This is a genomic window from Methylohalomonas lacus (genome assembly GCF_024808875.1).
In the GTDB taxonomy this organism is placed as follows: Bacteria; Pseudomonadota; Gammaproteobacteria; order Methylohalomonadales; family Methylohalomonadaceae; genus Methylohalomonas; species Methylohalomonas lacus.
On the sequence record NZ_JANUCT010000003.1, the window covers coordinates 1 to 115,343 of the forward strand.

Genomic DNA, 115,343 nt, shown 5'->3' on the forward strand with positions numbered 1-115,343 from the left:
CGTCTTGACCCCTTTCGCCAGCTCCGCCGCCAGCGCCTTCAGTTTGTCCTGATCCATTGTCTCTGCCATTGATGGGCTCCTCTTGTACACTAGCACCAATGGGCAGTTACACAATTTGATTTACAGGCTCCTTTCACCCCCCCCACCCCGACCCTTCCCCGTCAAGGGGGAGGGGATGAAATATGATTGGTCAACTGGTTAATTGGTTATAGAAATTGAATTTTGTCCTTGACACCAAAACAAGGTCGGTCACGCTTTTTTAATCACTAATCACTAATCACTAATCACTAATCACCAATCAACAACACCGGTTCGGCCGGTTCCATTTGCGCTGCTGTTCGGCCTGAAAGAATTCGCGGCGGCTGAGTGGTTGCGTCTGGTCATCGTTATGGGCCGCGTACCAGTGCTCGAGATAGCGCTGGTAGGCGTCGTCGCCCGTGGCGTTGCGTACGCCGCGCCAGAAGGTAATCAGTTTCTGCCGCAATCGATCAAGCATGCTCGGGCAACTGGGTCCTGACATAGGGCGCCTCCGAGGAGGGTCTTTGTGACCGGCCGCTGATCTCACGATAGCACACGCGCAGGGTTTCCAGTACCAGCACCCAGGTGGTCAGCAGGAAGAACACGGTCATACCGGCATTGATGCGGTTGTTGAAGATCAGTTGCGGTGCGTGCTCGAGCATCTCGCCGCTGAGTTCTCCAGCCTGCAGCTGGGCGCTCAGGTGATTGGCCTGGGCGAGAAAGCCGATGGCGACGTCGGGACTGAAAAGCTTCTGCCAGGCGGCGCTGCTGGTGACGATGACCAGCCAAACCAGGGGTAAACCCGTCACCCAGGCGTAGCGCAGTTTGCCTGATTTAATGAGGATGGTCGTGCCGACGCACAGCGCGATCGCTGCCAGCATCTGGTTGGATATGCCGAACAGGGGCCACAGGCTGTTGATGCCGCCGCGTGGATCGATGGTGCCCATGTAGAGGAAGTAGCCCCAGGCGGCGACCACCAGTGCCGAGGCCATCAGTACGCCCGGATACCAGCTCGTCTCGCCGAACTTCGGCCAGATGTTGCCGATGAGGTCCTGCAGCATGAAGCGGGCAACGCGGGTGCCGGAGTCGAGCGTGGTGAGAATGAACAGCGCCTCGAACATGATGGCGAAGTGATACCACAGCGCCGGCAGCATGCCGCCGAAGGCGCCGGAAAAGATGCTGGCCATGCCGACCGCCAGCGATGGTGCGCCGCCGGTACGCGCAAACAGCGTTTCTTCGCCCATCTGGCCGGCCAGTTCCTGCATCTCGGCGATGGTGACCGTATAGCCCATCGCGGAAATGTTGGCCACCGCCTCGGCGCCGCTGCCGACGACACCGGCCGGACTGTTGATGGCAAAGAATATCCCTGGTTCCAGTACGCAGGCAGCGATCATGGCCATGATGCCGACGAACGATTCCATGACCATGCCGCCGTAGCCGATGAAGCGGGCCTCGCTTTCATTGCTTACCAGCTTCGGTGTGGTGCCGGAGGCGATTAGCGCATGAAAGCCGGAGATCGCGCCGCAGGCAATGGTAATGAACACGAACGGAAACAGGGTGCCGGCGAAGATCGGACCGGTGCCATCGATGAACTGGGTGACAGCCGGCATCTTGATCTCGGGCTGCAGGAGGATGATGGCGATGGCCAGTGCGAAGATGGTACCGATCTTCATGAACGTCGACAGGTAGTCACGCGGCGCCAGCAGCAGCCATACCGGTACGACGGCGGCGGCAAAGCCGTAGGCGATCAACAGCAGGGCCATGGTCGGACCGTCGTAGTTGAACCAGTGACCGATGCCCCAGCTTTCCACCCAGCCACCGGCAACTACCGCACCCAGCAACAGGGCCACGCCAATGGCGGTTGATTCGAGGATGCGTCCCGGCCGCAGGTTGCGCATGTAAAGACCGATGAGGATGGCGATGGGTATCGACAGGCCGACCGTGAACGTGCTCCAGGGGCTGTGCATCATCGCCTTGACGATGACGAGCCCGAGCACCGCGATGAGAATGATCATGATGGTCATGACACCGACCAGCGCAACCGCGCCGCCCAATGGGCCGAGTTCATCACGTGCTATCTGGCCGAGCGAGCGGCCGTTGCGGCGCATGGAGAAAAACAGCGTGACGAAGTCCTGGACGCAGCCGCCAAGCACGGCGCCGACCAGGATCCACAGGGTGCCGGGCAGGTAACCGAACTGTGCTGCCAGGGTCGGACCGATCAGCGGGCCGGGACCGGAGATGGCGGCAAAGTGATGGCCGAAGACGACCCACTTGTTGGTCGGCACGAAGTCGCGGCCGTTGTTGAAACGCTCGGCCGGTGTGGCGCGGCTGGCATCGACGGCCAGCACCTTGGCGGCAATGAAGGCACTGTAGAAGCGATAGCCAATGGCGTAGACGCAGATGGCGGCGACGATGAACCAGACACTGTTGATGGACTCGCCGCGGTGCAGGGCGATGGCGCCGATGGCGCCGGCGCCGGCCAGGGCGACGCTGAGCCAGACAAGAGTCTTGAGTAACGTGGTACGTGTCAAAGGCATGCTGGTAACTGGTTGTTCTGATTATGGCGTTTGCCGGGCGGCTGCGGTCCGCAGGCAGCCGGGGCAGCCGGTTATTTTTCGACGCAGTGTAATCAGAATCGGGCCGTTTGGGTACCGGGGTGTTTTTGATTGCCGCCGGGCGAGGCCGTATCATTCCCGCTTCGCCGCCGCGCTGCCGGCGGGCAATCAACAGCAATCAAGGGAGAAGGGGTTTGAACGCGGTACTGTTGGGGGTTGTGGTCTATGTCGTCATCCAGTTCGCTGTAGGCCTGCTGGTATCACGGCATATCGCCGACGAGAAGGATTATCTGCTCGCCGGACGGCGGCTGGGACTCGGTCTGGCAACATTCACCGTATTTGCGACCTGGTTCGGTGCCGAGACGGTGGTCGGTTCGGCCGGCAATATCTACAGCACCGGCCTGACTGGCGATACCGCCGAACCGTTCGCCTATGCGTTGTGCTTGGTCCTGCTCGGCCTGTTTTTCGCCGCGCGGCTGTGGCGCAACAATTACACCACATTCGGCGACTTCTTCGAGCAGCGCTATTCCAGCGGTGTCGGCCGCCTGTTCGTATTCCTGGTAGTACCTGCCGGTGTGCTGTGGGCGGCCGCCCAGGTGCGCGCGTTTGGCCAGGTGGTCAGCGTCATCTCCGATGTCGACACAAATGTCGCGATCACGATCGCCGCCGCCGTAGTGGTCATCTATACCGCCGCCGGCGGTCTCATGGCCACCGCCGTGACCGACGTGATCCAGGGTCTGGCCCTGCTGATCGGGCTGCTGGTGCTGTATTTCGCGGTGGTGGGTGACATCGGCGGCTTCCAGGCCGGAATCGACATGATCGATCCGCAGCGGCTGCAGTTCTTCTCGGCCCCGGACATGACCACCTGGCAATTGATCGAGTCCTGGGCGATACCAATCTGTGGCGCCACCCTGGCCGCCGAGGCGATCGCCCGCATCCTCGGTGCGCGTTCGGCCTCTACCGCACGCAATGCGGCCGTGCTGGGTGGCCTGCTGTATTTCACGGTGGGGCTGATTCCGGTATTTCTCGGTCTCATTGGGCCGCAGTTGGTGCCGGGCCTGGACGATCCGGAACAGATCGTGCCGACGCTGGCGCGCGACTATCTATCAACCTTCGCCTACATCGTTTTTACCGGTGCGCTGATCTCGGCCATCCTGTCGACTGTCGACAGCGCGTTACTGGCCGCCGGTGGTCTCGTTTCGCACAACGTCATCGTATCGTTGCGACCGCAGATCGATGCCCGTGGCAAACTGCTGGCCGCGCGGACCACCGTCGTCGGGCTGGGTGTCATCGCCTATGTTCTGGCGCTGCAGTCCGGTAGTGTCTATGAACTGATTGCCACGGCGGTGTCGTTCGGCACGGCCGGCGTGTTCATCTGCGGCGTCATCGGTCTGTTCACAGCCGTCGGCGGCCGTTATGCCGCCTATGCGGCACTGCTCACCGGCGCCATCGTCTGGTTTATCGGTCAGTACCTGGCCGGCTGGAGCACGCCCTATATCGTTTCCCTGGCGACCGCATTGCTGGCCTACCTGCTGGCGGCGTTGTTCGAACAGCGCGCTGCGCCCGGCCATCAGCCAACCGGTTCGCGAGCCCGGGCATGAACGATCCGCAGGCGACCCAGCCGATCGTGGTGCACAGCCACAGGGGCTGGCGTTGCCTGCGTTACGGCCTGCTGGTCTTGCTTGCTGTACCACTGCTGCTACTGCTACTGGTCGCCGTCGGCGTCATCAAGCACGTTCATGAACGCGGTTTCTTCGCGCCGGTCTGGGGACCGGATGCGGCTGTCTACTTCGTCGAGCGTGAGACTCGCGGCTGGGTCTTCGATCTCGACGGTTCGCTGCTGGGACTGGGTAGCGACGCGGCCGCCCACTGGAGCTGGGTGGTCGCTGACGCGGTCAGCGTGCGCCGTTTGCAGCCGCTGGGGCAGCAGCTGACGACGCTGCGGCGCTGGGACGACACGCCAGTGGCCGGACGCCTGTTGCGAACCAGCCCGCAGGCCGTGTTCGGTGTCCTGCTGGCCACACTGAAAACCCATGGCGGTTTGAGCTTCAGCGTCAACATCAGCGTGCCCGCAGCAGATGCGGGCTTCGATCTGCAACGCCAGCGAGCCCTTTTCACCGGTCGCGGTGACAACGTCATTCGCCAGCAACGGGAACTGCTGGCCGTGCCCGGCGCCGGTTTCTATCCGGCGGCGATCATCAGCACGCGCGACAATCGCGATTACAGCGTACTGCTCAGCAATGATGTATTTGCCACGCTCTATCCCGATGGTCTCGACAGCAAGCTGCTGCAGCAGCTGTCGCGGCGCGAGCACATTGAAACGCAGCAGAACGTGCTTGCCCGCCGCGAGCGATTGATCGAGACCTATCAAGACGACGGACTGTCCATCGAGGCGGCGCGACAGCGGGCCGACAGGATCCTGGCGGATGATGGTTACCGCATCATGGAACCGCAATTGATCGCCATGCCCGTTTCCGAACCGGCCGCTGACGAGCGTGTCTTTCGCATCGATCGCAGCACGTTCGCAGCCGGTCATTTCGCCGATATCGCCGCGGCAATAGCCCGTCCCGGGCAGCCGGCGACCAAACAGGCGCAGCCCTATGCCGGTCTCGGCGCGGCGGCACTGAACGACTGGCTGGCGGCCGATGAGGTCAGCTGGGTGGTGACGGTAGAGGATCGCTACTACCGTCTGTTACTGCACTACTGACGATGGCCAAATTCGTGTCATATCGCCAGCAAATGGGGATCTGGATCGGGCCGGGGCTGTTTTTGCTGGTGTTGTTCCTGCCGGCCGGCGACATGCCCGATGCGGCGCAGGCGGTTGCAGCCGTGACTGTGCTGATGGCGACCTGGTGGATTGCCGAAGTCCTGCCGCTGGCGGCGACGGCGTTGTTGCCGCTGGTGTTGTTTCCGTTGCTCGAGGTCACGCCGGTCGCCGCGGTCAGTGCCGCCTATGCGCACCACCTGGTTTTTCTGTTCCTCGGCGGTTTCATGATCGCGGTGACGGTGGAACGCTGGCAACTGCACCGGCGGCTGGCATTACTGACACTGCGACGCATCGGTGACAGCCCGACGCGACTGCTGCTCGGTTTCATGCTGGTTACGGCATTTTTATCGATGTGGATCAGCAACACCGCGACGGTGCTGATGATGGTGCCGATCGCCAGCGCCATCGCCAGTCGTTTCATCAACACCGATGGCGTTGATGAAACGCCGGCACTGGCGACGCCGCTGTTGCTGGGTATTGCCTACGCCGCTTCGATCGGCGGCATCGCCACGCTGATTGGTACGCCGCCCAATGCAATCCTGGCGGCTATGGTCGAGTCGCACTATGACATCACCATCAGTTTTGCCGACTGGATGGCCTTCGGCTTGCCATTCGCGGCTGTATTTCTGTTGCTGGCCTGGCTCTATCTGAAGTTCACCTGGCTGCGCGACAGCTGGCAGTCGAATACCGGCGGTGCTGACGTGATCGATACGGAACTGCGCCAGCTTGGGCGGCTCAGCCGGGCCGAGCGGCGCGTGCTGTTCGTTTTCCTGTGCGTGGCGGTGGCCTGGGTGCTGCGCGGCTTTGTACCGTTCGCTTGGGCCACACGCATAGGCGATTCGACCATTGCCGTGGCCGGGGCGCTGGCGCTGTTCATGTTGCCGGCTGGCGATGGTCGGCGGCTGCTTGACTGGGACACTGCGAAGACCATTCCCTGGGGCGTATTGCTGCTGTTCGGCGGCGGTTTCGCGTTGGCTAGCGGTTTCGAGGACAGCGGCCTGTCGGTCTGGATCGGCCAGCACCTGCTGGTCTTCGAACACGCCGGTCCAGTGTTGATGGTGACGTTGACGGCACTGCTGGTAAAGTTCCTGACCGAGGTGACATCAAATACAGCGACGGCAACACTGCTGATCCCGATCATGGCCGGCCTGGGCGAGGCCATTGGTATTGAGCCACTGGTACTGATGACTACCACGGCGGTATCGGCATCGCTGGCCTTCATGCTGCCGGTGGCGACACCCCCGAACGCGATTGTCTTTGCCACGCCTTACGTTAGCGTACCGATCATGGCGCGTGCCGGACTGTGGCTGAACCTGATCGCCATTCCGGTCACGACGCTGTTTATCATTCTATTACTGCCATTGGTCTGGGACATTTCGCTGTTGCGCTAAAGGCTAGTCCAGATCCAGCCGTGGCTGTGTGCCGCGGTCATAGCGGATAATTCCGGCGGACAGTCGCGCCGTTGTATCTACTGCATGTGGTTGCAGGGTGCCCGCTTCGATGATGTGGCGAACCTCATGGCCGTTCAGTGTGAGATAGTCGCTGATCAGCCGGCGATGGCAATGTGCCGGGTGTTTCTCCGCACACAGGATGACGCAACGTTCACTCTTGCATGCCTGTATTAGAGCGTTGATCGTGTCACGGAACTCGCTGCTGTTCATATGTGCCGCGAAACCGCGCAAGGCGTCATCGGCAAGCCCGCTGAAAGACTCATTATCGGTTGTGTTCTGTAGTCGACCACCAAGGACCTGGCCCTGCCAGTCATAACTGATGCCGTCCTGCTGCAGGGCCTGTTGCAGATTGCCGCGGTTGAACTGCGGCAGGCGGCGGGAACCCGGATGGCGCCGGATATCAACCAGCCTCTGGATGGCGTGATGCTGTAGCTGAACAATGAGCTCGCTGGCGCTGCGGTTGCTGTGACCGATCGTGTAAATGACGGTCGGCGTCATGGAAAAATATACTGCTCAGGTAAGCTCGAAGGATTCGATTTGCTGGTCATTATTGATATTGTCGATGGGCTCACCGATAAAGTAGCCCATGGCAAAATCCGCGCCGCCGTTTATCGCCTGGGTCAGCATGGCTGCGTCCTCGATGAACGTCGCCACCAGCAGGCTGCCGTGCTCTTTTAGCTGGCTGATCGATGCCGGCATACTGGCGGGATCGCTCTGCTGTGATTGCAGTTCGTCCAGCAGCTTCTGACTGATCTTCACGATATCGAAATGCGATTTTTCCAGGCAGCTGTTCAGCTGCTCTACCGAAGAGAAGGACGACAGCGCAAAGCGGAAGCCATAGCTTTGGCGCATGAACTTGAACAGTGCTTCCACCTGGCGCCGGTGTGTCAGGTATGTATCTGCGGCAACCTCGATACACAATGACTTGCCGACATCCAGACCGGCGATGGATTTCATCAGCTTGCTCTGTAACCAGTTGAACAGGCTGGAGTCAGCAAAGGATTCCTCGCTTATCTTGATGAGAAAAACCGGGCTCTGTTGTTTGTTGTTGCGATAGCTGACAATGCGACCAACAGCCTGGCGCAGCAGCCAGCGATCCAGCAGTTTCTGGTTACGCTTGTTGCGCAGCTCCGGCATGATCTTGTCGGCCTCGATGATGACGCCGTCGGTATCGACCATGCGAATGCGAATACTGTAATACTCGCGATCGATCTGGGTGGCTTTTTCCGACAGTGGCATGATTGGCTGGTAATACTGCAGCAGTCGGTTGTCGTTCAATGCCTGCAGGATATCAAAGCCGGTGTCTGCGTCGCTGTCCGCCGGATCTGATTGCCCGTGCAGTTTTTCCGCCGGCATTTCCAGCGTCATTTCCAGGAAATCTGCCTCGCTGGGTGGTGCTGAAGCGGCAGCAGTTGCCGTGGAACGAGTGGTCGCCGCTGTTGGTGTTCCTGCTGCTGGATTCGCTGTGGTGGTCGTCGGGCTGATGGTCTCAGGTTCCGATACGGCGGGTACTGCGCGTGTGTCCGTCTGCGTCGCCGGCACGTCGCTGTAGGTCCCTCCGGGCATATGCAGGGCGCAGTCGTTACCACCGTTGTCCTGGATATGTCGACACAGGCGCCGCGCGATGCGCATGATGTCATTGGCGCTCTTGTCCGCTTCGCTCAGGCCGACACCGGCGATACTGACTGTAAAAACAATGCTACTGCCGTCGTTGTCATAGGGGTGCTCGTGTAGATGCCGACCCAGATCGGTGACAGTCTGCTGCAGTGACGTGCCTGTCGGCAGAGTGCAGAGCAGCCCGATACTGGCATCGCTCATGCGGGTCATGCTGACAAGATGATCGGTATCGGAGAAAACTTTGTAAGTTACCCTGGCGATATGTTTGATGACACTGTCCTGCAGAATGACACCATGCGCTTCGCCCAGCTCGGTATATTGATCCAGGTCTATGAGCACGAAAACCTGTCCGCTTTCGCTGTCCGTTGCCGCCTGTTCGAGTTTTTTATAGAACAACGCCTTGTTGAAGGACTGGCTGTTCTGGGTATTGGCCGCTTCCTGCTCGCGCTCCGCGTTGCGGATCTGGATGGCGTCCTCAATAGCTTGCTTGAGTTTTTCCCGGGTGATGTTCTGCTTGCGCAGGTAGTCCTGCACACCGTATTTCATCGCCCGTACGGCGATATCCTCGCTGCCAGCTGCGGTCATCATGATGACCGGCGGGAAATGCTCCTGTTTCTTCCATTCATTCAGCAGGTCGAGGCCGGTCAGCGACGAGTTCAGGAAATAATCGAGAATGACCAGATCGCAACCGGTCCAGTCGAAGTCGGTAGGCGGCGGCCCGCTCAGCGCCGGATCGTATTCCTCGACGATGGCGTCGGGCAGAATGCCGTTGATGTGGCGCGTAATAAGCTGCCGAAAGGATTCGTCATCATCGATGATCAGACAACGTTTCACCGGTTTGGTCACTGCAACCCCTGAATTGTGGCTGGCATGGCGCAAGGCGCGCCGAAGGCTGTTTCTCCATTCCTTATTACATAGCACATTTTGAGAGAATTCAACCGTTAACGCGGTCAGTGCCAGCCCGATCGATGTGACTGATTTACAGGGCCGACGGTTCTGCACCATGACGATGCAGGCCGATATGACCGTGCCGTTGCCGAATTTCAGTAACCGCCTGGCCGGGGTCGGATCAGGAGGAATTGCCGATATAGAGGCAATAGCGCCAGAGTCCGGCGTAGGCGGAACGCATCTGCAGCGCCTGCTGCTGCAGCCGCTGCTGTAGATGAACCAGCAAGTGGCCTTCCATGCGGACGTGATTCATGGCCATCCAGTCGCGAAACAGGCGGCTGCGACTGTCGTGAAAATCGACCACGGCGATGCTGCCCCCCGGCGCCAGGTCTTGGCGCATGGCGTCAATTGCTGCGACCCAGCCGGGGTTGAACATCGACAGGGCGTAGGAGGCGAGAATCAGATCATAGCCCGGTTGTTGATGGCACGCGGTGATTGGCCGGTCATAGCGGTGTTGCCAGAGCCTGACCCGGTCGCCCAGGCGGCGTCGAGCGATGCCGAGCATGTCGGCGGACAGATCGAGTCCGTGCAGTTCGGCGTGCGGGAACAGTTGCTGCAGCAGCTCGAGGTTGTAACCCGTGCCACAGCCGACTTCCAGAACCCGGCTCGGGCGAACGTGTTCGCCGGCCAGGCGCACGATGGCGCGGCGACCGAACAGGAAGGCCCAGCGGCTGCGATCGTAGACGCCGGCATGCAGGCGATAATAGTTCTCTATATTGCTGCCAATGGTCGTGCTGCGTTTCATACGACTTCGGCGAAATGCAGGCTGCCATAGGTGCCAACCCGGTCCTGCAGATGCAGTTGGCTGGTTCGCTTCGGATAAAAGCGCAGTGAATCGAGAATGAAGCCGGGCAGGAAGTCGAGACGTTCACCGGCGGAGCGCATGAGGATGCGGGCCCCCGGTGCGCTGTTGGCCAGTATCAGCCGCCACTCCTCGGCCAGGGCCTCGGGCTGGTGCCAGGCCAGCCAGTCCTGGTGGTCCAGCAGCACATAGTGTGTATAGGCCCCCGGCTGCCGGCGCAGGAATTCGGCGACGCTGGCGTTATGGGGCTGCACGCGGTGAATGTTTCGCCGCAGGTGATCGAAATGCTTGGGCTTGAGGTAATTCGGACAGCACTCGCGGGTATAGGCACCGGTCAGGTAGACGCGCCAGAAATAGTTGTCACGGATGAGCACCTCGGTGGCGACGCGCCGGAGTTTGTCGCTGAGAAAACCATGGATACCGCCGGGGTAGTTGTCGCTGATCAGGCGGGCCTGGGCCCGCGGTACGCCGAGCATTGTCATGGTCAGTGGCTGGCGCATGGTCCAGGCAATGAACCGACCCCACAGATAGGGTTCAATACGACTGTAGATTGCCTTCTGTTCAGCAATCGACTCGGCGTCGATGAGATCCAGCAGGTGCGTCTTGAGCGGGCGTTTCTCACGCAACAGGTAACGCGTCAGCAACCAGGCGACGACACCCGAACCGCCATGATAGTAGAATGAACGCTTGCGGCTGTTACTGTCGAAATATTCGATACGGCGATCCCAGAACATCTGTGCGTAGTCCGGTAGCCGGTTACGGGCACTGGCGTAGACATCGCGGAAACGCGAGTGTGAGCCTTGTCCGAACATGGCGAAGAGATCGTTAAAGTCACCACGCTCGATCAGTGCCAGTTTCAGTGCCAATAACGCATTCTGGCGCGGGTTGACGTCGACGGCATGGATTTCGGCCGGTGCGTCGAGCAGATAGTCGAGTGCATTGCAGCCGGCACTGGTGAGCATGACGACGCGACTGTTGCTATCCAGCTGCAACAGTTCACGATCGATGCGCGGATCTTCCCAGCAGGCGTTATAGATGAGATTGTTGTTGTGGAATGTGCGGAAAAACAGGTCCTGGGTGGCATTCAGGAACCGACGACGATAATGCGTTGCCATGTTTGCGTTAACCTGTGACCTCTTGTGGGCGACAGCCTATGAATTTCATGTGACGCGAACATGCCGAATTAATGACAGGTTGATGACGTATGCAAGACTGGAAAGGCCGTGACCAGCTGATCGCCGTTGCATTGGCTTCGCTGTTGACGCTCCCGGCGGCGGCCCAGAGTCCGGGTGAGCCGGGCGGCGTGGATCCGGAACTCGATCCGCAGGCACTGAAAGCGGAAGCCGAAGACGGCAACGTCAATGCCCAGTACAACCTCGCGCTCATGTACCTCAACGGTATCGGTGTCGACGCGGATCCGGCCCGGGCGGCCGAGTGGTTCCGCGAGGCGGCTGATCAGGATGATGCCGAGGCGCAGATGCAGCTCGGCTATCTATACGACGTCGGCAAGGGCGTGACGCAAAGCAACGCCCAGGCCTACTACTGGTACCGCAAGGCGGCCCGGCAGGGCGACGGCTATGCCATGGTCAATCTCGGCTATATCTATCGGGACGGCCGCGGCGCGGAAGCCGACAGCGAAAAGGCCTGCGACTGGTTTGAAAAGGCGGCCGATGCCGACAATGCCGAAGGCCAGTACGCGCTGGCAGACTGTTACCTGGAGGGGCAGGGTCGCGAGCGGGATTCAGCAACGGCGCTCAAATGGTACCGGCTGGCGGCCGAGCAGGGTGATGCCATCGCGCAGGGTCGACTGGGTTACCTGTACGAGCAGGGTATTGGCGTTGACGAAAACCGGGCACAGGCGGCGGACTGGTACCGGCGGGCGGCGGAGCAGGGTGAACCGCAGTCACAATACAACTACGCGGTTCTGCTGAGCACCGGTGAGGGCGTCGAACAGGACGAAGCGGCGGCGGTTGATTGGTTCAGAAAGGCGGCCGAGCAGGGCGATGCGCATGCCCAGTACGCGCTCGCCGGCAGCTATTTCGAGGGCCGCGGCGTCGCCGCTGACAGCGAACGCGGCATGCACTGGCTGCGGCGCGCCGCCGACCAGGGCTTTGCGCCGGCCGAGCGGCTGCTGCAGCGGGTCAAGGATAGCGACTAGGCCTGCGGGTGCCAGCCGGCGTCGGCCCAGATTTCACCGCTGATGGCCGAGTTGGCAATCATGAAGCAAATGGCGTTGGCGATTTCTTCCGGCCGGATCAGGCGGTTCAGCTGGGTGTGCGGGAGAATGTGTTTCTCGATGAATTCGTCGCCGAGTGCCCGCACCATGGGCGTGTCGGTGAAGCCGGGGTGAATGACGCCGCAGCGAACACCGTGAAAGATTGCTTCCATGGTCAGCGTTGCGGCGGCGCCCTCAAGGCCGGCCTTGGTGGTGGCATAGGCCACCTGGCCCTTGTTGCCCTGTGACGAGATCGAACCGATGAAGATCACGGTACCCTGCACGGTTTCATCCGGATGCCACTTGCGCTTGCCGTGCGCGGCGCGATCCTCGGCAATACCGGCGATCATCTCCAGCGCCCAGTAGATCGGAGCAACCAGGTTGACCTCGGTGACCTGGCGGAATTTTTCCACGTCGTAAATCTTCGATTTGCCGCTTTCCTTGTCGACCTTGACGGCCAGGGAGTCACGGGTGATGCCGGCTGCCGGTACACAGATGCTGACTACGCCATGGTCCTGACGCATTTTCCCGAACACCTCGGCGCGGAATGTCGCGTCGGTGACGTCACCCTTGAAGGGTACCGCCACGTCGCGGTTGCAGACCTGGTTGATGTCATTCGCTGTGTCCTCGACGGCATCGTCCATATCGACTATGGCGATTGCCTTGACACCCTGTTGGGCGAGTTCGCCGGCAACGGCCTGGCCGATGCCACTGGCGGCACCGGTAACGATAGCGACTTTATTCCTGATTTCCACAGCGAGCTCCTCTCGTCTATTGATTCAAATGGACAATGCGCATTGTAACGCGCATATGGTGCGCTGCAATATAAGTATCTGTGCCCGGCATGAGGCGATGACAAGTCTGCAGGGGCGGGAGAATGAGCCCACCACCAGGCTTTATCGCACGCTGCTAGGCTGCAGAGGCGAGATCAGCGGTCTCTGAGCGCTCCGGGGTGAAGACATCAACCCGCGCCGGTGGCAGGTTGCCCCAGACACGGGACGTGCCGAGCCGACGAAAGCCGGGTGGCGCGCTGTCGCCCGGATCGCCGATGTGGTAGGTGAACTGGATGTAGTGTCCGTTGTCCGGCAGCAGCTGCTGGACCTCCTGGCTTATTGCAGCCACCAGCGGCGGTGCCAGGGAGCGCAACGGCAGGCTCGACACGATGTGACTGATGCGCATATCGGCGCCCAGCTGGCTGCGCAGCAGTTCGCCCAGCTGGCCGGCGTCGCCCTCGATGATGCAGCGCTGGGGAAAGTGGCGGCGTAGCCTGGTGACTAGGGTGGCAGAACGCTCCACGCAGACGAGCCTGTCCGGGTTGCTCAGTTGCTGTTCCAGGGCGCGGGTGATGGCGCCGGTACCGGCGCCGAGTTCGATGACATAACCATCATCTGTTTCCGGCACCTGGCGGGCAATATGCCGGGCCAGCCAGCCGGAGCTGGGAATCAGCGAGCCAATCGTACGCGGCGTGGCGATGAATTCACCACAAAAAGCGGCCAGCGAGGCAAATGTTTCCAACCCCATAAGTCACGATTATCCGGTATTCAATCAGGCACACGCGCCTGAGGTGGCTTTCACTATGAGGCCACTATGATACTTTGGATTGCAACAAGTTGCATGTCAGGGTATCAGGACGCTGCCGGTGCTCACCAGCCGGTTTGCGACGACTGCATCAAGCAAGCCGGATAAGGGGCAGGCAGGGCACCTGGCTGGGCGTGCCTGAACGTTGCCTGGGTAAGCAGGTCGTATTGAGTAATTTCGCCGCGAGGAGACGTTTACCATGATTTTTGCTCGTAAAGCGGGCGAATTGCCCGCAGCCGAACAGGCGCTGCCGGGACGTACCCGGCCAATGGCGGTCAATAATCAGCATTACGTCAATGGCCACCCGATCCAGCCGCCGTTTCCCGACGGTCTGCAGCAGGCCGTGTTCGGACTGGGCTGCTTCTGGGGCGCGGAACGCCGCTTCTGGCAACTTGACGGGGTTTATTCGACTGCGGTGGGTTATGCCGGCGGTGATACCCCGAATGCAACCTATGAAGAAGTGTGTTCGGGGCGGACCGGGCATGCCGAAGTCGTGCTGGTCGTGTTCGATCCGGAACGCATCAGCTATCGTGAGCTGCTGCGCGTATTCTGGGAATCACATGACCCGACCCAGGGGCTGCGCCAGGGTAATGACGTTGGCAGCCAGTACCGCTCGGCCATTTATACGAGTTCTGGCGAACAGCAGCGCCTGGCCGAGTATACGCGCGATGAGTACAACCGCGCGCTACAGTCAGCCGGTTTTGGTGTCATTACCACGGAAATCCGATCGGCGCCCGAATTCTACTATGCCGAGGATTATCATCAGCAGTACCTGGCCAAAAATCCCGCCGGTTACTGCGGTCTTGCCGGTACCGGTGTGCAGTGCGTGGCATGAAGCCACCGCGCTTAACCGGTATGATGTCAGTATAAATTCCCACAGCAGTCACGATCATGAATGCAGCTGTCAGCGATGCGCTGAAAATCGAGGAATACCGTATCCAGGACGAGCCCTACTACGAGCCACTGGGTGACGAGGTCGCCGTGTTCGAGGCCGCCTGGCGCAATCAGTTGCCGGTGTTGCTGAAGGGGCCGACCGGCTGCGGCAAGACCCGGTTCATGGAATACATGAGCTGGCGTCTCGATCGGCCGATGATCACCGTATCCTGTCATGACGATTTAACCGCGTCCGACCTGGTCGGCCGTTACCTGGTGAAGGGCGGTGAGACGGTCTGGGTGGACGGTCCGCTGACACGCGCGGTACGTGCGGGCAGTCTGTGTTATCTCGACGAGATCGTCGAGGCGCGCAAGGACACGACGGTTGTTATCCATCCGCTGTGTGACGATCGTCGGTTGCTGCCCATCGACAAGCTGGGCGAGGTCGTACCGGCGCCGCCGGAGTTTTCGTTGACGGTTTCCTACAACCCCGGCTACCAGAGCGTGCTCAAGGACATGAAGCAGAGTACGCGGCAGCGGTTTGTTGCACTGGAATTCGGTTATCCGCCGGCGGAGCTCGAGGCCCGCGTGGTGATGAAGGAATCGGGTGTTGACCAGGCCGTTGCCGATCGGCTGGTGCAGATCGGTCACATGACCCGCAATCTCAAGGACAACGGCCTGGACGAGGGCGCCAGTACCCGCCTGCTGGTCAACGCCGGCAAGCTCATGCGTACCAGCGTACCCGAGGCCAGCGCCTGTCACTCGGCGATCGCCGAAGCGCTCACCGACGATCCGGACATGCTCGCGGCCATCCGCGAGCTGATTGCTTCGGTGTATTAGTTCACTGGTTCACAGGTAATTGGTGGTTAGTAGGAGCGGCGACCTCGCCGCGAAAAAGGTTCGAATAACATGCCGTAACTGACCTCTTGTTAGGCCCGGGGTCGGGCCTCCTACGGGCGTGGTTCACTAGTCGGTCAGACTTTTTAAATCACCAATCACCAATCATGGATCCCGATTCACGCTGGATACTGAAGGAAATGGTCAACCAGACGACTGAGCGACGGCTGTTGTTCGCCGACAGCGGCGGCTGGCAGACGCAGAACCGCGCCCAGTGGCAGCGCGTGCAGGCATTACTGTTGCGCCATGCCGACGGCAGCGCCGTACTTGAGTCGATTCGGTCGCTGGACGAAGCACAGCAGCGGTTCGTGGTGCACTGGATCGATGTCGTCGCGCGCAGTGACAGCGAACTGGCGCGGGTGTTTGCCAGTCGCGCTGCCCGGGCGTTGACGCTCATGGACAGCATTGGTGTCGAGCATTGGCTTATCCAGGCCATGGATGCCTATGACAAGCGCGGTCTGGGGCGCGGCGTGGCAGTGCTCGAGGAGCTCGACAGCTTTGCCGCCGACTATGCCGAACGCCATAGACAGGTGCGCCTGGACCAGCAACTGGCGGTACTGCAACCCATTGTGATCGGTCTCGGCGGGCGTTCCTTGACGGTGACCACTGACGAGTCGGCCAGCAACGGCGCCTATACCGACAGCGAGTCCATCTTTCTCCCAGCGACGCAGCGGCATTTCACCGATCAGGCACTGAATCGGCAACTGCTGCTGGCGCAGGCGGTGTTTCTCTGGGCGCAGAATTACTACGGCACCTGGCAGCAGTCGCCACTGGAGCAACTGGCGGTATTGCCGCGGCCGCAGGAAAGCCAGGCGATCTACGCTATGCTGGAACGCTTCCGGGTCGAGGCGCGGCTGGCCCGCGATCTGCCCGGCCTGCACCGGTATCTGCAGGAACTGCAGCAGCAGGGCGGCGAAACGCCATTAAGCCCGGCCTGGCAACAGGCGCGGGCACGGCTCGATCGGGATGACGCCCTGGCCGACGACAGTATCGCCCTTGTCGAGACTCTGCGCGGCGAGGCCTTGCCTGAAGCCGCGCCCTACCAGGGCACGATCCATCCCGAGCGTGTCCGTCAGGTTCTGGAAAAGCGGCTGGTACGCGAGCGCCAGCAGCTGCAGAAGTCGTTAAGCGAGCTCGAGCAGACCGTGCTCGGTCGTCCGCAAGGCCAGCCGCAGGCCGACGATAAAAAGAATAATCCGGGGCAGGCGCCGGGCGATCGCTTCAGTGTCAGCGAGACGCCGGCGCGCGCCGAGGCCGGCCGGCAGCAGCCGCAGCTGGAATACCGCGGCCGCAAGGTTGGGACGCCCGCACAAGTGCAGGGCCTGCTGACGTCGATCCAGCAGGATCTCGGCGAGGTCCCGGAAGACTACCTTGCCGGTGGTGGCAATGACACGCCCTACGACGCCGACGCGGAAGAAGCCCGCGATCGCGAGTACACCAGCGGCGAGCCGCTGCACTATGCCGAGGGCGCGCTCAGTTACCCGGAGTGGGACTACAATCGCCAGCGCTACCGCCAGGACTACTGCATTCTGCGCGAGCAGCCGCTCAAGCCCGGCGATCCCGCCTTTATCCACGAGACGCTGCAGAAATACCGCGGTCCGCTGAAATCCATCCGCCGCAGTTTCGAGGCGGTGCTCGGCGAGGACCGGTTGTTGCGCCGGCAACCGGACGGTGACGATATCGATATCGACGCACTGATCGAGGCGCAGGCCGATCGGGTACGCGGCGAGGAGATGGATGACCGCGTCTACAGCCGTCACCGGCGGGTCGACCGTGACATCGCCGTGATGCTGATGGTCGACATGAGCGGCTCGACCCGGGGCTGGGTCAACGACGCCGAGCGCGAGTCCCTGGTGCTGCTGTGCGAAGCGCTGGAAACGCTGGGTGACCGCTACGCCATTTACGGTTTTTCCGGCCGCACGCATACCCGCTGCGCCATCTACCCGATCAAGCGTTTCGACGAAAACTACAGCCAGACCGTGCGCGAACGCATCAGCGGCATCAAGCCGCAGACTTACACCCGTATGGGTGTGGCCATCCGGCACCTCGGCGGTCTGCTCGGACAGGTGCCGGCGCGTACGAAACTGCTGGTGACACTGTCCGACGGCAAGCCGGAGGACTACGGCAGCTACCGCGGCCGCTACGGCATCGAGGACACGCGCCGGGCTCTGATCGAGGCGCGCCGCAGCGGTATTCATGCCTTCTGCATCACCATCGACCAGGCCGGCGGCGACTATCTGCCGCACATGTATGGCCCGGCCAACTACGCGGTCATCGACCAGGTCAGCCAGCTGCCGCTCAAGGTTGCCGATATCTACCGGCGCCTGACGACCTGAGCGTTTCAGCACGACAGGCATCGCCCGGTCAGGCGTCGGCGCACGGTCCGGACTCGAGCATAAATATTGATTGCATTAGCATAGGGTTGCTATATATTGCGCGCGCTCGTTGCCGGCGGCCGACGAGTTCCGCCCTGTTGCCGCCCGGTTAGGGCTCTGAGCCCTGAGGAGTAATGTCGAGTCATGAATAAGGAACGGCGCCCCCGTACACGTCGCCTGCGCACCCGTACCTTCGGTCCGGTCGCTGACCTGGAAAACCATCTGCCAACGGAATGGTGGAAGGAACTGTTTGATTCCCTGTATCTGCGCACTGACGGTGACGTGGTCGAAAACGAGGCCAATACCGTCGCCGAGATCGATACGCTGATCGACAATACCGGCGTCAAGCCGGGCGACCGTGTGCTCGATCTCTGTTGCGGTCAGGGGCGCCATTGCATGGAGCTGGCGCGTCGCGGCTTCAAGTCCATTACCGGCATTGATCGTTCACGTTACCTGATTCGGTTGGCCCGGCGTCGCGCCCGCAAGGCCGGTTATGACATCAGCTTCCACGAGGGCGATGCGCGCAAGCTGCGCCTGGCTGACGACAGTCTCGACTGCGTGATGATCATGGGCAACTCGTTCGGTTATTTCGATGTTGAGGAAGCCGACGCGCGTGTATTACTCGAAATCAAGGACGTGTTGCGCAGCGGCGGCACGCTGGCACTGGATCTGACTGACGGTGACTGGATGCGCGAGCACTTCGAGCCGCGCTCGTGGGAATGGATCGACGAGAACTATTTCGTCTGTCGCGAGCGTTCGCTGGCCGCCGACGGCCAGCGCCTGATTTCGCGCGAAGTGGTCGTGCATGCCGAGCGTGGCGTGATTGCCGACCAGTTCTACGCCGAGCGGCTTTATTCGCGTGAGCGCATACAGGCATTGCTGCAACACGTGGGGTTCGAGAATACCCGTATTCACGACAACATCCGCGCCGAGTCGGATCGCAACCAGGATCTCGGCATGATGGGCAATCGCATCTTCATTACCACCCGGGCGCCGCGCAAGGCGGCGGTGCAGCCGGCGAAAGGTCGCAAGCCAACGGACGTCACGGTCCTGCTGGGCGATCCGCGCTTGCCGGATACGGTCAAGAAGGGTGGCCAGTTCAACGAAGAGGACATTGACACGGTCAATCAGCTCAAGAATGCGCTGGGCGAGGTAACCGGTTACAGGTTTCGTTACCTGGACAATCATGCCGTCATGATCGAGGACCTGAACAGAAACCCGCCGGCCTTCGTGTTCAATTTATGTGATGAGGGTTACAACAACGATGCCTTCAAGGAGTTGCACGTACCGGCCCTGCTGGAAATGATCAATATTCCCTACACCGGCGCGGGTCCCGCCTGCCTGGCGCACTGTTACGATAAGGCACTGGTGCGTGCGGTGGCGGAAAACCTGGATATTCCGGTACCGCTGGAAACCTTTGTCAAACCGGAAGACCAGTCGGCAACGCTGCCGTCGATTTTCCCCGCGATTCTTAAGCCCAATTTCGGCGACTCAAGCATCGGTATTACGCAGAACGCAGTCGTGCATAATCCGAATGAACTGATTGCCTATCTCTCAAGTCTGCACGAGACACTACCGAACAGACCGATCCTGGTGCAGGAATTTCTGTCCGGTAATGAATTCAGTGTTGGCCTGATTGGCAATCCGCAGCAGGGGCTGCGTGCCTTGCCCATTCTGGAGGTCGACTATACTGCCCTGGATGAGTCCTTACCGAGGATTCTTGGCTACGAGTCGAAGTGGCTGCCGGATTCACCTTACTGGACTCACATCCATTATCGGGAAACCGATTTGCCACAAGACCAGCAGCGCCTGATGATCGATTACTCGAGCCGCCTGTTCGAGCGCCTCGGTTGCCGCGATTATGCGCGTTTCGATTTTCGCGCCGATGCTGCCGGCAATATCAAGTTGCTGGAAGTGAATCCAAACCCGGGCTGGTGCTGGGACGGCAAACAGAACCTTATGGCCGGCTACGCCGGTATGCGCTATGCTGACATGCTGCAGGCGATTCTCGATGCCGCTGCCGAGCGTATTCGCCAGGCCCAGCGCAGTGAGCATAAGGAAGAGCAGCTTGCACAGCTGGTAAGTGGTTGATTGGTGATTGGTTATAGGCAGAAGCCGGTGACCGCGCCGCGAAGCAAAGGTTCAGATACCGCGGACATCATCGGTTACCTGTTTGACCCGGGCCAGGTCCTTCTATTGAGCAATTGATTGATGGTTTCTGGATCGGCGAACTATAAAGTTTCGCGAGGCATTACAACCGCTCACGTTTCATGGTTTCACACCAAACGCCATTATCGGTATGCCAGGAAAAGCGACCGATGAATCGGCATGACCGAGAACGATGCCATCAGCGGTGGCATTGAGCGTTTCCTGTGGTTTGCCAAAGGCATTATAAATACGGGCAATCGGCTGGTTGGCCCTGACGACATCCCCCGGCCGGGCCAGAAAGCGAATGATGCCGCTGGTTGAGCTCCAGGGTTTGTCCGTGTAATGATAAATATCGCCGTTGATCGTGTCCGGCAATGGGTAGCGGAATTCACCCTGTGGTTCCGGTTGTGTTAAGCCCAGTCGAGTCAGCAGGTTCCAGACACTGCGTACGCCGATATCGATGTTCCTTTCGTTGACCACATAAGACTCGCCCATCTCCAGGGTCAGTGCCGGAATGCCATGCGCGATCAGGCTGTAGCTCAGGGTATTGTGAACGATCTCGTTTTCACGGATCACCAGTAGGCCGCTGGTACTGGCGTGGTCAGTGACGGTCTGATGCAGGGGAGCGGCTGTTTGAGCACCGATCGGATCGATGACCGCATACGGTATGGAGCGAATCCAGTCATTATGCAGGTCGACCACTAGGGTCGGCTCGGTTTCGGTTATACGGTTGAATATCTGCGCGGCGATACGCTCGCCCAGTGAACCGCGTTCATTACCTGGAAATGACCGGTTCAGGTCCTCATCACTGAAGGGAATGCTGCGCGATGCAGTCTCGAAACCGAGCGGATTCATCAGCGGAAACGCGTATACCGAGCCGCAGAGCAGACCGTTGCGCTGCAGACGCTTGAATATCTCCTGGATAATGACGATGCCGCCGACCTCGTCGCCGTGGGCACAGGCCGTTAGCCAGAGCACCGGACCGGACGCATCTGCATGGGCTTGCATCAGGGGCAGGCGCCGGCGCGACAGGTCCGAACCGGTCAGCACTTTCAGGAACGAGTGGCGGATACGCGTGCCCGCCATTGTGGCCGGAGTTTCAGTCGAAGACATTTTTACCCTATGATCAAATAGGCAAATTACACACGGTCTGCATTACTCATCATAGCGAATATTCCCTGCATGGTCTTCGACTATTACAACCGGCTGTCGAAACGCAACCAGGCTGTCTATCGCCAGAGCGATGCCCTGACCGAAGTCAAACTCGCCAATCCGGAGGCCCTGCGGCCCGGCATTCCATTATTACAACAGGCACTGGAAAACGAAGACCGGGCGGCCGTGGAACTGGCCTGCCGGGGCTTTTGTGCCGGCTTTTGCGCGGACATCAAGGTGACGCCGGTTAGGGTACGGGTGTTAGCCGTACGGCCACATAATGACTACGCCGAACTGCATGGCTTGTATGAACCGGCAGAGGGTCGCGGACGCGCCCGTATCAGTCTATGGATGCGTACCGCCCGGCACAGGCGAGTCGTTGCCTTCAGAACCTTTTTGCGAACCCTGCTGCACGAATACTGCCATCACCTGGATTATGAGCACTATGGACTGGCCGAGTCGTTTCATACGGAGGGTTTCTTCAAACGCGAGTCGTCGCTATTCAAGCAGTTGGTTGAATAGTTTATTGGTTATCTGGTTGATTGGGAGATTCGTGACTGGTAATTGGTGATTGGTATGAGCGGCGACTCCGCCGCGAAGAAAGATTCGAATACCACGCCATAATCATACTCCTGTTCGGTCCGTGATCGGGCCTCCTACGGAAATGGTTAACGGGTTATTGAAATTGAATTTTCCTTGACACCGGAGTAGTGGCAATCACGTTCTTTAATCAACCCTCATTTGCCCAAAGTTGTTCCAGCCGTTTGTCCCGTCCGCAGTTGTAACGATAGAACTTGTACCGAATCGGGTTCTTTTCATAGTAGTTCTGATGGTAGTCTTCGGCCGGGTAGAAGCTATCCTCGAGCGGTTCGATGGTCGTCATGATCGGTTCATCGAAGGGCTTGCTTTCTGCCAGGTTAGCCTTGCTGGCCTCGGCGAGCTGTTTTTGCTGGTCATCGTGATAGAAAATTACCGGTCGATAAGATTCCCCGCGGTCACAGAACTGGCCGCCGGCATCGGTGGGATCCGTTTCCGGCCAGTAGACCTCGAGTAATTCCTCGTAGGTGATTTTTTCCGGATTGTAGGTGATCTGGACTACTTCTACATGGCCAGTGCCGCCAGCGGCGACCTGTTCATAGGTTGGGTTGTCGACGTCACCGCCGGCATAACCTGAAACCGTTTGAAGTACACCTTCGAGCTTGTCGTAGGGGGGCTCCATGCACCAGAAACAGCCCCCAGCGAAAGTGGCCCTGGCGGTTTCACTGGCCTGTATTGACGTGGTGATAACCAGGGCAGCAATAAACAATAATGATTTTCGGTACTGCATCAGTCCAATTCCGATATGCGGTGAGTATACAGATTGGATTCGCCAGAATCGTTTTTGTTAGATCGGCGAACGCTTCTTCACTGAAATTTTTCAGCTCGACTTCGGCGAGGATACGGAAATTGAAATCGGAGCGCTTGTCGCTTTGGTATGGTTTGCGAGCACGGGTACTTGGCGGGGAATGCAGGAGCCACCATTGCTGTGTCGTGGGCCGAGCAAATGCTGGCAGTCATGTCTGTCGCTATGAGCTGCTGGGTGTGATAGCGGTGCTAGCGGGATTCGGAGCCTGCGGCTGGCGGCCTCCGCAATGAGAATTGTTCGGGTTTTACAGCGCGGGGAAGGCCGCGGCGAATTTTTCCACCCAGCGGCGTGCGTGGTGTTCGTGTGAGGTACCGGCACCGACCAGGCCACTGTCGCTTTCACAGTCACGACTCTGCCCGTCATCGGCATTGCGGCAGTAACAGCTCATGTAACAGAACTGTTCAACAATGCGTAATCTGCCAGCCTGGTTGTCGTCGAGCAGGCGTATACCGACCTGGTAGCCCGAAGCGGTTTCGCGCAGCATGACGACACGGCCGTTAAAGCTTTCGCTACCGTCACGTAACGGGATGCTGATGGTCAGCCAGCTGCTGGGGCGCAGATAGCGTGTGTGTTCAAATATCAGGCCGGGGCCCTGTGCCTGTGCCTGACGGTAGCGCCACGCCACACTGCCGTGTACATGCAGCGGATAGTCGCGGGGGTGGCGGATAAAACCGGCATTGCGGTCGAGAAACTGCTCGCGCCCGGTGACTTGAGTGGCACCGCCCCCGGCGGCGCTGATCGTTGCCTGCATGGCTTGCCCTCGCTGTAATCAGGTACGGCGGAATAACCTCAATCTACAATGGTAAAAGTAGTCAGCCTCATCTATAAAATCAAGTATATCAATTATTTATATTTAAATTTTTATAAATCACTCCATGTTTCAGGTCATTAAAAAATAATATAAATTATTGAATTATATGGTTTTTAGAACGTATAGGACAGGCTCACTGAGCCGAATTCGTGGTTGTCGTTCTGCTCGTCGAATTCACGGGTACGCAGTATCTGGGCATAGGTGAGTTTCAGGCGGCCGTACATGACACTGGCGCCGATGGCGAGATCGCCCACCAGCCAGCGGCGGTCAACACTGTGACTGTTGCTGAAGCTGTTGCCGTCGAGAAAAATGTTGCGTGCGACCACGTTACCGGTCACGCCGGCAAACAGGTGGGCGCTGAACGTCGACTCCCTGGAAAAGCGCGGGTCGCTGCTGTCTACCGGTGCGTTGCTGTCGCCGCCCGGCCGGATGCGGGCACTGCCGAAATCGACCGGCACGTTCCAGCCGATGCGGCCTTCGATACCGGCACTGGCATAGGTGTGTACGTTGCCCAGGCCGCCGCCGTAGTGGCTGATGACATCGTAACCGAAGCGTGAGTACAGCGGTTCCTGTAACAGCCGGTTCTTGCGCTCGGCAATCAGGATGATGCCGGGTTCATTCTCCAACTGGTTGTCCCAGCCCTGCGCGTCGCGAATACCGCGCAGGTCATGCACGAAGTTCTGCGTTTCCTCGCCCAGCGCCGCCGGGCCGACCATGCCGAACTGGATCTCGAACGTATCCAGCTTGTGCTGGTTCTTGTTGTGGAATGCCGCCGACATGTACAGCCAGCCGGCGTAGGGCTGGTCATCCTCTATCAAATCACGGCGGTCGGTGTTTTCCGGCGTGAATATCTTCTGGCCGATACCGAAGCCAACATTGCGCTGTAGTCCGGGCTCGTTAATGAACGGCAGGTTTTCGACGATGGGCACGGCCCAGGCGGGCAGCTGTTTGCTGTCGCGATAGTCGCTCAGATCGGGCGACATCCAGTTCAGCTGCACGCCGCTGGTGTAATTCTGATCACTGTTACCGAATAAATCGTTCTCGAACAGAAAAGTGAATGTCGAAGAGTCGTGAACGTTGCTGGATGGTTCCTCGCTGTGGCCGGCTGTTGCCAGCAACAAGCCGAACAGCAGGATCGGTACGTGGGAGCGGTTCATGAATCAACTCAAAGTAAAAATCGGATCAAGCGCACAAGGGTACAGGGGCCAGCGCCTTAATGCAGTGTGCCAGTGCACGAATTGGACAAATTACCGACCGGTACGCCGGGCACCGATGCAGGCCCAGCCGTGGCGGGCACAAGGCCGAGGCCTCGATCCGGGTGCATGCAGCCGCTTGCGCAGGCCGATCCAAGTGTTGGGCAGGCGAGAATCGGAACTGTAAATTACTGATTCTTATTGAATAAATAAATAATTGTCCAGGATAAAATGGACAATATATGAACAAAACAGCTGAGTGCCGCTAGATCATTCAACATATGTCCAGTCTCACGCGGTTTGAATCCAAACCTGTCCAGGTTCGCGTATGGACAAGAAGCTTGTACGTAGCGCCAATACTGAACAGAAGAGGTGAACAGAATGACGACAGAAACGGAGCAGGACGCGCTGAATTTCAAGATCGGCGCCGTCGCGCGGATTACCGGTATTCCCGCGGATACCCTGCGCATGTGGGAACGTCGCTACACGGTGGTCTCGCCCCGGCGCGGCCAGGGTAGCAGCCGCCTGTACAGCCGCGAGGACATCACCCGCCTGACCCTGATCAAGCAACTGGTGGATCGCGGCAGCGCGATCAGCACCGTGGCCAATCTCAGTCGCGAGCAACTGCTCGAACAGCTGGATCTCATGCAGGGCGGCAGTGGCTATGAGCAGGCTGGCCGTAACGACGTCAGCTGCCGTGTCATGATTTGCGGCGATGCCCTGCCGCTGAAAATGAGCGGCGAGGCCAATGACTATGCCGGTATCGAGATACTCGGCGCCTACGCCAGTATGGCTGAATTCGAGATGCAGGCCGCTGCCCAGCAGCCCGATGTCATCGTGCTTGAATACCCGGCACTGATGCCTGAAACCGTCAGTGAAATACGGACCCAGCTGCGCCGTTCGGGCGCGAAAAAAGCCATCGTTATTTACGGTTTCGCCACACGCGAGATCGTCCGCAGCCTGCATGGCGGTAATACGATACCGTTACGTGCCCCGGTGGATCCCCTGCAATTGCGCCAGCAGTGCCGTCAGGCCCTGTTCCAGTCACAACAGCAGCATGACAGTCACGACGAAGACGAGTTCAGTGATGATATTCCGGTCCGGCTGTTCAATGCCGATGAACTGGCGCAACTGGCCCAGGCCTCGACCGCGGTCGAGTGCGAGTGTCCGCACCACCTTGTCGATATCATCCAGCGCCTGGGGTCGTTCGAAGCCTACAGTGCCGAATGCGAAAACCGCAGTCCCGAGGATGCGGCCTTGCACGCCTACCTGCATGGCGCCACCGCGCGCGTACGCGCAACCATGGAAAAGGCCTTGGAGCGGGTTGTACGTGCCGAGGGCGTCGACCTTGAGCAACTGCGCGGCAAGGCCGTCACAGTGAAAAACTGAGGTCAGGGCCGGTTTTCGTGCAGGCGACCGGCCGCCAGCTGCATGACCCGGTCGAGGCCCGGCACGCCGCGCGTGTCGTGGCAGAAGACGATGCAGCTGCGTTGCTGCAGCCAGCCATCGAGACGTTCGCCGATAGTATTGATGGTGGCGCGATCCAGGCCGGCGAACGGCTCGTCCAGTATGACCAGCCAGGGATCGCGCAACAGCAGCCGTGCCAGTGCCAGCCGTCGGCCCTGGCCACCGGAGATGCGGTGGCCGGCCTCGCCTATCCAGGTATCCAGGCCATCCGGCAGCCGGGTGGCCCAGTCGGCCAGATCAACGCAGTGCAGGGCCTGCCATAACTCGTCACGGTCTGCGGCGCTTGAGGCGATGCGCAGGTTGTCGGCGATGCTGGCCGCGAACAGATCGCTGCGCTGGGTCAGATAGGCGATGCGCGCGCGACGCGCGTCGGGCGGCAGTTGATCGACGCGGCAGCCACCGAACAGGAGCTCACCGCTGTCGGGCCGGCGCAGGCCGGCGAGCAAATCCGCGAATGTCGATTTGCCACTACCGGAACGGCCGCTGATCGCCAGTCGCTGGCCCGGCTCGAGCGTCAGCGTGACCCGGTCGAGTACCGGCGTTTCCGCTGCCGGGTAACGGAAATACAGCGACTCGGCGTGCAGCTGCGCCGTGCGTGGCAGGCGGGTCGTGGTGGGTACCGCTTGAGGTTCGGAACGGTTGGCTTGCTCGGTCAGGCGCCGCGCCGCAGCGCAGGTGGCGCCGAAATGGATGAAACCCGCCGGCAACGCGGCGAAGGCCTCGCCCAGTCCCAGCACTGCCAGAGCCATGAACACGGCCAGCGCAGCACTGAGTTCACCGATCTGGAACGCTTGTAGCGCCAGCGCCAGAACGGCGACGCTCAGCGTCTGGATAACCAGGGTTACGAGCGCGTTGTAACCGGCCAGCCGTCGGCCAAGGCGGCGCTGGCCAGCGAGTAAATCGGTCTCCTCTTCGACGAGCCAGCGCCGATGACGGTCCAGTGCGCCGTAGGCGATGAGTTCCGCCAGACCCTGGAACTGTTCCAGCAGACGCAGGCGCAGGCTTTCGCCCAGTGCCATCTGCCGGGTGCTGTCGGCGTATCCATGGCGGGCACAGACCAGGCTGGTCAGCAACAGAAGGATCAGCAGCGTTGGCAGGGTCAGCAGCAGGCTGGCCGGCAGGAACCAGCCGAGCAGCAGTGCCACGGCGAGGCTGGCGAGCAGGGCCACCAGCGGTGGCGCCAGCAACCGAAGGTAGAGATTGTCGAGCGCGTCGATATCCGCCGTCAGGCGGTTCAGCAGCAGGCCGTCGCGCAGGCGTGGCTGCGCCAGCACATCAAGCCGGGTGAGGGCGGCGAACACGCCGCTGCGCAGGTCGGCGAGCAGGCGCAGGACGGTATCGTGATTGTAGACGCGCTCGAAATAGCGCGCGACGGTGCGGGTCAGGGCGAACGCGCGGATGGCGCCGCCGGGGACGTAGACGTCGAAGGCCACGCGGTTGCCCGCCGCCCACAGCGCGGCGGTGACGGCGGTCGCCGTGATGAGCCAGCCGGATACGGCCAGCAGGCCGACTGCGGCCAGTACCGTGACCAGCATCAGCCCGATGCCGAGCAGCAGCCGGCCGCGACGCCGCAGCAACAGGCGCAGGTAGGGCCGCAGTTCAAGCATGGCCGCCATGCCCTTCGATCAATTGACCGGCGTCCAGTTGAATGCGCCGATCCGCAAGCTCGTGCACGGCCGCATGATGACTTGCCACCAGCAGTGTGCGGCCCTGCGCCGCCAGGGCCTGTAGCGAGCGCAGGACATGGGCTTCCGAGTGGGCGTCGAGATGCGCGCTGGGTTCATCCAGCAACACCAGCGGTGCGGCGGACAGGAACACACGCGCCAGTGCCAGGCGTTGCGCCTGGCCGCCGGAAATGCCGCTGCCTCGTTCATCGATCGGCGTCGCCAGTCCGCGCGGCTGCCGCTCCAGCCAGTCTGTCAGGCCGACCTCGCGCAGGGCCGCGTAAAGCGCGTCATCAGTGGCCGTCGCGGCGGCCAGCCGCAGATTGTCGGCGACACTGCCGTGTAGGAGAAAAGGGCGTTGATCGAGCCAGGCAAAGCTGTCGGGTCGATGGCAGTGGCCATCGTCGGGGCTGACGAAACCGGCGACAAGCTGCAACAGGGTGGACTTGCCGGCACCCGACGGGCCGTCAATGACGACAAACTGTCCTGCTGCGATATCCAGGCTTAACGGTCCGAGTACGCGGCCGCGACCGGGATGACTGACGCTGACGCCCGTGAGGCGGACTGCCGTGTGCGCATTGCTGGTCGTGATCGGTGTGGCCGCGGCCGGCTGGCGTAACAGGTCGAGCAGGATGTCGCCGGCCGCCAGCGCCGCGGCGCGGTCGTGGTAGTGCTGCGCGAGGTTGCGCAGGGGCTGGAAGAATTCCGGTGCCAGCAGCAGAATGAACAACCCGGAAAACAGCGTCAGCTGCGGCGCCGGGCCGAATTCGATGAACCCGAGCAGGGCGAAGCCGATGTAGATGGCCACGGTGGCGATGGCCACGGCGGCGAAAAATTCCAGCACCGCCGACGACAGAAACGCCACGCGCAGGGTGCGCATGCTGCGCCGGCGGTAGTCATCGGCGGCGCGGGCCACCTCGTCGATACTGCGTTCGGCATGGCCGAACAGCTGCAGCGTGGCCAGACCGCGGACGCGATCCAGGAACGTGCCGGCGAGGCGCGCCAGGGTCTCGAACTGGCGCCGGTTGAGTCGCTCGGCGCCCATGCCGATAAGACTCATGAACAGCGGTATGAGCGGCGCCGAGGCCAGCAGAAACACCGCCGCCAGCCAGTCGAGCCGGGCGACGACCAGCAATATGCTTAACGGGATCGCCGCTGCCAGGACCATTTGCGGCATAAAGCGGGCGAAATAGCCGTGCAGCGCCTCACTGTGTTCGAGCAGTTGGCCGGCCAGCTCGGCGCTGTGGTAAGCGCTCAGGCGCACCGGGCCGAGACGGGCGCTGTGTTCGAGCAGTTCGGCGCGGGTTTGCCGGCGCACGCGCAGGCCGGCCTCGAGCCCGGCGGTTTCCTGCAACCACTGCAGCGCGGCGCGCAAGGCGATAATCCCGCCGAGCCCGGCAAACCATGGCAGTAATTCGTCGAGGTTGACGCCGGCGCTGATCGCGGCGGCGACGATGCTGGCGATCACGCCGGCCTGGGCAATGATCAACCAGCCGCCGGCAAGCCCGGCGAGCGTCGCGATCAACAGCCAGCCGCGCACGGCGCGCGCCTTGTCATGCAGCCACACGCGCGCGCTGTCGGTGACAGCTGCTCCAGAGGTGTCGGTCACGACGGTCTCAGTCAATGCGCAGGAAAATATGGCGGGCCCGCTGTACGCTGGCGTTGCCGAAGCGGACGATGCCGCCGGAACCGGTCAATGATAGCCGGCGTCGGCGCGCACCTTGCCGCGGAATACCCAGTAGGTCCAGGCCGTGTAGGCGAGGACGATCGGGATGATGAACAGCATGCCGATTAACAGGAACAGTTGCGATCCTGGTGCCGACGCCGCATCCCAGATGGTGTAGTTCGGCGGTACCATGTACGGCCATTTGCTCACCAGCAGGCCCAGGTAGGTGAAGATGAACATGGCCATTGTGGCGACGAACGGCATGCCTTCCTGGCGCTTGCGTACGGCCCGCCAGAGAATGTAGGTGCTGAGCAGCGCCAGCGCCGGCAGTACCCAGATGATGCCGAGGTTGCCGAACCAGCGTTCGCGCACGAAGTCATCGACCAGCGGTGTCCAGACGCTGATGAGACCGAAGACGATGAGCACGGCGAACAACAGCCGCGGCGTAATGCGATAGGCCCAGTCCTGGGTGTGACCCTCGCTTTTCATGATCAGCCAGGTCGTGCCGAGCAGCGCATAGCCGGCCAGCAGACCGAGACCGGTCATGACCGTGAACGGTGTCAGCCAGTCGAAGGCGCCGCCGACGTAAACCTTGTCGACGGTATTGAAGCCCTGCACGTAGGCGCCACCGACCGCACCCTGGGCAAAGGCGGCGACGGTCGAGCCGCCGGCGAAGGCCCAGTTCCAGGGCCGCTTGCGGTTGGCCTTGAAGCGAAACTCGAAGGCGACACCGCGAAAAATCAGGCCGGCCAGCATGAGAAAAACGCCGATGTACAGGGCCGGCAGAAAGGTCGAATAGACCAGCGGGAACGCGCCCAGCAGGCCGGCGCCGCCGAGGACCAGCCAGGTTTCGTTACCGTCCCAGACGGGCGCAACCGAATTCATCATGATGTCACGTGACTGTTCGTCAGGTGCAAACGGAAACAGGATGCCGACACCGAGATCGAAGCCGTCCATCAGCACGTACATGATGATGGCGAAGCCGATGATCACTGCCCAGATGAGACTCAAGTCGATAAGTTCCATGATCGTTATCCTGACGTCGGTGGTGTGGCCGGCTTGTCGAACGGAATATGCGCGGCAGACATGGGACGCGATGGCCGTTCGACTTCGTCCGTATCTCCGCTTTCGTCATGCTCCATGCCCGCCTTGACGATACGCGTGATGTAGTAAATGCCGGCTGTGAACACCACCGCGTAAACAGTGATGTAACCAATCAATGTGAACAGTGCCATGGCACCGGTCAGCGACGGCGTCAGGCCTTCACTGTGCGACATCATGCCCTGAACAAGCCAGGGCGCACGGCCGGTTTCGGTAACAAACCAGCCCGCGATCACCGCGACGAAAGGCGCACCGATCATCCAGCTCATGCCCCGCAGGAAGAACCGGTGGTCGTAGAGTTGCCCGCGCCAACGCAGCCAGGCACCGGCGAATGCGAACAGGATCATCAACACGCCGATACCTACCATCAGGCGGAATGACCAGAAGACCAGGGCAACCGGTGGCTGCTCGGCAACAGGGACTTCCTTGAGGCCGGGTACTTCGCCGTTCATGTCATGCGTGAGAATGAAGCTGGCGAGTTTCGGAATACCGATCTCGAAGCTGTTGCTCTGCGTTTCCTTGCTGGGTATGGCGAACAGTAACAGCGGCACGCCGTTTTGCGTTTCCCAGTTGCCTTCCATCGCTGCCACCTTGGTCGGCTGGTGTTCGAGCGTATTCAGACCGTGGTAATCACCGATAACCGCCTGCGCCGGGGCGATGATCAACAGCAGCCACAGGCACATCGACAGCGCCTTGCGGTTGGCCTCGACGTCGCGACCGCGCAGCAGATACCAGGCGCTGACGCCGGCGACGACAAAACCGCCGGTCAAAAACGAGGCCAGTCCCATGTGCATGAACCGGTACGGGAACGATGGATTGAAGATCGCCTCGGTCCACGACGTGATCTGGAAAATGCCATCCTGCAGTTCTACGCCGGCCGGCGTATGCATCCAGCTGTTAGTCGCCAGGATCCAGAATGATGAAATGAAGGTGCCGAGTGCGACCATGCCGGCAGCGAACAGATGCGTGCCCGGCGGTACCTTGTTGCGGCCGAATAGCAACACGCCGAGGAACGCCGCCTCAAGGAAGAAAGCCGTGATCACTTCATAGCTCAGTAACGGCCCGATGAAGTTGGCGGTGGCGTAGGAGAAGTTGCTCCAGTTGGTACCGAACTGGAATGACATGACGATACCGGAGACCACGCCCATGCCGAAGACCACGGCGAAGATCTTGATCCAGAAATGTGATAACCGCGACCAGAGCGGGTTTCCCGTCTTGTAAAAGAGTCCCTCAAGCAGGGCGATGTACGACGCCAGGCCGATCGAGAACACTGGGAAGATCGCGTGGAATGAAACGACAAAGGCAAACTGGATGCGCGATAACAGTAATGGATCAAGTTCCATGTTATTTCCTGGACGTCGCTGAATGTTTTATCGAAATTATTGGTTCCTTAGTTTAGCCGCCACGCTCTGGTACGGCAACGCGTATCCGCGGGTACGGCAGTGAATGCGAGTAATAATCAATAGGATGTTATGACCATGCGGGCAACGGTGCTTGACCGATGACAGTTTGCAAGCTGCACTACGGCCGCTAAGCTGATCGTCCCGAACAACGTCACGAGTGTTTACTTGGACGCTACAGCTTATCCTTCACCGGATCGTCACGAGCGGCAGCTGACCGTACGCGCCATTCTGACCGGTCTGTTGATTGGTGCCCTGTTGGCACCCTGTAATATCTACAGCGGCCTCAAGATCGGCTGGGCGTTCAACATGTCGATCGCCGCGGCGCTGCTCGGGCTGGCTTTCTGGCGTGCAATGCAGCCGCTCGGTGCAAGGCCGTTCGGGTTGCACGAAAATGCCATCAGCCAGACCGGTGCGTCGGCGGCGGCCTCGATCGTTTCCAGTGGTCTGGCCGCACCGATTCCGGCGCTGGCGCTGGTGACCGGCCAGACCCTGGCCTGGCACTGGCTGGCCGTCTGGTTATTCGTCGTCAGCCTGCTCGGTGTGGTGGTCGCTGTCGGTCTGCGCCGGCAGTTATTGATCAATGAACAGTTGGCCTTTCCCGCCGGTGTTGCCACCGCCGAAACGCTGCGCGACATCTATGCCCGCGGTCATGAGGCACTGGCGCGGGTGCGCTGGCTGGCTGCCGCGGCGTTGCTGTCGGCGGCCTGGAAGCTGACGCAGGAATGGCTTATTAATCTGCCGCGGCTGATACCCGCGCTGGCCCTGCCCGGACGCGGCGTCAACACGCACAACCTCGGCCTGTTTCCGGACCCGTCGCTGTTGCTGTTCGGCTTCGGTGCCATCATTGGTCTGCGTGTCGGCCTGTCGCTGTTATTCGGCGCGTTGCTGGCCTGGGGGCTGCTGGCGCCCTGGTTGCTTGCCCGTGGCTGGGTGGAAGCCGGCGCGGCCGGCGAAATCTGGTTTGCCGAACTGGTCGAGTGGTTGCTGTGGCCCGGCGTGACGCTCATGGTCAGTTCGGCCCTGACAACGCTGCTGCTGACGCTGGCGCGGCGGCGGCCACGCCCGGCCGCCGCCGGGGAAGCCGAGACGACCGTTTCGCGGCGCGGCTTTATCAGTCTGGCACTGCTGGCCAGCCTTCTGGCTGTGGCGGGACAGATGAGTCTGTTCGGCATCCAGCCACACGCCGCCGTTATTGCCGTGGTGCTCAGTTTTGCACTGGCGGTGGTTGCCGCACGGGTCGCCGGTGAAACCGGCATTACGCCGATCGGTGCCGTCGGCAAGGTGACCCAGGTGGCCTTCGCCTGGGTCAGTCCCGGGCAGGCCGGCAATAACCTGTTGGCAGCCAATGTTACCGGCGGCGCCACGGATCAGGGCGCCGATCTGTTGCACGATCTGAAAGCCGGCCTGTTGCTCGGCGTGCAGGCACGGCTGCAGGTACTGGCACAGATCTTCGGCATCGCCGCCGGTGCCCTGGCCGGCAGTGCCGCCTACCTGTTGTTGATTCCGGATCCCGAAGCGATGCTGCTGACCCCGGAATGGCCGGCGCCGGCGGTCGCCACCTGGAAAGCGGTGGCCGAGGTGCTGCAACAGGGACTGTCGGCATTACCGCCGGGGGTGCCGCCGGCTATGGCCGTAGCCGCGTTGCTGGGTATGGTCAGCGCCTGGCTGGCGCGTGGTAGGTTCGGTCGCTGGCTGCCCAGCGCGCCGGCGCTGGGGCTGGCATTTGTCATCCCGGCGTCAAACTCGATTACGCTGTGCCTGGGCGCCGTGCTGGCGGCACTGCTGCAGCGTCGGGCGGCTGCCTGGGCGCAGCGTTTTCTGCTGGCGATCGCCGCCGGCCTGGTGGCTGGGGAGAGCCTCGCCGGTGTCGGCACGGCGTTTATCCAGCTCGTCTTCAGCGGCTGAACACGCTCTCCGGTTATACAACTGTAGCGCCCTGATCGTGGCCCGATAGTGTACGGTCCGTGAGTTCGGCAGCCTGTAAAGTTACAATGCCGCTTCCATGTCATTTGCGCCGTTGCCGTTCGTCTCAAGGATTACCGCATGAAAAAAATCATTCTGCTGCTTGCTATTGTTGTCATCGCCGTGCTGCTGGCCTTCATGAGCCTGCCGGAAGACCCGGGCAGACAATCAACCGTTAGCCCCGAACAGGCCGGTAAACAGGCCGAGGAAGATGCCCAGGCCTCTGCAGACAACAATGGCGGAGAACAGACAACGGTCAAGACGATGGAAGACGCCCGCCTTGAGGCGTTGAAGGCAGAATACGCCAAGCTGGAGCGGGCGCGACGCAACCTGCGCCAGCGATTGCAGAATGTGGCCTATTACCTGCGTGAAGCGGAGTTGCCGGAGGCGGAAGGTGGTGACATTCGCGATGATCTTAATAGTGCCAACCGTTTGTTGATCAATCCGCCACTGCTGGGGGCGTTCAACGGCATCGATGGTGTAAGAGATGAACTGAAACGTCTCGAACGTACCAATCAGCAACTCGATGCGCATGAGCAGACGCTGCGTGAACATGGCGCCGGTGATGACTCCGGCAATTGAATCTTACGTACGGTTTCAGAGCGTCAGTCTAAATTCGCTGCAGAGTATGCCGGGCAGGTGCATGCTGGCGAGGGAACGTTCGTCATAACTGTCGGCGCTGTGCATGAACTGGCGCTCGCGGGTGATCGCTTCCAGCTGTTCGCCGAGCAGCCGGTAGAGGCTGTCATCAAAACGCATCACAGCCAGTGGCGCCCGGATTTGGCCGTTTTCAACCCAGTAGCAGGCGTAACGGGTCATGCCGGTCATGCGACAGTTGTTGCTGTCGGAATAATTGGCATACCAGAGGTGGTTGATATAAAGCCCGGTATCCAGGGCCGTCAGTATATCGCTGTCCGCCAGATCGCCGGGCGCCATTTCCAGTGAGCCCGGCACCTCTGTCGCGGCATTGACGGGCGCGCTGTACTCGCGCGCCGAACGGGCGTCCACCAGTGCGTCAGCGAATTCACCGTTGTCGATTAGTGGCACGCTGGCCGGCAACATGAATCCCTCATCGGAAAACAGCGGTTCGTAGGCAGCGCCGCGATTGTCCTGCATCGATACCGCCGGGCTTAAGCGACGATTGCCTTGTTCGAGTTTGAGCAGCGATGACTGGCAGGTGCGCAATTCGCGCAAACTGAAGCCATCGTGACTCAGCAGTTCCAGCAATTCAGCCAGCGCACTTGGCGCCAGGTAGGCCCGGTAACGGCCGGGCGCGAGCTGTTTTGCCGGTCGATCGAGAATGGCCAGTGCCTGGCGCTGGCTGTCGATATGTTGTTGCAGCGTTGCGGTGTGCCAACGGCTGCCGGCATAGTGCGATTTTACCGCCTGGTTGGCCGGCGTATGGCAGCTCCAGTCCAGATTGAAAATGGATCGTGCCAGCCAGTTTTTCTGGCCAAGTGAATTCGCGTAGCCGCGCACCAGGTCGCCGGCCGCGTAGATGCCGACCAGATCGAGGTCCGCGGTCGCCTGACTTATGGTCTCAATGACCTGGCCCAGCGGCGGTAACGGTTCGTTGCGGCTGTCCTCGCTTGAACAGGGCTGTTCGTTATAGTTGAGATACGGATCGTCCGGGCAGTTGTACAGCAGATCCCGCAGTTCGGCGAGCAGGCTACGAGCGGCCATGAGGTCGGCATCCAGGGTGCCACTCAGTTCACAGTCACCGCTGGCATGTTTACGGCCTGTGACCAGCGCGAGTTGCAGGCCATGCTGGCTGACATGGCCGGCCTGGCGCACGCGCGCGTGATTGAAACGCACGAAATCGGATTCTTCGCCGCTGAGTGTGGCATGCAGTTGCAGATCACCGTCCAGTTCTCCTGCCAGGTTGTCGATGAGTTGATAAAAGTGATCGCGCATGCCGTGTCAGATAGCCATCCGGTTTAGTCACCGCCGAATACGGCGACGTCCGTGAATACGCAGGCGGGTGCGGCATGGCCGGAGTAGAGGGCCTGGTTGGGTTCGCCCTTGCCGCAGGTGTGCACGCCATGCGCGGCCCAGGTGTCGACATTACCCACCGCTTTCAGATTGCGCCAGAACTGCGCGGAGATACCACGGTAGTTCGGGTTCTTGATTACTGCACCGAGCGTGCCGTTTTCAATACGACGGGCATATTCACAGCCGAACTGGAACTTGTTGCGGCTGTCGTCGATCGACCACGAGCGATTGGTATCCATGAGGATGCCGTCCTCGATGCCGGCGATCAGCTCGGTCATGGAACTATCACCGGGCTCGATGTTGATATTGGCCATGCGATCGATTGGCGGCCGGTTCCAGCTGCTGGTACGGGCATTGGCGACGCCGGGCAGGCCGGCGCGCTGTTGCGATTCCGTACCACCGAGGGCCCGCAGCAACAGACCGTTGCGAATCAGGTATTGGCGCTCTGCCGGGCTGCCGTTGTCGTCGAAAGCATAGCTCGCCAGTTCGCCGGGTACGTCCGGTTCGAAGACTACGTTCAACAGGGATGAGCCGTATTGGTACTGACCGAACATGTCCGCAGTCACGAAACTGGTACCGGCATAGTTGCGTTCATCACCGAGGATACGGTCCAGTTCCAGCGGGTGGCCGATGCTTTCATGGATCTGCAGCATCATCTGGCCGGGCATTAACAGGACATCGCACTGGCGATCCGGGCATTCTTCGGCCCGCAGCAATTCCAGCGCCTGCTGCGCCGTGCGTTCGGCGGCAGCCTGGAAACCGATCGCCTCGAGGTGCTCGAGGCCCGCCTGCGCCGGCCGATCGTCGCCATAGGAGCGGGTCTGGGTGTCGTCGGCCCGGTTGGCCACGGCGCCGAGTGCCGGCGAAATGAATTCGAACTGCTGCCTGACCTGGTGCTCGGCGCCGGCGATCAATACCTCGGCACGGCGATAGCCGAGGCCGGCGGCCCAGTCGACGATGGCAGCGTCGCTGGCCAGCTGCTCGTTCAGCAGGCGCAGGTAGTCGTATTTTTCCGCCAGCGACCAACTCGACCATGGCCGCTGGACGGGACTGACATAGTCCCCGGAGCCGTCCGGGGCGATGCTGTCGGTGCGGGGATACAGCTGCAGCGGTTTGAGTTGCTCGGCGAGCTGGCGGGCCTGTTCGAATGCGCGTAACAGACCGGCATTGGATAAATCGGCGCTGGCGGCATAGGCACAGCTGCCAGCGACATTGACGCTGATGCAGGCGCCCCGGCTGAGGGCGCGCAGGGGCGGCTCGGCGACATGCCGGCGTACCAACAGATGCTCCTCGGTTTCATCGACCAGCCGCAGGCTCCAGTCGCAGCCGGCCGGTGCCTGGCGGCGAAAACGCCGGACGATGTCGGTCAACGATTCGGTCATGCGCGGCATTACAGATAGCGGCCGATCAGCGTTTCCAATCGATGCCGATCAGCAGTTCGCGGCTGGTCTGGAAACGCTCGTCGGGGTCCTTGGCCAGCAGGCCATCGACCAGCGGTTGGTACTTGCCGAGGTATTCCGGTAACTGCGGGATGGGTTCGACGACGTGGGCGCGCAGCAACTCGCTCACCGAGTGACCGCTGTAGGGCCGCTTGCCGGTGAGCATCTGAAAGAAAATGACGCCCAGGCTGTAAAGATCGCTGCGATTGTCGACTTTCATGCCGCTGCCCTGTTCCGGGCTGATGTAGTAGGGCGTGCCGACGATCATGTTGTTGACCGTGATGTCCTCCATGTCCTCTTCGCCACGCTTGGCAACGCCGAAATCGGTGATGGTCAGGGAACCGTCATCCTTGAACAGAATGTTTCCCGGCTTGATATCGCGGTGGACAATGCCGCGTTCATGGACCGCGCCGAGCCCGGAGGCCATCTGGCGCAGGTATTCGAGCGCTTCCGCCGGGCGGATGCCTTCCTTGATACGCTTGGTCAGGTCCCCGGCGGGGAAGTACTCCATGGCGATGTAGGCAAAGTCGGCGGCAAACGCGCGCTCGTAGATGCGTACCACGTGCGGGTGATCGATATCCGATAACAGGTTGTACTCGAGCATGAAGCGCTTCAGTGCAGTTGGATCCTCCATGCCGCGGGTGAACATGATCTTCAGCACGACATGAATGTTGTCCTCGAGACGTTCCCCCAGCACCACCGTGGACATGCCGCCGTGACCGATTTCCTTGATCAGGCGATAGCCGGGAATCTCCAGTGCCAGTGCCTCGCTGGTGGCGACGGCAGCTTCCGATGCGGGCATATTCTGGTAGGTGGTCTCGTGTGCGGGATCGACATCACGCAGCGTGGTTTCATGCGGATCCTGGGTGCTCTCATCATCCGGCGCCAGGATTTCCAGTTGTTCATGGCCGGCGGCCTCGAGCAGCTTGCCCAGCAGTGCGTCGCCCTCGACGTCCTTTTTCAGAAGGTAGTTGTCAGCACCGAGCTTCATGGCATCAATGGCAACGCGCGTGCTGTCCTCGCCGGTCAGCATGAGAATCGGCGGCATATCACTGTAGGCCTTGAAGGCGCGCAGCCAGTCGAGACCGTTTTCCTCTGTCAGGCCAAGGTCGTAATCGAGCAGCACCAGGTTGAATGCCTGCCAGCCGAATTCGTCATCGGGTAAGCCCTGTGCAGGATCGTATTCCACCACCTCGGCGGTTGGGAACTCGCCTGCCAGCCGATGCACGATCAGCTGACGATACTCGGCGGAATCATCTATAAGCAGAATCTTCAACAATGACCGGCCCTCGGTAACGGGCTTCTAATTATTCAATGGGGCGTTTACGCAGAGGTTAGCATAAACCGGCAGTCAGGCGGTAAAGGGAGTAAAGAAGCGGGTTTCAGGCGCTGGTCGAGTAGCTGTGCTCCAGCAGGTCATGAACATGTTGCAGCAGTTCGTCCTCGGAGAACGGCTTGTTGAGGTAGACATCGATACCCGCGTCGCCGGCCATGTGCCGGTGTTTCTCGGTCGAGCGCGAAGTAATCATGATGACCGGAATGGCGGACGTATCATTGTTGGCCTGCAGGTGTGAAGCCAGTTCGATGCCGTTCATGCGCGGCATTTCCAGATCGGTAAGGATGATGTCCGGGCGTTTCTTCTCGATCAGCGACATCGCCTCGAGCCCGTCCTTGGCCGTACGCACGTCATAACCGGCGTCACGTACCACCTGGGCCAGTGTGCGGCGGGCGCTGATCGAATCGTCCACCACGAGGGCGACCGGCAGACTGCGGCGAATGCCGGTGTCGGTCAGTTCGCCCTGTTCGACGCGCTCGTCCAGTGGGGTACGGATCAGTTCCGGCAGATCCAGCACCGGTACGACGCTGCCATCGCCGAGAATGGTGGCGCCGACAATACCGCGAATCTTGCGCAGGTACGGCCCCAGCGGCTTGACCACCAGATCGCGGCTGTCGATGACCTGCTCGATCTGGACCGCACAGTTGAGCGCTTCCTCGCGCACCAGCAGCGCCGGCCGGCTGTTGCGATCGCCGCGTCGGCGATCCTTCGGCAATTGCAGCAGGTCATCGATCATGTGCAGCTCCAGGTCCTCGTCCTCAAGCTGGTAGCGGGCTGCGTCGTCATCGCCGCTGACGGTGCCGTCATCGGGGTGCAGGATCTGGATGATGCCGCGCGTGGAAATCGCCATCACCTGCTTGCGGACCCGTACCAGCAGGCCGTGGGTGGTCATCAGCGACACTGGCAGGCGCAACTCGAACTCGGTGCCCTGGCCGGGTTCGCTGTGGATCAGGATGCTGCCCTTGATGGCCTGCAGCTGCGTGGCAACGATATCCATGCCGATGCCGCGCCCCGAGGTCTGCGTCGTTTCGCTGCGGGTAGAGAAGCCCGGCCGCAGGATCAGGCGCCGCAGTTCGTCCGCCGAGAAGTTTTCATCAGCGTGAATCAGGCCACGTTTTTCGGCCAGCTGACGAATGGTATCCACATTCAGTCCGACACCATCGTCGCGGCAGCGCAGGACCACCTGGGTGCCCTCGCTGGCGCAGCTCAGCGTGATCGTGCCACTGGGCTGCTTGTCCCGGCGAATGCGTTCCTCGCGTGTCTCGATACCGTGGTCGACGGCATTGCGCAGCATGTGCATGAGCGGATCGACCAGGCTGGTGAGGATATCGCTGTCGAGTTGCGTGTCGGTGCCCTCCAGGATCAGGTCGGCCTGCTTGCCGGTAACGCGGCAGGTCTGGCGCACGGCGCGCTGCAGCCGCGGCACGATACTCTTGATCGGTACCATGCGCGTGCGCATGACCAGTTCCTGGACCTCGCGCTGCAGGCGCGACTGGTTGACCAGCAGTTCGTCCAGGGTGCGCAGGCGCTGGCCGATGTCCTGGTCGAGCTCCTGCGAGTCGGCGGCCGCCTCGACCAGCTGATGGGTGACGGTATGCAACTCGTTGTACTGTTCGAGTTCCAGCGTGTCGAACCCGCTGTCGCCGGACTGGCTGAGCTTGTAGGCAATGCCGCCAACGTCGACCTGTTGTTCAAGTTGGCCGACCAGGTCTTGGAACAGGTTGTGCTGTTGCAGCAGCGACTGGTTCTGATCGCTGCTCTGGCGTACCTGTTCCTGCAGCTGGGCGGTCACGATCAGCGTCTCGCCGACCAGCCGCAACAGATCGTCGATCAGGTGGGACGGTACCCGCAGGCTGGTTGACTGCTCTTCCTCCGCCTCGCCCGACGGCCGGTCGGAGGGCTTGTCCGACGGTTTATCCGACGGTTTGTCGGCAGTGGGCTCCGCAGCGTCCGTGGCGGTTACCGGGGCATCGTCGTCCATGGCAGCGACGCCCTCGGTTTCGATTCGATTCACCCAGTCGAGCACGGCCTGCAGGGTCTGCCTTGAGCCGGCCGGGGCCGAACCGCGTTCCAGCAGGGCCTCGCTCATCTCCTCCAGGCAGTCGGCGGCGTCAACCAGGGTCAGCGCCAGCGGTTGCGACGGCATGCGCTCGTGTTCGACCAGGATGACCAGCAGATCCTCGATCTGGTGGGTGAGGGTGGCGATGCCGCGTACGCCCACGGTGTTAGCGGCGCCCTTGATGGTATGGGCGACCCGTTGGGCGCGTTCCAGATCCTTCTTGCCGCCGTTACCGCCGGCCAGCGTCTGGATCGCGGCGGAAAAGGTTTCCGTCTGGCCGGGCAGCTCCTCGAGCAGGCCATCCAGCAGTTCCTGGTTGATATCGTCCGGTAACTGCAGGCTGACATGCTCGTCGGTGGCGGTTTGCAGTCGCTCGTCGCGCGGTGTGTCGTCACTGATGTAGGCGGCGCCGAGCAGGTCGACCAGCGGCTGGCGCAGTTCGTCCAGTAGCGGTTCCGGCCAGGCGTCAGCGGCCAGGCTGTCGACCAGTGCCTGGCTGTATTCGGCATCGCCGACCGCGCCGAGGTAGGCGCCAACGCGATCCGGCCAGTCGCAGAGCAACCGTACCTGTTGTTCATTCAGGGCTGCTGCGGATTGTTCCAGTGCCCGGATGTTGCCCTGGAGGACTTCACAGGCCTGCTGCAGCCCGGCCAGCTCGGCCGCCTGACAGGCGTTACCGAAGCGCTCGATGCGCATGGCGTATTGCAGCAGGCTGTCACTGCGCAGCGCCGGGGTCAGATCATCGGCGTACAGCTGCGTCTGTAGATGTCCCGCCTCGTCGTGCATCTGTTGCATTTCCGAAGCCAGCATGTCGACCAGTTCGAGGCTGATCGGCTGCGGCGACGGTGTCGTGGGCGTAACGGCCGACGCCGGCGCTTCGGGACCGGCGGTATCGCTGGTCGCCGGGCTGACATCAAAGTCGGTGGCGGCGTCGGTTGTGGCCGGTTCGCTCGCCGTCGTCGTCTCGCCGACCTCGGTCGTGTCCGCGCTTGCGCCCGTACCGAGCATTTCGCGCAGGATGGTGACGTCACCCTCGTCGAGCGGGTTCGGCCAGCAGGAATCGGTGAGGCAACCGAGCAGGGCATCGGCAGCGTTGCGGTTGTCGGGGTTGGCCAGGTAGTCGCGGACGTCGCGGCTCCACTGCCGCACTTTCTGCAGCTGGGTGTCGTTGAGACCAGTCGCGGTGGCGGCCATGTCCTCAAGCTGCTGCTGCAGCAACAGGCAGATGTCCTGCAGACCGAGCTGATCGCGCTCGGCGGCGCTGTCGGCCAGTGCCGCCAGCGGCGTTGTCAGGTAGGTCAGGGTCGTTGGATTGTCGGTTTCGACCTGTGCCAGCGACGCGTCAAGACTGGCGAGTGCCGCCGGTTCAAATTCGCCGGTCGTCTGCTGCGGCGCCGGAAACGGCGTGACGTTGGCAACCGGTGGCGGCTCGTCCTCCAGCGGTGATTCTGGCGCCTCGATGCCGAACAGCTCGTACAGCACCATCGCGTCCTGATGGCTGAGTGCTGTCGGCCAGTGGGGCTGGCAGAGATTCTGAATCAGGGCGGCGCGCGAGGCGCGGTCGTCGCTCTGGCGCAGGCAGTTAGCGGCCAGACCCGACCAGGCGGTGAGCAGCGTTTTCTGTACATCGCTGAGCGGTTCACCGTCAGCGACGATATCGCCGATATTCTGCTGCAACAGCAGGGCGCAGTCCTGCAACGCCGTTTCACCGGTATCGCCAAGACACTGGGCGAACTGCCCGAGTGCCTGTTCCACCTGCTGCAGGCTTGCCGGCACTTCATCATCGATGGCGCGAATGGTTTCGGCCAGCCGTGTCAGTTCAGCGTGCAGGTCATCGTCCCGGTCTGCCAGCATGTCGAGCAGTACGCCGGCGTCCGTGTCACTCATCGGTGCCGGCCAGACTGGGGCGGTCAGGGTATCCAGTAATTGCCGGCTGCTGGCCTTGTCGGCGCCGCTTTCGAAATAGTTTCCCAGCAGCGTCGGCCAGTGCTGTAGCAGGGCAAGCTGATCGGTCGTAAGCGTACCGCTTGCGGTGACATCTTCCAGGTGCTGCTCCAGGAGCAGGATACAATCCTGCAGACCGAGAAGATCCTGCGCCGCGGCCACGTCGGCAAGCTGTTTCAGGGCCGTGACCAGTGCCGGAATATCTGCCAGCGTTTGGCAGTCATTGGCTGCCACCTGTAATCCGGTGATTGCCTCCTGCAACTGGCTGTCAGCTTCGGTCATGTCGAGTATTCGCGCAGCGTTGGCCGGTCAGTGTTATACGGAGATTTCCTGGGTCGACTCATTGCCGTCTTGATCGTCGTCATCATCACTGTCGGTCTGGAATACGCCGACTGAGGCGACCAGCGCCATGGCGTTTTCCACCAATTGATCAGTATAGGCGGACTGTTCCTGCAGATGGCTGCCGGTCTTGCGCACGGTATCGCGAATGACCTGGGTACGATCGCGCAGCCGGATACTGATATTGGCCTGGGCGCTGGCGCCGGATGCAATCTTTTGCACCATGCCCACCAGTTCAGAAGTGGTCGCCTGGGTATTTTTCATTTGCTCGCCGGCCTCCTCGGCGAGTTTACTGCCGCCGACCACCTGCGTGATCAACTCGTTCATGGTGCTGACCGTACTCGAGGTTTCGACCTGGATGTTGTTCACCAGGGTAGCGATCTGTGAGGTCGCCTCGCGCGCGTTCTCCGCCAGCCGCTGCACCTCGTCGGCGACCACCGCGAAACCGCGGCCGGCCTCACCGGCGGAGGCCGCGTGCATGCTGGCATTGAGCGCCAGGATATGGGTACGCTCGGAAATGTTGTTAATCAGGTTGACCGCGGTACTGATTTCCTGGGAACGCTCGCCCAGACGCTTGATGCGTTTTTCTGTCTCGCGAATGGTGTCGCGGATCTTGTTGATGCTGTCGACGGTATTGTTTACCGTTTCCATCGCCGTGCTGGTCATTTCGATGGCTTCGTCAGCCGAGCGGTTCGAGGCCTGGGCAAGCTTGGCAATGCGCTGCATCATCTCAGTGGCCTTGGTCAGCTCGGAGGCGGTGTTTTCGATCTCCTCGCGTTCCTGATTTGCCAGTAACAACACGTTGTCGGATTGCGACTTCACCAGGTTCGAGGCCTCGGCGACATCACTGGAAATGCGCATGACCTCGTTCAGCACCTTGGCGGTTTCCGTGGTCATGAGGTTGAGTGCATCGGCAAGTGGGCCGGTCACGTCCTCGCTGACTTTGGCGCGGATGGTCAGATTCTTTTGTGCCAGCTGAGCCACCGTTTCCAGCAGGGCAACGATCGAGTCGTTCAGCTGCTCGTTTTCGTCCTCGATTGTGGCCAGTGCCGAGACGCGATCATTGAGGATATTATCGATGGCCTCGCCGACCTCCTGAAATTCATCACCGGAACGAATGCCCATGCGGGCATCCAGATCGCCGTCCCCGATTTTGCGCATGATGGTTTTCAGTCGCAGCAGAGGCTGCGTCAGGCGGGTGGCGAAATAGGAACAGCCGAGGGTGACAATAATCGTGATGATTACGGCCGCCGCCGCGCCACCCATGAGGAGTTGACTGTGATCACCCTCGATACGACTGATGGCGATAAGCAGGGCGGCAATAACCAGCAGATAAAGTACACTGCCCGTGACAGCGGCCAGGAAAATCTTGTACTTGACGCTAGCCTTGTTGCCAGTGTTTTTACTCATGACCAACGCTCCCCAATGCGATCGTAGACTCGGCCTGGCCGTTTATCTCGTCTGAATTTTTGCAATACAACAGTCCCACCCTATCGGGCGGCTGGAAAAGATCATTATCTGTCGATGGATGGTGAACGTATGCAACGCCAGTCCATACCATTACCAGGACAACGTATCTGTGTTCATGCCGGAATCCGCCAGCAGTTCGGCAAATAACTCGCGATGATCGACTTCCAGCCAGACCTGTTCGCCATAGCGGAAAGCGGCATTGACATGCTCATGAATGCTTTCCGGCAAATCGATCGGGATTGCGGCGCGCTGTTCCGGCTCGTCAGGATCAATCTGTAGTGCCTGGGGCAGTCCATCGATATAAATGCCCACCGCGCGTTCACCCTGGTCAAGCACCAGCAGGCGCTGGTCATCGGCATGGACGGCCGTATTGTCCAGCCGCTTCAGGAAGTCGAAGACCGGCACCAAATTACCTCGCAGGTTGATAACGCCCAGTACCCATGGCCGGGTATTGGGTATCCGGTAAATCTCGACGTTCTGTACAACCTCGCAGAGTGTATGGCTGTCAATCAGGATATGCTGACCACCAATGCGAAAGCCGTAGCGCATGTTGCGCAGCTGCTCGGCCTTTTCCTCATGATCGGTTAAACCCTGGAACGGATCGAAGTGATCCAGTGACTGACCGACCATCATGCCGGTCAGGTTGGCGAGTGTGTCTTGTTCCTGATCATTATGCATGAAGGTTGGCTATACCTGGCCTTTAACTGCAGGCCTTGATCTGATCCATGATTTGTTGTGCGGTGAAAGGCTTGGAGACCAGGTCCTTGCCACCCTGCATCTTTGCCCAGACGCGATCGGCTTTCTGGCGCTTGCTGCTGACAAACACGACCGGTATGGCCTGCGTGCTACTGTCATTGGTAAGCGTACGCGTGGCCTCATAACCATCCATTTCATCCATGACGATATCCATGAAAATGATGTCCGGTTTCTCCTGCTTGGCCATTGCAACTGCTTCGCGACCATTGCTGGCCGTGATTACCGTGCAACCGGCATCACCGACAATTTTTGCCAGATTCGAACGATCAGTCGACGAGTCGTCAACGATCAAGACCTTGTTTATCGCCATCATACACCTCCATCAAACGACAACTACAACACATCCTCAACAGGCGGACACGGTCCGCTCCATTTATAATGACCGCGGTTCAGACAGTGGCTGAGCCAACTGCGCGCGGTTTTTTTAGATAATTCTGTACTACTTCCTGAAAGACAGCTTCACCAACCGGCTTGATAAGGTACGTGTCACAGCCGGCCAGTTTGCCCTTGATCCGGTCGGCGGGTGACGAGTTGCCGGTCAGCATTATGACCGGTGTCTCCTTGGCCTTGCCCTGCTTGATGACTTTGCATATCTCGTAGCCGTCGACACCCGGCAGGATAACGTCCAGGAAAATCAAGTCATAGGTGTTACTATTGATCAGTTCAAAAGCCTCTTCACCGGTTTCAGCGAAATCGACTTTTTCGGCAAAGCGTTTCAGTGCCTGATCCAGCTGGATACGCACGGGCAGGCTGTCATCGACAACCAGTGCCGCATAACTGCTACTGGCTACTGATGGTGCCGGTTGCGATCCCGCCGTCGCCGACGTGGGTTGGCTGGTAGCGCTGAACGCAACGTCACTGCTCAGACCCAGCTCGTTACTTGCAACCTGGTCGAGGATGCTGATAGCACGCGAAGCGATCAGCGGCCGACGAACCTGGTAGTGTTTGGTCTGAAATTCACGGTTCTGTGACACCAGTACTGACGATGGAATCGCCAGACCGCTGTTATCCAGCCGGTCGCGATACTGGCGCCATTGCACCAGGGCAGAGGGCTCGTCGGCATTGACCATGAGAATGTCGGGTCGGGCATTCAGTTCGGCAAAGACATAGGTCGTTGCCCGGGTTTCCGAATGCTTGAACGCCGCCTGCAGTCGTTTCTCCTCCTGCTCGGGGATACCGATGACGGCGACATTGACCGGATTCTCACTCATGGTGATTGTTTCAGTTGTCCTCGACGACCATGTAGACCAATGTCTGGTTAAGGAGCTGGTAGGCAATTTCACCGAAGGTCATTGGTCCGAGCATGTGCGATGTCTGTTTACCCTCGAGTTCCGAGTACATGTAATTCAGCACACAGTTGCAGCTGAACGTGACATCGTGATCCAGCTTTGGCAGGGCATTGCGGAATTCACTGACATAGTCGTTAACCGGTTTGGCCAGTTTGTACTCGACACCGCTGAAGACCGGCGCGTAGAACGATACGGTTTTCTTGTCCTGGTCGACTTCCTGGAACGAAACGTTCAGCTTGGCGCCGGAATAGTCGGCAACCAGTGGCTGCCGGGTATCAACATTGTGTTCCTGCAGGTAATCGGCAAAGTTCTGTTCGACGCCATTGATCAGCACCTTGTCAGTCGCAAACCCGGTTTGTGGAAATTCGAACGTATCGCCGTCGCCCTGTTCCTGGATATTGACGATACCGATGTGGGCAGCTTTACCGGGCTTGAGTGCAACATGCATGACGATGGCATTTTCGGTTGAGCTCTCGCCGGTGCCGCCATTGAACACGGTTGGCTTGACCTTGCCGAGATCATCGAGATGGATACCGGTAATCCAGCCGGCAATCGGCTTGATGAACATGTCCTCGTATTCAGGGGCATGCTGGGCGTATTGCAAGTGCATGTCGGTCAATGCCGGGATCAGGAGAATCGTGAAACCATCCTCCGGTGCATCCTTGGCAATGTTGTGGATGGTGCCGGTGTTGTAGAACTTGATCTGGATCTTCTTGGCCAGAGCCGGATCCAGCTCGTTCACGAAGATCATGTCCTGACTGGTTTTGCCGCCTTCCTGGGACATGAAGTAGGGGATGGAACCGCCGATCCAGCGACCTTTCGGCAACTGTTTCAGAAGGTTTTCATCGCCGGCGAGCCACAGCACCTTGCCGCTCTCGATGGCGGCTTTGGTTTCATCCAGCGTACAAAGACGGGGTTGCAGAATATCAGACATTATTGGTCTCCTCTCCCACTCATGCAGCTCTTAGCTGTTCGAGTTCTGCGCGGTGTTTGTTCTGATGTTTTATGAAGTATTGTCTTAAAATCTTGGCACCGGCCAGACGCGAGGCGTCGGTCGGATTGTGTTCGATCGACAGACGAATGCGTTCCAGCATCATCTTCAGACCGACGGCATCGGTCATGATCTGAAGTTCCCCGTTGATCAATCGCTGCCAACTGGGATGCGTGATGGCCGGAATCACGGCACTGTGCTCGTCGTCATGGGCGACAGGCTGGTGTGCCGACTCATCACCGGTTAGCATCCGGATCTCGGCTGCATGACGATGCTGGTTCTTGGTGAAGTACTGTCGCAGCATACGCGCGCCGGCGAGGCGGTTGGCTTCGCTCGGTTTGCGGGCAATGGCCTGACGTACACGTTCCAGCAGCATCTTCAGGCTCACGGCATCGGTACGCAGGCTGATGTCGCCATTGATCAGCCGTTGCCAGTTGGGGTGATCCTCGGCTGGCAGTTCCGCCGCGCTGACAGCGGCATGGCTGTCATGTGTGCCGGCACCGGCCAGCAACTGATTGATCTCGTCCGGATGCTTGCTGCGGTTCTTTTCAAAGTACTGGCGCAGTACCTTGGCGGCTGCCACGCGGTTACCTTCGCTCGGATTGCGGCTGATGGCCTGGCGTACCCGCTCAAGCAGCATTTTCAGACTGATGACGTCGCTTTGCAGCTGGATGTCGCCACTGATCAGGCGTTGCCAGACCGGGTCGCGCTCACTGGGCAAAGGCTGCCGGGCGGTTTCTGTACTGGCCACCGCTGCTGCTGCAGTCGGCTGCGGCGTGGCGCCACCCAACTGGGCGATTTCACTGCCGAGGCGCGTCTGATGCTTGGCAAAGAACTGTCGCAGTATGCGCGCCCCGGCCAGGCGGTTGCTTTCGGCCGGGTTCCGTTCAACCGACTGGCGCACACGCTCCAGCATCATCTGCAGGCCGACGACACGCGTCTCGATTTGTTGCTCGCCATTGATGAGCTTCTGCCAGACAGCCGCCGACTCCGGTGGCAGGCCGCTGGCGCCGGCATGGTCAGCTCCGGCGCGGCTGGCCATGGTAGCTTGGTCGGCACCCAGAAGCTCGATTTCATGCTTGAGCAGCTGCTGGTTCTTGATGAAGAACTGGCGCAGCGACTGCGCACCGGCCAGGCGGGTCTGTTCACCGGGATCCTTTTCGATATTGCTGCGGACCCGCTGCAGCAGCATGCGCAGAGCCACAGAGTCGGTCTGGATTGGCAATTCGCCGTTGATCAGTCGTTGCCAGCCCGCGTGATCGGCGCCCGGTATATGGCTGGTGTCGGCAAGATCGAAATCGTGGCCGCTATCGCTGCCCGGGGCAGCCGTGTCCGCCGCTGGCGCGGCATCGCGGCCGGCAGGCGCGATGCCGGTCAACTCGCTGATCTCGCGCGCCTCACTGGAGCTGACACTGGCCAGTCGCGCGGCGATCTGGTTTGTTGGCGCAGCCTGCAGCGCGGCGATGACGTGGTCCTGCATGGCCTGGGTGAAGCGGCTGCCGCTTGCGGCCCAGTCCTGCATGCAGATACAGTCACCGCGCTCCGAGTGCACTGTGCCGGCCGGCGGCACATGCAGGTAAGTACGCAGATTTGCCACCGGTAGATGGCGTAGGGCTACGGCTTCGTAGTCCTCCGCGCGCGGCAGGCTGGCCTGACAATGTGGGCAGGTAGCCTGGTCACTGGAACCGAACAACCCCTTTTTACGGCCACCGACAAAACCGATATAGATGTCGAGTCGGTTGGACGGCGGATCGATCTCCACCGCCTGAACCTGCCAGGGATCCTGCAATCCCAGAATTTGTTTGCAAAAATCAAGATCCTGCATTGATTCCGTCCCCCTGAAACGGACAACACCAATCACTGGCTGTCCAGACCGGTGGTATTATTAAAATCGTGGTCTGTCTCACATTACTACCACTAACCACATGATCGCCCTGTTTATGTCCGCCGATATGCCAACTCGGTCACGCTTTCGGCATGTTACCGACGCTACAGAACAAAACGTGTCGCCACGGGGACACTGCAAAACCCTGTGGTCTGCACATTACTTTTTTAATCTCATTCTGCTGAGAGTGCAAGGACTGGCTTTGCAAGAACCCCATTCTTATCATTATGTTAGTCAGTATTTTTAGAAATACTGTGAGGTCTGGTGTGATTCTGTTGCATCATGATGAAGTTCTGCCCTTGTAATGTCCAGCATTTTTGACGATGTATTATCTGAATTTCAGCGTCTATCTGGCTGTTAATAATAGACTTTATCTAAACATGAGCGCTACGGGTAGGGCGGATCGAAATGATAGGCCGATAGTGTGCCCAGATGCTGGGCAATGCACGCCGGCAGGGCGTGCAGGTCGTAGCCGCCTTCGAGCAGCGAGACGATGCGCCCGCCAGCATGGTGATCGGCCGCTTCCATGAGCCGTTGCGTCATCCAGGCGTAGAATTCACTGCTCAGATTGATGCCGGCGAGCGGGTCATCGCGGTGGGCATCGAAACCGGCCGAAATCAGTATGGCCTCGGGCCGAAAGCGGTCGACGGCCGGCAGGACTCGCTCGCGGAAGGCCAGCTCGTAGTCACGGTCGCTGCTGCCGGTGGGCATCGGGCAGTTGAGCGTGGCGCCGCGGCCGTGGCCAGTACCGGTCTCGCTGGCGCTGCCACTGCCCGGGTAGAACGGGTACTGGTGCAGGCTCAGGTAAAAGACACTGGGGTCGTCCTCGAAACTGTGCTGGGTGCCGTTGCCATGGTGGACGTCCCAGTCGAGGATCAGGATTTTGTCGAGGCCGTGCTCGCGTTGCAGGTAGCGCGCCGTGATGGCGATGTTGTTGAACAGGCAAAAGCCCAGTGCCTGATCGCTTTCGGCGTGATGGCCGGGGGGGCGCAGCAACGCGAAACCATTATCGACCCGGCCGTCGATGACGGCGTCGGCAAGCGCGAGAGCGCCGCCGGCAGCGAGCCGGGCGATGTCGCAGGACTGCGCACTGATGCTGACGTCGGGGCAGTCGAGATAGGGTGCCCGGTCGTGGCAGGCACTGACGACGCGGTCAATATAATCGGCGCTGTGGATTTCGCGCAGCCATTGATCCTCGATGCGGGTCGCCTGGACAGCGTGCAGCTGCGAAAACCAGCTCTGTTGCTGCAGGTGGTCGATGCTGGCACGCAGCCGGGCGGCGGATTCCGGATGGCCGCGGCCGGTGTCGTGTTCCAGATATCGCGGATCATAAAGAAAACCTGTACGCATAATGGCGGTTTGCATCCCGGAGCATGGCAATAGCCTAAAGATTACGCTGCCAATCGGCCTGCAACAAGCGGGCGCGTAACGGTGTGCTAGGCTGTGTGTTTTAGTCGTCCACGAGGGAATAGCTGATGAGCCAACATGTCCTTATCACCGGTGCCAACCGTGGTCTTGGCCTGGAATACGTGCGCCAGTATCTTGCCGATGACTGGCAGGTGACGGCTGCCTGCCGACAACCGGAAAAGGCGCATGATCTGAACGCGCTGGCGGCAAGCGCGAGCGATCGCCTGACGGTACAGCCGCTGGATGTCACCGACGATCGGCAGATCGACAACCTGCGCGCCAGCGTTGCAGCCACGCCGGTCGATGTGCTCATTAATAATGCCGGCATTTTCGGTCAGACCCGCGGTGGTTTCGGCGCGACCGACTACGCCGCCTGGCAACAAGCTTTCCAGGTCAATGTCATGGCGGTGATGCGCATGATGGAGGTATTCGCTGATGCGGTGGCTGCCAGCCGGCACAAGACGATCGTGAACATGACCAGCAAGATGGGCAGTATTGCCGATAACGGCTCCGGCGGCATGGTCGTTTATCGCTCGACCAAGGCGGCCCTGAATGCTGCCACCGTCAGCGCCGCCATCGATCTCAAGCCACGTGATATCCGTGTTGTCGCGCTGCACCCGGGCTGGGTACGCACCGATATGGGCGGGCCCAATGCGTTGATCGATGCTGCCGAAAGCGTCACTGGCATGCGCCGGGTAATCGCTGAGCTGACAACCGCACAGTCCGGTGCGTTCCTTGATTACAAGGGGCAGACGGTACCCTGGTAAGCGCCATGACTCGCGAAGAAAAACAACGCGCCGCCGCGACGGGCGCGTACGCCCGCGATGGCCGTGGTGATGACCGCTACCGCGCGGTTGCCAGCGGCTGGCACCCGACTTTCGATCGCCTGCTCGGCAGCGGTCATATCTTCATGGGCTACCATTACAGTGCCGGTGGTCTGCTGTTTCGCGGCATGCCGGCGGGCGCGGCGAAGGCGTTACGTGAGGATCGCTTCTGGCACAGTGACTTCGACAATCCCCTGTGCCAGCTGGAACGCGATCTTGATGTCGTCTTCTGTTCCGAGGTGGCGCGTGATGCCCTGGCCGTCGCACGCCCCTGGGAGGATGGCCGCGAGGATGCGGCGATACTTGTTTTCGCCAGCGATTGCTTTAATCAGCGTTGGCAGCAGCGCAGCGCGGCGGCGCTGGGTTTTGCCGATGTCGGTATGGTGTTCAAGTATCCCTGCCTGGCGGAGCCCCTGCGCAGTCATGATCTGCTGGCCGTGCTTGCCCATCCGGCCCTGGCCGCGTCCATGACTACAAGCGTCGCGTTACTGAGTCCGGAACAACCGGCGTCGCGCGATGCCTGGCAGGCGTTGCTGGATGAATGGCTGGCGGCGCAGACACAATCACCGGCGCGGGCGCTGCCCACGGACCTGTACCCGCGCCGGTCGTAGCCGATGACATTGCGGCGGCGGCTGGCGGATACCGAACTGACGGCGGTCGGGCTGGGTGCCATGCCGCTGTCGCTGGCCGGCGCGCCGGAACCGGCCACGGCCATCGACGTGATCCACCGTTTCATCGATGCCGGCGGTGATTTCATTGACAGTGCCAACGTCTACAGCAGCACGGCCGCTCCGGGAGACAATGAACGCCTGATCGCCCGGGCACTCAGCCAGCATCCGCAGGGCCGGCGTGTGCATGTAGCTACCAAGGGCGGTGTGCAGTGGACAGGTCGCGGCTGGCGCGCGAACGGCCGGCCGCAGGCCCTGCGTCAGGCTTGCGAACAAAGCCTGCGCGACCTCGACGTCGAACGCATCTTCCTCTACCAGCTGCACGCGCCGGATCCGGATGTTGATATCAGCGAATCGGTGGGGGTGTTACGGGATCTTCAGGCTGCCGGCCGGATCGCGCATATCGGTCTTTCCAATATTGACGACGCCCAGCTGGCGCGGGCTGCCGAAGTGACATCGATCGCGTCGGTACAGAATGGCCTCCACCCGCGTCGCAAACAGTCGCTGGCCGACGGTGTCGTTACGCGCTGTCGTGAACACGGTATCGCCTTTATCGCCCACAGCCCGGTCGGTGGCTACCATGACCATGCGCGGCTGGCCGACGATAAGGAACTGCGGCAGCTGGCCCAGCGGTATGTTACGAGTGTGGCCAATCTGGCCATCGCCTGGCTGTTGCAGCTGGATGAACACATGTTTGTCATCGCCGGCGCACGCCGCGTGGCCAGCGTTCTGGCGAGCCAGCGTGCCATGGAACTGGCCCTCGACGCGGATGTGATGCGGTCGATCAACCGGCTGGTGGACTGGTGAAGCAGTTGCGCATGCTGCTGCCGGTGCTGGCACTGTGGCTGGGCGCTGCCGGCATGGCTGCCCTGGCGGTCAGCTATTACACCCTCGAGGATGCCGAGCGGTTGCAGCAACAGGGGGCCCATGCGCAGGCCGCGCGCCTGTTTCGCCAGTTGGCCGAAAACGATAATACTGATGCCGCCTACGATCTGGGGCAAATGATCCGTCGTGGCGAAGTCACGACGCCGGAACCGGAACGCTCGGCCTGCGACTGGTTCGAACGCGCCGCTGACCAGGACCATCTCGCTGCCATGTACGAGCTCGGTGAATGCTATCTGCAGGGCCGGGGGCGGCCGGAGGAGATCGATACGGCGCTGTATTTGCACGGTACGGCCGCCGAACTCGGCCATGCCGGCGCTCAGTATCGGTTGGTACGGCTTTATGCCAGCGGTGGCGCCGTGGCGAAGAACCCGGAGCGGGCCTATATCTATCTGTTTATGGCGCTGCGCGGTAATGTCGACGAGGATCCGGTGTTGCGCGACAGCCTGGAGGCGGAGCTTGACGAACAGGCCCTGCAGCGGGCCCGGCAGTTTGCACTAAAGCTGTTGCGACGTCAGTCGCAGGCGACCGACTGATCCCGGCGTTCAGTCGAGCCGTTCGATGACGGCCCTGGTGTATTCCTCGGTGGAGGCGCTGCCGCCCAGATCGCCGGTACGGATGCCGTCGTCAATGGCGCGGTGGATTGCGGTTCGTAGCTGCTCGGCCATGTCGTGGTAATGCACATGGTCCAGCATCATGGCGGCGGCCAGCATGATCGCGGTCGGATTGGCCTTGCCCTGGCCGGCGATATCAGGCGCCGTGCCGTGTACCGCCTCGAAGATGCAGCCGTGCTTGCCAATATTGCCACCGGGTGCCAGACCCAGACCGCCGATAAGCCCGGCGATTTCGTCCGAAAGGATGTCACCGAACATGTTGGTGGTCACGAGAACATCATACTGTGACGGGTTGAGGACCAGCTGCATGGCACAGTTATCGACAATCTTGTCTTCAATCGTCAGCCGATCCTTGTACTGTTCGCCGACTTCATAGGCAGTTTCCAGGAACAGGCCAGTCAGATATTTGAGAATATTGGCCTTGTGGACAATCGTGACCTTCTTGCGGCCATGCTTGACGGCATATTCGAAGGCAAACTCGGCGATGCGGCGGCAACCGGAGCGGGTATTGAAGCCGGTCCCCTGGGCGACCGCCTTGGGATCGTCGTCAATGGGCACGTAGTTTTCGACACCGACATAAAAGCCCTCGGTATTTTCCCGGATGAGAACCAGGTCGATGTCTTCATAACGACCGCCCTTGACGAAAGTGCGGGCCGGGCGGACGTTTGCGTAAAGCTTGAAAATCTCGCGCAGGCGCACGTTGGCGGAACGGAAGCCGCTACCGACCGGTGTTTCCAGTGGGCCCTTGAGGGCCAGATGGTTGTCGCGCACGCTGTTGAGCATGGCTTCCGGTAGCAGGTCGCCACATTCATCGAGTGCCTGAAGTCCGGCCTTGTGGCGTTCCCAGACAAAAGGGGCATGCATTGCATCGAGAACATCGACGGTGGCATTGACGATTTCCGGCCCGATACCGTCGCCCTCAATGAGGGTTGCTGTGATTTTGTCGCTGATAACGGCTTCCTTGGAATTGATGTCGATTTACACTGGACATGGCGGCGCTTGTTGCGCCAGTCCGCGACACGACCGCCGCCAACTGGGCAAACGGTCGAATTATTCTAGCTTGACCGGCGTTGGCGTGAAAGTGTTTTAGAGGTCCTGCTTAATTGGCAGAGGCTTTCTTGTCGGCATGCAGCTGTTTCGGCAACTCGTCAGTCGGCACGATGAGATCGTTGAGAATGCGTGCGGCCTCTCGCAACAGGATGTCTGGTTTGTCGCTGTCACCCTCTTCCTTGGAGTCGGAGTCGTCTTCCGGTTCAAGCTCCATCCCCAGCGAATTGTGGTATTGCTCGTCCAGTTCCTCCTGCTCGGCCTCCAGACGCTCACGCTCCTGCTTGCGTTTTTCCAGATTCAGCGAAACGGTCTTGTCTTCACGCTGTTGTTCCAGAAAACGGGTACGTTCCAGCAAGGCTGCAAAGCTTTCGTTGTCAGCGATCCGCTGTTCATGCCGATCTCGGACGACATCGAATTTATCTGTCGGTGCCGCCGCCGGTTCAAATTTGGCCGGCCGGACACTGTCCCAGGGCAGGGCATTTTCATAGCTCCGTTCGCCGGAATCCTCGGCACGATGCGCGGTCGGGTAGACAATATCCGGCACGACACCGCGATGCTGGTTGCTGCCGCCGCTGATGCGGAAGAACTGGGCGATGGTCGTTTTCAGGCGACCCAGTTCTTCGTCACCCTGATTGTCAAAACGACTCAGGTCGATGATGTTCTGCACGGTGCCCTTGCCGAACGTGGGTTCGCCAATGACGATGCCGCGCTTGTAGTCCTGGATGGCGCCGGCGAAGATTTCTGAAGCCGAGGCGCTGTTGCGGTCAACCAGGACGGCCAGTGGCCCCTGGTAGAACAGCTCGGGATCAGGATCCTCGTTGACCTCGATGCGGCCGCTGGAATCCTTGGTCTGGACGATGGGACCACCGGAGATGAACAGGCCGGTCAGTTCCAGGGCCTCGGTCAGCGAGCCGCCGCCATTGCCGCGCAGATCGATGACCAGGCCGTCCACGTTCTTGTCGCGCAACTCGTCGATGAGCTTGCGAACGTCGCGGGTGGTACTGCGGTAGTCCTTGTCACCGCGCTGATGGGCGGCGAAATCCATATAAAAGGTCGGTATGTCGATTACGCCGACGCGCGAGGATGTGCCATCCAGCTCCAGCACTTCCGACTTGGCGGCCTGTTGTTCAAGCTTGATCTTGTTGCGTTCCAGTTCAATGGTCTTGGTCGGCCCCCCCGGCCCCATGCCCTTGGGCAATACTTCCAGGCGCACGATACTGCCCTTCGGCCCGCGGATCAGGTCGACCACGTCATCCAGGCGCCAGCCGATGACGTCGACCATTTCACCCTCCTCGCCCTGGGCAACGCCGATAATACGATCTTCGGCCTCGAGTTCGCCGCTCATGTCCGCCGGGCCGCCGGTGACGATGCGCTGGACTTCGGTGTAATCGGTTTCGCCACTCAGCACGGCACCGATACCCTCGAGCGACAGACGCATGCTGATGTCGAAATTTTCGGACGTGCGCGGTGAAAAGTACGCCGTGTGCGGTTCAATGGCCGTGGTGTAGGCATTGACGAATGTCTGGAAGACATCGTCCGCCTTCAGCTGAAACGTGCTAGTAACGATGCGCTCGTAACGCTTGCGCAGGGTTTCGCGGATGTCGTCCGGCGATTTGTCGGTCAACTTCAGCAGCAGATAATCGTTCTTGATGCGTTTGTCCCAGATGTCGCGGAGTTCCGCATCGTTTTCCGGCCAGGGCATCTCCTGACGGTCATAGCGGTAGCGTTCATCGGTGTCAAAGTCGAATTCCTGGTCCAGTTGAGACAGTGCATAGTCGACGCGCTCTTTAACGCATTGCCGGTAATGCTTGAATATGTCGAAGGCAATACCCAGTTCGCCGTCGCGCATGGCGTCATCCATGCGAGTGCGATAGTCGGAAAAGCGCTCGATATCGCTGTGGGTCAGAAAACTACGGTTGGGGTCGAGACTGTCGAAGTAATTGTCAAAGATTTTCTTCGACATGGCATCATCCAGCTCGGTCTGCCGGTAATGGTAGGTCGTGGCAATATGGGTGATGATGTCGATGGCGCGCTGGTGTTTCTCCCTGGCCTGCAGTTGATCGGCGTCGACGAGCCGGACTTCGGCATGCAGCGGGGCATGCGCCAGGACCAGACAAACGGACAGGGCCAGGAGCGCGGTTTTTTGGAATATCTTTGGCATCATATAAATCGTCAGTAATTTAACCTATGGACCATACCACTGTCCGGGGGTTCAGCGGCAGCCGTTTCCGGTTCCATGTTATGTTAGCTTTTCCAGTTACTGCATGTTGCGGTTGCGTCAACAGGCAGCCGGCCCGAGGCGGTGGCGCGCTGTCAGCAGGAAGTGGCAGGGGTCGTCCGGCGCCTACGCCGCTGAATCAATGCCCGGACGGATAGTGACAGCCATTTCCGGTCTAAAACCTGTAGCACAGCAACCGATCACAGTCCGCGATCGGAGCGTCTCGCTGATGCAAAGTGATACACTAACTGAAGCGGAATAATTTTCCCAGAATAAGACATTTATGCTGCGATTGTGTTCATCCCGGCCGATTGGCCGGAACTTGGCCCGGGCGGTCGGACTGACCTTGCTGGGACTGCTCGCCGGCTGCGATGACGGCGGGCAGCCGGCGAAATCGGTGGCTGATCAGCCGGCGGTATGCGATCCCGATGATGGCAGCCTGGTATTGCCCGAGGGCTTCTGTGCGATGGTGGTCGCCGACAATCTCGGTTTTGTTCGCCATATTACCGTGGCCGAGGACGGTACCATCTACGCGGCGCTGCGTAACCTGCGCTTCGATCTGGGCGGCATTCTGGCGCTGAAGGACAGCACCGGCAATGGCCGCGTGGATATCGTGCGGGAGTTTGCCGACGCGCCCGGCATGGCTATCGAGATACATGACGACTGGCTGTACTTCGGTGCCGATGACGCGATCTACCGCTATCGACTCGGACAGGACTTGGTTCCGGACGGGCCGGGGGAAGTCGTGGTCGATGGTTTCCCCGAGCAGCAGGAACACACCGGCAAGACCTTCACCTTCGATGAGCGTCATAACCTGTACGTCAATGTCGGGGCGCCGTCGAATGCCTGCCAGGAAAAGAACCGCCAGGCCGGTGTGCCCGGCCTCGATCCGTGCCCGCAACTGGAGCGCCATGCCGGCATCTGGCGTTTCCCGGCCGATCGCACCGGCCAGCGCCAGGCCGATGGCGAACGCTATGCCAGTGGCATCCGCAACGCCTATGCGCTCGCCTGGAGCCGCCGCGCCGAGGCCTTGTACGCGGTCCAGCATGGCCGCGACCAGCTGCATGAATTCTGGCCGGGACTCTTTACCCAAGAGCAAGGTGCAGACCAGCCGGCGGAGCAATTGCTGCGCATCGAGGCCGGCGGCCGCTATGGCTGGCCCTACTGTTACTACGATGCCGAGCAGCAGAAGCTTGTTCTCGCCCCGGAATACGGCGGTGATGGCGACGCGGTCGGCCGCTGCGCCGATTACCCGTCTCCGCTGCTGGGCTTTCCGGCCCACTACAGTCCGAACGACATGCTGTTCTACGAGGCCGAGCAGTTTCCGGAAGCGTTCCATGACGGTGCCTTCATCGCCTTCCATGGTTCCTACAACCGGGGCGATCAGGGCCAGGTCGGCTATCAGGTCGTGTTCGTGCCGTTTGCTGACGGCAAGCCGACCGGTGACTGGGAAGTGTTCGCCGACGGCTTTGCTGGTGACAGCGGTCATGTGGAATCGCCCGAGGACGCGGAATTCCGGCCAACCGGCCTGGCGCTGGGGCCGGATGGCGCGTTGTACGTGTCCGATTCGGTGCAGGGCCGAATCTGGCGCATAACCTACATTGGCAAGGATGGCGATGCCTAGCGCCAGTCCGCGGCAGCATCAGCTCGCGCCCGGCGGCTTACTGACCGTTTGCGGCCGGGGATGCAGGGTGCTTCATCGAAGCCGGGCGGTTCTTTTGCTTTTAATGGCGCTGGCTGCTCCCGCATTGTCTGCACAAATCACCGACGCGCCCGGCAAGCTTTACGATATCGGCTCTGTGCGCCTGCACATGCATTGCCTGGGTCCGGCGGACAGTGCACGGCCGACAGTGATATTCGATGCCGGGCTGGGCGGTTTTTCCCTGGAATGGCTGAAAATTCAGCGACTGCTCGAGCCGGAATTGCATACCTGCGCCTATGACCGTGCCGGCTACGGCTGGAGCGAAATGGGACCATCGCCACGGACGACCAGCCAGATCAATACCGAGTTCTCACGCCTGGTCGAAGTCGCCGGTCTGGACCCCCCTTACATCCTTGTCGGTCATTCCTTTGGCGGCTATAACGTCCAGTATTACGCCAAATCCAGCCCGGACAGGGTAGCCGGGATCGTGCTGGTGGACTCATCACACCCGGATCAGGCTGAACGTATTCCCGAGGTTCGCACCCGTGAACAGCGGCGGCCAAGCCGGCCGCGCCTGGTGACGCATTTCAACGATTTGTCGGTGATCGACAAATATCCCGAGGATGTACGCCAGACAGCGATGCTGATCCTGGCCAGCCGCAGGGCGGTCATTGCCCAGCAACGCGAACTGGCCAGTTTTGCCTATAGCGGCAACGAAGTTGGTTTTCTCGGCGACGATTTTCCCGATGTGCCGCTGGTGGTGGTCACCCGTGGCCAGCAGCAGTGGCCCGATAACCCGCTTGGCATTTCGCGCGAAAAGCAGTGGCGCGCCATGCAGGATGAACTCGCTGATCTGAGTGTTAACGGACGCCAGGTCTATGCCGAACACAGCGGCCACATGATCCATATGGACCAGCCGCAGCTTATTGCCGACATCATTCTGCGAATGATTCGCGATCGTTGCGACGCGGCCGCGACCACGACATGCTGAATCACTTCACTTCGATGAGCTCGATGTCGAACACCAGCGTTTCGTTCGGCCCGATGCTGGCGCCGGCGCCGCTTTCGCCGTAGGCCAGATCGGGCGGGATGACCACCTGCCATTTGGCGCCTTCCTGCATGCGTGGCAGGATTTCCTGCCAGCCCTGGATAACCTTGTTCAGCTGGAACTCCGCCGGTTCACCGCGATCGTAGGAACTGTCGAACTGCGTGCCGTCAATCAGCGTGCCGCTGTAATGCACCACGACTGTGTCCTCAACGGCGGGGCTGGCGCCGTCGCCGGTGTTGATCACCTTGTACTGGATACCATTGTCCAGCTCCTCGAAGTCGCCCGACTGCTTGTTCCCGGCGCGATACGCCGCGCCCTTGCGGCTGTTTTCGCTGCCCTCGGCTTCGCGCCGGCTTTGCATTTCCTTCTGGTAATTTTCCGCGGCGGCCTGCATTTGCTCGTTACTGAGCTGCAGCTCACGGTCGCCGAGAATATCCCGCACGCCGGCGGCAAAGGCCTCGGCATCCAGCTCCACACCCTGCTGGCTGACGTTGCGGCCAATCTGGGTGCCCAGGGCATAGCTGAATTTCTGTTTATCGCTGGCCAGTTCGGCGGCCAGGCTGGTGGCCGGCAGCAGGGCACACAGCAGCAGGGTGAACGGCATTGGTTTCATGGCTGAACCTGTGATTGTTTGGATTGGTGGCGTTGTCGGGCTTATGGATTGTGATCCAGTGGCGCAATATCATTAGCTATCATGGCACAGCCCCCGTAGCCGTGCCACAGTCACGGCATGGTTTACAGCGCGCCTGCCTGTTGCAGTTTGTCGGTAATCGCGTCGCTGAGGCGGGCATAACCATCGCGGTTGGGATGCACGGCGTCGGCCTTGAGTGATGACCGGGAGAGAATGTCCGCCAACGCATCACGCACCAGCGGAACGCCGGTGCTGCTGGCGACATCGGCATAGAATGCGGCAGTGCGTGGCAGCAATGCCGGCTTCGGTACCGCGATCAGCAACACCTCGATGCCGCGCTCATGGGCCATGGCAATCATGGCGCGCAGGTTGTCCGCCGCGGCTTCCGGATCACGCTGACGCAGGATGTCATTCCCGCCGTGGCACAGGATCAGCAGGTCCGGCCGGTGACGCTCCAGTAGCCCGGGCAGGCGGTCGCGCCCGGCGGCGGACAGTTCGCCGGGTACGCCGGCATTGATCACCGTCAGTCCGGTTTGCTCGGCAAGACGGGCCGGGTAGCTGTACTGTTCCTCGGTACCGGTGCCATGGGTCAGACTGTCGCCGAAGGCGAGAATGACGGCATCCGAACCGAGTTTCTGCAGGCCCGGTGTCGACTCGCTGCAGCCGGTCAATAACAGGAACAGCAGGCAAATGCCCGGCGTTGCAGCAGACAGGGTTTTCGTCAGGCGGGTAAATCCGATCATCGTGATACAGGCAATGTCAGAGAGCGAAGGTTGATGGAAACTTTACCCGATTTTATCGACGACGGCCTGATCGTTCTGTCGATCGGGCTCAATCCGTCATTGCCGGCCGTGCGTGCCGGTTATTACTTTGCCGGTCGAACGAACCGCTTCTGGCCGGCGCTGAACACCAGTGGCCTAGCCGGTCGCGAATTGACGCCGGGGCCGGCAGCGTGCCGCTGGTTGCAGGAACAAAAGCGTATCGGTTTTACCGACGTCGTCAAACGCCCGAGCCGCGGTGCCGCGGCATTGCGTGCCGCTGATTTTCACGCCTGGGTGCCGCACCTGGCCGCGCGCATCGAACGCTATCGGCCGGCGTTGCTGTGGTTTCACGGCAAGGTTGCCTACGGTCATTACCTGCGTTGCCGGGATCAGGACACGGCCGCCATCGACTGGGGCTTGCAGCCACAGCTGCAGCAGGGTTGCCGGGTTTATCTCAGCCCGAACCCGAGTGCCGCCAATGCCGTTTTCCGGCTCGCCGATCTTGTCGACGACTATAAAAGGCTCGCCACGCTACGCCAGCGTCTGGCAGACGGGCGTGACTGAACTCAGCGCAGCGGCAGACCGCCGCGCGACCGGTTCCTGATGTCTGCCAGGGTCGCCGTCGGGTAGTAATCACCGCGGTAGTCGCGCCGCCACCACTGGCCATTGTCGTCAGCCGTCCTGAAATCCGTGAACCGGTAGTGGAACAGGCGCGCGCGGATATACCGCGGGCCGTTTTCGGGAAACGGGTTGTCAGCCAGCAGAGCCGTGATCGCCGGCCGGTTTTCCAGCAGGCCGACGAGCAATGGCGCGAACCAGCGCTGGCGGTCGGCGCGGCTCAGGGCGGCGAACCACAGCTGCCAGTCGAGCCGCGGCTGGTGCGGAATGTTCCAGCCCGGCGCGCGCGCCGGATCGCCCGGCTTGTAAGAGAATTCGTAAGCGCGCCAGTTTTCGCCGTCACGCGAACCCTCGATCACGATCTCCGGGCGCCGCGTGGTCATGTTGGCAAACAGGCCATAGGGATTGACGATATGAAACGGCGCCAGCGCCTGATCGATCGTTTGCGCCACCGGTATGACCTGCTGGCGATAGTGGCGACTCATCTGGTTGATGCCGGGCAGCACGATCAGCACCGCCAGCAGCAGGCACAGGCCAGTCTGCAACGGTCTACTGGCGCGCTGCGGTGCCGGCCAGCCGCGCGTGCGGGCGAGGGCAGCGTCGTCAAACAGCCACAGTGTCAGCAACAGGGTCAGCAGATTGAAGAAGTTGTAGTTGCCGGTGAGCGCAATGGCGATTTGAAACCCGATGAGCAGCCAGGCGAACAGCATGCGCGGCCGGCGCGGGGCGAACACCAGGAATACCAGTACGATCTCGATCAGCAATGTCGCGGCCGTTGCCGCCTGCAGCAGCGCCGCGGGTAATTGATGCACGTACCAGGCCAGCGGCGTCGGTAACGGCTGGGTCGCAAAGTGATGACTGAGCGCCGTCAGGCCGGTCCAGGTCGGGTCGCCGCTGGCGAGTTTGGCAAAGCCGGCCATGAACACGTAGCGAAACAGCAGCCAGCGATACAGCCAGCGGCTCAGGTTCGGCCAGGCGTTGACGAAGACGGCGATAAAACCGGCCTCGAGCAGCAGGAAGTCCCACTGGAAATGGAAGAAGTCCTGGCCGCCCTGGACCACGCTGAGGTAGAGCGCGAACGCCGCCGCCAGTGCCGGCGTCGTTAGCCGGTTGGCAACTACTGCCACGCCACTGAGCGCGCCGGCCAGGCAGAGTAACTGCAGCGCCAGGTCGCTGTGCGCCAGCCACAGTAAGGTTGGCGCATGGTACCAGGCGCCGCTACCGTAATAACCGTGCTGTTGTTCGAGAAACTCGCTGACGGGTAACAGACCGTCAGCACCGACCAGGCCGGTGATCTGGACGCCGGCCGAGGCGAAGGCAAACACATAGATGAGGCCAAGGCCGCGCAGAAACCACCACTGCACGTGGTCGTAGCGTGCCGCTGTACGCCAGGGTCCCCACAGTTGATGGCTCAGTAGCCGCAGCAGGCCGCGCCGGCGCGCGCACAAGTCGTAGATCCGTTCCGCCAGCCAGGCAAAGCCGGGTACGAAGCGGTAGCACCACCAGCCCGACGGCCGGTCGGCGCGTTGTAACAGCCGGAAAGTCGCGGCGGCGCCACTGTGAATGTGGCCGTCGCTGTCGATGTACTGGATCGAGCGGCGGCAGTCGGCGGCGCTGAGCCGGGGATAGTCGGCCAGTGCCGACTGGTAGCTGCGATAGATGACGCGAGCACCGGTCAGGCCGAGCCAGTAGTTCACCCACTCGCGGCAAATGCCACAGTCGCCATCGTAGATCAGTACCGGGGTTGTCCCAGCCATGGTCGCCGCACCCTCATGCTTGCGACGCTCATGGAAACAGGCTGATCAGCTATTGGCAAGCGGGCGGGTTACAGCCACATCCGTGGCGACTGGCGCCTCCCGGCGTCGCTGCGTTCGGCTGTATCGAGTGCCCGCGTCAGGCACTGGTCGGTGCGCACGGGACCGAGCCGGTCACAGGCAACGACATAAGCCGCATGCAGCAGTTGCTGCAGTTGCCCGGCATCGAGCTCCGCCTGTAGCGTCCGCTTGCCATCCCGTAGCCAGTCACTTATAGCCTGTAGCTGGTTGGGGTCCCGGATCAATTCGGGCAGCCGCCGGAGCAACGCGCTACGTACATCGGCAACGGCCGTTTGCTGGCTGTCACTGATGCCGGTGAAGAAACTGTTCATGAGGATCTCGAACACCTGGATGTTGTCACTGCGGCGGGCCCCATCGTCCGGAGCATTTGTACTGCCGCCGAGAATGCTCTCGGCCTCGCTGTCACCCAGACGGCTGCCCAGATAATGGCGCATGTCCGCCAGCGGGTCGGGGCCGAGACTGTCCTCGTTGAGCATCAGTGAACTGGTCAGGCTCAGATGTATGGCTGCACGTGAACTGGCCAGGCCGGTGTTCTCGGTAATACGTCGGACGAAGTTGGTTATGGCGAATTTTGGCAAGCGGGAGTAGTGCTGTTGCCAGATACACAGCGCATTTAACAGGTCGTCGCCTTCCAGGTATTGCTTGAGTCCCATGTAGATGGCCCGACGCCGACGCGGGATATCGGTTGCTGATTTGCGCTCCACCATCAGTTTTTCCCCTGGTGCAGCGTGTCCTGCTGAAACTCCGGATAGCCGATTTCATAGTGTTCGCTGTAATCCAGACCGCGCTGTTCACCAACCGTATCGATGCGCAGGCCGACAAACCGGTTGATGACGGCATAAACGATCAGTGCGACCGGGAAGGTCCAGACAAAACCGGCGGCAATGCCGATCAATTGAACGATGATCTGTTCGGGATTAAAAGGATTGTCACTGTAAAATATGCCGGCGGCGAGCGTACCCCAGACACCGGCAAAGGCATGCACCGGTACGGCACCGACCACATCATCCAGCTGGATGCGTTCCAGCAGCAGGGTGCCGAGCACGACGATGACACCGGCAATGAGACCGGTGACGATAGCGTAGCTCGGCGCCATGCTGGCGCAGCCGGCAGTAATACCGACCAGGCCGCCGATGCTGCCGTTGACGGTCATGGTCATCAGCGGCTTCAGGCGCAGCAGGGCGAGCGCAAGAACGGCGCCGGTGGCGCCGGCTGCGGCGGCCAGGTGGGTGTTGAGTGCGATCAGGCCGATGCTGACATCGGCACTGACAGTGCTGCCGGCATTGAATCCGAACCAGCCCAGCCAGAGGATGAAGCCACCGAGTGCGACGCTGCCAAGATTGTGTCCGGGGATATAACGCGGCTCACCATCCTCGCTGAAGCGACCCAGCCGCGGCCCGAGCACGATGATGCCGGCCAGGGCGATCCAGCCACCGACCGAATGCACCACCGTGGAGCCAGCAAAGTCGATAAAACCGAGATCGGCCAGCCAGCCGCTGCCGCCGTAGAAACCACCCCAGACCCAGCTGCCGTAAACCGGATAGACGAAGGCGCAGATGATGATGGCACCGTAGAGATACCCCTGATAGCGCGTACGCTCGGCCATCGCGCCACTGGCGATGGTCACCGCGGTGGCGGCAAACATGGTCTGGAAAAACAGGAAGCCGAAGTCTCCGGGCTCGGCACGGTTCAGTGCGAAATGGTCCATGCCGAACCAGCCGGTCGGATTGGTGCCGAACATCAGACCGTAGCCAATAAGCCAGAACATCAGCGAACCGAGGCAGACATCCATATAATTTTTCATGATGACATTGACGGTATTTTTGGATCGGCTCATACCGCTTTCCAGCAGGGCAAAACCGGCCTGCATGAAAAACACCAGTGCCGCCGCGGTGACGATCCAGACCGAGTCACCGGCAAGTTGGCTGAGACTGTCCGTTTCCGTCTGTCCCCACGCGCCGATTGGCCACAGCAGGACCATAAGACAGACGAGGCAATGGCGATAATTGAGGGATCGCGAGCGCATAAGTTTTCCTGTTTTTATGGGTGGCGGGTGTTACGGTGATTGCCGGAATGTTTTTTATAACTGCAGGCGACCGGCCGGGTCGTAACGGCTTGTTGCCAGATTCATGTATGAATTCAGCAAGCAAGAACGTTGCCATTTCCCGATGAACGGGTCAGGCGATATCAGTTGATCGTGCGCACGGCCTGTTCAGGGCGCTGAGCATGCAGCTTTCGCCTGTTTTTCCAGCTGACATGAGCCAATCAGGGCACCGGGTTGCACTGAAATATGGCAACCATCACAGATTGACCGAGCAGCCTGCACCACGACCGCGCAGGTTGACCGGGACGTGTTAGAGTGGAGTACGAATGTATTGACCTGCTCACATGCGATTGGCAGGCGGTAATACGGCTGCCGTCGCCGGTTGAGCCATGATTAGGGAGTGCATGAAATGGATTTACTGAGAATTCTCATCGCCATACTGTTACCGCCGCTGGGTGTGTTTCTGCAGGTCGGCCTGGGCGGCGCTTTCTGGCTCAATATCCTGTTGACCCTGCTGGGTTACATCCCCGGCATCGTGCACGCGGTCTGGATCATCGCACGGCGCTGAGTCGCGGTGGCGTATCTGCCGTCTGAGCCGGCCGCATTACGGCGGGCACGCCGTCTGGCGCGCCTGCTGGACAGCGCCTTTCGCCTGCCGGGTACACGCTGGCGCTTCGGCTGGGATGCGCTTATCGGTCTGGCACCGGGTATCGGCGACCTGATCACGGCCGTAGTCTCGGTCTACATCATCCGGCTGGCCGGCGAACTGGATGTGCCGTTAATGATACGGCTGCGCATGCTGGCGAACGTCCTGCTGGATTTCATCGTCGGCAGCGTGCCACTCGTCGGCGACCTGTTCGACGCCGGTTTCAAGGCTAATCTGCGCAACTTGGCCTTGATTGAGCGCCATCGGGCTGAGCCCCGGTCTCTGGAGGAGTAACCGGAATCTCTAGCTACGGGCGCCGTCGACCTGGCGGATGGCCGTTTCGATCACCTCAATGCCGGCGCCGGGCCGCTGGCCCTGCTCCGACAGTACGCGCCGAAAGGCACGGGCGCCCGGCTGTCCCTGAAACAGTCCCATCAGGTGCCGGGTCATCTGGTGCAGGCGCACGCCCTGCGCCAGGTGGCGGTCCGCGTAATCGCGGAATTGCTCGACGATGGTCCGCCGGTTCGGCTCAGCCGCGGCATCATCATCGATAAGCCGATCGGCCGCCGCCAGGATATAGGGATTGTTGTAGGCGGCGCGGCCAATCATGACGCCGTCGACGTGCTCGAGCTGGGCCTGCGCCGCGGCCAGCGTCTCGATGCCGCCGTTGATGACGATGGTGAGATCCGGGAATTCCCGCTTCAGCTGATGCACCCGGTCGTAGTGCAGCGGCGGCTTGCTGCGGTTTTCCTTCGGGCTCAGGCCCTGCAGCCAGGCCTTGCGGGCATGGACGATGAACACGCTGCAGCCGGCGGCGCGCACCGGTTCGATGAAATCGAGCAGATCCTGGTAGCGGTCACGGTCATCGATGCCGATGCGCGTCTTGACCGTCACCGGCAGGCGCGTGCGTGCGCGCATGGCAGCGACGCAATCGGCGACCCGTTGCGGTTCGGCCATCAGACAGGCGCCAAAGCGGCCTGACTGCACGCGATCGCTGGGACAGCCGATATTCAGGTTGACCTCGTCGTAGCCCCAGTCCTCCGCGATCGCCGCGCACTCGGCCAGTTCCTGTGGCTCGCTGCCGCCCAACTGCAGGGCCAGCGGATGTTCGGCGGCGTCGAAATTCAGGAACCGCGCGCGATCGCCGTGCAGCAGCGCGCCGCTGGTGACCATCTCGGTATACAGCAGGGTGTGCCGTGAGATCAGGCGCAGCAGGTAGCGGCAGTGCCGATCGGTGTGTTGCATCATCGGTGCAACGGCGATTTTTCGGTTCAGTGTAGCGGGCATCGTTTCAGGTCAGGGATGACACTTGCAGGTCGTTACGGCCAGTTATTCTAGCAGGTGGTCGGAAATTTATGCTGCAGTAGCCTGAATCCTGTTCAGACCGTATCAGTGAAAGTGGTGCTGCAGGATCTGACGGGTGAAGGCTGGGCGCAGATAAAACCCCCGCGGCAGGGTCAGGCTCGCATTGCCGTCGGAATCGAAGCTGCGGGTCAGGGCGCGGCTGTTGGCGGCCTTGGGCCGGATCTGCAGGTACTGGCCCTGGCGCGAGGAGATGTGTTCCAGTTCGCCGGCGCTGACCAGTTCCATCAGCTCCTCCCAGTCCTGTTGCAGTATGTCGGCCTGCTCGGCAGTCGGTGACCATAACAGTGCGCTGCCAATCCGGCGTTCGCCCGGCGGTGCGTTCTTTGCCGTAACCAGCGGCAGCCACAGGACCTTCTGCAGTTTCAGCCACACCAGTGAGTCGTGCCAGCCACCGGGGGCCGGTTGCAGATCGACCGTGCAGACGTAGGTCGATTCCAGTGGCCGGCCGGCTGTATCCACCGGCAGGGTTTTCAGTTCGATGCCGAGCTCGGGAAAGTCCGGCGTCGGCTGCGATCCGGCGCTGGCGCCGAGCCAGGTTTCGAGCAGCTGACCGCCCCAGCCCTTGTTGTGATCGAGATCCGCCGGTGTCTGCACCGCCAGCATGGCGGCCAGTTCGGCCAGCGACTGACCGGCGACGGCGGCGGCGCGCTGCAGCAGTTCCTGTTCGCTGGCGGGAGCGCTGCGGTGGCCGGTTTCCAGGGTCATGAAACGTCAGTTCTGCAGCGACTCGCTGATCGAGTTGCGCAGGCACTCGAACTTGATGGTGTCGCTGATCGGCTGGTTGGTGTCGGGATCGGTGATGAAAAAGATATCCTCGGCGCGTTCGCCGTAGGTGGCGATCTTGGCGCCCTGGATGCGTGCGCCGCAGAAGCGCAGCGCCACGCCAACCCGCGACAGCAGGCCGGGCCGGTCGGCGGCGCTGACCTGCATGATCGTGCGGTTGTTGGGTTCGTCGCTGGTGAACTCGATGCGGGTTGGAATATGGAAATGCCGCAGCTTGCGCTCGGCCATGCGATTGGTCTTGATCGGCGGCAGCTTGTCGATGTTCAACAGCGCCCGGTGCAGGGCGTCGCTGATTTCATCGCCACGCTTGCGGCCATCGATCATTTCGCCGTCGGGTTCGAGCACGATATAGGTGTCGAGCACGAAACCGCTGCTCGACGTGATGATACGCGCGTCGTGAATGTCCAGGCCGAGCTGTTCCATGACCCGGGTCGTGGTGGCGAAGATGAAATCGCGATCCTGCATGTAGATGAATACCTCGGTACCACCACGCTCGGTCTGTGGTCGCACCAGCACCAGCGGCAGTTCGTCATTATCGCAATCGGCAATGGCCTGGGTATGCCAGGCGATCTCGTCGGCGGAATGGCGCAGGAAATAATCGTCACCCAGCGTATCCCAGAGCGCTTCCACGTCGATCGTGTTTTTCAGCTTCCGGCTCATCAGCGCCAGTGCCGCATCGCGTGTCTCGCGAATGCGTTCATTCTTGTCGAGCGGGTTTTCCAGCCCGCGGCGCAGTGCCAGCAGGGTCTTGCGGTACAGGTCGGCGAGCAGGGCATCCTTCCAGCTGTTCCACATCGACGGATTGGTGGCGCGGATGTCGGCGACGGTCAGCAGGTACAGGTAGTTCAGGCGCTGGCGATCACCGACCCGGCTGGCAAACCGGTTGATGACCTCCGGATCGTCGATGTCCTCGCGCTGCGCCGTTTGCGACATCAATAGATGTTCATCGACCAGCCAGGCGACCAGTCTGGCGTCATGTTCACTCAGCAGATGCTCGCGGCAAAAGTTGTAGGCATCTTCCGCGCCGAGTTTGGCGTGGTCGCCGCCGCGGCCCTTGGCAATGTCGTGGAACAGGCCGCCGAGGTACAGCAATTCCTGCTTGGGAATGCCGGTCCTGAGGATCTGTGTGCACAGCGGGAACTCTTCCGCTTTTTCGGGCACGCCAAAATGGCGCAGGTTTCTGACCAGCGTCAGGATGTGTTCGTCGACCGTATAGACGTGAAACAGGTCGAACTGCATCAGTCCCTCGATGGCCCGGAACTGCGGCATATAGGCACCGAGCACGCCGTAACGGTGCATGCGCCGCAGCTCGTGACCGACCCAGCGCGGCTGGCGGATGATTTCCAGGAACAGGCTCTTGTTGCGGATGTCGCTGCGGAAGTCGTCGTCGATCAGGTCCAGGCTTTCGCGTACAAGACGGATGGTGCTGGCGCGCACACCCTGGATTCTTTCTTCCTGTTGTATCAGCAGAAACAGTTCGAGCAAGGCGAACGGGTAGTGCTCGAAGACCTTTTTGTCTGTGACCTCAATAAAGTCGTTGCGCATCTGGAAGCGCTTGTTCAGCGGCCTGATCTTCTCGCGGCGCCGGGCGTAGATGATCGCTTCCTGGAAATGCTGTAACAGCATTTCGTTCAGGCGGCTGAGCTCCTTGATTGTACGAAAGTACATTTTCATGAATTGCTCGACGGCGCTGTTATCCTCGGCGTGATAGCCGAAGACAGCGGCAACCTGTTTCTGGTAGTCGAACAGCAGACGATCATCGCGCCGGCCGGTATGCGTGTGCAGGGCGAAACGGACACGCCAGAGAAAGGCCAGACCGGTGTTCAGCGTCTGGAACTCGGTCCGGGTCAGAAAGCCGTGATCAACCAGCTCGCGCAGGTCCTCGGCACCGAAATGCCGTTTTGCCACCCAGCCGATCATCTGGATGTCGCGCAGACCGCCGGGGCTTTCCTTGATGTTCGGTTCGAGGTTGTGGGCGCTGTCGTCATACTTGTGATGGCGGGCGACCTGCTCGGCGAGCTTGGCCTCGAAAAACTTGCGCGTCGGCCATATTTTGTCGGGACCGGTCGCCACCCGCATCTTCCGATAGAGATCCGCGTTGCCGGCCAGGCGCCGCGATTCCATCATGTTGGTGGTGACGGTGATGTCGTTCTTCGACTCGCGCACGCATTCCTTGACCGTGCGTACACTGTGACCGACCTCCAGACCGATATCCCATAGAAAGGTCAAAAAGCGCTCAATCGCTTCTTTTTGCGTGTTGTTCAGGCGCGGCTGCGTCAGCAGCATGATGTCGATATCGGAAGCCGGATGCAGCTCGCCACGGCCGTAGCCGCCGACGGCGACCAGGCTCAGGGCGTCGTTGTCGAGTTCATGCAGGGCCCAGGCCTCGGCCAGTACCTGATCGATGAACCAGGCGCGCTTGTATACCAGGGTCTTGATCGGCGTGCCCATGGCGAACGCCTCGCGGAGCTGGTCATGTCCCCGCTCCAGGGCTTCCTTGAAGCGCTGCAGGTGCGGCATGTCCGCTGCCCGCTGGGCGAACTCGGTGGCGTCGAACAGCTTGCGATCCGTAACATCGGTGTCCCACATGCGGTTTACCAGGTCTCTCCCGGGCGGGTGGTAAGCACGTCGTGGCCGCTGTCGGTAACCAGTATGGTGTGCTCCCACTGGGCCGACAGCTGCCGGTCCTTGGTGACCACCGTCCAGTTGTCCGGCAGCAGCTTCACGTGCCGCTTGCCGGCATTAATCATCGGCTCGATGGTGAAGCACATGCCGGCCTCCAGGGCCAGTCCCGGGTCGTGGGTAGCGTAGTGCAGGACCTGCGGGTCCTCGTGGAATTCGCGGCCGATGCCATGACCGCAGTATTCGCGCACGACACTGAAATTCTGCGCCTCGGCATGCTTCTGGATGGCTGCGCCAATCTCGCCCAGGCGCACGCCGGGGGCGACCATGTCGATGCCCAGCTTCATGCAGTCGTAGGTGACGTCGATGAGCTTGCGGGCGCGCACGGCCGGCTCGCCGACGCAGAACATCTTGCTGGTGTCGCCGTGATAGCCGTCCTTGATGACGGTTACGTCGATATTGAGAATATCGCCGTTTTTCAGTTTCTTGTCGCCGGGAATGCCGTGGCAGACGACGTGGTTGACCGAGGTGCAGACGGATTTCGGGAAACCGCGGTAATTCAGCGGTGCCGGGATCGCCTGCTGCTCGTTGACGATGTAGTCGTGGCAGATGCGGTCCAGCTCGTCGGTGGTGGCGCCGGCGACGACGTGTTCGCCGATCATTTCCAGCACGTCGGCGGCCAGCCGGCCGGCGACGCGCATTTTTTCAATTTCTTCCGGGGTTTTGATGCTGACAGCCATGAGTCGGGTTTTCCATTCTAGAATCGGGGGCCACGGCGGTGCGGCGGCTGGCCGGGGAAGGGCGCATGATTGCTCAAGAATCGCTCAATTCCGGGAAACCGCGACGCTGCCGGCCAAAACAGGGTCAAAAACAGGGTAGGCGCTGTTTTTCAGATGCTTACTATGGTATAAAGCGCGCGCACGATTCGCAACGCGAACGCGCCAAACTTTAAATTTCGTGACTTCACACGCGTAACTATGCCCCGGCACTGGGGTGTCCTGTCTTCGGACCGGATCGGTGCCGGCGTTGCGCGGAGGCTCAACCCTTACAAAGGAGCAACAACCATGTCCAACGTCAGCATGCGCGAAATGCTGGAAGCTGGTGTGCATTTTGGCCACCAGACCCGCTACTGGAACCCGAAGATGGCCGACTACCTGTTCGGCCAGCGCAACAAGATTCATATTATCAATCTCGAGCAGACCCTGCCGCTGTTTCGGGATGCCATGAACTATGTCGGCAAGCTTGCCGCCCGCGGTGGCACCATCCTGTTTGTCGGCACCAAACGCTCGGCCCAGAGCATCATCGCCGAGGAAGCCCGGCGCTGCGGCATGCCCTATATCGACCGCCGCTGGCTCGGTGGCCTGTTGACCAACTTCAAGACCGTGCGCCAGTCCATCGCCCGGCTGAAGGAAATCGAGGCCATGCATACCGACGGCAGCTTTGATCGCCGCCACAAGCGTGAGGTTCTGGCCCTGACACGGGAAGAAGACAAGCTGAACCGCAGTCTCGGCGGTATCAAGGACATGGGCGGCCTGCCGGATGCCATGTTCGTCATCGACGTCGGCTATGAATACATCGCCATTAAAGAGTCGCAGAAGCTGAATATCCCGGTGATCGGCGTGGTCGACAGCAACAACAGCCCGGATGGCGTTGACTATGTGATCCCCGGCAATGACGACGCGATCCGTTCGATTCGCCTGTATGCCAGTAGTGTCGCCGATGCCGTGATCGAGGCGCGCCAGTCGGCCCAGCAGTTCACCGAGTCGGCGGAGGGTAGCGAGAACGACTTCGTCGAACTGGACGAGTCCGGCGCGCCGGTGGCCGGCGAGGCCAGGGCCGCCGCACCGCGCAAGAAGACGGCGCGCAAGGCCAAGTCGACCAGTGCCGAGACGGACACCGCCACCGAGACAGCTGCCGAGCCGGCAACCAGCGCCGCGGCTGAAGCCACTGAAGTCGCCACTGAAGCCGCTGATGCACCGGCCGATGCCACGTCTGAAGCCGAGCCGGCCGCCGCCGATGCCGGCAAAACCGCGACCAAAACGACCAAAAAGAAGGTTGCCAAGAAAAAGGCGACCAAGAAGAAGGCCGCGAGCAAGCCGGCAGCAAGTGACGCCGAAGGCGATACGCCGGCAACCGGCGAAGACGCCTGAACCGCGGTTCGTCATGATGTAGCGCCAGCCGGCCCGTGAATCGGGCCGACTGGCGTCTCAATTCAACCGGACGGGCGCGCAGTCATTGCGCGCTTGGGATGTCCGCAACCGAATGATTTGCGAGGTAACACATTAATGGATATTTCTGCAGCACAGGTTAAGGAACTGCGCGAGCGCACCGGCGCCGGCATGATGGATTGCAAGAAGGCGCTGGTCGAAGCCGGCGGCGATATCGAGGCGGCCATTGAGGCAATGCGCAAATCGGGCGTCGCCAAGGCGGCGAAGAAGGCCGGCCGTGTGGCCGCCGAAGGCGGCATCATCATCAAGACCAATGACGCCGGCGACCAGGCGGTCATCCTTGAGGTCAACTCCGAGACTGACTTTGTCGCCAACGACGCCAACTTCCAGAGTTTCGCCCAGAGCGTGGCCGATACCGTGCTGGCCGAACAGCCGGCCGATGTCGACGCGCTGAACGGCCTGACACTGGCCGGCGGCAGCGAGACTGTCGAGGAAGCCCGCCAGCAGCTGATTCTGAAGATTGGCGAGAACATTTCCGTGCGCCGTTTCGTATTGCACCTGCGTGCCGGTGACCACCTGGCCAGCTATCTGCATGGCAGCCGCATCGGCGTGCTGGTGGATCTGGAAGGCGGCAGCGAGGAACTGGCCCGTGATATGGCCATGCACATCGCCGCCAGCAATCCGGCCTGCGTCAGCGAGGACCAGATTCCGGCGGAGATGCTGGAGCAGGAAAAGGCGGTGTTCGTCTCGCAGGCGAAGGAAAGCGGCAAGCCGGACGACATCATCGAGAAAATGGTCAGCGGCCGCATCGCCAAGTACAAGAAGGAAATCACGCTCGAGGGCCAGCCGTTCGTCAAGGACCCCGACCAGAGCGCCGGCGAAATGCTCAAGGCAGCCAAGGCCCGGGTGAATACCTTCATTCGCTATGAAGTCGGCGAGGGTATCGAGAAGAAGGTGGATGACTTTGCCAGCGAGGTGATGGCCCAGGCGCGTGGCTGAAACACGGGGTCGTGACGATCAGCCCCGTGTTCGACAACGTCTGCCGCACCTGCCGCAATGACAGGCAGCAGCCCGCCGGCCGGCCGCCGCGGGCTGATTCTCGTTTCTTTTATCGGACGTAAGGTGATACGGCATGACGAGCCCGCTTAAATACCGACGTATTTTGCTCAAGCTTAGCGGCGAGGCGTTGCTGGGCAATGCCAATTACGGTATCGACCCGGAAGTGATCGGGCGTATAGCGGACGAGGTTGCCGATCTGATCAAGGCCGGTGCCGAGGTGGCACTGGTACTGGGTGGCGGCAATATATTCCGCGGCGCCGGTCTGGCCGCTGCCGGCATGGATCGCGTCACCGCCGACCACATGGGCATGATGGCCACGATCATGAATTCGCTGGCGATGCAGGACGCGCTCGAACACCGTGGCCGTTTCGTCCGCGTCATGTCCGCCATCCAGGTGCACGAGGTCTGTGAGGACTACATCCGGCGCCGCGCCATCCGTCATCTGGAGAAAGGCCGGGTCGTGATCTTTGCCGCCGGTACCGGTAACCCGTTCTTTACCACCGACTCCGCGGCCAGCCTGCGGGCGGTGGAAATCAGCGCTGATCTGATGATCAAGGCGACCAAGGTCGATGGCGTCTACAGCGCCGATCCGAATGTCGATGCCGGTGCCCGGCAATATAACCACCTGACCTATGATGAGATCATCGAGCGCAAGCTCGGCGTCATGGATGCCACTGCGGTGGTCATGTGCCGGGACAACAACATGCCGCTCAGAGTGGTCAACATGAACAGTCCCGGTACCCTGATGCGCGCCGTCCTCGGCGGCGATGAAGGCACACTGATTACCAAGTAATAATGGCCGTGTCTGTTGCAGCAGACCGCGGTTGATCAATGAGGCAATACTATGATTGACGACGTTATCAGCGATTCCAAACAGCGGATGCAGAAAAGTCTGGATGCCCTCAAGCACGAGCTGGCCAAAATCCGTACCGGCCGTGCGCACCCGAGTCTGCTTGAGCACGTGACGGTCAAGTATTACGGCACCGAAACGGCGCTGAATCATGCCGCCAGCATCAATGTCACCGATGCGCGCACCCTGAGTGTCACGCCGTTCGACAAGAGCATGGTCGGTGACATCGAAAAGGCCATTCGCGACTCCGATCTGGGCCTCAATCCGGCAACGGTGGGCGAGACCATCCGCGTACCGCTGCCGTCGCTGACTGAGGAGCGGCGCAAGGAGATGATCAAGATCGTCCGCCACGAGGCCGAACAGGCGCGCGTGGCGGTCCGCAATATTCGCCGTGACGCCAATCAGACACTCAAGGATCTGACCAAGGAAAAGGAAATCACCGAGGACGATGAACGTCGTGCCGAGGATCGGGTCCAGAAGCTGACGGATGAAAATATCAGCGCCATCGACAAGCTGCTGGAGCAGAAAGAACAGGACCTGATGGAGGTTTGAGGCCGGCGACGGACATAACGAGCGTGTTGGCTTGTTGGGTATGACGCCCGCGGATTCCAATGCCGTCGTGCCACAGCACGTTGCCATCATCATGGATGGCAACGGCCGCTGGGCACGCCAGCGCAGCAAGGCCCGGATCAGCGGTCACCGCGCCGGTGTCACCGCACTGCGCAATATCGTCGAACACGCCGCCCGGCGTGGTGTGGGTGCATTAACGGTGTTTGCCTTCAGCAGCGAAAACTGGCGCCGTCCCGGCACCGAGGTCAAGTTGCTCATGGAACTGTTCATGAAGGCGCTGGGCCAGGAAGTGGCGCACCTGCATGCCAACGGCGTGCAACTGCAGTTCATTGGCGATCGCGGTGCCTTTTCCCGCGATTTACGCGAGGCCATCACTACGGCCGAACAGCGGACCGAACGCAATGACGGACTGCGGCTGGTGGTTGCCGCCAACTATGGCGGCCAGTGGGATATCGTCGATGCCGCACGCCGTCTGGCCGAGGCGGTGCAGCGCGGCGAGCTGAGCGTCGACGCCATCGATGAGGATACTTTCGGCCGCGCCCTGGCGCTGGCCGATACACCGCGTCCCGATCTGTTTATCCGCACTGGCGGTGAACAGCGCATCAGCAACTTCCTGCTCTGGCAGCTCGCTTATACGGAGCTGTATTTCACCGACTGTCTGTGGCCGGATTTCGACGCCTCTGCCTTTGATGCGGCGCTCGACTGGTACGCCGGGCGCGAGCGCCGTTTCGGTGGCATCGACGAACAGCTGGCACGGTGAATTCAGCCACCATGCTCAAACAGCGCATCATCACCGCGATTTGTCTTATTCTGCCGGTTGTTGCGGCGGTGCTGTGGTTGCCGACGGGCTGGCTGGTCTGGCCGCTCGCGTTGATCGCAGCGCTGACGGCCTGGGAATGGACCGGACTGTACCGTAACAGTCGTGGCGTGCGCTGGCTTTACAGTATTGCCGCCGCCATGCTGGTTGTTGCCGGTTTTGTGCTGTTGCCGGCGTCGATACTGGGCAGCATCGTCCTGATCGGCGCTGTCGCCTGGCTGTTGGCGCCGCTGTTACTAGTGGCCTATGAGCGTGGTACCTGGCAGCGGCAGCCACGGTCAGCGTTGATGGCCGTAGCCGGTCTGTTGCTGCTGTTGCCGGCCTGGCTGGGTCTGCTGGCATTGCACCAATACGCCGTGGGCGGCAGTGGCTGGGTTCTGTTCCTGTTCGTGTTAATCTGGGGCGCAGACAGCGCAGCCTACTTCGCCGGCCGGCGCTGGGGGCGGCGGCGGCTGGCGCCACGGATCAGTCCGGGCAAGACCCTGGCCGGTCTCACCGGTGCGCTGCTCAGCGGCGTGCTGCTGGCCTTGCTGACGGCGGTGTTCTGGCAGCCCGGCGCGGCCATGACGCTGGGACTGCTGGCGCTGACGCTGATCACCGTTATCATTTCCGTGGTCGGCGACCTGGTCGAAAGCCTGTGTAAACGCCAGGCCGGGGTCAAGGACAGCGGTAACCTGTTGCCCGGGCACGGCGGGCTGCTGGATCGTATTGACAGTATGATGGCGGCGACGCCGGTGTTCGTGACCGGCCTCTGGCTGCTTGGAGTCGTTCAATGATTGGAGTCACCATCCTCGGTGCGACCGGCACGATCGGTCTGAACACCTTGGACGTCATCGGCCGCCATCCGGATCGCTACCGTGTCGTGGCCCTGACTGCCAACCGCGATGTCGAGCGCATGGCCGGGCTGTGCCGTCAGTGGCAGCCGGCGTACGCGGTCATGGCCGACGCCGATGCCGCCGAACAGTTACGCCAACAGCTCGGCGATTGCCCACAGGTGCAGGTGCGCGCCGGCAACGAGGCGCTGGCCGAGGTGGCGGCGCTGGACGAGACCGATTACGTCATGGCGGCGATTGTCGGCGGCGCCGGCCTGTTGCCGACGCTGGCCGCGGCGCGGGCCGGCAAGCGCGTGCTGCTGGCCAACAAGGAGGCGTTGGTCATGTCCGGGCGACTGTTCATGGACGCGGTACGCGACCATGGCGCTGAACTGTTGCCGATCGACAGCGAGCACAACGCCATTTTCCAGTGCCTGCCGCCGGATCATCAAAGCCGCGGGCTGGCCGCCGCCGGCGTCGAGCGCATATTACTGACCGCGTCCGGCGGGCCGTTCCGCGATATGCCGCTGGACCAGCTTGCTCAGGTGACCCCGGATCAGGCCTGCGCGCATCCGAACTGGGTGATGGGGCGCAAGATCTCGGTTGATTCAGCGACGATGATGAACAAGGGTCTGGAGGTGATCGAGGCCTGCTGGCTGTTCGATACGACGCCGGCGAATATCCAGGTCGTATTGCATCCGCAAAGCGTTATCCATTCGCTGGTACAATACTGCGACGGCACGGTGCTGGCGGAACTGGGCAATCCTGATATGCGTACGCCGATAGCGCATGCCCTGGCATGGCCGGAACGGGTCGCGGCCGGGGTTGAGGCGCTGGACCTGTTCGCGGTTGCGCGACTGGATTTCCAACCACCGGACATGACCCGTTTCCCCTGCCTGCACCTGGCCGCCGAGGCCATGCATGCCGGCGGTACGGCGACTGCGATCATGAATGCCGCCAATGAGGTCGCGGTCGAGGCATTTCTCGATCAGCGTATCCGGTTTACCGATATCGCCCGGGTGGTGGAAGCAACACTGGCCCAGGGCCGTGTGGAACCGGCGACGGCACTGGAGACAGTGCTGGCCGCCGATGCCAAGGCGCGCAGTCATGCGCACGAGTATATTCGCGAACAGGCAGCCTGATGGAAGTTTTACAACACATTATCGCCTTTATCGTTGCCATCGGCATCCTGGTGACGTTTCACGAATTCGGCCATTACTGGGTGGCGAAACGCTGCAACGTGAAAATACTGCGCTTTTCGGTCGGTTTCGGCCGCGCGCTGTGGCGTCGCCGGTTTGGCCCGGATGGTACCGAGTTCGTCGTTGCCGCGTTACCGCTTGGTGGCTACGTCAAGATGCTGGACGAGCGCGAAGGCGAGGTGCCGGCAGCCGAACTGGATCGCGCCTTCAACCGCAAGCCGCTGGGTCAGCGTTTCGCCATTGTGCTGGCCGGTCCGTTGTTCAATCTCATTTTTGCCGTAGCCGCCTACACGCTGATGTACACGGTGGGCATGACCGGCATCAAGCCGCTCGTCGGCCAGGTGGAACCGGAGTCGATCGCCGCCGAGGCGGGCCTGGACAGTGGTGACGAGATCATCGCCGTCGGTGACCGGAGTACCGGTACCTGGGCGTCGGTCGCCGAGATCATTGTCGGCCGAGTGGTCGACGGTGAGCCGGTACGCCTGCAGGTGCGCGACGCAGATGGCGGTGTCAGTACGCGGACGCTGGATATCGCTACATTGTCGCTGGATGATATCGCCGCCGGCAGTCTGCTGACCCGGCTGGGTATCGAGCCGCGTCGGCCGCCCCTGCCGGCCCGCGTGGCCCAGGTCGTCGATGACAGCCCGGCTGCCCGTGCCGGCCTGCAGTCCGGGGATGAAATCGTCGCTGTGGACGGCATGGCTGTGGCCGACTGGTTTGCGCTGGTCGAGCAGGTCCAGGATCGGGCCGGTGAGCCAGTCACACTGACGCTCGAGCGAGACGCTGAGCGGCGCCAGGTCGAGCTGACGCCGGAAACAGCGACCCTGGAGGATGGCAGTGAAGTGGGTCGTATCGGTGTCTCCGTTGATACGGAACCGGATATCCCGGCAGAACTGCGCGGGACCGAGCGTTACGGACCGCTGGAGTCGCTGGCGAGAGGTGTGGTTCGTACCGGTGAGATGTCCCTGTTGACGCTGCGGGTGCTCGGCAAAATCGTCACCGGCGAAGCATCGGTAAAAAATCTGAGTGGCCCCATCAGCATTGCCCAGTATGCCGGCTATTCGGCGGCAGTCGGTATCGCCGCTTTCCTTGGCTTTCTTGCAATTGTCAGTGTCAGCCTCGGCGTGTTAAACCTTCTGCCGGTACCGCTACTGGATGGCGGTCATTTAATGTATTACCTTATCGAGTTCGTAAAAGGTAGCCCCGTGTCCGAACCGGTTCAGGCGGTCGGACAACAAATCGGTCTCGCTCTCCTGCTGGGTCTGATGTCGGTCGTTATATACAACGACATCGCCCGGCTGTTGGGATAGTGGCCTGGTCACACGACAAGTAATATAAAGACAGTATGCAGACCCCTATCAAGCAAGTATTGTGGTTTTTATTGGCTTTTATCCTGTTTCAGAACGGTATTCAGGCCGCAGAAGAATTCACAATCGAAGACATTCGTGTCGAAGGACTTGAACGTATCACTCCGGGTACGGTATTCAACTACCTGCCTGTGAAGGTAGGTGACCGCTTCGATGACGCCTTGTCCGGACAGGCCGTACGATCGCTGTTCCAGACCGGGTTCTTCAATGACGTCAAGCTCGAGCGTGACGGCAACGTGCTGGTTGTCCAGCTGGAAGAACGACCAGCCATTGGCAGTATCGAGGTTAACGGCAACGAGGCTATTGATTCCGAGGATCTCATGACCGGGCTGCGTCAGGTCGGGTTTGCCGAGGGCCGTGTTTTCGATCAGGCGTTGCTGGAGCAGGTCCAGCAGGAGCTGCGTCGTCAGTATTTTTCGCGTGGCAAATACGCCGTCAAAATCAACACGGATGTTACAGAGTTGAATAATAACCGTGTTGGTATAACCATCGATATTTCCGAGGGTAGAACGGCCCGGATCAAGGATATCAACATCGTCGGTAATGAATCCTTTGATACCGATGATCTGCTGGACGAGTTCAATCTGACCACAGAGACGTGGTTTTCCTTTATTACCAGTTCCGATCAGTATTCGCGTCAGAAGCTGGGCGCTGACCTGGAAACATTGCGTTCATACTACCTCGACCGGGGCTATGTGAATTTCAATGTCGATTCGACCCAGGTATCGATAACGCCAGACAAAAAGGACATTTATATAACGATAAACATTAGTGAAGGCGAACAGCATAAAATCAATGAGATTAAGCTGGCCGGCGAACTGATTCTTCCAAAAGAAGAACTGGTGGAGCAAATCACCATTTATCGTGATGATATCTTCTCACGCAAGGAGATAACAGCAACCAGCGAAAATCTTACTGATGCGCTGGGAGATGAAGGCTATGCCTTCGCCAATGTTAATGCGATACCCGATATCGATAAGGAAAATAAAGTTGTTGACCTCACTTTCTTTATAGATCCAGGCAAGCGTGTTTATGTGCGGCGTATCAATTTCTCTGGCAATCAGAAAACTCGTGACGAGGTTCTGCGGCGGGAAATGCGTCAGCAGGAAGGCGGCTGGGTATCGACCAAACAAGTTGAACGTGGCCGTGTTCGACTGCAGCGTCTGGGTTATTTCCGTACAGTCAATGTCGAAACGCCGGCTGTTCCCGGAACCGTTGATCAGGTAGATGTCAATTACGAGGTTGAGGAAATGCCCTCGGGCAACCTGATGGCGGGTATCGGTTTCTCACAGAACCAGGGCCTGATATTCCAGACCAGCGTAACCCAAGATAATTTTCTGGGCAGCGGCAAGCGGATTTCATTCAGCTTCAATAACAGTGAAGTTAACCGGCGATTCGGCTTTGGTTACACGAACCCCTATTACACGATTGATGGTATCAGTCGAGGCTTTAATGCTTTTTACCAGGAAACCGATGCTTTTCAGGCCAACCTGACCCAGTACGATTCAACCATCTGGGGCGGCAGTGTCAATTTCGGGATTCCGATCAGTGAGTTCAACACACTGAATTTTGACTTCGGTTATGAAAATACCGAAATCGAAACAAACCAGCGACTTGGTTCCAGTATTGTTACAGACTTTCTGGAAGGTAACGAAGGCCGTTTTGATATATGGCGTGCGGGAACCAGTTTTACGTATGATTCCCGGAATAAGGCCATATTACCGGATTCCGGCACACTACAGCGTATTCGCGCCGAGGTATCGGTGCCGTTGATTGGGGAGTCACTGGAATTCTACAAACTCGATTATCGTTCGGAATATTTCTTCCCGTTGATCGAGGATTATATTCTGAATATCAGTACTCAGGTCGGTTATGGCGATGGTTACGGGGGTACTGAGGAGTTGCCATTTTTTGAAAACTTCTTTGCCGGTGGCCCACGTTCCGTAAGAGGTTATGAGGAAAATACCCTGGGCCCGAAGGATGTGACAAGTTTTGGTAGAAATCGTCCAATTGGCGGTAAGCTGAAATTGGTCGCTGGTGCTGAAGTGATATTGCCGGTGCCTTTTTTCAAGGATAACGAGTCGGTAAGAATATCCGGTTTCTTCGATGCAGGTAATGTATATGGTCCGAACCCGAATGACCCAAACTATGATCCGGATAATCCGAGTTATGACGTCAAACTGAGCGAGTTGCGCTATTCAACGGGTCTGAGCGGCATATGGATATCGCCATTTGGCGTGGTCAGTGTCAGTCTGGCGGTTCCGATCGGCGATAAAGAGGGTGATGACACCCAGCCATTCCAGTTCACATTTGGTACATCTTTTTAATTAATTTGGAGTTGTCTCTTGATGAAATCGATTACAGCTAGTTTCTTTATCGCAGTAGTGCTGATGTTATCAGCACCTGTGGTATCCAGTCAGGAGGTCAAGATAGGTGCTGTCAACGCGGTACGTATCCTGGAAAATTCTCCTCAGGCAAAAGCCGCACGCGAAAAGATACAGCGCGAATTTGCGCCGCGTGATCGCGAGCTTGTTGAAGATCAGAAGCGGCTCAAGGAAATGGAAGACAGACTATCCAAGGATGGCGCCATTATGAGTGAAGCTGAACGCTCGGAACTGGAGCGCAAAATTGTTCAGCTTAAACGTGACATGAAACGGAGTCAGGATGAATTTCGTGACGATCTGAACTTCCGGCGTAACGAGGAATTTGGGGAAATACAGAAATCGATTCTCCAGGCCATACAGACTGTTGCCAAGGATATGGGCTACGACATCGTCCTGGGTGAAGGCGTCATATATGCCAGTAAAAAGGTCGATATAAGTGATCAGGTTATCGAGTACCTGCGGAAGCAGCATGAGTCCGGAGGCGGTCAGTAAGTACCGTATATTATGCCTTATAAACTGGGCGATATAGCAGAGCATCTTAATGCCGAATTGCGCGGTGACCCTGAATGTCTGATCAGTGAGTTATCTACGCTCGCGGAAGCGACGCCCAGTTGTCTGAGCTTCCTGTCGAATCGTCGCTATATCAAGCAACTGGAGTCTACACAAGCTGCTGCAGTAATTCTGGATAATAAAAATGCCAACAAATGTCCCGCTCATGCACTTGTTGTAGATAATCCCTATCTCGGCTATGCGCTTGCAGCCCAGCTATTGTATCCGCTTACTGATATAAAGCCTGGTATCCATAGTACTTCGTCGATTGCCGAGACCGCCAGAATTGATGCCAATAGCCAGATTAATGCGCACGCCGTTGTGCAGGAGGGTGCCGTAATTGGCACTGGTGTTTTTATAGCCTCCGGTTGTGTGATTGGCAGTAATGTTGTCATTGGCGATAACACGCGATTACTCGAGAATACGGTTGTTTGCCATCATGTTGTGATCGGGAAGAATGTATTAATTCATCCGGGCGTCGTTATTGGCGCTGATGGTTTTGGCCTTGCCGAACAGAATGATGGCAGCTGGATAAAGATTCCACAGATTGGCAGTGTGATCGTTGAGGACGATGTTGAAATAGGGGCTAATACGACGATTGACCGTGGTGCTCTTGGAGATACCTATATAGGCAGGGGCGTGAAAATTGATAACCAGGTTCAGATTGGACACAACGTCACTATTGGTGAATTTACTGCCATAGCCGGCTGCACCGGAATTGCTGGTAGTTCCAGACTGGGTAAGCGGTGTCGTATTGGTGGAGGGTGCGGTATAAGTGGCCATCTGGAAATCACGGATGATGTAATACTCACTGGAATGTCTGCTGTTAATAATTCCATAATACAATCAGGTATTTATTCATCACCGCTCTCAGCAACAGACAATAAGACCTGGCGCAAGAATGTAGCTCGATTTCATCGACTGGATGAATCCTTTAAAAAAATTCGCGATGAAATCAGCGAAATAAAAAATGGCTGAGCTTGCGCCTATATAATGGTAAATGAAATGAATTCATTAGATATAGATAAGATAAAGGCCTGCCTGCCGCACAGGTATCCATTTTTGCTGATTGATAAAGTTCTGGACTATGATCCACATAAATCATTGACAGCTATAAAAAATGTCACGGTTAATGAGCCTTTTTTTCAGGGACATTTTCCTAATAAGCCGGTTATGCCAGGTGTGTTAATTATAGAGGCAATGGCGCAAGCTACCGGTCTTCTGGGGTGTATCAGCGCAGAGAACGATAGGGCGGATGACTCGCTTTATTATCTTGTTGCTGTTGATAACGCACGATTCAGGCATCCCGTGGAGCCTGGAGACCAGTTGGTCATTAATGTTGATTTTGAAAAAGCACGCCGAGGTATCTGGTGCTTCAAGGTTAAGGCAACTGTTGATAAAGAAGTGGTTGCGTCTGCCGATTTAATGACAACAAAGAAGGACCCGACTTCTTGATTCACGCAACTGCGATTATTGATCCTGCAGCGCAGATTGATGAATCTGCAGATATAGGACCATATAGTGTCATTGGATCCGAAGTAGAGATTGGCGCTGATACAGTTGTTGGTTCGCATGTAACCATAACAGGTCCTACAAGGATCGGTCGGAACAACCAGATTTATCAATTCTGCTCAATTGGTGAATGTCCTCAGGATAAAAAATTTTCTGGTGAAAAAGAATCATCTCTGGTTATAGGGGACGGTAATGTCATTCGTGAATATTGCTCGCTCAATCGCGGAACCGCCCAGGGTGGTGGGACTACCCGGATAGGAAATTACAACTGGATAATGGCCTATGTACATGTGGCTCATGATTGTATTGTTGGCAACCACAATACGCTCGCTAACAATGCTACATTGGCTGGACATGTAATAATTGATGATTATGTAACATTAGGTGGTTTTACTGGTATTCATCAATTTTGTCATATTGGCAGTTATAGTTTTATGGCTATATCGTCAGTTATTGTTAAGGATGTTCCACCTTATTTAATGGTGGCCGGGAATACCGCCAGACCCTGTGGTTTGAACAAGGAAGGTCTTAAAAGACATGGTTTTACTGTGGACACCATAAATGCGATAAAAAAGGCATATAAAATTTTGTATCGCGATGGCCTGATGTTGAATCAGGCCATGGAAAAACTTACTGAACTTGCTATCGATTTCGATGAAGTCAGTAGATTTGTCGAATTTATACGTAATTCAAAACGCGGTGTTGTCCGCTAATCAATACTTGTAAAAATTCTACTGATAAATGCAAAACCATGTTGCGCGTTGGATTGGTTGTAGGAGAGCCATCAGGAGATGAGCTGGCTGCTGGTCTGGTCAAAGCGCTGCAGAAGTTACATGGGCAAGTAAAAGTAGAAGGCATACTCGGCCCCCGGCTAGCAGAACTTGGCGGGAAAATCATTTTCCCCATGGACGCTCTTTCTATTATGGGGCTTGCAGAAGTCGCCTCCCATTATCTTGAATTGGTGAGTGTTCGAAACAGATTAAAGCATTATTTTTTAAGAAACCCCCCAGATGTTTTTATTGGCATTGATGCTCCAGACTTTAATTTAAAACTTGAATATGAGCTTCGCCAGTCAGGTATAAAAACGGTTCATTATGTCAGCCCCAGTGTCTGGGCATGGCGCTCCGGCCGTGTTAAGACAGTTGCTGAATCAGCGGACCTGTTATTAACACTTTTCCCTTTCGAAGAAAAATTTTATCGCGGCGAGCAGATAAGAACGATCTGTGTCGGGCATCCATTAGCTGATGCCATACCTCTTCAGCCATCTACCGAGGAAAGACGAAACGAACTCGGCTTGCCAGCTGATAAAACGATAATTGCACTAATGCCGGGCAGCCGCCGAGCTGAAATGGATCGACATATTGTCCCGTTTATATTGACAGCTTCTGAGTGTTTCGCACGAGATAAAAATTTACATTTTGTAACAAGTCTTATCAATGAGGACATGCTAAGCCAGTTTCGAGAGACTGTGGAAAGATATGCACCAGGCTTGCCTGTCACTAGTTTTATCGGTATATCACGCAAGGTCCTTGAAAGCTGCGACCTGGCTTTATTGGCTTCGGGAACAATTACACTGGAGACAATGCTTCTAAAAAAGCCAATGGTGATTGGCTATAAAATGTCGACAATAAGTTATTACCTGCTTCGGTGGTTAATATCATCAAAATGGGTCGGTCTTCCGAATATCCTTGCTCAGGAAAACCTTGTTCCTGAGTATTTCCAGTATGACGTCAATCCTGAAGTCCTTGTGCCTGCTCTCAAGCATTGGATATTTGACAAAAATGCTGCGGATAACCTGCGCTCAAAATTTTATAATATGCATGTTGAAATGAGGCGTGATACCAACAAAATTGCTGCAAATGCAGTACTGGAACTCTGTGAGAACAACCTGACATGAACCACCTTATTTTGACAGCAGACAAGCTTATAGCGGGTGTCGACGAAGTAGGCAGGGGGCCTTTGGCGGGACCCGTTGTCGCAGCTGCAGTCATCCTGGATCCAGAACGCTCTATACCCGGGCTGACTGATTCCAAGAAATTAAGTAATAAAAAGAGAGAGTATTTCGCACTGCAGATCCAGGAAAATGCTTATGCAATAGGTATTGGTAGTGCGGATGTGCATGAAATAGATAAAGTCAATATTCTTCAGGCTACCTTTCTGGCCATGCAACGGGCTATTTCAGATCTTGGCTGTTCCCCAGGTCGTGTTCTCGTTGATGGCAACCAGTGTCCTGAATTATCTTGTACTGTTGAAGCAATTATCAATGGTGATTGCCTTGAGCCGGCTATTAGTGCGGCTTCTATTATTGCGAAAGTGCATCGTGATAATTTAATGTATGATTTTGACAAGGAATTCCCGGATTATGGGTTTGCCGGTAATAAAGGCTACCCTACAAGGGAGCATATAAATGCATTGAATGCCTTAGGTCCTACCCGCATTCATAGGCGCAGTTTCAAGCCTGTCGCCAATTGTCTGGGTCAATAGCATGTCGGATTCATTTGTACATCTTCATGTCCACAGCGAGTATTCCATAGCAGATAGTCTGCTTCGTGTACGGGAGACAGTAAATAGGGCAGCTGAATTAGGCATGCCGGCAATAGCCCTTACAGAATTGCATAACTTATTTTCTGTCGTAAAATTCTACCGCGCGGCCGAAGAGGCTGGTATTAAGCCAATAATTGGTGCCGAGATTACGGTCGCTGATGAGGCCAGTTCGGCGCCTCGTGGACGCATGGTCATGCTTTGCCAGGATATCCATGGTTATCATAATCTATGCCATTTAATAACCGAATCCTATGTCAATGGCCAGATTAATGGTGTCCCCACGGTCAATATATCCTGGCTAAATGATTATAATGATGGTCTGATTGCTTTATGCAGTGCACGACATGGTGACGTAACTTCTGCTCTTCGCCATGGGAATATAGAATATGCTAAAGAATCAATAAATTATTGGAAGAGTCTGTTTTCTGACCGTTATGTGATCGAGGCCGTCCGAGGCAACCGTGAAGACGATATCCTGGTTGATCAGACTCTGCGTTTGACACAAGAGTATGATGTCCCTGTTATAGCCAGCAATGATGTCCGCTTCATGCATCGTGATGATTATGATGCTCATGAAGTTAGAGTATGTATACAGCAGGGACGCAGTCTGACTGATCCAAGAAGAATCCGCGAATATACTGAATCTCAATACCTTCGCAGCTCACATGAGATGCGTGAATTATTCTCGGATTATCCTGAAATCCTGGACAATACACTTAGAATTGCCGAGCGTTGCAATCTTATTCTGGATCTGGATAAGCCAAACATGCCGGACTACCCGGTGCCGGCTGGTTATGATCAGGATTCACTTCTGGTTGAAGAAGCTTATAACGGTTTGCGCGAACGAGTCATTGCGCGCGCTCAATTACGACATGGTGAAGTTGACGAAGCACAATATCAGTCGCGCCTACAAAGGGAATTGGATGTTATTACTTCAATGGGGTTTTCAGGCTATTTTCTGATTGTTTCTGATTTTATTAGGTGGGCCAAGTCAGAAAACATACCTGTTGGCCCAGGCCGTGGCTCGGGTGCCGGCTCTCTCGTTGCTTATGCACTGGGCATTACAGCGCTTGATCCCCTGGATTACGATCTTCTTTTTGAGAGATTTCTTAACCCTGAACGCGTGTCTCTTCCAGATTTTGATATCGACTTCTGCATGGAGAGACGTGATGAAGTTATCGCATACGTTGCCAAACGCTATGGACGTAATCAAGTATCACAGATCATAACCTATGGCAGTATGGCAGCAAAAGCGGTTGTTCGTGACGTTGGCAGAGCACTAGGTCATGCCTATGGTTTCGTAGATCAGATTGCGAAATTGATACCTTTCGAAATTGGTATGACATTGGACAAAGCGCTCCAGGAAGAGCCGTCCTTGAAAGAGCGCTATGATTCTGAAGAAGACGTCACGATATTGATAGATCTTGCCTGTAAGTTGGAAGGTCTGTGTAGAAATGCGGGTCGTCATGCTGGAGGCGTTGTTATAGCACCCAAGCCTCTTATCGAGTATATGCCTTTATATGCAGAGCAGGGTAGCGAGAGTACCGTTACCCAGTTTGATATGGGCGATGTTGAAGCTATTGGGCTTGTTAAGTTCGATTTTCTTGGTCTCAGGACACTAACCATTATTGAATGGGCCGTACGCGATATAAATGCGCGCCGTTCAGCTGATGGTGAAGAGCTTCTGGATATTACAACTATTCCATTAGATGATAAGCAGGCATTCAAGCTTGTACAACGAACGGATACCATGGCAGTTTTTCAGCTTGAATCAGAAGGAATGAGAAAGCTGATCAAGCGACTTCAGCCAGATAGTTTCGAAGATATGGTAGCTCTGGTAGCTCTATTCAGACCTGGACCACTACAATCCGGCATGGTGGACGATTTTGTCGACCGCAAGCATGGGCGTTCTAAAATTCATTATCCTCACCCGGCGCTTGAACCAATATTAAAACCTACTTATGGCGTTATCCTGTATCAGGAGCAGGTGATGCAAATTGCCCAAACATTAGCCGGTTATACTTTGGGCGCAGCAGATCTTTTACGCCGTGCTATGGGCAAGAAGAAGCCGGAGGAGATGGCGAAACAGCGTGATATCTTTGTTAGTGGTTCTATAGCTAATAATGTTGATAAAGACACGGCTGTTTATATTTTTGATTTGATGGAAAAATTTGCAGGATACGGCTTCAATAAATCACATTCTGCTGCTTATGCTTTAGTTGCATACCAGACTGCCTGGTTAAAAGCGCACTATCCGGCTGCTTTTATGGCGGCGGTACTTTCTTCTGATATGGACAATACCGATAAGGTAGTTCAGTTGCGTGAAGAATTGCGCCGGATGAATTTGGATCTGTTACCCCCTAATGTCAACCAAAGTCTATATGAATTCAGTGTTTCAGACGATAACTCTGTCAGATATGGTCTGGGCGCTGTTAGAGGTGTCGGACGTAATGCGGTTGAGGCCATTATAGATGAACGTAAAAATGGTTTCTTTTCTGATCTTTTTGATTTTTGCAGACGTTGTGATTCAAGGAAAGTAAATAGGCGTGTGCTTGAAGCCCTGGTTCGTTGCGGTGCGCTGGATGATTTTGGCCACCATAGAAGTTCCTTGATGGCCAGTCTGGATAAGGCCTTGCATTATGCGGAACAGTCAATAACCAATGATCGTCTTGGCCAAAATGATTTGTTTGGTCTTGGCTCTGATAAAAACCCTGATGCAGAAACAAATACTATTATTGAAATGCCCGAATGGGCGGATGATGAGCGCCTGCAAAATGAAAAAGATACTCTGGGGTTTTATCTCCATGGTCATCCAATAATTAAATATGAAACTGAATTATCACAGTTTATATCCAACAGACTTGATGCAATACAGCCTGGTGACACTATGGTTGTTATTGCCGGTTATATTGCAAGTATTCGTATACGAAATGGTAGAAGAGGACGAATGGCAGAAGTTCGGTTAGACGACCGTTCCGCCACGGTCCCGGTTACTGTTTACAACGAGGCATATCAGAACTATCGCAATCTTCTTATCAAGGATAATCTTGTAATTATTCGTGGCAAGGTTGAACGTGACGAATTTTATGAAATAGGATATACAGTTACTGTTAATGAGGTTCTCACTCTAGATAGCCTTAGATCAGAACGTGCCACATTATTATTGACGATAAGTTCGAATTCTGATGGTAAGGCCTTGCTTCAACCACTCAAGGAATTACTTGCAAGTTACAGGGATGAAGGCAGCCCTGTAATTATCGATTATCATAATGGACAGGCACGTGCACGCCTGAAACTGGGTGATAACTGGCGTGTTCGACCAGAGAATGAACTCATTGACAGGTTACATTCATTCCTGGGCACGGATAATGTTAGAATCTGTTATGGCAATCTCAAAGATCAATATAACTAATTGATTTTAAATAATTATTAATCTGGTGAATGTATGAATTTTCTGGAATTTGAACGCCCTATCGCCGAGCTTGAGGCCAAGATAGAAGAGTTACGCCATGTAGGTAATGACAAGGAAATTAATATTAATGAGGAAATCAGCCGCCTGCAAAAGCGTAGTAGTGAACTGACACAATCCATATTTTCGTCGCTAACGCCATGGCAAATCTCACAAGTAGCCAGACATCCTCAAAGACCGTATACCCTGGATTATATTGAAAGACTCTTTACTGACTTTGAAGAATTACATGGTGATCGCTCTTATGCAGATGATGCTGCTCTGGTTTGTGGTATTGCCAGGCTTGATGACAGACCGGTAGTTATCATAGGTCATCAGAAAGGACGTGATACCAAAGAAAAGTTATTACGCAATTTTGGAATGCCGAGACCGGAAGGTTATCGTAAAGCCCTGCGAGTCTTTAAATTAGCCGAACGTTTTTCCTTGCCAGTACTAACATTCATTGACACACCCGGTGCGTATCCCGGAATTGGTGCCGAAGAGCGTGGTCAGAGTGAAGCTATAGCACGTAATCTTCTGACCATGTCCGAGTTACGTGTTCCCATTATTACTACGGTCATTGGTGAGGGGGGATCAGGAGGTGCGCTTGCTATTGGTGTAAATGACCGCCTTCTAATGCTTGAATATAGTACATATTCAGTTATATCGCCCGAGGGTTGTGCCTCGATCCTCTGGAAAAGTCCTGATAAGGCTAGCGATGCAGCGGATGCTTTAGGTGTAACTGCTACCCGTCTGAATGAACTACAGTTGACAGATGAAATTATTACTGAGCCCCTGGGTGGTGCGCATCGTGACCATGATTCAATTGCCAAGCGTATAAAGACTTCCATTGCCAAACACCTTCAGGATGTAGAGAACCTGGGTACTGAAAAGATGATTGACTCACGTCATAAGCGTTTGCGTAATATGGGTTTTTTCGAGGAACATTGACAGCTAACAGCTTGATTTTCATTCAGGCTTCTGAAAAATTACGGTATTTTCTTGGCCACGAAAGAGTTCAGCGTAGAGTCATTGTCTAATGTCATATCGCAATATGATTATGCCAATGATTATGTTGTTGCTTATAGTGGTGGACTGGACTCACATGTTTTGCTGCATGCATTAAGTGTCCTGGCTCAAAATGAAAATATAACGGTTACTGCTGTTCATGTTAATCATGGTTGGTCTCCAAATTCAGCCAATTGGGTTCGCCATTGTGGTCTCGTATGCAAAAATCTGAAAATCCCACTGAATGTTATTTCTGTAGATGCCAAGTCAGGTCCCGGAGCCAGCCCTGAGGCCTACGCCAGAGATGTTCGTTATTCTGTACTGGCAGAATATCTCAAGTGCATGCAAGCACTTGTTACAGCTCATCATCTTGATGACCAGGCTGAGACATTTTTACTGCAATTATTACGTGGAGCCGGTCTTCGTGGTTTGTCATCCATGCCGGCGTGTCAGGTTTTCTCTGTTGGTTGGCTGATACGCCCTTTACTTGAGTTTAGTCGTGAATCCTTGCACGAATACGCTCTCGTTCATGATCTGAAATGGATAGAGGATGAAAGCAATTCTGATACGGACCTTGACCGAAATTACCTGCGACATACAGTTATACCCCTGATACTCGACCGTTGGCCTTCAGCGCATTCGACGCTATCCAGGGCCGCTTCCCATGCAGCCAACACGTCAGCAATGGCTGATATGCTGGCACGACAGGATCGAATAAAGGCGATGAGTTGCAGGGATACCAGCCTGTCTGTACCAGTTCTTAAATCCCTGGATACATTGCGACGATATAACTTGCTGCGTACATGGATCCGGGATAACGGCTATAGCGTGCCGTCAACAAAAGTACTTGAGTGCCTGGGCGGTGAATTGCTTGATGCCGCCGGGGACAGTATGCCTTTAGTTGAGTGGCCTGGTGCACAGATTCGACGTTTTCAACAGAGGATCTATCTATTGCCACCATTGCCATCGGAACCCGGCAGCATGTTATTGCCATGTTCTTTAACGGCATCAACAGATTTGCCTATAGGTAAATTGCAGATTCGCACTTCTCATGGTCAAGGTTTAAGTATCAAGCGCTGTACGAATGAGCCGTTAATTATACGGTTTCGTAATGGTGGCGAATCCCTACGCCCCGTCAGACGGCACAGAACGATTGCATTGAAAAAAATACTGCAAGACTCATGTGTGCCACCGTGGTTGCGTAATTTTGTACCATTGATTTGTTCTGGTGATACGATCGTAGCTGTTGCTGGTATTGCTATTCATGAGGATTGGCAAACAACTGCGGGGGAGGTTGGCTATCAGCCAATCTGGGAAATTCCGACTGCATTTTCCGAGGCCATGCCCAGGAATCTATTTGAACCTAGAGAATGATTGATGAAATTGAGTAACCTACTACGCTATCTTAAGCGTAGCCAGAAGAGTTCCACTGCTGATTTGAATACGGCCAACAATACGGTTGATTCCAATAACCGCGCGCTGGAATGGCTAGGCAAGGAATTTCTTGATAGACAGAAATTTTATGAAAAATGGTCTGCGCGTGAAAACTGGCTTGTGTACGACGAGGGTTTGTGCCTGTTATTGGGCCGTGATCCGGAAGACAAGGCACTAGGACAGGATGCTGACTTTGTCGAACAGCGCAATATTTTTTGGGATCATCTCCAACGCTGTGTAAGTCAGCGTGTTCCACCAGTACTGAGTAATCCGGCGGCTGAAAGTAATGCATGGAGGGTTGAGCCCGTAGAGCTTTATCGTTGGGCTGTAGCAGCGAGGGTGCCCATGCCTGCTGAGCTGGAGGAAATTCTGTCATTCATAAGTTCGACAGTACCCGCTCGATCAGCAGCACAGCCAGAAGTTGTAGTCAATGATGAATCAATTGATAACAGTGAATTAATGGCGCGGGAACAGGTGCTGAGTATCATGCTGAGCCTGAGTCTTCAGGCACAACATAATGCAACACAGGCCAGTCCGGATAAAATGCGTGAACATATCTTGAATGATTTGTATGCATGCTCTAGGCGCTACTTCAATAGCGATGAACCACCACTGAGTCGACCAGCGCTACACGACCTGATTGACCGTAGCCTCGAGCATGCTGGTCTTATTCATATGGCCAGCTGAAAGAGCCGAACATATATGATGACCTTATTTTTCAGGAAACAATGGATCAGGTAAATCGTAAAATTCGATAGGGTTTTTTGTTGAGACGCCAGCCTTGGAGGTATCCTGCATGTCAGCTTCCATGGAACCTTCCGTGAGTTCACCCAGTTGCGGGATATCCTTTTTCAGCTTTGCATTGGCTTTTATAACAGCTTCATGCAGCATGTCTGAATAGGGCAATTTATATGCGCGCGGGGCGCCATAGGATGTGAGGTCATCAATCCTGGTGACCCACAGATAGATATTACCCTCATCACCGCTGGTTTTGTCAGGTTGCTCGACGTGTACAGCTATAAGCTTGAAACGCTCAGGCAGTTTCTGCATTGTCGGCCAGCCCAATAACGGCGGAAATGAGATATAGGAAATGATGTAGAAGGCAGTTGTTATGATAATTGCACCGGCCTTTACTCGCCATGACCAGTTAGAGTAGAGATTGATGCTAAGCAGTAAAAGCGCAATCAGAACATAAGCTGTAACAAGTCCGGCTATCCCCAGAGTCACGTCAAAATCTCCTTGATATCATCCATATAATTTTTATTTGCCCACAGAGACCAACTGTTTGGGCAGAAAGTTGATGCCACCGACCTTGCCGTCACGGTCGATTCTGAAGCGTAAAGCGGTTTTTTCGTCGCCTTCTTCTTCCAGTCTGACTGTATCGTAATAAACAACTTCAAGCGCCGGATTTACCTTGGCCAGATTAACATTAACATCGACGGCCTTGTTGCTTTCTGATTTGTAATAGTGCAGGTTCACGACATATTCTCCCTTGACCACGCCGCGGAGAGTAACTACTTCCTGATTTAGCGGGTTCTCCACCTCTTTACCTGCAACTTCAATGGTATCGTTTGCCATGCCCCGGTCATCCCGGTCCAGGTGCAAAAGTCCGACTTCAGAATTGCGAAAATACAATACCCTGCCGTCAGGATCCTCTACCCATACGTCTATATCATCAGGACTGAAGTCCTTCCAGGTGATTGTAAGTATGTACTCTGCCTTGGGATCAATGATGCCTGATTTTGCCTCCGGGTTCATAAACATTATGGCGACCAGAAACAGGAATGTGAAACCAAGCAGGGCATTGAATAGGAGGTCTACGAAAGGATCAACCGTGCCGCGACCGATTTTTCTGGAGACAATCTTCATGATTCTATTGAGTCGTCATGCCTGACTCAGTGCGGGCTTCAGTCGGACCTCAGAGATATGTTGCATGGCTTCAAGCATCTGATCGGAACTGCGATCCAGCATATAATATTGGGCTGCTGCCAGCATACTGGCTGACAGGCCGGCCATGGTCGTATATAGCGCCGTGCCCATGCCCGAACTCATCAACTGCAGGATTTTCTGCATGGTCGTTACATCAAAATCGGATATATTGGCCACGGAACCCAGCATCATGATAAAACCGACAATTGTGCCCAAAAGGCCCAGCTTAAGCATGATGTCAGTGGCAAACCAGCCGATTTCCTGCGGTCCTTTCAGTTTAGCAGCATATACCTCGATTAGATCACGGCTTGCATTGTTATCTTCATTATTGATGCTGGTGCGATGTTGATGTTGCAAAACAAGGTCATGTAAATAACGGCCCATTAGGCTGTTCGGCACATAACCATAGCCACTCAGGCGTGCCCTGTTATCTTCCACATCGAGCCGCACGTCCGGGTTTTCATAAATATAGTGACTGATGTTATGAACCTGGTTGGATTCATAGGAGAGCTTGCCTATACGCATGGCGCAGTGGCCAGTGACAAGAATATATATGAGTGTGATTGCAATTGATATATGACTGCGATCAGTCTCGTATAGTTGCGATAGTATGTTTTCCTGCCAGCCTACATATAACGCAAAAAGGAGCACACCGGTAAAGACGAGCCAGGAGAGCAGTAAGTGGTGCTGTCCGGCTTCCATTGCCTTGTTTACTTCTGTGTCTTGAATATATTTACTGACACTGCTCATCTGCAGGTTCCCCCGGATCCACGTTATGTTGATGATCTAAGGATCATTCTTTGATGACGATAGGAGTGCCAATCGTCACGTACTGACGCAACTCGATGATTTCATCGTTGGTTAATGCGATACAACCGGCTGTCCAGTTCTCCCGGGCATGGATCGCGCGCTTTTCATCGTTCATCTCACCGATGCCATGGATGCCGATTTGACCACCCAGAGCGGTATCCTGCGGCGGTTTCTGATTGTTTTTGACTGCCGTAGTTATTTCATGGAATTCAGAGGCATCGATCAATTCATTCTTGTAACCGTACCAGGCGTCAAGAAGATTCGGATAATCAATCTGCATGAAGAAATGAAAGCGGCTGTCATCCTTGAAATCCACCACGCGGTATACACCGATGGGCGTTTTCCTGTCACCTTGTACACGTTTCGTCCCCTGGCCACCACGGCCGGTAGCCGCACGATAGCGCTTGATAACGCTGTTCTCGTGTTTGACCACGAGTTCGGAACGGGATTTGTCGATTTCTATGCTGTATTCGCCAGACGTCGCATGAGCGGCACCGGCAATCTGCTGCGCCAGTGCCGGTGACGACAGTATCAAGAGCAGGTATAGGATTATTAACAGGCGCATGGTTCTATTGGATTTTGGCCGGGTCAATAACGGTGGTATGAGATGGTTAGTGATTATTAGCAAAAATATACACACTGGGCAATCTTGTCCATGCGCTTGTCCTCTATTGCCGCCGGCAGCTGAGTATGCTGGCCAGACTTTCCATGACGGGGGCCTGGGTGAAACGCAGGCAGGCGACGAACAGTGCCGCAATAATACAGCCGATTTGTATGAAAATGCCCTGGACAATACTGAATTCCGGCGCCAGCGCACCCGCTTCATTGCTGATAAGTGCATGCTTCAACAAATCGACACCATAGGTGAACGGGTTGATGAGGGTAATACTTTTTAACCATAAGGGCAGGTGCTCCAGCGGATAGAGTGCGCCGCTGAGGAAAAACACCGGAAAAATAATGAAATTCATGATGACGGCAAAATTATCCAGGCTTTTGCTGAATACCGCGATCAACATGCCAAAGGCGGCACACAGCAGGGCGGTCAGCACCAGGCCCAGCGCGAGCAGGGCAAACTGGATGGGCAGGCTGAGATAGCCCAGTATGGCCAGTATCGCCAGTAGCAGTAATACCTGCACCAGGCCGGCAATGGCGGCACTTACCGTGCGTGCAAGAATGATCCAGTAATGCGAAAAAGGCGCTATGACAAGCATGCGCATGACGCCGGATTCCTTGTCATAGACCAGTGACAGCGATGCCAGCATGGCACCGAACAGTAACACCATGCACAGCAAACCGGGCACCAGAAACTGCTGGTAGTCACCACTGCCGTGTTGTTCCAGCATCGCGCCGACACCGCCGCCGATGACCAGTAGCCAGATGAGCGGCCGAATCATGGCGCTCAGCAGTCGGCCGCGCTGGCGCAACATGCGGGTCAGTTCACGGCCGATAATGGCGCGCGTGGCACGTGCGATCATGCGGCTTCCCCCTTGCCAGTCGGCTGATTGCGCCAGATGTAGACATCATTCAGATCCGGTTTGCGCAGTTGCAGGGCCCGTACCTCGTGCTGCAGGCGTTGTTGCAAGGCGCCAAATTGAAAATCCTCGTCCTGGATGGCAAATAGCAGCCGCTCATCTTCCTGTACCGGGGTGCCGAGCTCGCTACTGAGCTGTTCTATATAGTAGTCTGGCTGGTCTGTTTCTATCTCCAGGATGTAATGGCCAAGCGCGCGGATCAGGTCACTGGGTTGGCCCTGACCGATAAGCTGGCCGTGACGCAGGAAGGCGACTTCGTCGCAGCCCTCGGCTTCCTCCAGGTAATGGGTGGTCAGCAACACGCTCATGCCGTGTTCCTGGCGCAGCCGGCTGATGAACCGCCAGATGGCGCGGCGGTTGATGATATCGAGACCGATGGTCGGTTCATCCAGAAACAATACCCGCGGGCGGTGCAGAACGCCGCGGGCGATATCCAGGGCACGGCGCATACCGCCGGACAGCGCAGCCACCCGTACCTCGCGTTTACTTTCCAGATCGAACAGGTCCAGCAGTTCAGCCAGCCGCTGTTCCACGGTGGTCGCGTCGAGCCCGTACAGTGCCCCGGCGAAATGCAGGTTCTCCGCCACTGTCAGGCTGCGATCGAGAGCTGATTCCTGAAATACCAGGCCGATGCAGGCGCGTGCCTGAACCGGCTGCTTCAGCACATCGTAGCCGGCAACCCGTATGCTGCCGACAGTTGGCCGTGCCAGTGTGCTCAGCATATGGATCGTTGTGGTCTTGCCGGAGCCGTTCGGGCCCAGCAGACCAAAAAAGCTGCCGTCGGCCACGTTCAGTGTCAGTTCATTCACGGCGCGGACGTCACCGTACTGCTTGGTCAGGCCGCGGCATTCGATTGCGGACGCTTGCATGGTCTAGGCTGGAATCCGGTTATTGTTCTTTAGTCTCAGTCTAACGCCGACCCGTCGTGCATCACAATGCAGCGGGATTGCGGCAGGCCGCGATGGAAAGGTTGATTCGAACATGGTCTATATCAACCACCCGACTGATTGGTTATACTCGCGATCATGATATCCCTGCGCCCGAAATCCCTGAAAAATCTTCTTTTTATTCATGAAGTTGCCTTTTTGATCCTGGTGCTGGTCACGGGCCTGATCGGTGGCCTGTCGGCCTACTTCTGGCAACAGACGTCATCCGAGTCCGTGCGCCTCAACAACCTTGCCGCACTGAACGAACAGGTACGCAGTGACCTGTTTCGCCAGATTCAGACCATGATTCGTGCGCGTTTGCTCGAGGAGCAACAGGCCGTCAAGCGTTACGCCGACTATTCGCGCCGCATCGATGACATGTTCAATCAAATGCACGCACTCACGGAAGTCGAGCGCGAACGTGGTGCGATCGACGACCTGCGTGACAGTTACCGGGTGCTGCAAAAGGACATGAACAATATATTTCGCGATCCGTACATGACCCAGGCGGCCGGCATCAACATGATCGATCCGCGTTTCGCCGAGCAGATGGTCGGCCAGTATGAACAGGAATACAAGGCTTTCAAGCAACTGCTCGATCAGCTGCAGGCGGAGAACGATGCCACGGTGGACCGCTGGACGCAGCTGGCGCGCATCTTCATCCCGGTGGCCCTGATACTGGTGATTGCCTTGCTGTTTTACACCCGCTACAGCCTGAAACACGGTTTCCGTGTACCGATGCAGCACATCATGTCCGGTGCCGATACCATCAGCCACGGCAAGCTCGACCACGAGATTCCCGAGCAGGGCGTGCAGGAAGTCTCCGACCTGGCTCGTGCCATCAACCGCATGGCCCGCGACCTGGCTGCCAGCCGTGATGCGCTGGTACAAAGCGAGAAACAGGCCGCGCTTGGCGCACTGGTGCCGGTGGTGGCACACAATATCCGTAATCCGCTGGCCAGCATTCGCGCCACGGCCCAGGTGCTCGATGGCAGCGAAACCGCCGAGGAATTGCACGAAAGCAAGCAGGCCATTATCGACACGATCGACCGGCTCGGTCGCTGGGTCAGTGCGCTGGTCAGTTACCTGCACCCGCTGGAGCCGCATTATCGCCGCGTTTATATGAGCGAGCTGGTCGCCGGGGCACTGGGGCCATTGAAGCCGAAACTGGAGGAAAAGGGACTCGAGCTCGAGCAGTTCGACTGGGACCAGGACCGTGAGCTGTCTGCGGATCCGGACCTGATGGAGCAGGCCATCTACAGTCTGCTGTCCAACGCGATCGAGGCATCGCCGGCCGGCGGCAGCTTGACCCTGGGCTTGGAGGCGCTCGACAGCAGCGGCCAGGTCCGGCTGAGAATCCGTGACAGTGGTCCGGGCATGCCGTTCTCTCCGCAGCCCGGCAATCTCGCCCCCGGCCCCAGCACCAAGCGTTTCGGCACCGGCCTGGGTATTCCGATCGCCTACAAGATTTGCCAGTCTCACGGCTGGGAGTTGCGTTTCAATATCGAGACAGACACCGGTACCGAAGTCACGATTACCGCCAGTACGGCCGTGGTCAGTGATGCGGACACGAGTGGCGAAGACGATTCACCCACACAGGAAAGCTGAACAATACCATGGCCGAAAATACCGCCAGCGCGACGAGCAGCGAGGTCCCGGTACAAAAGACCGATATTCTCATCGTTGAGGATGAAGCCGTGCTGGCCAAGGCGGTATCCAAACGGCTCAACCGCAATGGCTACCAGACCCGCATCGCTGGCGACCTGAAAAGTGCTTACAGGTACTTCAAGGAGCAGACACCGGACATGATCCTGCTCGACATGCGCCTGCCGGACGGCTCCGGGCTGGATTTCCTTGCCGACCTGCGCGAACAGCAGCAGTCACAGGTTCCGGTACTGGTGATGTCGGCCTACGGCGAGCTCGAGGACGCGGTTGCAGCGATGAAGCTGGGGGCGGCCGATTACCTGAAAAAGCCGGTGGATCTCGACGAGCTGGTGCTGAACGTTGAAAAGGTAATGGAAAAGGCCACGCTTAGCCGCAAGCTCGACTACTCGGCGACGCGCGAGCGCCACGCCAGTGCCGAATCGGTTCAGTTCCTGGGCGAATGCGAGGCGCTCAAGCAGGTTCAGGAGCAAATCCAGCGTATTGCCGAGCTGACCCGCCAGCAGACCGATGCACCGCCGCCGACCGTGCTGATCCTGGGCGAGACCGGCACCGGCAAGGATGTGCTTGCGCGGTTGCTGCATGACCACAGCGCGCGCCAGGAACAGCCCTTCGTACAGGTAGACTGTGCCTCGTTGCCGAAGGACCTGATCGAGGCGGAACTGTTCGGCCACGAAAAGGGCGCTTTTACCAGTGCCCACAGTGCGCGGACCGGCCTGATCGAGGCGGCCGAGGACGGCGTGCTGTTTCTCGACGAGATCGGCGAAATCCCGCTGGATCTGCAGTCGAAACTGCTGGCGGTGCTGGAACGCCGGGTGGTCCGGCGTGTCGGCACCACCCAGGAACGGCCGGTAGATGCCTGGTTCATTGCCGCCACCAATCGCGATATCGATCGGCTCGTCGAGCAGGGTGAATTCCGTTCCGACCTGTACTATCGGCTTAACGTGCTCAGCGTGCGATTGCCACCGCTGCGTGAACGCGGTGACGATATATTGCTGCTGGCACGCCATTATGCCGATCGCACGGCGAAGCGTTACGGGCTCGGTCAGGTGCAGTTCAGCAAGGATGCCGAGCAGGCGATGCAGGACTACAACTGGCCCGGCAATATCCGCGAACTGCGCCATATCATCGAGCGCGCAGTGCTGTTGTCGGCGGGTGGCGAGATCAGCCGTGCCGGCCTCGGTCTCAACGCCAGCGAGCGACCCCCGGAACCGACTACGGACAGTAGTGAAGCGCTGTCGGCAGATACGACGCTGGAAGAGGCGGAATACAATCTCATCAAGCAGGCGCTGGAACGCACCGAAGGCAACGTTTCACAGGCTGCCCGCGAACTCGGCATTACCCGCATGGCCTTGCGCTATCGTATGAAAAAACACGGCTTCGATAGTTGAGGCGCTATACTTCAGGCAAGGCAGAAATATAAAGACAGACCAGCGTGCCGCTGCCTGATTGAGTTTTAAAGGGTCTGCCGGCACGCCTGGCGAGACAGGGGAGACAGGCTATGGCGAAAGTCAGCATGCAGACCGAGCTGGATGTGCCGGCGCAACAGGTCTGGGACCTGGTCGGCCGCTTCAATGCGTTGCCGGACTGGCATCCGGCTATCGAACACAGTGAACTCGATAACGGCGGCCAGGTACGCAAGCTGAGCCTGGTTGGTGGCGGCACGATCGTCGAGCAGCTCGAACAGGTCAACGACAACGAGCACCTGTATACCTATTCGATCCTCGACAGCCCGCTGCCGGTCAGCAATTACACCGCCAGCATCCGCGTGCGCCAGGACGCCAGCGGCAACGGTACGATCATTGAATGGTCGAGTTCCTTCCAGCCCGCCGGTGCGCCGGAAAACGAGGCGGTAAAGATCATCGAGGACATCTACCAGGCTGGCTTTGACAACCTGAAGCGGATTTTCGGTATGTAATGGCGCGGCGCAAGCGCCGCGCCCGTATCTCGTTATTCGTGAAGCGTATCTCGTGGGGCGGGCCGGGCTTGACTGTCCTGGCGGTCAAGCCTCGTTGAATAACGAGATACGAGATTAATGCAGTTTCATGCGCGGCTTGGCACGGCGCGTCAGCACATTGGCGATGGTGGTCATGATCACGCGGGCGGCGCCGTGCAGGGCCAGCTGGTGCATCTTGTACAGTGAGAAATACATCAGCCGCGCCATCAGACCCTCGATCACGACACTGCCTGTCCATTTGCGCGTGATGCCGCCCATGAGGTTACCTACCGCGGTGTAACGGCTGAGATTGATCAACGAGCCGTAATCAACATAGGTGTATTTCAGCGGCGGTTCATTCTGCAGCCGCCGGCGGATGGTCTTCACCAGGGTGGCGGCCTGCTGGTGCGCGGCCTGGGCGCGCGGCGGAACGAACTCGCCGTCATCCTGCGGGCAGGCGGCACAATCGCCGATGGCGAAAATATTCTCGTCGCGGGTGGTCTGCAGGGTCCGCTCGACCGCCAGCTGGTTGACACGATTGGTCTCCAGACCATCGATTTCGGCAAGGAACTGGGGTGCCTTGATGCCGGCGGCCCAGACCTTGATCTCGGCCGGTATGAAATGGCCGCTCTCGGTATGAAAGCCCTCCGCCGTTGCCTTGACGATGCGTTCGCTGGTCAGGACATCGACGCCGAGTTTGTGCAGCTGGTTGGTGACCTGGTCGGTCAGCCGTTCCGGCAGCGCCGGCAGGACCCGTTCGGCGGCCTCGAGTATCGATATCTGGATATCCTCGTCCGGGTTTACGCCGTCAAGGCCAAACGTGGCCAACTGGTGGGTGGCGTCGTGCAGCTCGGCGGCCAGTTCCACGCCGGTCGCGCCGGCACCGGCGATGGCGATGCCGAGCTGGCCGGGACGCAGATCCGTGGTGCGCGTGTGGGCCTTATAGAAACAGCGCAGCAGGTGCTGGTGGAAGGCATCGGCCTGATTGCGGCGATCGATGAAATGGCAGTGCTCGCGCACGCCTTCGACGCCGAAATCGTTAGTTTCGCTGCCGACGGCGAAAACCAGCGTGTCATAGTGGAACTCGCGGCTGGGAATGAAGACGTTGCCATCCTCATCCAGCGTCGGTTCGGTGGAGACGACGCGCCGTTCGCGGTCCAGATCCCCGACCCGGCCAAGCCGGAAGTAGAAATGATGCCAGTGCGCCTGCGCCAGGTAACTGAGCTCGTCCTCGTAGGAATTCATCGTGCCGGCAGCCACCTCGTGCAGCAATGGCTTCCAGAGATGGGTCAGGGCGGCATCGATTAGCGTGATATCGGCCTGCTGCTTGCGGCCCAGCTTGTCGCCCAGCTTGGTGGCGAGTTCCAAGCCGCCGGCACCGCCGCCGACGATAACGATTTGATGACGTTTGCTGCGTTCCGGGTTGCTCATGCGCGAAGTGCCAACTGGCTGTTATTGCGGAATTTGAACGCGTTATAATAACGGAATAAGGCACTGAAACAAACGACAGGTGTGAATAATGGACGAAAAGACACAAACCGAGCTGGAAGCTGCGGCGTTCCGCCAGCTGGTCAGCCACCTGCGCGAGCACACCGAGGTCCAGAACATCGACCTGATGAACCTGGCGGGTTTCTGCCGCAACTGCCTGTCCAAGTGGTACCGGGCGGCAGCCGAGGAACGCGGTCTCGAGATGGACTATGAGCAGGCGCGCGAGATCATCTACGGTATGCCCTACAGCGAATGGAAGGCGAAATACCAGAAAGATGACAGTAAATGATCGCTGGCCGGCTCTAATTGACCGGTTCGACGCTGTAGCCGGCAGCCTCAATCAGCGCCAGCAGGCCGTCTTCCTCCGGTAGATGTAACGCGCCCAGGGCGATGAAATTGCCGCCCGGCGCCAGGTGCGGTTGCAGGCGCTCGAACATGCGCCGGTTACGATCATAGACCATGGTCTGCATAAAGCGCTCGAAGACCGCCTCGTCGTAATGCGGCTGCTTGTTGAAGGCGACCATGCCGGCCAGATCGTCCGCCAGGTAGTGATCAACCAGGGTCTTGCTTTCCCGAACAATGCGCGTGTGGTTACAGATCGTATCCTTCAGGATCACCATCTGATCGTCCATGGGCAGTGACGCCAGCGTGTCGATCAATTCCGCCATCTTTTCCAGTCCGTGGATCGGCTTGTCCATGCGCATGGCGGTTTCATGGATGCGCTGGTCCAGGGTCGGCCCGGAAACCGGTTGCGGTCGGCCAATCTGGCTGAATGCGGCCCAGGGCTTCAGGTCAGCGACCCGTTCGGTCGGCAGGCCGTAATCGCTGGCAATACGCCTCAGCCGCCGATAGAGGGGGGCAGGCAGCCGTTCATCGAGGCCGGTACCGTCATCCGCGTACATGGCATTCAGGTAGCGGCGATTGGCAGCCGGGTCGGGCACGACCTCGATCAGCAGGCGATCGCTTCGTGCCAGTCGCAATCGCTGTGCCGGTGACAGCTGGGCAACCCGGCGGTCCTGGGAATGCACGGTACCGAGGATGTAGCTGGGCTTGTCGCCGCCGTCAATACGCCAGAATACGCTGTCACTGTAAGGGACATTACTGGCTTCGACGCTGCCACTGGCAGTCGTCGTGAATGGCGCGCAGATGTGCTCGATTTCCCCGCCAGCCCCTTTGCCATTATGATGTTTATCAGCGTGACTTGGCGTAACGATCGAGCTGCAGATAAGCAGACACAGGCCGCGCGTCAGACTGGATATTGCGGTGCGATTACGCATATTTTTACCAGACTCTGAGAAATAAAAATAATTCACAGCTCGCGGGTGCAAAACAGCGCCATGCCATAACGGCCATTGGCGTATGCACGCGGCGCTGCTTGTACTGAAGGGAACATGCTCCATCCTGCCACTTACCGATAGGGATTCAATATGTTCAGGTTAATTTCAGTCTCGTTGGTTAGCGTTGTCATGACCATGGCGCCGGTTTACGCCGATGCGCAGGAGTCGGCGGAATTGCTGCACGGCAAGGTCCATCTGGAAACCTGCATGGCAGCGGCGCTGGCCGAGCGTGCCGGTCGGGTCATCAAGGTGGAGATGAAACGCGAGGCCGGCGGACCGGTATATGAATTCGATATCCGCGACAATAATGCCCGGGACTGGGATATCGAGTGCGATGCCGACAGCGGCGAGATCATCGAGATCGAACAGGAAGTCACGACGCCGCGGCATCCGTTGTTCCAGGAAGTCGCCACGGTGTCGGAACAAAGCGCCCGGGAGATTGCGCGCCAGGCGTATCCCGGTGTCATCGTTGAAACCGAGTATGAAATCGAAAGCGATGGCCGCGCCGTCTATGAATTCGATATCCGCCAGGATGACGGTACGGAAATGAAAGTGGAGATCGATGCGGCTACCGGTGAGGTTCATGAAGCCAATCGCGAATACTGGCAGATTGGCTATGAATAGTTTATTGCCGTTGGGTTCGGCTGTGCCCTAAGCCATGTTGGTACGACACCAAGCCGCGGTCTGTCCGCCCGTTCGCCTGGCCGTGCTGTTATTGCTGCTGCTACTGGTGGCCGGTTGCGCACTGCAGAGTTACGAGCCGCAGCCATTACAGGTGCGTCAGACCTACAGCGAACTGGCCGACCGCAGCCTAGATGCACCGGCGTTGCGCAAGTTCATGCGCGCACATGGCAGGCCGGCGGATGATGGCCAGTCACTGGTCTGGGATGAACAGGCACTGGTACTGGCAGCGCTGTACCTGAATCCCGATATGCAGGTGGCATTGGCCGAATGGCGCCTGCAGCAGGCCGGCGAGGTCACCGCCGCCCAGCGTATCAACCCCAATCTGAATGTGCCGCTGGAATGGCATACCGATACGGGTGATGGCCAGTCGCCATGGATGATCGGTCTGGTGTTTGACCTGGTGTTTGAACGCCGCGGCAAGCGCGCCGCACGAATCGAACGCGCCGAATTACAAAGCGCAGCGGCGCGCATCGCCGTCGATGAAGTCGCCTGGCAGGTACGTGGTCAGGTGCGTCAGGCACTGGCGTCGCTGGCCGTTGCGCGTGCCGGCAGCGAGTCGTTACAGCGGCGTATCGAGGTGGTCGAGGCCACACAGCAGCTGCTTGGCCGGCGTCAGGAACTCGGTCAGATGGCCGCGTTTGAACTGAACCGGAACCGGCTCGAATTGCAGCGCCTGCGGCTCGGCCTGAGTGAACAGCGTCGCCAGGTGGTGGCCGCACGCAACCGGCTGGCCGCGGCAATCGGGATCACCCCCGACAAGCTGGCGACGATCGATATTGAATTACCGGATGCCGCGGCATTACCGGCCGCCGAGTCGGTGCCGGTGGCGGATGTCCAGGGCCTGGCACTGCGCGAGCGTTACGACATCCGCATGGCCCTGCTCGAATATGCCGCCCAGGAAGCGGCGTTGCGGTTGCAGATAGAAAAGCAGTATCCGGACATCAACCTGTCGCCGGGCTTTGTCTTCGACCAGAGCGATAATGTCTGGGAACTCGGCTCGGCCTGGGTGTTGCCACTGTTTCACAATCACCAGGGCGAAATCGCTGAAGCCATGGCCCGGCGGCGCTTGCTGCAGGCCCGCTTTATCGACCTGCAGGCCGGCGTCATCGCGCGTGTGGCTAATGCCCGCAGCGAGTATCTCGGGCGCCGGCAGACCAACCGCGAGGCACAGGAACTCAAGGCCGAGGCAGATCGGCACGCCGAGCAGATGCGCCGGCAGTTCGAGGCCGGCTATGCCGACCGCCTGCAGTTTCTGCGCGCCCGTCAGGTGGCCGCCGAGGCGGATCAGGCGCTGGTCGACAGCCGCGCCGCGTTACTCAGCGCCCATGCCGCACTGGAACAGACGCTGCAACATGAACTGAACGCGTCCAATCGGACTGCTGCCGTGGTTGCCGATCTGGTTGATAAAGACAACGCCGCCATTGCCGCCGGAGCGGCCGGCACTGAAGGGGAGACGAATCCATGAAATGGCTGCTGGGGACAGTGCTTGTAGTGGCATTGGTGGTCGTGTTCGCGACACCGGCGGGCCAGCAGATGCTGGCCGGATTGCTGGCGCCGGAGGCGGCGAAATCGGCCGCGGTGGCGGATGACGACGACGATGATGACGATGTGCCGTCGCGCCTGCACCATCGTGACGGCGTACTCGGCATTGAACTGCCGCCGGCAACGCAGGCGCTCAGCGGCCTGCGCACACAGCCGGCCGACCCCATGCAGTACCGCCCGGAAATCGAGGCACTGGCTGAAGTGGTCGATATCAAGCCGTTGCTCGACCTGCGCAGCCGTTACCGGGCGTTGCGTGCCGATATCCGTATCAGTGAGGTCAAGCTGCGCCAGTCGCGTGCCAGCCATGAGCGTCTGCAGCTGCTGCACAAGGACGATGCCAATATTTCCACCAGCCAGCTGGAGCAAAGCCGCGCCGAGCTCGACTCCGCCGCGGCGCGTCTCGCTGCCCAGCGCCAGCAGGTCGCCAGCCTGCGCGACGAGGTCACGCAGACCTGGGGCGGGACGCTGGCCGACTGGGTGCTGGACGGTGACAGCGACAATGGTCATTTCCAGCAATTGCTGCAACGCCAGGAGGTGTTGCTGAAAGTGTCGCTGGGCCGCGACCAGTCCATGCCCAGTACGACCCGCGTCATCTACGTCAATCGCAGTGACGACCGCCTCAATGCGCGCAAGGCCTATTACGTGTCCGTGGCCGCGCGTACCGATCCCAGCCTGCAGGGGGAAACCTATTATTTCCGCAGCGGCGCGGACAAGCTGCGCGTCGGCATGCGCATCCGGACCTGGATTCCGGTAACCGGCGAGATCATCGATGGGGTGCATATACCGGCCGAGGCCGTCGTCTGGCAGGCCGGCCAGCCGTGGGTTTACCTGCAGGACGGCGAGACGTTCTTTTATCGGCGCGTACTCGATGAGCCGGTACGCCAGGGTCGGGGCTGGTTCGTGCCGGCCGAGCAGATCGCCGCGGGTGAGCGCATTGTCACGCGCGGCGCGCAAATGCTGCTGTCAGAAGAGTACCGCTGGCAGATTCCCGACGAAGACGACGACTGAGCGGAAGATAGCGCATGCTGGCGGCCCTGGTTCGTTTTTCCATACGCTTTCGCGGCGTCATCCTGATGCTGGCGGTGGTCGCCATGGCCTATGGCGGCTATCGACTGATGAACGCCGGCCTCGACATCTTTCCGGAGTTTGCGCCGAAACTGGTCACCATCCAGACCGAGGCGCCGGGACTGACCGCCGAACAGGTCGAGGTGTTGGTGACGCAGCCGATCGAGCAGGCGCTGGCCGGCATCGTGGACCTGGAATACGTGCGCTCGGAATCGATCCAGGGACTGTCGGTGATCACGATGGTGTTCGCCGAACATACCGATGTCTACCGCAACCGCCAGCTGGTCACCGAGCGACTCGCCGGCGTCGGCAAGCAGTTGCCGCCGGGCGTTGAGGTTCCGGTGCCAGTACCGCTGGCCTCGTCATCGGCGACCGTACAGACCATCGGTCTGACCTCGGACGAATACAGTCTGATGGAGCTGCGCGACCTGGTCGACTGGACCCTGGTGCCGAACATCATGAGCGCCGAGGGCGTTGCCGACGTCAATGTCTTCGGCGGCGAGATCCGGCAGTTGCAGATTCAGCTGCTGCCCGATCAGCTGGACCGTCATGGTGTCAGCGTGCAGCAGGTCATCGACGCTGCCCGCCAGGCCACCGGCATCTACGGCGCCGGCTTCGTCGAGAACGAGAACCAGCGCATTACACTGCGCATGGAAGGCCAGCCGGACAGCGCCGCCGAGCTCGCCAAGGTCGTGCTCAAGCGTCAGCAGGGCAGGCCCATCCAGCTAGGCGATGTTGCCGAGATCGAGATGGCCGCGGCACCGCCGATCGGTGCCGGATCGATCATGGGCAAAGACGGCATCGTCATGATGATCATCGGTCAGTACGGTGCCAACACGCTGACCGTTTCACGCAATGTCGAACAGGTGCTGGCAGGCTTCGAGCCGATCCTCTCGGACCGCGACATCACCCTGTACCCGGAACTGTTTCGCCCGGCCAACTATATCGAGGATTCGCTCGCCAACATCAGCGGCCATCTGTTCATCGGTGGCCTGTTCGTGATCGTCGTGCTATTGCTGTTCCTGTTCAACCTGCGCACCGCGCTGATATCGGCGCTGGCGATTCCGCTGTCCCTGATCAGTGCCGCGGTCGTGATGCTGGAACTGGGCATGAATCTCAACATCATGGTGCTCGGCGGCCTGGCAATTGCACTCGGCGAGGTAGTCGATGATGCCATCATCGACACCGAGAATATATTCCGGCGCTTGCGCGAAAATCGTCTGCTCGATCGCCCGCGCCGGGCGCTGGAGGTCGTCTATGAAGCCTCCATGGAGGTGCGCGGCTCGGTGGTCTATGCCAGCTTCATCGTCGCCCTGGTGTTCGTGCCGTTGCTGACCCTGGGCGGCGTTGCCGGGCGGCTGTTCGCGCCACTGGGTATTGCCTACATTCTGGCGATCCTGATGTCGTTGCTGGTGGCACTGACCGTGACGCCGGCACTGTGTTACCTGCTGCTGGTGCGCAGCCACCTGAGTGACAAGGACCCGCCCCTGATTGCCGCCATCAAGCCGGTTTACGCGGCCACACTGCGCGGCCTGGCGCGGGTGCCGGGGCTGGCCATCGGTGCCAGCCTGGTGGTCTGCCTGATTGGCGCGGCAATCCTGCCGCGCCTGGGCGGCGAGTTTCTGCCGGAACTGCGCGAGGGCCATTACATGGTGCACACCACGCTGCTGCCCGGCACTTCGCTGAACGAGTCGATCCGCGTCGGCAACCAGCTGACCGAGCAGTTCCTCGAGATCCCCGGCGTGCGCTCGGTGTCCCAGTGGGCCGGCCGCGCCGAACGCGGCGCCGATACCTACGGCAGCCACTACAGTGAATTCGAGGTCGACCTGGAACGCGGCCTGTCCGGTAGCGAGCAGCAGGCCGTGCTCGATCGGCTGCGCGAGATCCTGCGCGAGTTTCCCGGCCTGCTGTACGAGGCCAATACCTTTTTGATCGAGCGTGTCGACGAGACCATTTCCGGCTACTCTTCGCCGGTGGTCGTAAATATCTATGGCAACGACCTCGACTATCTGGATCGCAAGGCGGCGGAGGTGGCCGAACATATCCGTGCCATCGACGGTGCCACTGATGTCCAGGTGCGCTCGTCGCCGGGCACACCGCTGCTGCGCATGAAACTGGATATGGATAACCTGGCATTCTGGGGACTGCAGCCGGTAGAGGTGCTGAATACCGTACAGACGGCCTACGAGGGCAAGACGGTCAGCCGCATCAGTGAAGATAACCGGTTGTACGAAGTCGCGGTCATGCTTGACGAGACGCGGCGCCGCGACATCCACGATGTTGGCACTTTGCCGTTGCGCAATAGTGACGGTGAACTGATCCCGCTGGACCGCGTTGCCAGCCTGACCCAGACTGATGGCCGTTACAATATCCTGCACCAGGACGGTCAGCGGCTGCAGACGGTGACCGCCAATGCCGAGGGCCGCGATACCGCCGGCTTCCTCGACGAGATACAGCGGAAATTGCATGCAGAAGTCGACTTTGCTGCCGACACATATCCGGAGTACACCGGTGCGGCTGTCGAACAGGCCGAGGCACGCGCCGATCTGCTCCTGCACGCGGCGCTAGTCAGCGTCATCGTGCTGCTGCTGATCTACATCGCCATCGGCAGTCTGCGGCACATGTTGCTGACCCTGGTCAACGTGCCGTTTTCACTGGTTGGCGGTGTGATCGCAGCACTGGTGACCGGCGGCACACTGTCGGTGGGCTCACTGGTCGGTTTTATCACGCTGTTCGGTATCACCGTACGCAACTCGATCATGCTGCTCTCGCATTACCAACACCTGATCCAACAGGAACAGCAGCCGTGGAATGTCGATACGCTCGTCCGTGGCGCCCAGGAGCGGCTGCCCTCGATCCTCATGACGGCGCTCGTCACGGCGCTCGCCATGCTGCCGATTGCTTTTGACAGCGATAACGCCGGCCGCGAGATCATGGGACCGATGGCCGCGATTATCATCGGCGGGCTGGCGTCGTCAACGCTGCTCAACCTGCTGGTCCTGCCGGTGATTCTCTACCGCTTCGGCAATTTCACGTCGGACAGTGATCGCGACGAGCAACCCGCCGCGGAGACCGCCGTGCACGGTCGATAGCATCGCCCTGCGACGGCAGGCATAATGACTGCCAGTCAGGGGACAGGACCAGTGCTATCCGCATGAACGTATTGATCATTGATGATTCGTCCGACTTCGTGTCGCTGTTGCGACTCTACCTGGGAAAGGCAGACGGCGACTACAACGTTATCGACTATGACTTCCCGCGCAATGGACGCCCGGCCGATGACTACGACTGGACGTCCTATGATGTCGTGTTGCTGGATTACAAGCTGAGCGCGACCGAGGACGGTCTTGAGTGGCTGAAGTCTTTTGGCAAGCGCGCCGGATTTCCGCCGACGATTATTCTTACCGCCGAAGGCGATGAATATGTCGCAGCCCGGGCGATCAAGCTCGGCGCCGCCGACTATATCAACAAAAAGGACGTCTCGCCGAAGCGCCTGTCACAGCTGATCCATGACGCGCTGAATGTGAATGCGGAGAGAACCGCCGAACAGCAGGCACAGTTGGCGCAGGATGAACGGATTGTTGATCAGCTGCGTAAGGGCGATACGCTCACCCCGCGCAAGTCCACCAGCGATTACAAGCTGGTGCGTCTGATCGGCAAGGGTGCCATGTCGCATGTCTATCTGGCCGAACGTGCCAGCGACAGTTTGTCACTGGTGCTGAAGGTTCTGGATATCCAGGACATTGAACATCACCTGTTGCGACGTTTCATCCAGGAAGCCGAGTTAATTGCGAACATCAGCAGTCCGTTTATCGTCAAGGTGCATGAACATGGCGTGACGCAAAAGTACGGCTACATTGCCATGGAGTTTTTCTCGCGCGGCGATCTCAAGCAGCGGCTTGAACATGGCATCCACGAGGAAGTCGCCGTGTCCTATATGACCCACGTCGCCTATGGTCTGGATGTTATCCACCGGGCTGGTATCATCCACCGCGATCTCAAGCCGGCCAATATCATGTTTCGCGGCGACGACAGCCTGGCGATAGCCGATTTCGGCATCTCCAAGCGGCTCAACAGCCGTAACGAACTGACGACCATTGGTAAGGTGCTGGGGACACCACATTACATGAGCCCGGAGCAGGGCCAGGGCTACGAAATCGATACGCGCTCGGACATCTACAGCGCCGGTGTACTTTTCTACGAACTGCTGACCAGCAGGAAACCGTTCCAGGCTGATTCACCGGCCTCTTTGATATACCAGCATGTGCATGCGCCGATACCACAATTGGATGCCTCGTTGCAGCAGTACCAGCCGATTCTGGAGCGCTGTCTGGCGAAGAAGCCGGAAGATCGTTATCAGCAGGCCGGCGATCTGATTCGCGCTCTCGAGGCTTTTGACGTCTAGGGTTTCGAGTCGCCGGCCGATTCCATAAACCGGTTCTGCGCAGACGCAGTCAACCCGCGCCACCCTTGCTGTATTAATCGCGTTCCGAACGTTCTTCGATTTGCCGGAGCCAGTAGTCGGCCTGCGAGCGGGTCTTGTCATATTCACGCGCGCGTTTCAGGGCATTACTGGCGCGTTCATAGTCCTCGAGGTGATAGGCGGACATGCCCAACAACAGATGGGCCATGGCCCGGTGATCCAGGTCGTTGTTCTGCAAGGCCTGCTGCAGGGCGTCGCGTGCTTCCTGCCAGCGCTGCTCCTGCACCAGCAGCTGGCCCTGACGGAAGTACAGTTCCGGGTTGCCCGCGGCACGGGCCGCGTTGCCGTAGGCCTCGATGGCTGCGTCGGTCTCACGCGCCAGGTGAAAACTGTCGGCCAGCAGCTTCAGGTTCTTGGCGTTTTTTTCGATACGACCGTTGGCCATTTCCTGTTCCAGAAACCGGGCCGCGCGGTAGGGTGCCTGCTGGGACAGGTACAGCCGTGCGAGATTCAGCTTTTCTTGGCTGTTCAGATAACCGCGACGGTTGGCCAGTTCGGTAACCGCCAAGACCTTGCGATCCTGATCGAGAAACTGGTAGCTGGCGGCAAGCTGTTTCCAGTAGTCCGGGTTGTCGGGGAATAACTCCAGCATGCGTTCAAGCAGATTGGCAGCCCGACCGTAGTCATTCGTTTCAAAGTAGGCCGCCAGTAACAGCTGGTAGAGGTTTTCATTCGCCTTTTTGCTTTTGCGAATGGCCATCTGCGCCTGTTCGATAACACCGGCATAATTTTTCAGTTCATAGTAAAGCCCGGCGGCCAAGCGATGGGCGTCGACGCCCGGATCGTCTTCCGCGGCCAGCCAGTCTTCCAGGTAACTGATGGCGCGATTGTAGTCGCCCGTCTGGGCGAGCAGCTGGGCGATGAAATATGTCAGCCGGTGGCTGACATCCGCGGGCAGGGCATTGCTTTCGACGGCCTGAATAAAGGCTTCGGCGGCCTGATCGTAGCGTTCCAGTCCATTGTAGGCATAGCCGAATGTCTGGTTGACTACCGCCTGTTCGTAGTCGTCATCGGCCGCGATAGCCTGTTCCAGCTTGCGCAACGCGGTCAGTGCGCCATTGTAGTTTCCGTCCTGCAGTTGTTCGTTGATTTTGTTCAGCGCGTTGTAGGTGGGTTCCGAGAGCAGATATTCGCCGTCCTCGTCCTCCCGTGACTGGCCGTTGGCAGTAGCACTGGCCAGCAGCAACATCATGGCCAGTAGCAGGGCAGGGCACCGGAATGAAAGACTGTTAATGGAAGGCATGATCATCATTGCAGTTTGAAACGCACGACCTGGCGCGCACGGCGTTCCACCACTTCGCCGTCAACGCGCTGTTTTTCGAATTTCCAGCGCCGAATCGAGCGTAATACGGCATCATTGAAAATGTGTTCGGGGTCGGCCGCGACGATTTCCGGATCCTTGACCGTGCCGTCTGTGGTGATCGTGAATTCGACGGTGACGCTGCCCTCAATGCCGGAACGCAGGGCACGTGGCGGGTACTGTGGCGGCACCTTGGAGGTGGGCTGAATGTCGGTAAGTACGCCTGATGTATCCGGTTTCTGCGGTTCCGGCGTCGGTGACTTCATGAAATCGCCGACATAGGGCACACCATCGATACCCATGGGAATATCGATATTGGGCGCCGATACGCTGGGCTGTGCCTGCTGCTGCGGTTCGGGCGCCTCCGGTTCAGCCATTTCCGGCTGTTGCTGCGGTTCGGGTTCGTCCGGCGGTTCCGGCGGTTCCTCTTCCTTGCGTTCCGGCTCCGGTTCCGGTTCCTCCTCACGCATGCGGACAAAGTCGACGAACTGTACATCCTCGTAATCCTGCATGCCGTCCTGATCGCCGCTGACCAGTTCCTGAATGAAATAAAACAGCAGCAGGTTGAGTATCACTGCCGCGATGATGATCAGGGGAAATCTCAGGCTCATGGCCGCTGCGTCGGATGGTTGTTAATTGCCGGTGCCGGGCCGTTTGGCAGCAATGGCGATATTACTGACACCGGCCAGCCGCACCTGGTCCATTACATCGACCATGAGACCACTGCGTGACTGCTTGTCGGCCGTGATGATTACCGTGCCTTCCGGATTCTGGGCATGAAGTCTCTGTACATGGGCGCGTACCGAACGGATGTCGACCTGGTTGTTATCGATCCAAATCTCGCCGTTCTGGCTGATGGCTATGACCAGGTTGCCGCGTTCCTGGCGATTGGCGGTTTCCGCCGATGGCCGGTCAACATCGATACCGGATTCCTTGGTAAACGAGGCGGTGACCAGAAAGAAGATCAGCAGGATGAATACCATGTCGATCAACGGTGTCAGATTGACGCCGACATCGGTACTGTCACGCTGTGTATGGGACGGTCGCATATTATTCGCTTATGTTGAGTTGGTCCTGCGCGCGCTGGCGTTCGACCTTGGCGCGGTGGCGCAGATTGGCACTGAAATACAGTCCGGCAATGGCGGTGGTCAGCCCGGCCGTGGTCGGAAGCAGCGCCCGGCCAATGCCGTCGGCCATGCCGCGGGCGTTGCCGGTGCCGAACACGGTAATGACGTCGAAAATCGCAATCATGCCGGTGACCGTGCCAAGCAGGCCAAGCAGTGGCAGTATCTGCGTGATCGTCTGGATCGGCGTCAGGTAGGACTGTAGGGCCAGATTGATCTCTGCAGACAGCCCTTCGCGCAGTCGCAGTGCATGCCACGAACTCTTGTCTGAACGCTGTTGCCAGCGTTGAATGATCGACCGTAACCGTTTTGGATAGGTGAAATACAGGAAACAGTAGCGCTCGAGGATCAGTATCCACAGCAGAGTCGAGACGCACAGAATGCCAACCAGCACGGGGCCGCCGCGCTCGAAGAAAACAATCAGTTGCTCGACGTACTCAGGCATGGGTTACTTGCCAGTGGCAGCCTTGTGTTCGCCTTCGGCCAGTACTGCAACGTAGGCGGCACTTTGCTGGTCCAGTATCTGGATGATGGCGTTACTCTTTGACGACAGGAAGCTGTGAATCAGTAGCAGCGGA

99 protein-coding genes and 1 pseudogene (1 of these 100 running past the window's edge) are annotated in these 115,343 nt (G+C 58.7%); 49 read left to right on the forward strand and 51 right to left on the reverse strand.

Annotated features, from left to right (window positions below; genetic code table 11):
* Positions 1 to 298: 298 nt before the first annotated feature.
* Both J2T55_RS02280 and J2T55_RS02285 read right to left on the reverse strand, forming a co-directional pair.
* Positions 299 to 496 carry a YbdD/YjiX family protein gene (locus tag J2T55_RS02280; protein ID WP_259053994.1) on the reverse strand — a complete coding sequence of 66 codons (198 nt, stop codon included), beginning with the start codon at positions 494 to 496 and terminating at the stop codon, positions 299 to 301.
* The gene (locus tag J2T55_RS02285) at positions 489 to 2,555 is read right to left on the reverse strand and encodes a carbon starvation CstA family protein (RefSeq protein WP_259053995.1); all 2,067 of its coding nucleotides are present in this window, start codon (positions 2,553 to 2,555) and stop codon (positions 489 to 491) included. The genes J2T55_RS02280 and J2T55_RS02285 overlap by 8 nt, the downstream gene beginning before the upstream one ends.
* A 212-nt stretch (positions 2,556 to 2,767) precedes the next feature.
* Between J2T55_RS02285 and J2T55_RS02290 the strand changes: the two genes are divergently transcribed.
* From J2T55_RS02290 to J2T55_RS02300, 3 genes are read left to right on the forward strand one after another with little or no spacing between them, the layout of a single operon-like run.
* Positions 2,768 to 4,174, forward strand: coding sequence for a sodium:solute symporter family protein (locus J2T55_RS02290; RefSeq protein WP_259053996.1), 1,407 nt, complete (start codon positions 2,768 to 2,770; stop codon positions 4,172 to 4,174).
* Positions 4,171 to 5,280: a hypothetical protein gene (locus tag J2T55_RS02295; protein WP_259053997.1), complete on the forward strand. Its 1,110-nt coding sequence runs from the start codon at positions 4,171 to 4,173 to the stop codon at positions 5,278 to 5,280. Before J2T55_RS02290 ends, J2T55_RS02295 begins: the two co-directional genes overlap by 4 nt.
* Positions 5,281 to 5,282: 2 nt before the next feature.
* On the forward strand, positions 5,283 to 6,731 hold the full coding sequence (locus tag J2T55_RS02300; RefSeq protein WP_259053998.1) for an SLC13 family permease: 1,449 nt from the start codon (positions 5,283 to 5,285) through the stop codon (positions 6,729 to 6,731).
* A gap of 3 nt (positions 6,732 to 6,734) precedes the next feature.
* Here J2T55_RS02300 and J2T55_RS02305 read toward each other — a convergent pair whose 3' ends face one another.
* From J2T55_RS02305 to J2T55_RS02320, 4 genes are all read right to left on the reverse strand, one after another.
* On the reverse strand, positions 6,735 to 7,289 hold the full coding sequence (locus J2T55_RS02305; RefSeq protein WP_259053999.1) for a DUF488 domain-containing protein: 555 nt from the start codon (positions 7,287 to 7,289) through the stop codon (positions 6,735 to 6,737).
* Between the two features lie 15 nt (positions 7,290 to 7,304).
* Complete coding sequence (locus tag J2T55_RS02310; protein ID WP_259054000.1) at positions 7,305 to 9,254, reverse strand: REC domain-containing phosphodiesterase; 1,950 nt, start codon at positions 9,252 to 9,254, stop codon at positions 7,305 to 7,307.
* Positions 9,255 to 9,477: 223 nt separating this feature from the next.
* On the reverse strand, positions 9,478 to 10,101 hold the full coding sequence (locus J2T55_RS02315) for a class I SAM-dependent methyltransferase (RefSeq protein ID WP_259054001.1): 624 nt from the start codon (positions 10,099 to 10,101) through the stop codon (positions 9,478 to 9,480).
* Complete coding sequence (locus J2T55_RS02320; protein WP_259054002.1) at positions 10,098 to 11,273, reverse strand: DUF3419 family protein; 1,176 nt, start codon at positions 11,271 to 11,273, stop codon at positions 10,098 to 10,100. Before J2T55_RS02320 ends, J2T55_RS02315 begins: the two co-directional genes overlap by 4 nt.
* Positions 11,274 to 11,362: 89 nt before the next feature.
* Here J2T55_RS02320 and J2T55_RS02325 point away from each other — a divergent pair, with 89 nt between their 5' ends.
* Positions 11,363 to 12,316 (forward strand): tetratricopeptide repeat protein, encoded by a 954-nt coding sequence (locus tag J2T55_RS02325; RefSeq protein WP_259054003.1) that lies wholly within the window; start codon positions 11,363 to 11,365, stop codon positions 12,314 to 12,316.
* Here J2T55_RS02325 and J2T55_RS02330 read toward each other — a convergent pair.
* Positions 12,313 to 13,128: an SDR family NAD(P)-dependent oxidoreductase gene (locus J2T55_RS02330; protein ID WP_259054004.1), complete on the reverse strand. Its 816-nt coding sequence runs from the start codon at positions 13,126 to 13,128 to the stop codon at positions 12,313 to 12,315. The genes J2T55_RS02325 and J2T55_RS02330 overlap by 4 nt on opposite strands.
* 154 nt (positions 13,129 to 13,282) lie before the next feature.
* Entirely contained in the window at positions 13,283 to 13,894 is a 612-nt protein-coding gene (locus tag J2T55_RS02335) for a class I SAM-dependent methyltransferase (RefSeq protein ID WP_259054006.1), read from the reverse strand.
* Between the two features lie 256 nt (positions 13,895 to 14,150).
* Here J2T55_RS02335 and msrA (J2T55_RS02340) point away from each other — a divergent pair, with 256 nt between their 5' ends.
* From msrA (J2T55_RS02340) to J2T55_RS02355, 4 genes are all read left to right on the forward strand, one after another.
* Positions 14,151 to 14,786 (forward strand): peptide-methionine (S)-S-oxide reductase MsrA, encoded by a 636-nt coding sequence (gene msrA, locus J2T55_RS02340; protein WP_259054007.1) that lies wholly within the window; start codon positions 14,151 to 14,153, stop codon positions 14,784 to 14,786.
* A gap of 56 nt (positions 14,787 to 14,842) precedes the next feature.
* On the forward strand, positions 14,843 to 15,664 hold the full coding sequence (locus J2T55_RS02345; protein WP_310521963.1) for a CbbQ/NirQ/NorQ/GpvN family protein: 822 nt from the start codon (positions 14,843 to 14,845) through the stop codon (positions 15,662 to 15,664).
* A gap of 164 nt (positions 15,665 to 15,828) precedes the next feature.
* Positions 15,829 to 18,057, forward strand: a complete 2,229-nt coding sequence (locus J2T55_RS02350; protein ID WP_259054008.1) for a nitric oxide reductase activation protein NorD — start codon at positions 15,829 to 15,831, stop codon at positions 18,055 to 18,057.
* A 183-nt stretch (positions 18,058 to 18,240) separates the two neighbouring features.
* The gene (locus J2T55_RS02355; protein WP_259054009.1) at positions 18,241 to 20,187 is read left to right on the forward strand and encodes a methyltransferase domain-containing protein; all 1,947 of its coding nucleotides are present in this window, start codon (positions 18,241 to 18,243) and stop codon (positions 20,185 to 20,187) included.
* Positions 20,188 to 20,364: 177 nt separating this feature from the next.
* Here the strand turns inward: J2T55_RS02355 and J2T55_RS02360 are convergent, their stop codons facing one another.
* Positions 20,365 to 21,357, reverse strand: coding sequence for a succinylglutamate desuccinylase/aspartoacylase family protein (locus J2T55_RS02360; protein ID WP_259054010.1), 993 nt, complete (start codon positions 21,355 to 21,357; stop codon positions 20,365 to 20,367).
* 69 nt (positions 21,358 to 21,426) lie between these two features.
* On the opposite strand from J2T55_RS02360, the gene J2T55_RS02365 reads away from it, so the two are divergent.
* On the forward strand, positions 21,427 to 21,918 hold the full coding sequence (locus J2T55_RS02365) for a hypothetical protein (protein ID WP_259054011.1): 492 nt from the start codon (positions 21,427 to 21,429) through the stop codon (positions 21,916 to 21,918).
* 208 nt (positions 21,919 to 22,126) lie between these two features.
* On the opposite strand, the gene msrA (J2T55_RS02370) is transcribed toward J2T55_RS02365, so the two are convergent.
* From msrA (J2T55_RS02370) to J2T55_RS02380, 3 genes are all read right to left on the reverse strand, one after another.
* Positions 22,127 to 22,723, reverse strand: coding sequence for a peptide-methionine (S)-S-oxide reductase MsrA (gene msrA / locus J2T55_RS02370; protein ID WP_259054012.1), 597 nt, complete (start codon positions 22,721 to 22,723; stop codon positions 22,127 to 22,129).
* 322 nt (positions 22,724 to 23,045) lie between these two features.
* Complete coding sequence (locus J2T55_RS02375) at positions 23,046 to 23,552, reverse strand: CIA30 family protein (RefSeq protein ID WP_259054013.1); 507 nt, start codon at positions 23,550 to 23,552, stop codon at positions 23,046 to 23,048.
* Positions 23,553 to 23,725: 173 nt separating this feature from the next.
* Positions 23,726 to 24,769 (reverse strand): lipid A deacylase LpxR family protein, encoded by a 1,044-nt coding sequence (locus J2T55_RS02380; RefSeq protein WP_259054014.1) that lies wholly within the window; start codon positions 24,767 to 24,769, stop codon positions 23,726 to 23,728.
* A 417-nt stretch (positions 24,770 to 25,186) separates the two neighbouring features.
* Here J2T55_RS02380 and J2T55_RS02385 point away from each other — a divergent pair, with 417 nt between their 5' ends.
* Complete coding sequence (locus J2T55_RS02385) at positions 25,187 to 26,194, forward strand: MerR family transcriptional regulator (RefSeq protein WP_259054015.1); 1,008 nt, start codon at positions 25,187 to 25,189, stop codon at positions 26,192 to 26,194.
* A gap of 2 nt (positions 26,195 to 26,196) precedes the next feature.
* On the opposite strand, the gene cydC is transcribed toward J2T55_RS02385, so the two are convergent.
* From cydC to J2T55_RS02405, 4 genes are all read right to left on the reverse strand, one after another.
* Positions 26,197 to 27,879: a thiol reductant ABC exporter subunit CydC gene (cydC, locus tag J2T55_RS02390; protein ID WP_259054016.1), complete on the reverse strand. Its 1,683-nt coding sequence runs from the start codon at positions 27,877 to 27,879 to the stop codon at positions 26,197 to 26,199.
* Positions 27,872 to 29,545 (reverse strand): thiol reductant ABC exporter subunit CydD, encoded by a 1,674-nt coding sequence (cydD, locus tag J2T55_RS02395; RefSeq protein WP_259054018.1) that lies wholly within the window; start codon positions 29,543 to 29,545, stop codon positions 27,872 to 27,874. The genes cydC and cydD overlap by 8 nt, the downstream gene beginning before the upstream one ends.
* 84 nt (positions 29,546 to 29,629) lie before the next feature.
* Positions 29,630 to 30,628 carry a cytochrome d ubiquinol oxidase subunit II gene (cydB, locus tag J2T55_RS02400; protein WP_259054020.1) on the reverse strand — a complete coding sequence of 333 codons (999 nt, stop codon included), beginning with the start codon at positions 30,626 to 30,628 and terminating at the stop codon, positions 29,630 to 29,632.
* A 5-nt stretch (positions 30,629 to 30,633) separates the two neighbouring features.
* Positions 30,634 to 32,046: a cytochrome ubiquinol oxidase subunit I gene (locus J2T55_RS02405; RefSeq protein WP_259054021.1), complete on the reverse strand. Its 1,413-nt coding sequence runs from the start codon at positions 32,044 to 32,046 to the stop codon at positions 30,634 to 30,636.
* 225 nt (positions 32,047 to 32,271) lie between these two features.
* Here J2T55_RS02405 and J2T55_RS02410 point away from each other — a divergent pair, with 225 nt between their 5' ends.
* A complete protein-coding gene (locus tag J2T55_RS02410) occupies positions 32,272 to 34,011 on the forward strand; it encodes an OPT/YSL family transporter (RefSeq protein ID WP_259054023.1) in 1,740 nt (579 codons plus the stop codon).
* 138 nt (positions 34,012 to 34,149) lie between these two features.
* Positions 34,150 to 34,650: a hypothetical protein gene (locus tag J2T55_RS02415; protein ID WP_259054024.1), complete on the forward strand. Its 501-nt coding sequence runs from the start codon at positions 34,150 to 34,152 to the stop codon at positions 34,648 to 34,650.
* 15 nt (positions 34,651 to 34,665) lie between these two features.
* On the opposite strand, the gene J2T55_RS02420 is transcribed toward J2T55_RS02415, so the two are convergent.
* The 11 genes from J2T55_RS02420 to J2T55_RS02470 all read right to left on the reverse strand — a co-directional run bounded on the left by J2T55_RS02420 (position 34,666) and on the right by J2T55_RS02470 (position 50,918).
* Positions 34,666 to 35,982 carry a metallopeptidase TldD-related protein gene (locus tag J2T55_RS02420; protein WP_259054026.1) on the reverse strand — a complete coding sequence of 439 codons (1,317 nt, stop codon included), beginning with the start codon at positions 35,980 to 35,982 and terminating at the stop codon, positions 34,666 to 34,668.
* A gap of 23 nt (positions 35,983 to 36,005) precedes the next feature.
* Entirely contained in the window at positions 36,006 to 37,442 is a 1,437-nt protein-coding gene (locus J2T55_RS02425) for a TldD/PmbA family protein (protein WP_259054028.1), read from the reverse strand.
* 25 nt (positions 37,443 to 37,467) lie between these two features.
* Positions 37,468 to 38,778 (reverse strand): protein kinase domain-containing protein, encoded by a 1,311-nt coding sequence (locus J2T55_RS02430; RefSeq protein WP_259054030.1) that lies wholly within the window; start codon positions 38,776 to 38,778, stop codon positions 37,468 to 37,470.
* A 103-nt stretch (positions 38,779 to 38,881) separates the two neighbouring features.
* Positions 38,882 to 43,120: a hybrid sensor histidine kinase/response regulator gene (locus tag J2T55_RS02435; RefSeq protein WP_259054031.1), complete on the reverse strand. Its 4,239-nt coding sequence runs from the start codon at positions 43,118 to 43,120 to the stop codon at positions 38,882 to 38,884.
* A gap of 33 nt (positions 43,121 to 43,153) precedes the next feature.
* Entirely contained in the window at positions 43,154 to 44,587 is a 1,434-nt protein-coding gene (locus J2T55_RS02440; protein ID WP_259054032.1) for a methyl-accepting chemotaxis protein, read from the reverse strand.
* Between the two features lie 150 nt (positions 44,588 to 44,737).
* Positions 44,738 to 45,325, reverse strand: a complete 588-nt coding sequence (locus tag J2T55_RS02445) for a chemotaxis protein CheW (protein ID WP_259054033.1) — start codon at positions 45,323 to 45,325, stop codon at positions 44,738 to 44,740.
* Positions 45,326 to 45,347: 22 nt separating this feature from the next.
* Positions 45,348 to 45,716 carry a response regulator gene (locus J2T55_RS02450; RefSeq protein ID WP_310521964.1) on the reverse strand — a complete coding sequence of 123 codons (369 nt, stop codon included), beginning with the start codon at positions 45,714 to 45,716 and terminating at the stop codon, positions 45,348 to 45,350.
* Between the two features lie 76 nt (positions 45,717 to 45,792).
* Complete coding sequence (locus J2T55_RS02455; RefSeq protein ID WP_259054034.1) at positions 45,793 to 46,614, reverse strand: response regulator; 822 nt, start codon at positions 46,612 to 46,614, stop codon at positions 45,793 to 45,795.
* A gap of 10 nt (positions 46,615 to 46,624) precedes the next feature.
* Positions 46,625 to 47,626 (reverse strand): DUF6976 family protein, encoded by a 1,002-nt coding sequence (locus J2T55_RS02460; RefSeq protein WP_259054035.1) that lies wholly within the window; start codon positions 47,624 to 47,626, stop codon positions 46,625 to 46,627.
* A 19-nt stretch (positions 47,627 to 47,645) separates the two neighbouring features.
* Positions 47,646 to 49,508 carry a hypothetical protein gene (locus tag J2T55_RS02465; protein WP_259054036.1) on the reverse strand — a complete coding sequence of 621 codons (1,863 nt, stop codon included), beginning with the start codon at positions 49,506 to 49,508 and terminating at the stop codon, positions 47,646 to 47,648.
* Between the two features lie 447 nt (positions 49,509 to 49,955).
* On the reverse strand, positions 49,956 to 50,918 hold the full coding sequence (locus tag J2T55_RS02470) for a histone deacetylase family protein (protein ID WP_259054037.1): 963 nt from the start codon (positions 50,916 to 50,918) through the stop codon (positions 49,956 to 49,958).
* 125 nt (positions 50,919 to 51,043) lie between these two features.
* Between J2T55_RS02470 and J2T55_RS02475 the strand changes: the two genes are divergently transcribed.
* From J2T55_RS02475 to J2T55_RS02490, 4 genes are read left to right on the forward strand one after another with little or no spacing between them, the layout of a single operon-like run.
* Positions 51,044 to 51,742 (forward strand): SDR family oxidoreductase, encoded by a 699-nt coding sequence (locus tag J2T55_RS02475; RefSeq protein ID WP_259054038.1) that lies wholly within the window; start codon positions 51,044 to 51,046, stop codon positions 51,740 to 51,742.
* A 5-nt stretch (positions 51,743 to 51,747) separates the two neighbouring features.
* Entirely contained in the window at positions 51,748 to 52,410 is a 663-nt protein-coding gene (locus J2T55_RS02480; RefSeq protein WP_259054040.1) for a hypothetical protein, read from the forward strand.
* A 3-nt stretch (positions 52,411 to 52,413) separates the two neighbouring features.
* Positions 52,414 to 53,274, forward strand: a complete 861-nt coding sequence (locus J2T55_RS02485; protein WP_259054041.1) for an aldo/keto reductase — start codon at positions 52,414 to 52,416, stop codon at positions 53,272 to 53,274.
* On the forward strand, positions 53,271 to 53,885 hold the full coding sequence (locus J2T55_RS02490) for a tetratricopeptide repeat protein (RefSeq protein ID WP_259054042.1): 615 nt from the start codon (positions 53,271 to 53,273) through the stop codon (positions 53,883 to 53,885). The genes J2T55_RS02485 and J2T55_RS02490 overlap by 4 nt, the downstream gene beginning before the upstream one ends.
* A 9-nt stretch (positions 53,886 to 53,894) precedes the next feature.
* On the opposite strand, the gene J2T55_RS02495 is transcribed toward J2T55_RS02490, so the two are convergent.
* Entirely contained in the window at positions 53,895 to 54,914 is a 1,020-nt protein-coding gene (locus tag J2T55_RS02495; RefSeq protein ID WP_259054198.1) for an isocitrate/isopropylmalate dehydrogenase family protein, read from the reverse strand.
* 148 nt (positions 54,915 to 55,062) lie between these two features.
* Positions 55,063 to 57,174, reverse strand: coding sequence for a carboxy terminal-processing peptidase (locus J2T55_RS02500; RefSeq protein WP_259054043.1), 2,112 nt, complete (start codon positions 57,172 to 57,174; stop codon positions 55,063 to 55,065).
* A gap of 379 nt (positions 57,175 to 57,553) precedes the next feature.
* On the opposite strand from J2T55_RS02500, the gene J2T55_RS02505 reads away from it, so the two are divergent.
* Both J2T55_RS02505 and J2T55_RS02510 read left to right on the forward strand, forming a co-directional pair.
* A complete protein-coding gene (locus tag J2T55_RS02505) occupies positions 57,554 to 58,855 on the forward strand; it encodes a PQQ-dependent sugar dehydrogenase (RefSeq protein ID WP_259054044.1) in 1,302 nt (433 codons plus the stop codon).
* 103 nt (positions 58,856 to 58,958) lie between these two features.
* The gene (locus tag J2T55_RS02510) at positions 58,959 to 59,864 is read left to right on the forward strand and encodes an alpha/beta fold hydrolase (protein WP_259054045.1); all 906 of its coding nucleotides are present in this window, start codon (positions 58,959 to 58,961) and stop codon (positions 59,862 to 59,864) included.
* A gap of 1 nt (position 59,865) precedes the next feature.
* Here J2T55_RS02510 and J2T55_RS02515 read toward each other — a convergent pair whose 3' ends face one another.
* Both J2T55_RS02515 and J2T55_RS02520 read right to left on the reverse strand, forming a co-directional pair.
* On the reverse strand, positions 59,866 to 60,534 hold the full coding sequence (locus J2T55_RS02515) for an FKBP-type peptidyl-prolyl cis-trans isomerase (protein ID WP_259054046.1): 669 nt from the start codon (positions 60,532 to 60,534) through the stop codon (positions 59,866 to 59,868).
* Between the two features lie 122 nt (positions 60,535 to 60,656).
* Positions 60,657 to 61,295 carry an arylesterase gene (locus J2T55_RS02520; protein ID WP_259054047.1) on the reverse strand — a complete coding sequence of 213 codons (639 nt, stop codon included), beginning with the start codon at positions 61,293 to 61,295 and terminating at the stop codon, positions 60,657 to 60,659.
* A gap of 33 nt (positions 61,296 to 61,328) precedes the next feature.
* Here J2T55_RS02520 and J2T55_RS02525 point away from each other — a divergent pair, with 33 nt between their 5' ends.
* Positions 61,329 to 61,877 (forward strand): mismatch-specific DNA-glycosylase, encoded by a 549-nt coding sequence (locus J2T55_RS02525; RefSeq protein WP_259054048.1) that lies wholly within the window; start codon positions 61,329 to 61,331, stop codon positions 61,875 to 61,877.
* Between the two features lie 2 nt (positions 61,878 to 61,879).
* Here the strand turns inward: J2T55_RS02525 and J2T55_RS02530 are convergent, their stop codons facing one another.
* The 3 genes from J2T55_RS02530 to J2T55_RS02540 all read right to left on the reverse strand — a co-directional run bounded on the left by J2T55_RS02530 (position 61,880) and on the right by J2T55_RS02540 (position 65,747).
* The gene (locus J2T55_RS02530) at positions 61,880 to 63,688 is read right to left on the reverse strand and encodes a lipase maturation factor family protein (RefSeq protein ID WP_259054050.1); all 1,809 of its coding nucleotides are present in this window, start codon (positions 63,686 to 63,688) and stop codon (positions 61,880 to 61,882) included.
* 68 nt (positions 63,689 to 63,756) lie between these two features.
* Positions 63,757 to 64,473 carry a hypothetical protein gene (locus tag J2T55_RS02535; protein ID WP_259054052.1) on the reverse strand — a complete coding sequence of 239 codons (717 nt, stop codon included), beginning with the start codon at positions 64,471 to 64,473 and terminating at the stop codon, positions 63,757 to 63,759.
* Complete coding sequence (locus tag J2T55_RS02540; RefSeq protein ID WP_259054199.1) at positions 64,473 to 65,747, reverse strand: ammonium transporter; 1,275 nt, start codon at positions 65,745 to 65,747, stop codon at positions 64,473 to 64,475. Before J2T55_RS02540 ends, J2T55_RS02535 begins: the two co-directional genes overlap by 1 nt.
* Before the next feature lie 472 nt (positions 65,748 to 66,219).
* Here J2T55_RS02540 and J2T55_RS02545 point away from each other — a divergent pair, with 472 nt between their 5' ends.
* Positions 66,220 to 66,378 carry a YqaE/Pmp3 family membrane protein gene (locus J2T55_RS02545; protein WP_259054053.1) on the forward strand — a complete coding sequence of 53 codons (159 nt, stop codon included), beginning with the start codon at positions 66,220 to 66,222 and terminating at the stop codon, positions 66,376 to 66,378.
* 6 nt (positions 66,379 to 66,384) lie between these two features.
* Entirely contained in the window at positions 66,385 to 66,750 is a 366-nt protein-coding gene (locus J2T55_RS02550; RefSeq protein ID WP_259054054.1) for a DUF4112 domain-containing protein, read from the forward strand.
* 9 nt (positions 66,751 to 66,759) lie between these two features.
* Here J2T55_RS02550 and dusA read toward each other — a convergent pair whose 3' ends face one another.
* The 4 genes from dusA to map form a co-directional block, all read right to left on the reverse strand.
* Positions 66,760 to 67,743 (reverse strand): tRNA dihydrouridine(20/20a) synthase DusA, encoded by a 984-nt coding sequence (dusA, locus tag J2T55_RS02555; RefSeq protein ID WP_259054056.1) that lies wholly within the window; start codon positions 67,741 to 67,743, stop codon positions 66,760 to 66,762.
* A gap of 102 nt (positions 67,744 to 67,845) precedes the next feature.
* Positions 67,846 to 68,526 (reverse strand): DNA mismatch repair endonuclease MutH, encoded by a 681-nt coding sequence (gene mutH, locus J2T55_RS02560; protein ID WP_259054058.1) that lies wholly within the window; start codon positions 68,524 to 68,526, stop codon positions 67,846 to 67,848.
* A gap of 6 nt (positions 68,527 to 68,532) precedes the next feature.
* On the reverse strand, positions 68,533 to 71,193 hold the full coding sequence (gene glnD, locus J2T55_RS02565; protein ID WP_259054059.1) for a [protein-PII] uridylyltransferase: 2,661 nt from the start codon (positions 71,191 to 71,193) through the stop codon (positions 68,533 to 68,535).
* Between the two features lie 5 nt (positions 71,194 to 71,198).
* Positions 71,199 to 71,966 (reverse strand): type I methionyl aminopeptidase, encoded by a 768-nt coding sequence (gene map, locus J2T55_RS02570; protein WP_259054060.1) that lies wholly within the window; start codon positions 71,964 to 71,966, stop codon positions 71,199 to 71,201.
* A gap of 324 nt (positions 71,967 to 72,290) precedes the next feature.
* Here map and rpsB point away from each other — a divergent pair.
* The 19 genes and pseudogenes from rpsB to J2T55_RS02665 form a co-directional block, all read left to right on the forward strand.
* Positions 72,291 to 73,070, forward strand: a pseudogene (gene rpsB, locus J2T55_RS02575) (30S ribosomal protein S2); the annotation flags it as partial.
* 441 nt (positions 73,071 to 73,511) lie between these two features.
* The gene (gene tsf / locus J2T55_RS02580; protein ID WP_259054061.1) at positions 73,512 to 74,393 is read left to right on the forward strand and encodes a translation elongation factor Ts; all 882 of its coding nucleotides are present in this window, start codon (positions 73,512 to 73,514) and stop codon (positions 74,391 to 74,393) included.
* 133 nt (positions 74,394 to 74,526) lie between these two features.
* Positions 74,527 to 75,246, forward strand: coding sequence for a UMP kinase (pyrH, locus tag J2T55_RS02585; protein ID WP_259054062.1), 720 nt, complete (start codon positions 74,527 to 74,529; stop codon positions 75,244 to 75,246).
* A 51-nt stretch (positions 75,247 to 75,297) separates the two neighbouring features.
* Positions 75,298 to 75,855: a ribosome recycling factor gene (frr, locus tag J2T55_RS02590; protein WP_259054063.1), complete on the forward strand. Its 558-nt coding sequence runs from the start codon at positions 75,298 to 75,300 to the stop codon at positions 75,853 to 75,855.
* A gap of 40 nt (positions 75,856 to 75,895) precedes the next feature.
* A complete protein-coding gene (uppS, locus tag J2T55_RS02595) occupies positions 75,896 to 76,633 on the forward strand; it encodes a polyprenyl diphosphate synthase (RefSeq protein ID WP_259054064.1) in 738 nt (245 codons plus the stop codon).
* An 11-nt stretch (positions 76,634 to 76,644) separates the two neighbouring features.
* On the forward strand, positions 76,645 to 77,466 hold the full coding sequence (locus tag J2T55_RS02600; RefSeq protein WP_259054065.1) for a phosphatidate cytidylyltransferase: 822 nt from the start codon (positions 76,645 to 76,647) through the stop codon (positions 77,464 to 77,466).
* On the forward strand, positions 77,463 to 78,644 hold the full coding sequence (gene ispC / locus J2T55_RS02605; protein WP_259054066.1) for a 1-deoxy-D-xylulose-5-phosphate reductoisomerase: 1,182 nt from the start codon (positions 77,463 to 77,465) through the stop codon (positions 78,642 to 78,644). Before J2T55_RS02600 ends, ispC begins: the two co-directional genes overlap by 4 nt.
* A complete protein-coding gene (rseP, locus tag J2T55_RS02610; protein WP_259054067.1) occupies positions 78,644 to 80,011 on the forward strand; it encodes an RIP metalloprotease RseP in 1,368 nt (455 codons plus the stop codon). The genes ispC and rseP overlap by 1 nt, the downstream gene beginning before the upstream one ends.
* A gap of 35 nt (positions 80,012 to 80,046) precedes the next feature.
* Positions 80,047 to 82,395 carry an outer membrane protein assembly factor BamA gene (gene bamA / locus J2T55_RS02615; RefSeq protein WP_259054068.1) on the forward strand — a complete coding sequence of 783 codons (2,349 nt, stop codon included), beginning with the start codon at positions 80,047 to 80,049 and terminating at the stop codon, positions 82,393 to 82,395.
* 21 nt (positions 82,396 to 82,416) lie between these two features.
* Entirely contained in the window at positions 82,417 to 82,944 is a 528-nt protein-coding gene (locus J2T55_RS02620) for an OmpH family outer membrane protein (protein WP_259054069.1), read from the forward strand.
* A gap of 12 nt (positions 82,945 to 82,956) precedes the next feature.
* Positions 82,957 to 83,979 carry a UDP-3-O-(3-hydroxymyristoyl)glucosamine N-acyltransferase gene (lpxD, locus tag J2T55_RS02625; RefSeq protein ID WP_259054070.1) on the forward strand — a complete coding sequence of 341 codons (1,023 nt, stop codon included), beginning with the start codon at positions 82,957 to 82,959 and terminating at the stop codon, positions 83,977 to 83,979.
* Between the two features lie 15 nt (positions 83,980 to 83,994).
* Positions 83,995 to 84,456, forward strand: a complete 462-nt coding sequence (gene fabZ / locus J2T55_RS02630; RefSeq protein ID WP_259054071.1) for a 3-hydroxyacyl-ACP dehydratase FabZ — start codon at positions 83,995 to 83,997, stop codon at positions 84,454 to 84,456.
* Positions 84,453 to 85,226 carry an acyl-ACP--UDP-N-acetylglucosamine O-acyltransferase gene (gene lpxA, locus J2T55_RS02635; protein ID WP_259054072.1) on the forward strand — a complete coding sequence of 258 codons (774 nt, stop codon included), beginning with the start codon at positions 84,453 to 84,455 and terminating at the stop codon, positions 85,224 to 85,226. Before fabZ ends, lpxA begins: the two co-directional genes overlap by 4 nt.
* Positions 85,227 to 85,264: 38 nt before the next feature.
* On the forward strand, positions 85,265 to 86,410 hold the full coding sequence (gene lpxB, locus J2T55_RS02640; RefSeq protein WP_259054073.1) for a lipid-A-disaccharide synthase: 1,146 nt from the start codon (positions 85,265 to 85,267) through the stop codon (positions 86,408 to 86,410).
* Positions 86,407 to 86,997 carry a ribonuclease HII gene (rnhB, locus tag J2T55_RS02645; protein ID WP_259054074.1) on the forward strand — a complete coding sequence of 197 codons (591 nt, stop codon included), beginning with the start codon at positions 86,407 to 86,409 and terminating at the stop codon, positions 86,995 to 86,997. The genes lpxB and rnhB overlap by 4 nt, the downstream gene beginning before the upstream one ends.
* Before the next feature lies 1 nt (position 86,998).
* Entirely contained in the window at positions 86,999 to 90,469 is a 3,471-nt protein-coding gene (gene dnaE / locus J2T55_RS02650; RefSeq protein ID WP_259054075.1) for a DNA polymerase III subunit alpha, read from the forward strand.
* Between the two features lie 33 nt (positions 90,470 to 90,502).
* Positions 90,503 to 91,456, forward strand: coding sequence for an acetyl-CoA carboxylase carboxyl transferase subunit alpha (gene accA, locus J2T55_RS02655; protein ID WP_259054076.1), 954 nt, complete (start codon positions 90,503 to 90,505; stop codon positions 91,454 to 91,456).
* 51 nt (positions 91,457 to 91,507) lie between these two features.
* Positions 91,508 to 92,887 (forward strand): tRNA lysidine(34) synthetase TilS, encoded by a 1,380-nt coding sequence (gene tilS / locus J2T55_RS02660; protein WP_259054078.1) that lies wholly within the window; start codon positions 91,508 to 91,510, stop codon positions 92,885 to 92,887.
* 3 nt (positions 92,888 to 92,890) lie between these two features.
* Positions 92,891 to 93,634: a hypothetical protein gene (locus tag J2T55_RS02665; RefSeq protein ID WP_259054079.1), complete on the forward strand. Its 744-nt coding sequence runs from the start codon at positions 92,891 to 92,893 to the stop codon at positions 93,632 to 93,634.
* Between the two features lie 24 nt (positions 93,635 to 93,658).
* Here the strand turns inward: J2T55_RS02665 and J2T55_RS02670 are convergent, their stop codons facing one another.
* The 6 genes from J2T55_RS02670 to J2T55_RS02695 all read right to left on the reverse strand — a co-directional run bounded on the left by J2T55_RS02670 (position 93,659) and on the right by J2T55_RS02695 (position 98,087).
* Positions 93,659 to 94,174 (reverse strand): hypothetical protein, encoded by a 516-nt coding sequence (locus J2T55_RS02670; RefSeq protein ID WP_259054080.1) that lies wholly within the window; start codon positions 94,172 to 94,174, stop codon positions 93,659 to 93,661.
* Between the two features lie 33 nt (positions 94,175 to 94,207).
* On the reverse strand, positions 94,208 to 94,816 hold the full coding sequence (locus J2T55_RS02675; RefSeq protein WP_259054081.1) for a hypothetical protein: 609 nt from the start codon (positions 94,814 to 94,816) through the stop codon (positions 94,208 to 94,210).
* 15 nt (positions 94,817 to 94,831) lie between these two features.
* Positions 94,832 to 95,626, reverse strand: a complete 795-nt coding sequence (locus J2T55_RS02680; protein WP_259054082.1) for a MotA/TolQ/ExbB proton channel family protein — start codon at positions 95,624 to 95,626, stop codon at positions 94,832 to 94,834.
* A gap of 43 nt (positions 95,627 to 95,669) precedes the next feature.
* Positions 95,670 to 96,251, reverse strand: a complete 582-nt coding sequence (locus tag J2T55_RS02685) for a L,D-transpeptidase family protein (RefSeq protein ID WP_259054083.1) — start codon at positions 96,249 to 96,251, stop codon at positions 95,670 to 95,672.
* 103 nt (positions 96,252 to 96,354) lie between these two features.
* Positions 96,355 to 97,161, reverse strand: coding sequence for an ABC transporter permease (locus tag J2T55_RS02690; RefSeq protein ID WP_259054084.1), 807 nt, complete (start codon positions 97,159 to 97,161; stop codon positions 96,355 to 96,357).
* Positions 97,158 to 98,087: an ABC transporter ATP-binding protein gene (locus tag J2T55_RS02695; protein ID WP_259054085.1), complete on the reverse strand. Its 930-nt coding sequence runs from the start codon at positions 98,085 to 98,087 to the stop codon at positions 97,158 to 97,160. Before J2T55_RS02695 ends, J2T55_RS02690 begins: the two co-directional genes overlap by 4 nt.
* Positions 98,088 to 98,243: 156 nt before the next feature.
* Between J2T55_RS02695 and J2T55_RS02700 the strand changes: the two genes are divergently transcribed.
* From J2T55_RS02700 to J2T55_RS02710, 3 genes are all read left to right on the forward strand, one after another.
* On the forward strand, positions 98,244 to 99,752 hold the full coding sequence (locus J2T55_RS02700; RefSeq protein ID WP_259054086.1) for a sensor histidine kinase: 1,509 nt from the start codon (positions 98,244 to 98,246) through the stop codon (positions 99,750 to 99,752).
* An 8-nt stretch (positions 99,753 to 99,760) separates the two neighbouring features.
* On the forward strand, positions 99,761 to 101,197 hold the full coding sequence (locus J2T55_RS02705) for a sigma-54-dependent transcriptional regulator (protein WP_259054087.1): 1,437 nt from the start codon (positions 99,761 to 99,763) through the stop codon (positions 101,195 to 101,197).
* Between the two features lie 110 nt (positions 101,198 to 101,307).
* Positions 101,308 to 101,724, forward strand: coding sequence for an SRPBCC family protein (locus tag J2T55_RS02710; protein WP_259054088.1), 417 nt, complete (start codon positions 101,308 to 101,310; stop codon positions 101,722 to 101,724).
* 114 nt (positions 101,725 to 101,838) lie between these two features.
* Here the strand turns inward: J2T55_RS02710 and J2T55_RS02715 are convergent, their stop codons facing one another.
* Positions 101,839 to 103,173 carry an NAD(P)/FAD-dependent oxidoreductase gene (locus J2T55_RS02715; RefSeq protein ID WP_259054090.1) on the reverse strand — a complete coding sequence of 445 codons (1,335 nt, stop codon included), beginning with the start codon at positions 103,171 to 103,173 and terminating at the stop codon, positions 101,839 to 101,841.
* Between the two features lie 88 nt (positions 103,174 to 103,261).
* On the opposite strand from J2T55_RS02715, the gene J2T55_RS02720 reads away from it, so the two are divergent.
* A complete protein-coding gene (locus tag J2T55_RS02720) occupies positions 103,262 to 103,519 on the forward strand; it encodes a DUF1244 domain-containing protein (protein ID WP_259054092.1) in 258 nt (85 codons plus the stop codon).
* A 13-nt stretch (positions 103,520 to 103,532) separates the two neighbouring features.
* On the opposite strand, the gene J2T55_RS02725 is transcribed toward J2T55_RS02720, so the two are convergent.
* The gene (locus J2T55_RS02725) at positions 103,533 to 104,507 is read right to left on the reverse strand and encodes a TraB/GumN family protein (RefSeq protein ID WP_259054093.1); all 975 of its coding nucleotides are present in this window, start codon (positions 104,505 to 104,507) and stop codon (positions 103,533 to 103,535) included.
* Between the two features lie 189 nt (positions 104,508 to 104,696).
* Between J2T55_RS02725 and J2T55_RS02730 the strand changes: the two genes are divergently transcribed.
* The 5 genes from J2T55_RS02730 to J2T55_RS02750 all read left to right on the forward strand — a co-directional run bounded on the left by J2T55_RS02730 (position 104,697) and on the right by J2T55_RS02750 (position 112,263).
* A complete protein-coding gene (locus tag J2T55_RS02730; protein WP_259054094.1) occupies positions 104,697 to 105,191 on the forward strand; it encodes a PepSY domain-containing protein in 495 nt (164 codons plus the stop codon).
* Positions 105,192 to 105,225: 34 nt separating this feature from the next.
* Complete coding sequence (locus J2T55_RS02735; RefSeq protein WP_259054095.1) at positions 105,226 to 106,716, forward strand: TolC family protein; 1,491 nt, start codon at positions 105,226 to 105,228, stop codon at positions 106,714 to 106,716.
* A complete protein-coding gene (locus tag J2T55_RS02740) occupies positions 106,713 to 107,801 on the forward strand; it encodes an efflux RND transporter periplasmic adaptor subunit (protein ID WP_259054096.1) in 1,089 nt (362 codons plus the stop codon). Before J2T55_RS02735 ends, J2T55_RS02740 begins: the two co-directional genes overlap by 4 nt.
* 14 nt (positions 107,802 to 107,815) lie before the next feature.
* Positions 107,816 to 110,950, forward strand: a complete 3,135-nt coding sequence (locus J2T55_RS02745; RefSeq protein ID WP_259054097.1) for an efflux RND transporter permease subunit — start codon at positions 107,816 to 107,818, stop codon at positions 110,948 to 110,950.
* Between the two features lie 62 nt (positions 110,951 to 111,012).
* Positions 111,013 to 112,263, forward strand: a complete 1,251-nt coding sequence (locus tag J2T55_RS02750; RefSeq protein ID WP_259054098.1) for a protein kinase domain-containing protein — start codon at positions 111,013 to 111,015, stop codon at positions 112,261 to 112,263.
* 73 nt (positions 112,264 to 112,336) lie between these two features.
* Here the strand turns inward: J2T55_RS02750 and J2T55_RS02755 are convergent, their stop codons facing one another.
* The 5 genes in view from J2T55_RS02755 to J2T55_RS02775 are tightly spaced (at most 21 nt apart) and all read right to left on the reverse strand, a layout consistent with a single transcriptional unit that may run on beyond the window.
* Positions 112,337 to 113,584: a tetratricopeptide repeat protein gene (locus J2T55_RS02755; protein ID WP_259054099.1), complete on the reverse strand. Its 1,248-nt coding sequence runs from the start codon at positions 113,582 to 113,584 to the stop codon at positions 112,337 to 112,339.
* A gap of 5 nt (positions 113,585 to 113,589) precedes the next feature.
* Positions 113,590 to 114,252 carry an energy transducer TonB gene (locus J2T55_RS02760; RefSeq protein ID WP_259054100.1) on the reverse strand — a complete coding sequence of 221 codons (663 nt, stop codon included), beginning with the start codon at positions 114,250 to 114,252 and terminating at the stop codon, positions 113,590 to 113,592.
* 21 nt (positions 114,253 to 114,273) lie between these two features.
* Positions 114,274 to 114,690 carry an ExbD/TolR family protein gene (locus J2T55_RS02765; RefSeq protein WP_259054101.1) on the reverse strand — a complete coding sequence of 139 codons (417 nt, stop codon included), beginning with the start codon at positions 114,688 to 114,690 and terminating at the stop codon, positions 114,274 to 114,276.
* A 1-nt stretch (position 114,691) separates the two neighbouring features.
* On the reverse strand, positions 114,692 to 115,210 hold the full coding sequence (locus J2T55_RS02770; RefSeq protein ID WP_259054103.1) for a MotA/TolQ/ExbB proton channel family protein: 519 nt from the start codon (positions 115,208 to 115,210) through the stop codon (positions 114,692 to 114,694).
* Between the two features lie 3 nt (positions 115,211 to 115,213).
* Positions 115,214 to 115,343 carry the 3' portion of a MotA/TolQ/ExbB proton channel family protein gene (locus J2T55_RS02775; protein WP_259054105.1) on the reverse strand. Its footprint extends 1,226 nt past the window's final position, so 130 of the gene's 1,356 nt are visible here — the last part of the coding sequence; its start codon lies off the right edge, out of view — the gene reads right to left on this strand; it ends in the stop codon at positions 115,214 to 115,216.

Coding starts and splice junctions, on each gene's coding strand:
- J2T55_RS02280 (WP_259053994.1), bottom strand. CDS start 496: ATGCTTGATCGATTGCGGCAGAAACTGATTACCTTCTGGCGCGGCGTA.
- J2T55_RS02285 (WP_259053995.1), bottom strand. CDS start 2,555: ATGCCTTTGACACGTACCACGTTACTCAAGACTCTTGTCTGGCTCAGC.
- J2T55_RS02295 (WP_259053997.1), top strand. CDS start 4,171: ATGAACGATCCGCAGGCGACCCAGCCGATCGTGGTGCACAGCCACAGG.
- J2T55_RS02300 (WP_259053998.1), top strand. CDS start 5,283: ATGGCCAAATTCGTGTCATATCGCCAGCAAATGGGGATCTGGATCGGG.
- J2T55_RS02305 (WP_259053999.1), bottom strand. CDS start 7,289: ATGACGCCGACCGTCATTTACACGATCGGTCACAGCAACCGCAGCGCC.
- J2T55_RS02315 (WP_259054001.1), bottom strand. CDS start 10,101: ATGAAACGCAGCACGACCATTGGCAGCAATATAGAGAACTATTATCGC.
- J2T55_RS02320 (WP_259054002.1), bottom strand. CDS start 11,273: ATGGCAACGCATTATCGTCGTCGGTTCCTGAATGCCACCCAGGACCTG.
- J2T55_RS02325 (WP_259054003.1), top strand. CDS start 11,363: ATGCAAGACTGGAAAGGCCGTGACCAGCTGATCGCCGTTGCATTGGCT.
- J2T55_RS02335 (WP_259054006.1), bottom strand. CDS start 13,894: ATGGGGTTGGAAACATTTGCCTCGCTGGCCGCTTTTTGTGGTGAATTC.
- msrA (WP_259054007.1), top strand. CDS start 14,151: ATGATTTTTGCTCGTAAAGCGGGCGAATTGCCCGCAGCCGAACAGGCG.
- J2T55_RS02345 (WP_310521963.1), top strand. CDS start 14,843: ATGAATGCAGCTGTCAGCGATGCGCTGAAAATCGAGGAATACCGTATC.
- J2T55_RS02350 (WP_259054008.1), top strand. CDS start 15,829: ATGGATCCCGATTCACGCTGGATACTGAAGGAAATGGTCAACCAGACG.
- J2T55_RS02355 (WP_259054009.1), top strand. CDS start 18,241: ATGAATAAGGAACGGCGCCCCCGTACACGTCGCCTGCGCACCCGTACC.
- J2T55_RS02360 (WP_259054010.1), bottom strand. CDS start 21,357: ATGTCTTCGACTGAAACTCCGGCCACAATGGCGGGCACGCGTATCCGC.
- J2T55_RS02365 (WP_259054011.1), top strand. CDS start 21,427: ATGGTCTTCGACTATTACAACCGGCTGTCGAAACGCAACCAGGCTGTC.
- msrA (WP_259054012.1), bottom strand. CDS start 22,723: ATGCAGTACCGAAAATCATTATTGTTTATTGCTGCCCTGGTTATCACC.
- J2T55_RS02375 (WP_259054013.1), bottom strand. CDS start 23,552: ATGCAGGCAACGATCAGCGCCGCCGGGGGCGGTGCCACTCAAGTCACC.
- J2T55_RS02380 (WP_259054014.1), bottom strand. CDS start 24,769: ATGAACCGCTCCCACGTACCGATCCTGCTGTTCGGCTTGTTGCTGGCA.
- J2T55_RS02385 (WP_259054015.1), top strand. CDS start 25,187: ATGACGACAGAAACGGAGCAGGACGCGCTGAATTTCAAGATCGGCGCC.
- cydC (WP_259054016.1), bottom strand. CDS start 27,879: ATGCTTGAACTGCGGCCCTACCTGCGCCTGTTGCTGCGGCGTCGCGGC.
- cydB (WP_259054020.1), bottom strand. CDS start 30,628: ATGGAACTTATCGACTTGAGTCTCATCTGGGCAGTGATCATCGGCTTC.
- J2T55_RS02405 (WP_259054021.1), bottom strand. CDS start 32,046: ATGGAACTTGATCCATTACTGTTATCGCGCATCCAGTTTGCCTTTGTC.
- J2T55_RS02415 (WP_259054024.1), top strand. CDS start 34,150: ATGAAAAAAATCATTCTGCTGCTTGCTATTGTTGTCATCGCCGTGCTG.
- J2T55_RS02420 (WP_259054026.1), bottom strand. CDS start 35,982: ATGCGCGATCACTTTTATCAACTCATCGACAACCTGGCAGGAGAACTG.
- J2T55_RS02425 (WP_259054028.1), bottom strand. CDS start 37,442: ATGACCGAATCGTTGACCGACATCGTCCGGCGTTTTCGCCGCCAGGCA.
- J2T55_RS02435 (WP_259054031.1), bottom strand. CDS start 43,120: ATGACCGAAGCTGACAGCCAGTTGCAGGAGGCAATCACCGGATTACAG.
- J2T55_RS02440 (WP_259054032.1), bottom strand. CDS start 44,587: ATGAGTAAAAACACTGGCAACAAGGCTAGCGTCAAGTACAAGATTTTC.
- J2T55_RS02445 (WP_259054033.1), bottom strand. CDS start 45,325: ATGCATAATGATCAGGAACAAGACACACTCGCCAACCTGACCGGCATG.
- J2T55_RS02450 (WP_310521964.1), bottom strand. CDS start 45,716: ATGATGGCGATAAACAAGGTCTTGATCGTTGACGACTCGTCGACTGAT.
- J2T55_RS02455 (WP_259054034.1), bottom strand. CDS start 46,614: ATGAGTGAGAATCCGGTCAATGTCGCCGTCATCGGTATCCCCGAGCAG.
- J2T55_RS02460 (WP_259054035.1), bottom strand. CDS start 47,626: ATGTCTGATATTCTGCAACCCCGTCTTTGTACGCTGGATGAAACCAAA.
- J2T55_RS02465 (WP_259054036.1), bottom strand. CDS start 49,508: ATGCAGGATCTTGATTTTTGCAAACAAATTCTGGGATTGCAGGATCCC.
- J2T55_RS02470 (WP_259054037.1), bottom strand. CDS start 50,918: ATGCGTACAGGTTTTCTTTATGATCCGCGATATCTGGAACACGACACC.
- J2T55_RS02475 (WP_259054038.1), top strand. CDS start 51,044: ATGAGCCAACATGTCCTTATCACCGGTGCCAACCGTGGTCTTGGCCTG.
- J2T55_RS02480 (WP_259054040.1), top strand. CDS start 51,748: ATGACTCGCGAAGAAAAACAACGCGCCGCCGCGACGGGCGCGTACGCC.
- J2T55_RS02485 (WP_259054041.1), top strand. CDS start 52,414: ATGACATTGCGGCGGCGGCTGGCGGATACCGAACTGACGGCGGTCGGG.
- J2T55_RS02500 (WP_259054043.1), bottom strand. CDS start 57,174: ATGCCAAAGATATTCCAAAAAACCGCGCTCCTGGCCCTGTCCGTTTGT.
- J2T55_RS02510 (WP_259054045.1), top strand. CDS start 58,959: ATGGCGCTGGCTGCTCCCGCATTGTCTGCACAAATCACCGACGCGCCC.
- J2T55_RS02515 (WP_259054046.1), bottom strand. CDS start 60,534: ATGAAACCAATGCCGTTCACCCTGCTGCTGTGTGCCCTGCTGCCGGCC.
- J2T55_RS02520 (WP_259054047.1), bottom strand. CDS start 61,295: ATGATCGGATTTACCCGCCTGACGAAAACCCTGTCTGCTGCAACGCCG.
- J2T55_RS02525 (WP_259054048.1), top strand. CDS start 61,329: ATGGAAACTTTACCCGATTTTATCGACGACGGCCTGATCGTTCTGTCG.
- J2T55_RS02530 (WP_259054050.1), bottom strand. CDS start 63,688: ATGGCTGGGACAACCCCGGTACTGATCTACGATGGCGACTGTGGCATT.
- J2T55_RS02535 (WP_259054052.1), bottom strand. CDS start 64,473: ATGGTGGAGCGCAAATCAGCAACCGATATCCCGCGTCGGCGTCGGGCC.
- J2T55_RS02540 (WP_259054199.1), bottom strand. CDS start 65,747: ATGGTCCTGCTGTGGCCAATCGGCGCGTGGGGACAGACGGAAACGGAC.
- J2T55_RS02545 (WP_259054053.1), top strand. CDS start 66,220: ATGGATTTACTGAGAATTCTCATCGCCATACTGTTACCGCCGCTGGGT.
- dusA (WP_259054056.1), bottom strand. CDS start 67,743: ATGCCCGCTACACTGAACCGAAAAATCGCCGTTGCACCGATGATGCAA.
- mutH (WP_259054058.1), bottom strand. CDS start 68,526: ATGACCCTGGAAACCGGCCACCGCAGCGCTCCCGCCAGCGAACAGGAA.
- glnD (WP_259054059.1), bottom strand. CDS start 71,193: ATGTGGGACACCGATGTTACGGATCGCAAGCTGTTCGACGCCACCGAG.
- map (WP_259054060.1), bottom strand. CDS start 71,966: ATGGCTGTCAGCATCAAAACCCCGGAAGAAATTGAAAAAATGCGCGTC.
- tsf (WP_259054061.1), top strand. CDS start 73,512: ATGGATATTTCTGCAGCACAGGTTAAGGAACTGCGCGAGCGCACCGGC.
- pyrH (WP_259054062.1), top strand. CDS start 74,527: ATGACGAGCCCGCTTAAATACCGACGTATTTTGCTCAAGCTTAGCGGC.
- frr (WP_259054063.1), top strand. CDS start 75,298: ATGATTGACGACGTTATCAGCGATTCCAAACAGCGGATGCAGAAAAGT.
- uppS (WP_259054064.1), top strand. CDS start 75,896: ATGACGCCCGCGGATTCCAATGCCGTCGTGCCACAGCACGTTGCCATC.
- J2T55_RS02600 (WP_259054065.1), top strand. CDS start 76,645: ATGCTCAAACAGCGCATCATCACCGCGATTTGTCTTATTCTGCCGGTT.
- ispC (WP_259054066.1), top strand. CDS start 77,463: ATGATTGGAGTCACCATCCTCGGTGCGACCGGCACGATCGGTCTGAAC.
- rseP (WP_259054067.1), top strand. CDS start 78,644: ATGGAAGTTTTACAACACATTATCGCCTTTATCGTTGCCATCGGCATC.
- bamA (WP_259054068.1), top strand. CDS start 80,047: ATGCAGACCCCTATCAAGCAAGTATTGTGGTTTTTATTGGCTTTTATC.
- J2T55_RS02620 (WP_259054069.1), top strand. CDS start 82,417: ATGAAATCGATTACAGCTAGTTTCTTTATCGCAGTAGTGCTGATGTTA.
- lpxD (WP_259054070.1), top strand. CDS start 82,957: ATGCCTTATAAACTGGGCGATATAGCAGAGCATCTTAATGCCGAATTG.
- fabZ (WP_259054071.1), top strand. CDS start 83,995: ATGGTAAATGAAATGAATTCATTAGATATAGATAAGATAAAGGCCTGC.
- lpxB (WP_259054073.1), top strand. CDS start 85,265: ATGTTGCGCGTTGGATTGGTTGTAGGAGAGCCATCAGGAGATGAGCTG.
- rnhB (WP_259054074.1), top strand. CDS start 86,407: ATGAACCACCTTATTTTGACAGCAGACAAGCTTATAGCGGGTGTCGAC.
- dnaE (WP_259054075.1), top strand. CDS start 86,999: ATGTCGGATTCATTTGTACATCTTCATGTCCACAGCGAGTATTCCATA.
- accA (WP_259054076.1), top strand. CDS start 90,503: ATGAATTTTCTGGAATTTGAACGCCCTATCGCCGAGCTTGAGGCCAAG.
- J2T55_RS02665 (WP_259054079.1), top strand. CDS start 92,891: ATGAAATTGAGTAACCTACTACGCTATCTTAAGCGTAGCCAGAAGAGT.
- J2T55_RS02675 (WP_259054081.1), bottom strand. CDS start 94,816: ATGAAGATTGTCTCCAGAAAAATCGGTCGCGGCACGGTTGATCCTTTC.
- J2T55_RS02680 (WP_259054082.1), bottom strand. CDS start 95,626: ATGAGCAGTGTCAGTAAATATATTCAAGACACAGAAGTAAACAAGGCA.
- J2T55_RS02685 (WP_259054083.1), bottom strand. CDS start 96,251: ATGCGCCTGTTAATAATCCTATACCTGCTCTTGATACTGTCGTCACCG.
- J2T55_RS02690 (WP_259054084.1), bottom strand. CDS start 97,161: ATGATCGCACGTGCCACGCGCGCCATTATCGGCCGTGAACTGACCCGC.
- J2T55_RS02695 (WP_259054085.1), bottom strand. CDS start 98,087: ATGCAAGCGTCCGCAATCGAATGCCGCGGCCTGACCAAGCAGTACGGT.
- J2T55_RS02700 (WP_259054086.1), top strand. CDS start 98,244: ATGATATCCCTGCGCCCGAAATCCCTGAAAAATCTTCTTTTTATTCAT.
- J2T55_RS02705 (WP_259054087.1), top strand. CDS start 99,761: ATGGCCGAAAATACCGCCAGCGCGACGAGCAGCGAGGTCCCGGTACAA.
- J2T55_RS02710 (WP_259054088.1), top strand. CDS start 101,308: ATGGCGAAAGTCAGCATGCAGACCGAGCTGGATGTGCCGGCGCAACAG.
- J2T55_RS02715 (WP_259054090.1), bottom strand. CDS start 103,173: ATGAGCAACCCGGAACGCAGCAAACGTCATCAAATCGTTATCGTCGGC.
- J2T55_RS02720 (WP_259054092.1), top strand. CDS start 103,262: ATGGACGAAAAGACACAAACCGAGCTGGAAGCTGCGGCGTTCCGCCAG.
- J2T55_RS02725 (WP_259054093.1), bottom strand. CDS start 104,507: ATGCGTAATCGCACCGCAATATCCAGTCTGACGCGCGGCCTGTGTCTG.
- J2T55_RS02730 (WP_259054094.1), top strand. CDS start 104,697: ATGACCATGGCGCCGGTTTACGCCGATGCGCAGGAGTCGGCGGAATTG.
- J2T55_RS02735 (WP_259054095.1), top strand. CDS start 105,226: ATGTTGGTACGACACCAAGCCGCGGTCTGTCCGCCCGTTCGCCTGGCC.
- J2T55_RS02740 (WP_259054096.1), top strand. CDS start 106,713: ATGAAATGGCTGCTGGGGACAGTGCTTGTAGTGGCATTGGTGGTCGTG.
- J2T55_RS02745 (WP_259054097.1), top strand. CDS start 107,816: ATGCTGGCGGCCCTGGTTCGTTTTTCCATACGCTTTCGCGGCGTCATC.
- J2T55_RS02750 (WP_259054098.1), top strand. CDS start 111,013: ATGAACGTATTGATCATTGATGATTCGTCCGACTTCGTGTCGCTGTTG.
- J2T55_RS02755 (WP_259054099.1), bottom strand. CDS start 113,584: ATGCCTTCCATTAACAGTCTTTCATTCCGGTGCCCTGCCCTGCTACTG.
- J2T55_RS02760 (WP_259054100.1), bottom strand. CDS start 114,252: ATGAGCCTGAGATTTCCCCTGATCATCATCGCGGCAGTGATACTCAAC.
- J2T55_RS02765 (WP_259054101.1), bottom strand. CDS start 114,690: ATGCGACCGTCCCATACACAGCGTGACAGTACCGATGTCGGCGTCAAT.
- J2T55_RS02770 (WP_259054103.1), bottom strand. CDS start 115,210: ATGCCTGAGTACGTCGAGCAACTGATTGTTTTCTTCGAGCGCGGCGGC.